The 115343-nt window shown below is 68.5% G+C and carries 104 protein-coding genes, 3 tRNA genes and 2 pseudogenes (1 of these 109 running past the window's edge); 66 read left to right on the top strand and 43 right to left on the bottom strand.

Features of this window, described 5'->3' with window-relative positions; all coding sequences use genetic code 11:
* Positions 1 to 57 precede the first annotated feature (57 nt).
* The gene (locus tag BLS97_RS05545) at positions 58 to 957 is read left to right on the top strand and encodes an NADP-dependent oxidoreductase (RefSeq protein ID WP_090474962.1); all 900 of its coding nucleotides are present in this window, start codon (positions 58 to 60) and stop codon (positions 955 to 957) included.
* A 74-nt stretch (positions 958 to 1031) separates the two neighbouring features.
* Here BLS97_RS05545 and BLS97_RS05540 read toward each other — a convergent pair whose 3' ends face one another.
* On the bottom strand, positions 1032 to 1946 hold the full coding sequence (locus BLS97_RS05540) for a spermidine synthase (protein WP_172832222.1): 915 nt from the start codon (positions 1944 to 1946) through the stop codon (positions 1032 to 1034).
* 196 nt (positions 1947 to 2142) lie between these two features.
* Here BLS97_RS05540 and ppdK point away from each other — a divergent pair, with 196 nt between their 5' ends.
* A complete protein-coding gene (gene ppdK / locus BLS97_RS05535) occupies positions 2143 to 4827 on the top strand; it encodes a pyruvate, phosphate dikinase (RefSeq protein WP_090481425.1) in 2685 nt (894 codons plus the stop codon).
* Here the strand turns inward: ppdK and BLS97_RS05530 are convergent.
* Positions 4824 to 5231 (bottom strand): hypothetical protein, encoded by a 408-nt coding sequence (locus tag BLS97_RS05530; RefSeq protein ID WP_090474960.1) that lies wholly within the window; start codon positions 5229 to 5231, stop codon positions 4824 to 4826. The two genes, ppdK and BLS97_RS05530, sit on opposite strands and share 4 nt — an antisense overlap.
* Positions 5232 to 5277: 46 nt before the next feature.
* Here BLS97_RS05530 and BLS97_RS05525 point away from each other — a divergent pair, with 46 nt between their 5' ends.
* The 4 genes from BLS97_RS05525 (at position 5278) to BLS97_RS05510 (ending at position 8017) form a co-directional block, all read left to right on the top strand.
* Positions 5278 to 5715, top strand: coding sequence for a nitroreductase family deazaflavin-dependent oxidoreductase (locus tag BLS97_RS05525; protein WP_090474958.1), 438 nt, complete (start codon positions 5278 to 5280; stop codon positions 5713 to 5715).
* A gap of 9 nt (positions 5716 to 5724) precedes the next feature.
* Positions 5725 to 6645 (top strand): MBL fold metallo-hydrolase, encoded by a 921-nt coding sequence (locus BLS97_RS05520; protein ID WP_090474956.1) that lies wholly within the window; start codon positions 5725 to 5727, stop codon positions 6643 to 6645.
* 176 nt (positions 6646 to 6821) lie between these two features.
* A tRNA-Ser gene (locus BLS97_RS05515) sits at positions 6822 to 6906 on the top strand.
* Positions 6907 to 7072: 166 nt separating this feature from the next.
* Positions 7073 to 8017, top strand: coding sequence for a methylenetetrahydrofolate reductase (locus BLS97_RS05510; RefSeq protein ID WP_090474953.1), 945 nt, complete (start codon positions 7073 to 7075; stop codon positions 8015 to 8017).
* 42 nt (positions 8018 to 8059) lie between these two features.
* Here BLS97_RS05510 and BLS97_RS05505 read toward each other — a convergent pair whose 3' ends face one another.
* Positions 8060 to 8842 (bottom strand): 2-oxo acid dehydrogenase subunit E2, encoded by a 783-nt coding sequence (locus BLS97_RS05505; RefSeq protein WP_157695211.1) that lies wholly within the window; start codon positions 8840 to 8842, stop codon positions 8060 to 8062.
* Positions 8843 to 8955: 113 nt separating this feature from the next.
* Between BLS97_RS05505 and BLS97_RS05500 the strand changes: the two genes are divergently transcribed.
* Positions 8956 to 9387 (top strand): SRPBCC family protein, encoded by a 432-nt coding sequence (locus tag BLS97_RS05500; RefSeq protein WP_090474951.1) that lies wholly within the window; start codon positions 8956 to 8958, stop codon positions 9385 to 9387.
* Positions 9384 to 9824, top strand: coding sequence for a MarR family winged helix-turn-helix transcriptional regulator (locus tag BLS97_RS05495; RefSeq protein ID WP_090474949.1), 441 nt, complete (start codon positions 9384 to 9386; stop codon positions 9822 to 9824). The genes BLS97_RS05500 and BLS97_RS05495 overlap by 4 nt, the downstream gene beginning before the upstream one ends.
* Positions 9825 to 9837: 13 nt before the next feature.
* Here BLS97_RS05495 and hisC read toward each other — a convergent pair whose 3' ends face one another.
* Positions 9838 to 11502: a histidinol-phosphate transaminase gene (gene hisC / locus BLS97_RS23735; RefSeq protein ID WP_231988373.1), complete on the bottom strand. Its 1665-nt coding sequence runs from the start codon at positions 11500 to 11502 to the stop codon at positions 9838 to 9840.
* Between hisC and BLS97_RS05485 the strand changes: the two genes are divergently transcribed.
* The 3 genes from BLS97_RS05485 to BLS97_RS05475 all read left to right on the top strand — a co-directional run bounded on the left by BLS97_RS05485 (position 11456) and on the right by BLS97_RS05475 (position 12302).
* Positions 11456 to 11971: a hypothetical protein gene (locus BLS97_RS05485; protein ID WP_157695210.1), complete on the top strand. Its 516-nt coding sequence runs from the start codon at positions 11456 to 11458 to the stop codon at positions 11969 to 11971. The two genes, hisC and BLS97_RS05485, sit on opposite strands and share 47 nt — an antisense overlap.
* A gap of 105 nt (positions 11972 to 12076) precedes the next feature.
* Positions 12077 to 12163, top strand: a tRNA-Ser gene (locus tag BLS97_RS05480).
* Between the two features lie 63 nt (positions 12164 to 12226).
* Positions 12227 to 12302, top strand: a tRNA-Arg gene (locus BLS97_RS05475).
* A 78-nt stretch (positions 12303 to 12380) separates the two neighbouring features.
* On the opposite strand, the gene BLS97_RS05470 is transcribed toward BLS97_RS05475, so the two are convergent.
* Together BLS97_RS05470 and BLS97_RS05465 are read right to left on the bottom strand one after the other, a co-directional pair.
* On the bottom strand, positions 12381 to 13556 hold the full coding sequence (locus tag BLS97_RS05470) for a site-specific integrase (protein ID WP_090474945.1): 1176 nt from the start codon (positions 13554 to 13556) through the stop codon (positions 12381 to 12383).
* Complete coding sequence (locus BLS97_RS05465; protein ID WP_090474943.1) at positions 13556 to 14086, bottom strand: hypothetical protein; 531 nt, start codon at positions 14084 to 14086, stop codon at positions 13556 to 13558. The genes BLS97_RS05470 and BLS97_RS05465 overlap by 1 nt, the downstream gene beginning before the upstream one ends.
* A gap of 128 nt (positions 14087 to 14214) precedes the next feature.
* On the opposite strand from BLS97_RS05465, the gene BLS97_RS05460 reads away from it, so the two are divergent.
* The 10 genes from BLS97_RS05460 to BLS97_RS05405 all read left to right on the top strand — a co-directional run bounded on the left by BLS97_RS05460 (position 14215) and on the right by BLS97_RS05405 (position 19793).
* Entirely contained in the window at positions 14215 to 14436 is a 222-nt protein-coding gene (locus tag BLS97_RS05460; RefSeq protein WP_090474941.1) for a helix-turn-helix transcriptional regulator, read from the top strand.
* 102 nt (positions 14437 to 14538) lie between these two features.
* Positions 14539 to 15288: a hypothetical protein gene (locus BLS97_RS05455; RefSeq protein ID WP_157695209.1), complete on the top strand. Its 750-nt coding sequence runs from the start codon at positions 14539 to 14541 to the stop codon at positions 15286 to 15288.
* Positions 15289 to 16054: 766 nt separating this feature from the next.
* Positions 16055 to 16348: a zinc finger domain-containing protein gene (locus BLS97_RS24650; protein ID WP_090474936.1), complete on the top strand. Its 294-nt coding sequence runs from the start codon at positions 16055 to 16057 to the stop codon at positions 16346 to 16348.
* 201 nt (positions 16349 to 16549) lie between these two features.
* Positions 16550 to 17005 (top strand): hypothetical protein, encoded by a 456-nt coding sequence (locus tag BLS97_RS05435; RefSeq protein ID WP_157695207.1) that lies wholly within the window; start codon positions 16550 to 16552, stop codon positions 17003 to 17005.
* Positions 17002 to 17226: a hypothetical protein gene (locus BLS97_RS05430; RefSeq protein WP_090474929.1), complete on the top strand. Its 225-nt coding sequence runs from the start codon at positions 17002 to 17004 to the stop codon at positions 17224 to 17226. The genes BLS97_RS05435 and BLS97_RS05430 overlap by 4 nt, the downstream gene beginning before the upstream one ends.
* A 125-nt stretch (positions 17227 to 17351) precedes the next feature.
* Positions 17352 to 17771 (top strand): hypothetical protein, encoded by a 420-nt coding sequence (locus BLS97_RS05425; RefSeq protein WP_157695206.1) that lies wholly within the window; start codon positions 17352 to 17354, stop codon positions 17769 to 17771.
* Positions 17768 to 17986, top strand: coding sequence for a hypothetical protein (locus BLS97_RS05420; RefSeq protein ID WP_090474927.1), 219 nt, complete (start codon positions 17768 to 17770; stop codon positions 17984 to 17986). Before BLS97_RS05425 ends, BLS97_RS05420 begins: the two co-directional genes overlap by 4 nt.
* A gap of 316 nt (positions 17987 to 18302) precedes the next feature.
* Positions 18303 to 18569 carry a hypothetical protein gene (locus BLS97_RS05415; RefSeq protein ID WP_090474926.1) on the top strand — a complete coding sequence of 89 codons (267 nt, stop codon included), beginning with the start codon at positions 18303 to 18305 and terminating at the stop codon, positions 18567 to 18569.
* Positions 18570 to 18667: 98 nt separating this feature from the next.
* Positions 18668 to 19084 carry a hypothetical protein gene (locus tag BLS97_RS05410; protein WP_090474925.1) on the top strand — a complete coding sequence of 139 codons (417 nt, stop codon included), beginning with the start codon at positions 18668 to 18670 and terminating at the stop codon, positions 19082 to 19084.
* Positions 19085 to 19196: 112 nt separating this feature from the next.
* A complete protein-coding gene (locus tag BLS97_RS05405; RefSeq protein WP_157695205.1) occupies positions 19197 to 19793 on the top strand; it encodes a hypothetical protein in 597 nt (198 codons plus the stop codon).
* A 408-nt stretch (positions 19794 to 20201) separates the two neighbouring features.
* On the opposite strand, the gene BLS97_RS05400 is transcribed toward BLS97_RS05405, so the two are convergent.
* Complete coding sequence (locus BLS97_RS05400; RefSeq protein ID WP_090474923.1) at positions 20202 to 20867, bottom strand: recombinase family protein; 666 nt, start codon at positions 20865 to 20867, stop codon at positions 20202 to 20204.
* 44 nt (positions 20868 to 20911) lie between these two features.
* Between BLS97_RS05400 and BLS97_RS05395 the strand changes: the two genes are divergently transcribed.
* The 4 genes from BLS97_RS05395 to BLS97_RS05380 all read left to right on the top strand — a co-directional run bounded on the left by BLS97_RS05395 (position 20912) and on the right by BLS97_RS05380 (position 26347).
* Entirely contained in the window at positions 20912 to 21451 is a 540-nt protein-coding gene (locus BLS97_RS05395) for a hypothetical protein (protein ID WP_090474922.1), read from the top strand.
* A 233-nt stretch (positions 21452 to 21684) separates the two neighbouring features.
* The gene (locus BLS97_RS05390; RefSeq protein ID WP_090474921.1) at positions 21685 to 24885 is read left to right on the top strand and encodes a lytic transglycosylase domain-containing protein; all 3201 of its coding nucleotides are present in this window, start codon (positions 21685 to 21687) and stop codon (positions 24883 to 24885) included.
* Entirely contained in the window at positions 24882 to 25616 is a 735-nt protein-coding gene (locus tag BLS97_RS05385; protein WP_090474920.1) for a hypothetical protein, read from the top strand. The genes BLS97_RS05390 and BLS97_RS05385 overlap by 4 nt, the downstream gene beginning before the upstream one ends.
* Before the next feature lie 140 nt (positions 25617 to 25756).
* Positions 25757 to 26347 (top strand): hypothetical protein, encoded by a 591-nt coding sequence (locus BLS97_RS05380; RefSeq protein ID WP_090474919.1) that lies wholly within the window; start codon positions 25757 to 25759, stop codon positions 26345 to 26347.
* Between the two features lie 495 nt (positions 26348 to 26842).
* Here the strand turns inward: BLS97_RS05380 and BLS97_RS22680 are convergent, their stop codons facing one another.
* Entirely contained in the window at positions 26843 to 27322 is a 480-nt protein-coding gene (locus BLS97_RS22680) for a hypothetical protein (protein ID WP_157695204.1), read from the bottom strand.
* Positions 27323 to 27531: 209 nt separating this feature from the next.
* Between BLS97_RS22680 and BLS97_RS24410 the strand changes: the two genes are divergently transcribed.
* Positions 27532 to 27768, top strand: a complete 237-nt coding sequence (locus BLS97_RS24410; RefSeq protein WP_090474917.1) for a helix-turn-helix domain-containing protein — start codon at positions 27532 to 27534, stop codon at positions 27766 to 27768.
* A gap of 856 nt (positions 27769 to 28624) precedes the next feature.
* Here BLS97_RS24410 and BLS97_RS24340 read toward each other — a convergent pair.
* Positions 28625 to 29254, bottom strand: coding sequence for a TetR/AcrR family transcriptional regulator (locus tag BLS97_RS24340; protein ID WP_331710774.1), 630 nt, complete (start codon positions 29252 to 29254; stop codon positions 28625 to 28627).
* A 178-nt stretch (positions 29255 to 29432) separates the two neighbouring features.
* Between BLS97_RS24340 and BLS97_RS05350 the strand changes: the two are divergent.
* The 6 genes and pseudogenes from BLS97_RS05350 to BLS97_RS05325 all read left to right on the top strand — a co-directional run bounded on the left by BLS97_RS05350 (position 29433) and on the right by BLS97_RS05325 (position 43218).
* Positions 29433 to 30870: pseudogene (locus BLS97_RS05350) on the top strand (MFS transporter).
* A gap of 105 nt (positions 30871 to 30975) precedes the next feature.
* Positions 30976 to 31329, top strand: coding sequence for a hypothetical protein (locus BLS97_RS05345; RefSeq protein WP_090474913.1), 354 nt, complete (start codon positions 30976 to 30978; stop codon positions 31327 to 31329).
* Positions 31330 to 31424: 95 nt separating this feature from the next.
* A complete protein-coding gene (locus tag BLS97_RS05340) occupies positions 31425 to 32297 on the top strand; it encodes an SDR family oxidoreductase (protein WP_090474912.1) in 873 nt (290 codons plus the stop codon).
* Positions 32298 to 33203: 906 nt separating this feature from the next.
* Entirely contained in the window at positions 33204 to 40568 is a 7365-nt protein-coding gene (locus tag BLS97_RS05335) for a DUF7507 domain-containing protein (RefSeq protein WP_172832221.1), read from the top strand.
* Positions 40569 to 40744: 176 nt separating this feature from the next.
* Entirely contained in the window at positions 40745 to 40969 is a 225-nt protein-coding gene (locus BLS97_RS05330) for a heavy-metal-associated domain-containing protein (protein WP_090474910.1), read from the top strand.
* Positions 40966 to 43218 carry a heavy metal translocating P-type ATPase gene (locus BLS97_RS05325; protein ID WP_231988372.1) on the top strand — a complete coding sequence of 751 codons (2253 nt, stop codon included), beginning with the start codon at positions 40966 to 40968 and terminating at the stop codon, positions 43216 to 43218. Before BLS97_RS05330 ends, BLS97_RS05325 begins: the two co-directional genes overlap by 4 nt.
* Positions 43219 to 43230: 12 nt before the next feature.
* Here the strand turns inward: BLS97_RS05325 and BLS97_RS05320 are convergent, their stop codons facing one another.
* The 4 genes from BLS97_RS05320 to BLS97_RS05305 form a co-directional block, all read right to left on the bottom strand.
* Positions 43231 to 46317 carry a hypothetical protein gene (locus BLS97_RS05320; protein ID WP_090474909.1) on the bottom strand — a complete coding sequence of 1029 codons (3087 nt, stop codon included), beginning with the start codon at positions 46315 to 46317 and terminating at the stop codon, positions 43231 to 43233.
* A 94-nt stretch (positions 46318 to 46411) separates the two neighbouring features.
* Entirely contained in the window at positions 46412 to 47809 is a 1398-nt protein-coding gene (locus BLS97_RS05315) for an NAD-dependent malic enzyme (RefSeq protein WP_090474908.1), read from the bottom strand.
* Positions 47810 to 47904: 95 nt separating this feature from the next.
* Positions 47905 to 48345: a hypothetical protein gene (locus tag BLS97_RS05310; protein ID WP_090474907.1), complete on the bottom strand. Its 441-nt coding sequence runs from the start codon at positions 48343 to 48345 to the stop codon at positions 47905 to 47907.
* Positions 48346 to 48374: 29 nt separating this feature from the next.
* Positions 48375 to 49283 (bottom strand): alpha/beta fold hydrolase, encoded by a 909-nt coding sequence (locus tag BLS97_RS05305; RefSeq protein WP_090474906.1) that lies wholly within the window; start codon positions 49281 to 49283, stop codon positions 48375 to 48377.
* Positions 49284 to 49395: 112 nt separating this feature from the next.
* On the opposite strand from BLS97_RS05305, the gene BLS97_RS05300 reads away from it, so the two are divergent.
* Positions 49396 to 49845, top strand: a complete 450-nt coding sequence (locus BLS97_RS05300) for a hypothetical protein (protein WP_090474905.1) — start codon at positions 49396 to 49398, stop codon at positions 49843 to 49845.
* A gap of 63 nt (positions 49846 to 49908) precedes the next feature.
* Positions 49909 to 50370 carry a MarR family winged helix-turn-helix transcriptional regulator gene (locus BLS97_RS05295; RefSeq protein ID WP_090474904.1) on the top strand — a complete coding sequence of 154 codons (462 nt, stop codon included), beginning with the start codon at positions 49909 to 49911 and terminating at the stop codon, positions 50368 to 50370.
* A 191-nt stretch (positions 50371 to 50561) separates the two neighbouring features.
* Here the strand turns inward: BLS97_RS05295 and BLS97_RS05290 are convergent, their stop codons facing one another.
* The 10 genes from BLS97_RS05290 to BLS97_RS05245 all read right to left on the bottom strand — a co-directional run bounded on the left by BLS97_RS05290 (position 50562) and on the right by BLS97_RS05245 (position 61695).
* Positions 50562 to 51314 (bottom strand): VIT1/CCC1 transporter family protein, encoded by a 753-nt coding sequence (locus tag BLS97_RS05290; protein WP_231988370.1) that lies wholly within the window; start codon positions 51312 to 51314, stop codon positions 50562 to 50564.
* Positions 51315 to 51390: 76 nt separating this feature from the next.
* Positions 51391 to 51609 carry a ferredoxin gene (locus tag BLS97_RS05285; protein ID WP_090474903.1) on the bottom strand — a complete coding sequence of 73 codons (219 nt, stop codon included), beginning with the start codon at positions 51607 to 51609 and terminating at the stop codon, positions 51391 to 51393.
* Positions 51606 to 52889, bottom strand: coding sequence for an NADH-ubiquinone oxidoreductase-F iron-sulfur binding region domain-containing protein (locus tag BLS97_RS05280; protein ID WP_172832220.1), 1284 nt, complete (start codon positions 52887 to 52889; stop codon positions 51606 to 51608). Before BLS97_RS05280 ends, BLS97_RS05285 begins: the two co-directional genes overlap by 4 nt.
* Entirely contained in the window at positions 52886 to 53482 is a 597-nt protein-coding gene (locus BLS97_RS05275) for a ferric reductase-like transmembrane domain-containing protein (RefSeq protein WP_090481406.1), read from the bottom strand. The genes BLS97_RS05280 and BLS97_RS05275 overlap by 4 nt, the downstream gene beginning before the upstream one ends.
* Complete coding sequence (locus tag BLS97_RS05270) at positions 53482 to 54447, bottom strand: FAD:protein FMN transferase (protein WP_090474901.1); 966 nt, start codon at positions 54445 to 54447, stop codon at positions 53482 to 53484. The genes BLS97_RS05275 and BLS97_RS05270 overlap by 1 nt, the downstream gene beginning before the upstream one ends.
* Positions 54447 to 54761, bottom strand: coding sequence for a hypothetical protein (locus BLS97_RS22675; RefSeq protein WP_157695202.1), 315 nt, complete (start codon positions 54759 to 54761; stop codon positions 54447 to 54449). The genes BLS97_RS05270 and BLS97_RS22675 overlap by 1 nt, the downstream gene beginning before the upstream one ends.
* A gap of 145 nt (positions 54762 to 54906) precedes the next feature.
* Complete coding sequence (locus tag BLS97_RS05260; protein ID WP_172832219.1) at positions 54907 to 57003, bottom strand: TPM domain-containing protein; 2097 nt, start codon at positions 57001 to 57003, stop codon at positions 54907 to 54909.
* A 106-nt stretch (positions 57004 to 57109) separates the two neighbouring features.
* Positions 57110 to 57814 carry a TIGR00266 family protein gene (locus BLS97_RS05255; RefSeq protein ID WP_090474898.1) on the bottom strand — a complete coding sequence of 235 codons (705 nt, stop codon included), beginning with the start codon at positions 57812 to 57814 and terminating at the stop codon, positions 57110 to 57112.
* A 136-nt stretch (positions 57815 to 57950) separates the two neighbouring features.
* Positions 57951 to 59582 carry a TIGR03767 family metallophosphoesterase gene (locus tag BLS97_RS05250; RefSeq protein ID WP_157695201.1) on the bottom strand — a complete coding sequence of 544 codons (1632 nt, stop codon included), beginning with the start codon at positions 59580 to 59582 and terminating at the stop codon, positions 57951 to 57953.
* A gap of 106 nt (positions 59583 to 59688) precedes the next feature.
* The gene (locus BLS97_RS05245; protein ID WP_157695200.1) at positions 59689 to 61695 is read right to left on the bottom strand and encodes an SEC-C metal-binding domain-containing protein; all 2007 of its coding nucleotides are present in this window, start codon (positions 61693 to 61695) and stop codon (positions 59689 to 59691) included.
* Between the two features lie 104 nt (positions 61696 to 61799).
* Here BLS97_RS05245 and BLS97_RS05240 point away from each other — a divergent pair, with 104 nt between their 5' ends.
* The 5 genes from BLS97_RS05240 (at position 61800) to BLS97_RS05220 (ending at position 68139) form a co-directional block, all read left to right on the top strand.
* A complete protein-coding gene (locus BLS97_RS05240; RefSeq protein ID WP_172832218.1) occupies positions 61800 to 63533 on the top strand; it encodes a transglycosylase SLT domain-containing protein in 1734 nt (577 codons plus the stop codon).
* Between the two features lie 189 nt (positions 63534 to 63722).
* Complete coding sequence (gene dnaK, locus BLS97_RS05235; protein WP_090474894.1) at positions 63723 to 65561, top strand: molecular chaperone DnaK; 1839 nt, start codon at positions 63723 to 63725, stop codon at positions 65559 to 65561.
* A 38-nt stretch (positions 65562 to 65599) separates the two neighbouring features.
* Positions 65600 to 66298, top strand: a complete 699-nt coding sequence (gene grpE, locus BLS97_RS05230) for a nucleotide exchange factor GrpE (RefSeq protein WP_231988369.1) — start codon at positions 65600 to 65602, stop codon at positions 66296 to 66298.
* Positions 66299 to 66407: 109 nt separating this feature from the next.
* Positions 66408 to 67565 (top strand): molecular chaperone DnaJ, encoded by a 1158-nt coding sequence (dnaJ, locus tag BLS97_RS05225; protein WP_090474892.1) that lies wholly within the window; start codon positions 66408 to 66410, stop codon positions 67563 to 67565.
* Positions 67566 to 67632: 67 nt separating this feature from the next.
* A complete protein-coding gene (locus tag BLS97_RS05220; RefSeq protein WP_090474891.1) occupies positions 67633 to 68139 on the top strand; it encodes a heat shock protein transcriptional repressor HspR in 507 nt (168 codons plus the stop codon).
* 3 nt (positions 68140 to 68142) lie between these two features.
* Here the strand turns inward: BLS97_RS05220 and BLS97_RS05215 are convergent, their stop codons facing one another.
* Positions 68143 to 68997, bottom strand: a complete 855-nt coding sequence (locus tag BLS97_RS05215; protein WP_090474890.1) for a hypothetical protein — start codon at positions 68995 to 68997, stop codon at positions 68143 to 68145.
* Between the two features lie 120 nt (positions 68998 to 69117).
* Complete coding sequence (locus BLS97_RS05210) at positions 69118 to 70818, bottom strand: CYTH and CHAD domain-containing protein (protein WP_172832217.1); 1701 nt, start codon at positions 70816 to 70818, stop codon at positions 69118 to 69120.
* 233 nt (positions 70819 to 71051) lie between these two features.
* Between BLS97_RS05210 and clpB the strand changes: the two genes are divergently transcribed.
* Positions 71052 to 73658 (top strand): ATP-dependent chaperone ClpB, encoded by a 2607-nt coding sequence (clpB, locus tag BLS97_RS05205; protein ID WP_090474888.1) that lies wholly within the window; start codon positions 71052 to 71054, stop codon positions 73656 to 73658.
* A gap of 70 nt (positions 73659 to 73728) precedes the next feature.
* Here the strand turns inward: clpB and BLS97_RS05200 are convergent, their stop codons facing one another.
* Positions 73729 to 74433 (bottom strand): TetR/AcrR family transcriptional regulator, encoded by a 705-nt coding sequence (locus tag BLS97_RS05200; RefSeq protein ID WP_090474887.1) that lies wholly within the window; start codon positions 74431 to 74433, stop codon positions 73729 to 73731.
* A gap of 96 nt (positions 74434 to 74529) precedes the next feature.
* Here BLS97_RS05200 and BLS97_RS05195 point away from each other — a divergent pair, with 96 nt between their 5' ends.
* The 3 genes from BLS97_RS05195 to BLS97_RS05185 all read left to right on the top strand — a co-directional run bounded on the left by BLS97_RS05195 (position 74530) and on the right by BLS97_RS05185 (position 78149).
* The gene (locus tag BLS97_RS05195; RefSeq protein ID WP_090474886.1) at positions 74530 to 75828 is read left to right on the top strand and encodes a lysylphosphatidylglycerol synthase transmembrane domain-containing protein; all 1299 of its coding nucleotides are present in this window, start codon (positions 74530 to 74532) and stop codon (positions 75826 to 75828) included.
* Between the two features lie 61 nt (positions 75829 to 75889).
* Positions 75890 to 77140 (top strand): cytochrome P450, encoded by a 1251-nt coding sequence (locus BLS97_RS05190; RefSeq protein WP_090481402.1) that lies wholly within the window; start codon positions 75890 to 75892, stop codon positions 77138 to 77140.
* Positions 77141 to 77375: 235 nt separating this feature from the next.
* A complete protein-coding gene (locus BLS97_RS05185; protein WP_090474885.1) occupies positions 77376 to 78149 on the top strand; it encodes an SDR family NAD(P)-dependent oxidoreductase in 774 nt (257 codons plus the stop codon).
* 21 nt (positions 78150 to 78170) lie between these two features.
* On the opposite strand, the gene BLS97_RS05180 is transcribed toward BLS97_RS05185, so the two are convergent.
* Positions 78171 to 78641, bottom strand: coding sequence for a group II truncated hemoglobin (locus BLS97_RS05180; RefSeq protein WP_090474884.1), 471 nt, complete (start codon positions 78639 to 78641; stop codon positions 78171 to 78173).
* 23 nt (positions 78642 to 78664) lie between these two features.
* Positions 78665 to 79714 (bottom strand): alpha/beta fold hydrolase, encoded by a 1050-nt coding sequence (locus BLS97_RS05175; protein ID WP_090474883.1) that lies wholly within the window; start codon positions 79712 to 79714, stop codon positions 78665 to 78667.
* A 27-nt stretch (positions 79715 to 79741) separates the two neighbouring features.
* Here BLS97_RS05175 and pyrE point away from each other — a divergent pair, with 27 nt between their 5' ends.
* The 4 genes from pyrE (at position 79742) to BLS97_RS05155 (ending at position 81599) form a co-directional block, all read left to right on the top strand.
* Positions 79742 to 80305: an orotate phosphoribosyltransferase gene (pyrE, locus tag BLS97_RS05170; RefSeq protein ID WP_231988368.1), complete on the top strand. Its 564-nt coding sequence runs from the start codon at positions 79742 to 79744 to the stop codon at positions 80303 to 80305.
* A gap of 14 nt (positions 80306 to 80319) precedes the next feature.
* Positions 80320 to 80970 carry a TrmH family RNA methyltransferase gene (locus BLS97_RS05165; protein ID WP_090474882.1) on the top strand — a complete coding sequence of 217 codons (651 nt, stop codon included), beginning with the start codon at positions 80320 to 80322 and terminating at the stop codon, positions 80968 to 80970.
* 71 nt (positions 80971 to 81041) lie between these two features.
* Positions 81042 to 81308, top strand: a complete 267-nt coding sequence (locus tag BLS97_RS05160; RefSeq protein WP_090474881.1) for a hypothetical protein — start codon at positions 81042 to 81044, stop codon at positions 81306 to 81308.
* Between the two features lie 9 nt (positions 81309 to 81317).
* Entirely contained in the window at positions 81318 to 81599 is a 282-nt protein-coding gene (locus BLS97_RS05155; RefSeq protein WP_090474880.1) for a hypothetical protein, read from the top strand.
* Positions 81600 to 81646: 47 nt separating this feature from the next.
* Here BLS97_RS05155 and BLS97_RS05150 read toward each other — a convergent pair whose 3' ends face one another.
* Entirely contained in the window at positions 81647 to 82306 is a 660-nt protein-coding gene (locus BLS97_RS05150; RefSeq protein ID WP_197676417.1) for a DedA family protein, read from the bottom strand.
* A gap of 123 nt (positions 82307 to 82429) precedes the next feature.
* Between BLS97_RS05150 and BLS97_RS05145 the strand changes: the two genes are divergently transcribed.
* Positions 82430 to 83839 (top strand): FAD-binding oxidoreductase, encoded by a 1410-nt coding sequence (locus BLS97_RS05145; RefSeq protein WP_090481391.1) that lies wholly within the window; start codon positions 82430 to 82432, stop codon positions 83837 to 83839.
* Here the strand turns inward: BLS97_RS05145 and BLS97_RS05140 are convergent.
* Both BLS97_RS05140 and BLS97_RS05135 read right to left on the bottom strand, forming a co-directional pair.
* On the bottom strand, positions 83823 to 84056 hold the full coding sequence (locus tag BLS97_RS05140; protein ID WP_090474879.1) for a hypothetical protein: 234 nt from the start codon (positions 84054 to 84056) through the stop codon (positions 83823 to 83825). The two genes, BLS97_RS05145 and BLS97_RS05140, sit on opposite strands and share 17 nt — an antisense overlap.
* Complete coding sequence (locus BLS97_RS05135) at positions 84053 to 84706, bottom strand: SigE family RNA polymerase sigma factor (RefSeq protein WP_090474878.1); 654 nt, start codon at positions 84704 to 84706, stop codon at positions 84053 to 84055. Before BLS97_RS05135 ends, BLS97_RS05140 begins: the two co-directional genes overlap by 4 nt.
* A gap of 379 nt (positions 84707 to 85085) precedes the next feature.
* Between BLS97_RS05135 and BLS97_RS05130 the strand changes: the two genes are divergently transcribed.
* From BLS97_RS05130 to BLS97_RS05115, 4 genes are all read left to right on the top strand, one after another.
* A complete protein-coding gene (locus BLS97_RS05130) occupies positions 85086 to 86582 on the top strand; it encodes an ABC transporter substrate-binding protein (protein WP_197676416.1) in 1497 nt (498 codons plus the stop codon).
* 202 nt (positions 86583 to 86784) lie between these two features.
* On the top strand, positions 86785 to 87984 hold the full coding sequence (locus tag BLS97_RS05125) for a carbohydrate ABC transporter permease (protein WP_231988367.1): 1200 nt from the start codon (positions 86785 to 86787) through the stop codon (positions 87982 to 87984).
* Positions 87981 to 88931: a carbohydrate ABC transporter permease gene (locus BLS97_RS05120; protein ID WP_090474877.1), complete on the top strand. Its 951-nt coding sequence runs from the start codon at positions 87981 to 87983 to the stop codon at positions 88929 to 88931. The genes BLS97_RS05125 and BLS97_RS05120 overlap by 4 nt, the downstream gene beginning before the upstream one ends.
* Before the next feature lie 5 nt (positions 88932 to 88936).
* Positions 88937 to 89998: a LacI family DNA-binding transcriptional regulator gene (locus BLS97_RS05115; RefSeq protein ID WP_172832216.1), complete on the top strand. Its 1062-nt coding sequence runs from the start codon at positions 88937 to 88939 to the stop codon at positions 89996 to 89998.
* Between the two features lie 30 nt (positions 89999 to 90028).
* Here the strand turns inward: BLS97_RS05115 and BLS97_RS05110 are convergent, their stop codons facing one another.
* A complete protein-coding gene (locus BLS97_RS05110; RefSeq protein WP_090474875.1) occupies positions 90029 to 91207 on the bottom strand; it encodes an MFS transporter in 1179 nt (392 codons plus the stop codon).
* A 258-nt stretch (positions 91208 to 91465) separates the two neighbouring features.
* Here BLS97_RS05110 and fbaA point away from each other — a divergent pair, with 258 nt between their 5' ends.
* Entirely contained in the window at positions 91466 to 92506 is a 1041-nt protein-coding gene (gene fbaA, locus BLS97_RS05105) for a class II fructose-bisphosphate aldolase (protein WP_090474874.1), read from the top strand.
* Positions 92507 to 92580: 74 nt separating this feature from the next.
* Here fbaA and BLS97_RS05100 read toward each other — a convergent pair whose 3' ends face one another.
* Positions 92581 to 93468: a DMT family transporter gene (locus BLS97_RS05100; protein ID WP_090474873.1), complete on the bottom strand. Its 888-nt coding sequence runs from the start codon at positions 93466 to 93468 to the stop codon at positions 92581 to 92583.
* A 535-nt stretch (positions 93469 to 94003) separates the two neighbouring features.
* Here BLS97_RS05100 and BLS97_RS23200 point away from each other — a divergent pair.
* A complete protein-coding gene (locus tag BLS97_RS23200; protein ID WP_197676415.1) occupies positions 94004 to 95080 on the top strand; it encodes a transglycosylase family protein in 1077 nt (358 codons plus the stop codon).
* Between the two features lie 328 nt (positions 95081 to 95408).
* Here BLS97_RS23200 and BLS97_RS05090 read toward each other — a convergent pair whose 3' ends face one another.
* The 3 genes and pseudogenes from BLS97_RS05090 to BLS97_RS05080 all read right to left on the bottom strand — a co-directional run bounded on the left by BLS97_RS05090 (position 95409) and on the right by BLS97_RS05080 (position 97684).
* A complete protein-coding gene (locus BLS97_RS05090) occupies positions 95409 to 95882 on the bottom strand; it encodes a DUF2510 domain-containing protein (protein ID WP_090474872.1) in 474 nt (157 codons plus the stop codon).
* Positions 95883 to 95977: 95 nt separating this feature from the next.
* On the bottom strand, positions 95978 to 96778 hold the full coding sequence (locus BLS97_RS05085; RefSeq protein WP_231988366.1) for a CPBP family intramembrane glutamic endopeptidase: 801 nt from the start codon (positions 96776 to 96778) through the stop codon (positions 95978 to 95980).
* A pseudogene (locus tag BLS97_RS05080) lies at positions 96744 to 97684 on the bottom strand (NAD(P)H-binding protein). The gene BLS97_RS05085 and the pseudogene BLS97_RS05080 overlap by 35 nt, the downstream one beginning before the upstream one ends.
* A 224-nt stretch (positions 97685 to 97908) precedes the next feature.
* Between BLS97_RS05080 and BLS97_RS05075 the strand changes: the two are divergent.
* The 3 genes from BLS97_RS05075 to BLS97_RS05065 all read left to right on the top strand — a co-directional run bounded on the left by BLS97_RS05075 (position 97909) and on the right by BLS97_RS05065 (position 98969).
* A complete protein-coding gene (locus BLS97_RS05075; RefSeq protein WP_090474871.1) occupies positions 97909 to 98208 on the top strand; it encodes a WXG100 family type VII secretion target in 300 nt (99 codons plus the stop codon).
* Positions 98208 to 98495, top strand: a complete 288-nt coding sequence (locus tag BLS97_RS05070; RefSeq protein ID WP_090474870.1) for a WXG100 family type VII secretion target — start codon at positions 98208 to 98210, stop codon at positions 98493 to 98495. Before BLS97_RS05075 ends, BLS97_RS05070 begins: the two co-directional genes overlap by 1 nt.
* Positions 98496 to 98561: 66 nt before the next feature.
* Positions 98562 to 98969, top strand: a complete 408-nt coding sequence (locus BLS97_RS05065; RefSeq protein ID WP_090481369.1) for a DUF3151 domain-containing protein — start codon at positions 98562 to 98564, stop codon at positions 98967 to 98969.
* 461 nt (positions 98970 to 99430) lie between these two features.
* Here the strand turns inward: BLS97_RS05065 and BLS97_RS05060 are convergent, their stop codons facing one another.
* Positions 99431 to 100111, bottom strand: coding sequence for a hypothetical protein (locus BLS97_RS05060; protein WP_157695197.1), 681 nt, complete (start codon positions 100109 to 100111; stop codon positions 99431 to 99433).
* A 65-nt stretch (positions 100112 to 100176) separates the two neighbouring features.
* On the opposite strand from BLS97_RS05060, the gene BLS97_RS05055 reads away from it, so the two are divergent.
* From BLS97_RS05055 to BLS97_RS05045, 3 genes are read left to right on the top strand one after another with little or no spacing between them, the layout of a single operon-like run.
* Positions 100177 to 101466 carry an adenylosuccinate synthase gene (locus tag BLS97_RS05055; protein WP_090474868.1) on the top strand — a complete coding sequence of 430 codons (1290 nt, stop codon included), beginning with the start codon at positions 100177 to 100179 and terminating at the stop codon, positions 101464 to 101466.
* A 5-nt stretch (positions 101467 to 101471) separates the two neighbouring features.
* Positions 101472 to 102728, top strand: coding sequence for a phosphoribosylamine--glycine ligase (purD, locus tag BLS97_RS05050; RefSeq protein WP_090474867.1), 1257 nt, complete (start codon positions 101472 to 101474; stop codon positions 102726 to 102728).
* A complete protein-coding gene (locus tag BLS97_RS05045) occupies positions 102725 to 103477 on the top strand; it encodes an isocitrate lyase/phosphoenolpyruvate mutase family protein (protein ID WP_090474866.1) in 753 nt (250 codons plus the stop codon). The genes purD and BLS97_RS05045 overlap by 4 nt, the downstream gene beginning before the upstream one ends.
* A gap of 28 nt (positions 103478 to 103505) precedes the next feature.
* On the opposite strand, the gene BLS97_RS05040 is transcribed toward BLS97_RS05045, so the two are convergent.
* Positions 103506 to 105020 carry a M14 family zinc carboxypeptidase gene (locus tag BLS97_RS05040; protein ID WP_090474865.1) on the bottom strand — a complete coding sequence of 505 codons (1515 nt, stop codon included), beginning with the start codon at positions 105018 to 105020 and terminating at the stop codon, positions 103506 to 103508.
* Between the two features lie 133 nt (positions 105021 to 105153).
* Here BLS97_RS05040 and BLS97_RS05035 point away from each other — a divergent pair, with 133 nt between their 5' ends.
* The gene (locus BLS97_RS05035; protein WP_231988363.1) at positions 105154 to 106320 is read left to right on the top strand and encodes a pyridoxal phosphate-dependent aminotransferase; all 1167 of its coding nucleotides are present in this window, start codon (positions 105154 to 105156) and stop codon (positions 106318 to 106320) included.
* Positions 106321 to 106336: 16 nt separating this feature from the next.
* Here BLS97_RS05035 and BLS97_RS05030 read toward each other — a convergent pair whose 3' ends face one another.
* On the bottom strand, positions 106337 to 107026 hold the full coding sequence (locus BLS97_RS05030) for an HAD-IA family hydrolase (RefSeq protein WP_197676414.1): 690 nt from the start codon (positions 107024 to 107026) through the stop codon (positions 106337 to 106339).
* 215 nt (positions 107027 to 107241) lie between these two features.
* Here BLS97_RS05030 and BLS97_RS05025 point away from each other — a divergent pair, with 215 nt between their 5' ends.
* The gene (locus tag BLS97_RS05025; RefSeq protein ID WP_090474864.1) at positions 107242 to 107424 is read left to right on the top strand and encodes a hypothetical protein; all 183 of its coding nucleotides are present in this window, start codon (positions 107242 to 107244) and stop codon (positions 107422 to 107424) included.
* A 52-nt stretch (positions 107425 to 107476) separates the two neighbouring features.
* Here the strand turns inward: BLS97_RS05025 and BLS97_RS05020 are convergent, their stop codons facing one another.
* Positions 107477 to 108079: an HAD family hydrolase gene (locus tag BLS97_RS05020; protein ID WP_090474863.1), complete on the bottom strand. Its 603-nt coding sequence runs from the start codon at positions 108077 to 108079 to the stop codon at positions 107477 to 107479.
* A gap of 76 nt (positions 108080 to 108155) precedes the next feature.
* Positions 108156 to 109898: a molybdopterin-dependent oxidoreductase gene (locus tag BLS97_RS05015; RefSeq protein WP_090474862.1), complete on the bottom strand. Its 1743-nt coding sequence runs from the start codon at positions 109896 to 109898 to the stop codon at positions 108156 to 108158.
* A 260-nt stretch (positions 109899 to 110158) separates the two neighbouring features.
* Between BLS97_RS05015 and sigK the strand changes: the two genes are divergently transcribed.
* From sigK to BLS97_RS22665, 3 genes are all read left to right on the top strand, one after another.
* Positions 110159 to 110809 (top strand): ECF RNA polymerase sigma factor SigK, encoded by a 651-nt coding sequence (gene sigK, locus BLS97_RS05010; protein WP_090474861.1) that lies wholly within the window; start codon positions 110159 to 110161, stop codon positions 110807 to 110809.
* Positions 110806 to 111606, top strand: coding sequence for an anti-sigma factor (locus BLS97_RS05005; RefSeq protein ID WP_090474860.1), 801 nt, complete (start codon positions 110806 to 110808; stop codon positions 111604 to 111606). The genes sigK and BLS97_RS05005 overlap by 4 nt, the downstream gene beginning before the upstream one ends.
* Before the next feature lie 95 nt (positions 111607 to 111701).
* The gene (locus BLS97_RS22665) at positions 111702 to 111989 is read left to right on the top strand and encodes a hypothetical protein (RefSeq protein WP_157695196.1); all 288 of its coding nucleotides are present in this window, start codon (positions 111702 to 111704) and stop codon (positions 111987 to 111989) included.
* Here BLS97_RS22665 and BLS97_RS05000 read toward each other — a convergent pair.
* Both BLS97_RS05000 and BLS97_RS04995 read right to left on the bottom strand, forming a co-directional pair.
* The gene (locus BLS97_RS05000; RefSeq protein ID WP_090474859.1) at positions 111951 to 113687 is read right to left on the bottom strand and encodes a cytochrome c biogenesis protein DipZ; all 1737 of its coding nucleotides are present in this window, start codon (positions 113685 to 113687) and stop codon (positions 111951 to 111953) included. The two genes, BLS97_RS22665 and BLS97_RS05000, sit on opposite strands and share 39 nt — an antisense overlap.
* A 110-nt stretch (positions 113688 to 113797) precedes the next feature.
* A complete protein-coding gene (locus BLS97_RS04995; RefSeq protein WP_197676413.1) occupies positions 113798 to 114745 on the bottom strand; it encodes a DMT family transporter in 948 nt (315 codons plus the stop codon).
* A gap of 184 nt (positions 114746 to 114929) precedes the next feature.
* Here BLS97_RS04995 and BLS97_RS04990 point away from each other — a divergent pair, with 184 nt between their 5' ends.
* A protein-coding gene (locus BLS97_RS04990; RefSeq protein ID WP_090474858.1) for a SigE family RNA polymerase sigma factor crosses the window boundary here: on the top strand, positions 114930 to 115343 show its 5' portion. 114 nt of this gene lie beyond the right edge of the window; only the first 414 of its 528 coding nucleotides appear in the window; it begins with the start codon at positions 114930 to 114932; its stop codon lies off the right edge, out of view.

Raw genomic sequence — 115343 nt, 5'->3', positions numbered from 1 at the left:
AGAGTGCCACGGGCAGGCTGGTGATCGCAAGCAGTTCCAGCGACGAGAGGGAATCCCATGCGCGCCATCATCACCACCGGACACGACGACCTGCAGTTGATCGACACCCCGATCCCCACGCCGGGCCCGGGCCAGCTGCGCCTGGCTGTTCGGGCGGCCGGCACCAACCCGGTCGAGAACACCATCAGGTCCGGGGCCTTCCACCGGGCCGGCTTCATCACCCAGACCGGTACCACCGGCCTCGGGTCAGACGTCGCCGGGACGGTCGACGCCCTCGGTCCGGACGTCCTGGGCCCGGCCGTCGGCACCCCGGTGGCCGCCGCGCTGGACGCGTTCGACGTGCCGCTGGGCGCCTACGCCGAGTATGTCGTGGTCGACGCGGACAGCATCGCCGAGCTGCCCGTCGGGATCGATCCGGTCCGGGGGGCCACCGTCGGCATCAACGCGCTCACCGCCGAGCAAGCCCTTGACCTCCTCTCGCCCCAGGCCGGTGACCGCCTGCTGGTCACCGGGGCGGCCGGAGCCGTCGGCGGACACGCCGTCACCCTGGCCACCCGGCGCGGCTGGAAGGTGTCCGGTCTGGCCCGGCCGGATGACGCGGACTTCCTCCGCTCGGCCGGCGCGGTCGAGGTCCTGACCGAGCTCGGCTCGGCGCCGCGATTCGACGCCGCGATCGACGCCGCCGTGCTCGGGGCGGCGGTGCTGGAGGTCGTCCGTGACGGTGGGGCCTACGTGGGGGTACGTCCCGGCGGCGCGCCGGAGTCCAGCCGCGGCATCAGCGTGACCGCCGTGCAGAGTCACCGCGACGGACCGCGGCTGGCCGCGCTGCTGAAGCTGGCCGCATCCGGGGAACTCAGCATTCGGGTCGCCGGAACCCTTCCCCTGGAAGAGGCCGGACGGGCCCTGGACCTGGTCGCCGCTGGTGGGCAGCGCGGACGGAGGATTCTCGTTCCGTGATCGGCCCGGTGCGAAGCCCGGCCCGCAGACCCGGCCCGGCCCGGCACCGCTCGGGACGGCCGACCGCCGACGGACTACCCGCCGGTCCGGCCGCCGTCGATCACGTGCTGCGGCCCGGACCGGATGTCCGGCGGCGGTTCGGGCCGGGGCGGATCGGTGCGGGGCGAGGCGTTGCGGGCGAACTCCCGCACGCGGCGGTTGTCCCAGATCTGAGCCGGCACGGCGCCGCCCAGCAGATCCCGGGCCAGGCCGGCGGTGGCGACCGGGGCGTCAGACCCAATGAGGATGACGTTGCCCCGTCGCCGCCCCTTCAGCATCGGGGGGTCGGCGATGATCGAAACGTGCTCGAACACTGCTCCCACCGTTGCCGCCTCGGCCCGGGCCAGGTTCAGATCCGGCCGGTCGGCGCAGTTCAGCAGATACAGGCCACCGGTCCGCAGCACCCGCCGGACCTGGCCGGTGAATTCACCGGTGGTCAGGTCGGTCGGGGTCACCGCGCCGGCGAACACATCCCGCACCACGACCGAGTAGCTGTCGTCGGGTAGCGCCTGCGTGACGGCGCGGGCATCACCGACCCGGATCCGCAACGCCGGGGCCTTGGGCAGGTCGAACCACTCGCGGACCAGCCGGGCCAGCTCGGCGTCGCTGTCGACGGCCAGATGCTGGGACCGCGGGCGTTCGTGGATCAGGTAGCGCGCCAGCGAGCACGCCGCCGCCCCCAGGTGCAGGACGCGCATCGGATCGCCCGGATGTTCCTGCTCGTGGTCGAGGATGGTCGACGCGATCCACCGCATGTACTCGAATTCCAGCACCGACGGGTCGGACAGGTCGATGTGCGAGGATTCGACTCCGTTCACCATGAGCAGGTACGCGGACGGATTGTCGCGGTCCGGCCGCAGTTCGGCCGTGCCCGACGCGATCGGGTAGAAGCCGGAATCGGGTCCACTGATCTTCCCGCTCCGGCCGCCGCGCTCCCGTTGTCTGCCCACAGCACCCGATCATTGCCTGTCCGTCCGGGCAGCGGGCGATGATTGTTGCCTCGAACACTGAATCGATCCGTAATCGGGCAGTTTCGCGTCGCGCAGTCCACACTCTCACTCACTCACCCGTCCGATCCGCCGGACGTCCTGACCCCATACCCGGGCCGGGCCAACGGCAGGTGGACGCCCGATGATGGAGAGCCCGATGACGCGCTACGTTTTCGATTTCACCGAAGGTGACAAGGACCAGAAGGACCTGCTCGGTGGCAAGGGTGCGAACCTGGCCGAGATGACGAAGCTGGGGCTGCCGGTGCCCCCCGGGTTCACCATCACCACCGACGCCTGTCGCGAATACCTGGCGCTGGGCAGTGAACCGGGCGAACTACGCGTGCAGGTGACGATGGCGCTGCGCCATCTGGAGGACGACGCCGGACGGCAGCTCGGCGACCGGCACGACCCGCTGCTGGTCAGCGTGCGATCCGGGGCCAAGTTCTCCATGCCCGGCATGATGGAGACGGTACTGAACATCGGGCTCAACGATGCCAGCGTCAAGGGTCTGACCGAGGTCAGCGGTGACGAGCGGTTCGCCTGGGACTCCTACCGGCGGCTGCTGCAGATGTTCGGCAAGACGGTGCTGGACATGCCGGGCGAGGTGTTCGCCGATGCGCTGGATGCGGCGAAGTCGGCCAAGGGCGTGACCAGTGATCTCGATCTGGACGTGGACGACCTCAAGGCCCTGGTCGCGACGTTCAAGGAGGCGGTGAAGGAGCATTCGGGCGCCGAGTTCCCGCAGCATCCGCGCGAGCAGCTCGACATGGCGATCCGCGCCGTCTTCAATTCCTGGAACACCGAACGGGCCCGGCTGTACCGCCGCCGGGAGCGCATTCCGCACGATCTCGGCACCGCGGTGAACATCTGCACCATGGTGTTCGGGAATCTGGGCGACACCAGCGGCACCGGGGTCGCGTTCACCCGCGACCCGGCGTCGGGCAAGACCGGGGCCTACGGCGACTACCTGGCCAACGCCCAGGGCGAGGACGTGGTGGCCGGAATCCGGAACACGTTGAGCCTGGACGACCTGGCCGCGATGGACCCGGAGTCGAATTCCCAGCTGCGCAAGGTGATGCGCCGACTGGAGACGCACTACCGGGACCTGTGCGACATCGAATTCACCATCGAACGCGGCAAACTGTGGATGCTGCAGACACGCGTCGGGAAACGAACGGCGGCCGCCGCTTTCCGTATCGCGGCCCAACTCGTCGACGAGCAATTGATCACGCTCGACGAAGCGCTGTCGCGGGTGACCGGGGCGCAATTGGCCCAATTGATGTTCCCGCAATTCGACCCGTCGGCGCAGCGGGTGCTGCTGACCCGGGCGATGGCCGCCTCCCCGGGGGCGGCGGTCGGCCGGATCGTCTTCGACTCGCCAACGGCCAAGGAATGGGCCGCCCGCGGGGAGGCGGTCATGTTGGTGCGCAAGGAGACCAACCCCGACGACCTCGAAGGCATGATCGCCGCCAACGGCATCCTGACCGCGCGCGGCGGCAAGACCTCGCACGCCGCCGTGGTGGCCCGCGGCATGGGCAAGACCTGCGTCTGCGGCGCCGAGGCGATGCTGGTCGACGCGGCCGCCAAGACGGTCACGGTCGGCGCCACCGTGCTCGGCGAGGGAGATCTGCTCAGCATCGACGGGTCCACCGGCGACGTGTTCGTCGGTCAGGTACCGGTGGTCCCGTCGCCGGTCGAGACCTACCTGGAACAGGGATTGGAGACGGCGACGCAAGGGGTAGACGAGGAGACGGCGGACCTGGTGCGGGCCGTCGACCGACTGCTGCGGCACGCCGATTCCCGTCGTCGCCTCGGGGTGCGGGCGAACGCCGACACCGCCGAGGACGCCGTCCGGGCCCGGAACCTCGGGGCGCAGGGCATCGGCCTGTGCCGGACCGAGCACATGTTCCTGGGCGAGCGGCGCGGCCTGATCGAGCGGGTGATCCTGGCGTCCGATGCGGCCGAACGGGAAGCGGCCCTGGCCGCCCTGTTGCCGTTGCAGCGTCAGGACTTCACCGAGCTGCTGGAGGCGATGGACCCGTTGCCGGTGACCATCCGGCTGCTCGATCCGCCACTGCACGAGTTCCTGCCCGACCGCACCGAGCTCTCGGTCAAGGTCGCGCTGGCGCAGGCGGCCGGAAAACCCGATCCGGCCGACGTCACACTGCTGGCCGCGGTCGAGCGGCTGCACGAGTCGAACCCGATGCTGGGGCTCCGCGGAGTCAGACTCGGGTTGCTCACTCCTGGCCTGTTCGCGTTGCAGGTGCGTGCCATCGCTGAGGCGGCCTGTGCGCTGGCCAAGGCCGGCCGCAGCCCGCACGTGGAGATCATGGTGCCCCTGGTCGGGTCGGTCATGGAGCTGTACCTGGTCCGGGACGAGACCGACGGCATCGTCAACGAGGTGACCGCCGCGGCCGGTGTGGACCTCAAGGTGCCGATCGGCACCATGATCGAGTTGCCCAGGGCCGCGCTGACGTCGCACCGCATCGCCGAGGCGGCGGAGTTCTTCTCGTTCGGTACCAACGATCTCACCCAGACCACATGGGGCTTCTCCCGTGACGACGTCGAGGCGGCCGTCTTCGCCGCGTACCTGGAGAAGGGCGTGTTCACCGTGTCGCCGTTCGAGTCGATCGACGTCGACGGGGTGGGCCGGCTGGTCGAGATCGCCGCGGCCGAGGGCCGCCGCACCCGTCCCGACCTGAAGCTCGGAGTCTGCGGCGAACACGGCGGCGACCCGGAGTCGATCCACTTCTTCCACCGGGTCGGCCTCGACTACGTCTCCTGCTCGCCGTTCCGGGTGCCGGTGGCCCGGCTGGAGGCGGGACGGGCTGCGGTGTCCTAGCGGTTGTTGTCCGGTTCGTAGACCCGTTGGGCGAGAAGCTGCTTCGCTTCGGCCAGTGACAGGTCCAGGTCCAGCCAGACCTGGTCCCGACGGTCGTCGGGTCGGTGCAGACCGGTGGCGACCCAGCTGAAGGTGGCCGGGAGCACCTGGTCGTCCAGGTGCAGGTCGACGGCCAGGGCCAGCCCGGCCCGCATGACGGCGACCCGGTTGTCCTGCTCCGGGATCCGCACCCCGCCGGTGACGAATTCTGGATCCTGCGTCACCACGATCCGGCCCAGCCGGGCCTCCGGGCGGGCGGCCAGGAGGTTCGGTTCGAGCAGGTTGCGGATGGCCGGGCCCGGATCGGGCGGCAGCCAGCCCAGCCAGTGGGTGGAGGCGAGCAGGGGGGTGAAGTGATCGGACACAAGGGTTCACGGTAGCCGCTGGAGCGGACTGGCTATCCTGGCGGACATGCCAGTTGACGGAGAATACGTCCCCAGTCCAGCCCAGTGGGTCCGCGATCAGGTCGAAGCCTACGAAGGGTCGGGCGGTGAGCAGGGCAACACGCTGCGCGGGATGCCGGTGGTCCTGCTGACCACGATCGGCGCCAAGACCGGCGCCGTGCGGAAGGTGCCGTTGATGCGGGTGGAGCACGACGGAAAGTACGCCGCCGTCGCGTCGTTGGGTGGTGCCCCGAAGAATCCGGTCTGGTACTACAACCTCAAGGCGCACCCCCAGCTGGAGCTGCGGGACGGCGAGAAGACGTTCGACATGACGGCCCGCGAGATCACCGGAGCCGAGTACGACCAGTGGTGGGAGCGGGCCGTCGCCGCCTATCCGGACTACGCGGACTACAAGCGCAAGACCGACCGGGTCATCCCGCTGTTCGTGCTCGAGCCGACTGTCTGATCGCTGTTCATGCTGCCCGAAGTCCGCTATCAGCAGCTGCGGGACGGGGTGGTCGCGGCGGTCCAGGCCGACGGCGGCTGGTTCGTCAGCAATGCCGGATGGATCGTCGGCACCGCCGGGACGCTGGTGGTGGACACCTTCGTCAGTGAGCAACGAACCTTCGGCCTGCAGGTCGCGGTCCAGGCCGCGCGCCGGCGGGCCGGAGTAGAGGACACCCCGGTCACGGTGGCGCTGACGCACGCCCACGGAGACCATGCCAACGGCGCCTACCTGTTCGAGCAGGCGGGTGCCGAGATCCTGGCCAACCCGCCGGCCGGGCTGGAACTGGTGCAGGAAGGAATCCAGACGTTCCCCGGATTCCTCACCGCTCCCGACTGGGGTGGCGTCCGGCCGCCGTTCGCCGTGACGGGCGCCGTCGGACGCCGCCGGATCGACCTGGGCGGCGTGTGCGCGGACATCGTCGCCTTGCCCGACACGGCCCACACCGCAGGCGATCTGCTGGTGTTCGTGCCCGAGCAAGGAGTGCTGTTCGCCGGTGACCTGGTGTGGGGGGCGGTGACGCCGCTCGCCGTATCGGGTTCGGTCACCGGTTGGCTGCGGGCCCTTGACACGTGCGCCGCGCTCGGCGCTTCCGTCATCGTCCCCGGGCACGGCGACGTCGGCGGCCCCGACCTGGTCGAGTCGACCCGCCGCTACCTGGAGTGGGTGGTCGACGCGGCCCAGTCGGTACTCGGCGGATCGAACCCGGCGGCCGTCGCCGTCGCCGCCCGTTCCGCAGGTGCGGCGTGGGCCGACTGGCCGTGTCCGGAACGCGACGTCGGCAACATCCTGCGCGCCGTCGCCGATCTTTCGGGCCGGCCCTTCGACTTCCGCGCCGCCGTCGCGGCCATGATCGCGGTGCACGGCGGCCCGATCACCCCGCCCCGATAGCGTCCGGGCCATGCCGGCGGAAGCCGGGACCCACGGGGCTGCGCGGCCGACCCCTCGGACTGCTTCGCGTACGCAGGTGCGGCGGGGGTCCAGGTGTGCCGGGGAGCGTCATCGAACCCCGCCGCCTGCGGTGACGGGTTTGGATGCGTCCGTCCCGGCCCTCTAAGCTGGAACGTGGAGGCGTGTCCGAGTGGCCTAAGGAAACCGCCTTGAAAGCGGTCGGGTGTAACAGCCTCGCAGGTTCGAATCCTGTCGCCTCCGCGTGATGCGCGGGTACCGGAGCTATCCGGTACCCGCGCTTCGGCCACGGAGAGGTGAGTGAGCTGATCACCGCATCAACTCGTGGCTCCACCGGACACTCCCTGGTCGGGGCGAACACCCGGTGCGGACTCCGACTGTGCGAACTCCGGCCACGTACGATGCTCGGGTGGAACTGCTTGAGCGAATGGCCGACGGGCGAGGAGGTTTCGTTCTCTTTGCCCTGACGCCCCCTCGGGAGGCGGCGTCGCCGCAGAGAGTCGCCGAGATCGCCGAGGCGACCATCAAACGCCTGAGTTCGGTCGAGCTGGACGGGGTCATTCTTTACGACATCACGGACGAGAGCGACCGCAACCCGGACGAGCGTCCATTCCCGTTTCTTCCGACCAGGGATCCGGCAACCTATCTTCAGGAGCATTTTCTGACGTGGCCGACGCCGGCAATTGTCTATCGCGCGGTGGGCAAGTATTCGGAGGACCAGCTGCGGTCATGGCTGAGTGCCCAGGACACCGATCGGGTGCTGTCCGTCTTCGTCGGCGCGTCCAGTCGAGGCCGCGAGACGGCGATCTCGCTCGCGCGGGCGTATTCGCTTCGCAATGAGGTCCGGCCGGATCTGGTCTTGGGTGGAGTGGCGATCCCGGAACGGCACATGAGGCGACGTGACGAGCACCTGCGGTTGATCGCCAAACAGGAAGCCGGCTGCTCGTTCTTCGTCACACAGGTGATCTTCGACGCGAACGCGGCGAAGAACATGATCTCCGACTATCGGCACGAGTGCCGGGCCCGCGGATTGCCGTTGGTCCCCATTGTCTTCACGTTCTCAGTTGTCGGATCCCTCACCACCCTGGAGTTCCTGCGGTGGCTCGGCGTCGAAGTGCCGCACTGGGTCGAACGGGATCTCACGGATTCGGCTACTCCGCTTCAGATCTCACACGACCACGCCCTTGCGGTGGCCGCGGACCTTGTCAATTACTGCAGGCGAATGGACGTCCCGTTCGGCATCAACGTGGAAAGCGTCTCGGCCCGCCGCGACGAGATCGAGATGTCTGTGAAACTGGCCGGGCAGATCGCCGCGGTCTGTGGTGAGAACGTACGGCCGTTTGACGGTGCGTAGCATTCCGCGTTCTCGAACGAGGCGATGAATGACGTTCCGGGATCAGTCGGGGATCACGGCAGCAGTTTCGAGCAGTTCGCGGAACCGGGCGCCGAAGCGGGTGGCCGGGGCTCCGTCGACGACTCGGTGGTCGATGGTCAGCGTCAGATCGAGAACGTCACGGATTTCGACCTGACCGTCAATGGCTCGCGGGCGTTGCGTCATTCCGCCGACGACTATCTCCAGCGAGGCGACGGTCATGGGGGTGATGCCGAAGCCGCCACCGCCGGCGAACATGCCGACGGCGGTGACGGCGACGGTACCGATGCGCTGCCGCACCGCGACCGATCGCGCCATCACCGCGTACATGACCCACAGCGCGCCCGGGATGAGGGTCACGACCGGGGTGGCGCGGTCCATCCATCGGTTGCGGTTGGCGCCCGGCTCATGCTGGGCTCGGCGCAGGTCGGCGGTGAGATCGGCGACGCTGCGGATGTCGGCGTCGTGCAGGACATGTGGCCGCCCGATCGGGCCGTGCGCGGTGGGGACCTCGACCAAGGTGATCACGTCGACATGGCTGTGGATGACGAGCCGGCCGCGCCAGTTGCGATAGGCGTGCACCTGCGGGTATTCGGCGGCGGCCCGGGCCACGCTGGCCACGACGAATGCGGTCATCGAGAGGGGTGGGTCGTTCTCGGCCAGCGCCTTCCTGGCCCGGGTGACGTCGACCTCCACCAGTCCGTACATGGGCACCAGGCGTCGGCCGGCGCGCAGCCCGGCAGTGACCAGCCGTCGGCTCGCCCGGAACGGCTGCCGACGGACGCGGCGGGGCCGGACGGCGGTCATGACTTCCATTCTGTCGTCGCTTCGCTGCCGGGGCGAGCGGGCGGCCGCTGGTGCTTGTCAATCTGGTCCGGTTCGTCTTGACGGCGTCATTAGTATGCGCGCATACTAATGACATGACGACGATCGCCACCGCCTCCGCCACTTCCACCGCTCCCGCCGCCCAGTTCTTCGCCCTCTGGGCCGACATGGACACCTGGCCGGAATGGAACACCGACACCGAGTGGGTCAGGCTCGACGGACCCTTCGTCCAGGGCGCCACCGGCACCCTCAAGCCGAAGGGTGGCCCGAAGGTGAAGTTCACCGTCGAGAAGCTGACCGCCACTGACTTCGTCGACGTCTCCACCCTGTGGGGAGCGAGGCTCACCTTCGACCATCACATCGTCGAAACGTCCAGTGGCACCGAGGTTTCGGTCGCCGTCCGGATGTCCGGACCGTTGTCGAAGGTCTGGACGATGGTCATGGGCGGTGGCCTACGCAAGTCCGCCCAGGCCGACCTTGACGCTCTGGTCAGGGCCGCCGAGGCCAAGGTGGCGGCTCAGCGGTGACGAGGCTCGAGACCGGTCACGAATCCGCCGCGGACAGCCCCGGGCTGCTGCTGTGGCAGGTGACGAACAGCTGGCAGTCGGCCATTCGGGCCGCGCTCAGGCCGTTCGATCTCACCCATGTGCAGTTCGTCCTGTTGGCGTCGTTGACCTATCTGGCCGCCGAGGGTGCCGTCACGCAGAAACGGTTGGCCGACCATGCGGCCACCGACCCCATGATGACCTCCCAGGTGATCCGCACCCTGGAGGCCAAAGCGTTGGTACGACGAGATTCCGATCCCACCGATCGGCGGGCCAAGGCCCTGACCGTGACGCGCGCCGGCGCCGATCTGGCCAACCGAGCGGTCGTGGTGGTGGAGGCGTGTGACCGCGCGTTCTTCGGGCGGTTGGGCGACGGGGTGCCGTCGCTGGTCCGCGCCCTGGCCGTGCTGGCGAGATAGCTCGACTTTCGGGCTAGAGCGCGAAAGACCGTGCGGCATCGAGGAAGGCGTCGTTCTCGGCCGGGGAGCCGATGGTGACCCGCACCCCACCGGTCGCGTCGGAGAACGGCCGCACGATCACCTTGTTGGCCTCGGTGTGCGCGGCGAATGCCGCGGCACGCTCGCGGAGAGGCAGCCAGACGAAGTTGGCCTGCGACGTTGGCACCTCGTAGCCCGCCGCCCGCAGGGCATCGGTCACCCGGGATCGCTCCGAGATCACCTGCTGCCAGCGGGGCTTCAGCTCGTCGCGGGCGCCCAGGGCGGCGATGGCGGCCTGCTGGGCGAGGGAGTTGACGGCGAAGGGAATGGCGACCTTGGCCAGCGCGGTGATCACTGCCGGATCACCGACGGCGTACCCGACGCGCAGGCCGGCCAGCTGATAGGCCTTGGACAGGGTCCGCAGCGACAGCACGTTCGGACGGGAGGTGGCCAGGGCCACTCCGTCCGGCGAATCCGGGTCGGTGTCGAATTCGCCGTAGGCCTCGTCCACGACGACGAGCACGTTCTCCGGGACCGCATCGAGGAAGGCGAGCAACTCCTGCTGGTGGACCACGGTGCCGGTCGGGTTGTTCGGGGTGCAGATGTAGATCAGGCGGGTCCTCGGCGTGACCGCGGCGGCCATGGCCGGCAGGTCAAGGGCGTGTTGCGCCGTCACCGGCACGCGGCGCGACACCGCTCCGGCGATCTGCGTGACGATCGGGTAGGCCTCGAACGAACGCCACCCGAACATCACCTCGTCGCCCTCCGAGCAGGTCGCCTGCACCAGCTGCTGGCACAACGCGACCGAGCCGCAGCCGGCGATGATGTGGCTCGGGTCGACGCCGACATGGGTGGACAGGGCGGCGATCAGGGCCTGCGCGCCGTTGTCGGGGTACCGGTTGATGCCGGACGCGTCGGCTCCGATGGCGCCCAGGATCGCGGCCGACACGGCGGGCAGGGTCGGGAAGGACAGCTCGTTCGAGGCGAGCTTGATCGCGCCGGGGACCGTGCGGCCTGGCGCGTAGGCCGGCAACGAGTCGAGCGCCGGGCGGATCTGGACCGTCATGGTCAACCTCGATGATCGGGTGCGGGCTGTCGGCGTCCGTGTCCGGTGCCGGTTGGACACTCTAACCTTCGCCGTCGCGCTCGGCCCGCGCTTACCAGGAGTCGACGGGGTCGTCGTGTAGGAAAGTGGCATGCCCAGCTTCGGTAGTCGGTCCACCAGACACAGGACATGGACGCGCGGTGTGCTCGTCGGTGGGGTACTGGCGACCGCGTTGACGGCGTGCACCCTGCCCAGCTCGACCGCCGCCAGCAGCAGTTCGGTGTCGGCCTCGGTGTCGGCCTTGCCGGTCGCCGGCCCCACCGCCGGTGCGTCGATCGTCGTCACCGTGCCGGACCTCGGTGGACCCGCCACGAGCGCAGCCGTGACGGCCGCCTCGACACACATCGCGACCAGCAGCGCCACGGCGCTGAGTCCGGTGGGTGCTTCCGGCCCGAAGGCCGCTCCGGTCACGTCGGCCTCTCCGAACGCGACGGCGTCTGCGGCGAGCACCTCCTTGGCGCCGAGTACCTCCTCGTCAGCGGTGGCGGCGACCACGGCGCGCAGCACCATGAACGTGCAGCTGGCCAACTGCCCGGGCTGCACCGTGCTGGCCACCCACGCGGGGATCACGTCGACCCTGGGGGCGGCCGAAGTCGCCACTGCGCAGGGACGCGCCGCGCTGCTGGCCATCCGCGGGGACGGGACCGTCGCCGGCGCGGCCAACATCACCTACGGGACCACCTTCCCGACGCCTCCCGGCGGTGAGCTGGGCTGCGACACCAACGGTCGGTGCATCGTCATCGCGGCGCAGTCCGACGGCACGGCCGTGGCCGCGGCGTACCAGGTGAACGCCCAGGGGAGTTGGTCCGACGTCAGCGGCGTGGCCGGCATCACCTCGGTCACGGCGAAGGCCATAACGTTGACCGTCGGCGACGGCATCGGGGTGGCCGTGCAGGACCAGGCTGACGGCTCCACCGTCTGGATCGTCTACGCGTGGGACGGCACGTCGTACGCGGTCAAGGGGTGCTCGGCGGCCACCGTGCCGGACCCGAATGCCCTGGCCATGACCAACTGCCTGTCCTGAAACGGGCGTCGGCGCAGGTCAGCCGAGAGCACGCCGATCGTTTTGCCACCCGGTCCCGCAGGCAGGTAGGGTAAGCGCTCGGCGGGCCACCCCAGGGTGGCCCTGGGAAGCGTGCCAGAGCGGCCGAATGGGACACACTGCTAATGTGTTGTGCGAGTAATCGTACCGAGGGTTCAAATCCCTCCGCTTCCGCGCTGGTGGTCTCCTGGGACGCGCCGGTGGCAGTACTGTTGGACCGCGTCAACAACTGAACATGCGCCTGTAGCTCAACGGATAGAGCATCTGACTACGGATCAGAAGGTTGGGGGTTCGAATCCCTCCAGGCGCACCACCGCAACAGCTCCTCACCTGCATTAACAGGTCGAGGGGCTGTGGTCGTTTCGGGGGTTGAGTAGTCCCGATCCAGCGTTTACCCAGCGGAATCGCTGCGATCGGCCTCGTCCGCCGGCTGACCGAAGGCCTCGAGCAACGACCGGGCATCGGGCCCGGCATGCGTCTTCGCCAAGTAGTGCCGCTCGGTCACGGCGGTTCCGCTGTGCCCCAACTGATCGGCGGCCGCGCGGACGTCGCCGAGGCCGATGACGGTGGCCACCGACTTTCGGAAGACGTGCGGCGTGATCCAGTCCATGCCGGCCCGAGCTCGAGCGGCGCGCCACTGCCGGTGGACGTTCTGCGGCTCCCGGAGTGTGCCCGTGCTCGAGGGGAAGACCAGATCCCAGGCGTTGCCCTCGACGACATCCATCTGCCGTCGCAGCAGCATGGAGACGACGAAGGGCGGCAGCATTAGCCGGCGGCGGCCCGACGCCGTCTTCGGGTGGTCCTGGATCGTCAAGCCCTGGCCGTGGACGCGCACCACGGTGCCGGTGACTGTTGCCGTGGCGATCGCCGATCCGAGGTCGAGGTCCGCCCACCGGAACGCCAGTGCCTCACCGATCCGCACGCCGGTGCCAAGCATGAAATCGACGATGTCCGGTAGGTCGGCTCTGACGGTGGCCTTGTCGGCGGCCAGCTTCCCGCGGAGCGCTCGAACCTCGCGCTCGGTGAGCACGCGCACGGGTTTCCGCTCCTGCGGTACGGCCGAGGTGTCCCGGACCAGGTTGCGAGGCGCCGCGTCGTGGCGGGCGGCTAGGCCGAGCATGGCCGCCAGAACGACTCGGCATCCCTTGGCCGTTGCGGCACCGACGTGATCGTTGACGGTGCGGATGAAGCGGTCCAAGGAGCCGACGGTAGCTTCACGGACCTGCAGTCCGCCGATGCCGGGTACGACGTGGTTGTTGACCAGGTCGCTGTACCTGCTTTGGGTGTTGGTGGCCAGATCTGACCGGGCAACTTCGGCCAACCAGATCCGGCCCACTGCAGCCAGCCTGGTTTCTGGCGTGATCGAGTCCGCAGCCGGCGCCGAACGATCGGTCATCGCCGACACCAACGCCCGCTCGGCGGCCGCCCCGGACTTGCCCCATGCCTCCACCTGCCGGGTGCGGCCGTCGAAGTCTCGGAACCGCGCAAGGGCCCGCCACCGGCCAGTCTCGATCTCCTTCCGGCTGATCCGGCCGTAGGTGCCTAGCGGCAGGGGCTTTCGCGGCATCAGACACTCGCCTTCCCAGGCCCGGGTTCGTCGCCGAGCAGTCCGCGGTCTCGTGCTGTCCGGACCCACCGGTCCGCAGTAGGACGCGGTATGTCGAAGGACGTCGCTACGCGTTTAGTTGGGGAGTCGCCGGTCGCGAAGGCCACCCGGTAGATCCAGGCGACCATCTGCAGGGTCTCGGTGACGGGGCCCGCTTCTCTCATCCGTGCCTGTAACTCGCTGGTCAGCGCGTAAGGACCTGCCATCGGCTTCTGATCGATCGGTTTTACCACCTGCATGATCAGCTGACTCACCGGAATGCTCCGCAGCACCTCGCCGGTCACGGTCGCGCCTGTCTCGGCGTCGACCTTCAACCATCGAAGCTCGTAGCGCCCAACCTGTTCGTTGAACTCGATGCGTCCAGACCAGAGGATCGGCGGCGTTGATTCGACTGCTCCGGTGAGGTCCCAACCGACGGGATAGAGGAGACCCGGGCACAGCTCGACGACTCGCGTTCTGTCGGGCTTCGCCGCGCGTGTGCTCCATCCCATGGCGTCAGTCTGTCATGACGGGCGTAGATCCGCCAAGCCACATCACTAATGATGGATGCTTGCAGTACCACATCGGATGGCGTACAGTGATGTGGTCTCGCTAATCCACTTCGAACGGAGCATCGCTTATGAAGCGCAACACGGTTGCCGTTGGAGCACAGGAAGATCGGCTGCTCGACGTCGCGGAGCTCTCTGCGCTGGTCGGGATCCCGCAGCAGACCTTCTACCGCTGGCGGACTGACGGTCGGGGCCCGCGCGCCATCAAGATCGGCAAGCACCTGCGCTACCGCCGGAGCGACATCGACGAATGGCTCGAGTCGCAGGCCGATCAGCGACCGCCAGCGGCTTGACCGCTCATTGCACTCACTGAAGGAAAGAGGCCGGCCCGACGCGTCAACGTCGGCCGGCCAGAGCACCCCAGCCCATTCGTCCGAAACAGGAAAGGCACTCCCGTGACCGTACTCGAAATGCCGACGTTGCCGCAGCAGAATCGACAAACTGTGGACAAGGCCGCACCAGAGGAGCCATTGACGCTCACCCGGTGGTTCGATGACCGGCGCCACCTCGCGTCGGACAACGTCGACGTTAAGGCGGCCTGGAGCGAATTGGACGCTTCTATCCGCGCTTCTTGGCTGATTCAGGTAGGGGATCCGAAAGACGCACTGGTACGCGACGCGTTCGTGGACTTGACCACCATCGTGCTCACCTACGACTCGCTTGCGGTGCAGATCGTGTGGGATGAAACCGAGATCGCTGACGGCTGGCCCGTTGTGGCCGCGTGGGACGGGAAAGTCCGCTTCGTCCGGATCGCCGGTAACTGTCCGCTGTCCGCAATCGCGACAGGCATCGCCGCCATCTTCGAACGGTGGCAGGACGGTCTGTGGTTCGGGCCGGCTATCGAACCGTGCCCTGCGTGGTGCACACTCCACAAAGCCGGCAGCCACCTCAAGGACGAGAGCACCTGCGAACACAGCTTTGTCATGGACCCGGCTCCCGCCTACGCCCACGTCGAAGTGAACGTGGTGGCCGTCCGCAGCTGGGGCCAGTTCGTCGAGCCGACAGCCGTCGAAATGATCGGCTTGGCCGATGTCGCCCTGACACCCTCGGAGGCCGCTCGCCTTGCTGTCGGGCTGGTGACGGCGTCGAACCTCGCTGCTGGCCTCGACCAGACCATCGACGCAGACGGCTCGGTGCATCCGTGACCGCAGCAATGCCGATGGTGAAATCGCCGCGGCGTCCTTCGCCGGAACCATCTATCGCGCCTGGTACGCGGGAGCAGAGGGCCTGATCAGACGTGGACGACTTCGTCAGGTGGGCGCTCAAAGTGCCGTTGCCGATCGGCAACCGTCACATTGGGCAGCACGCCATCGGTCGCGTGTTGGTCGCGTTGGCCACCTATGCGAACGGCGCCGGGGAGGCGTGGCCCTCCAGTTACACACTCGCAGAGGAGGTGAGTCACATGCCTCGCCGTCACGTACGGAACGCGCTTGAGGCACTCGAAGTCGTTGGGCTGATTTCCCGAAGTGGCATGGAGGGTCGCTCTGTCAGGTGGCGATTGAACGTCGGTTCCGAAGCATCCGACCAGGCGGGATATCCCGCCCATCACCAGGCGGGCGACCAGGCGGGCGACCAGGCGGGCGACCAGGCGGGCGACCAGGCGGGCGACCAGGCGGGATATCCCGCCCCAAAAGGAAGGGAAGTAATTGGAACGGAAGAGCCACCCGCAACCCATCCGACCACGATCGAGCTCAAGCCGTCACCGCACTGCAGCGTCCACCCCAACGGAACCGCCGACCGGTGCTACGCCTGCGGCGCGGCCCGCCGCGCATTCATCAAATGGGAGACGACCCACGAGAGCCGAGCGAAAGCCGATCGCACGCGGTGGTTGAACGACCTGTCGAAGATGGACCCCTGCCCTCACGGTGTTCCGGGAGGCGCTGAGGTGCGACCGTGGGTCGGAGACGCCCAATGCCCGTCCTGCCGTGCCGCCTCGAGGTCAGCATGATCTACGAACGGAAACCCCAACCGTCGGCCCCGTCGCCGACCGATCTGCCATCGTCGATCGCCGATATCGTGCCCATCGACCGTGCCCGGGAACTTCGTGACGCCGCTGCGTTCCGAGCGTTGGTCAGAAGCGTGGACTGTCCGACGTGCACCGCGTCGGCCGGCGAGAAGTGCATCAACCGACTCACCGGCATCGAGTACGGCGAAAAGGTGCCCGGCCACCACCGGCGGGCCCGAGCAGCGGCCGGCCGACGATGACCGCCCGGTTCCGCCTGTTCTGCGATCAGTGCCAGACCGTCACCGAATTCGAACCCACCGACCAACCGCGGCTGAGCATCTGCTCCCGCTGCGGCCACGGCCGTGTCAGCCCGGCCCGCACACCACGAGCGCCCCGCTCGAGCTGGCTGGAAATGTCCCAACCGCCGGGCGACCGGTAACCCCACATCGAGGAGCCCCGACATGACCGCTGCACCCCAACAACGCACGACCCCCGACCCATTGGACGCCCTCAAGTACCTGGTCCTGTTCGTCGCCGACCAGGTGGGCTACATCAGCGACCAGATCGGCGGACGCATCGAGGGCGACAACAGCTGCGAAGTCGCCTGCGAGATGCTCGACAGCCTGAAAGACGAGGTTCAGGCCATGCTGGCGCCGTTCTTCAACCGACGCCTACCCAACACCATGCCGCCCGTCCGCGACGACGGCGAATACGACCTCACCGACCACGTGTACATCCCGCTCTACAGCGACGGACGCACCCCCTACGTCGACTGCGAACCACGACCTGGGATTACCGGCCGGACCTGGAATCTACCGACCGGCTACCCGCAGAAACCCCCCATCGACTGGCACACCCTGTACCCGCCCCTCGAACCGACCTTCGTCCTCGACCCCGAAACCGGAGAACGACTGTGACTGACCGCGCCCAGTACATCGGCCGAAAGGTCCAACTCCGCAAGCAACTCAACGACAGCCTGGTCGTACTGCGGAAACTCCTCGCAGTCGACCAAGAACACGCCGCCGACCCCAACCAGGACGACGAAGAACGCCGACTCTGCGCCCTCGGCATCCCCGAATGGGAGGCTCAAATCGCCCGGACCGAAGAACGACTCCGCCTACTCGGAGAGATGAAATGACCGCGAAACGCGCAACTCCTGGAGCACGCAACAGCCCCTCGAAGCGACTGTCGGTACGCACCGTCGAGATCCGTCGGAAGCAAGCCGAGGCGGTCCGGCTGTTCATTGAGGGCACGCCGCTGCGGGTGATCGCCGAGCGGGTCGGCTACGAATCGAAGGCCGGCGTCTCAAGAGCGATCAAGTCCGTCCTCGATCGCAGCGATAGCGACGAGGCCGACGCTCTCCGATCCGCGCATGCGGAACGGATCGGCATGGGGTACCGGACAGTGCTCGAGGTGATCAACAGGCAGCACCCGGCGCCAACGATCCCGGCGGCCATGGACGCAGTCGAGGGGGCGAAGTGGGTTGATCGAGTGGCTGCTGCGCTGGAGGACCGCGCCGAGCTCCGACTGCGGGCGGTTGACCGGCTCGTCCGCCTCCTGGAGCGCGAGGCGCGCTTGCACGGGCTGGACGCCCCGGTCCGTGTTCAAGCCGACGGCGACACCTCGATCAGTGTCGTCTTCAGCCAGGCGCTCAACCCAATGGTCAAGGAGCTCGAGGCGTGAGGTTCATCCAGATGCAGCACGACTCCATTGGCACCGTGCTGATCAACCCCGCACAGGTCGCGTCGATCACCGAGAAAGCGGGGGAGACCGGGTGCACGGTTCGCCTCAGCGACGGGTCGGTCTACACGTCCCACGGGTCGGCGGCCGAATTCGCGGATCTCGTCGTGACTGCGTCGTCGACCCCGGCTCACCCGCGACCGATGGCCAGCCCCTGAACCCAGGGTGTCCATCGCGGCGGACACACTTATCAAAAAGGGTCCATTCCAGTACGAAACCGTGGTCACCGACCGTGATCACGACGGACGAAGGGAACCGCTCCGGCGCAACTCAGTCAACAGACGCCTGGGACCAGACGTCGCGGTCACCGGGCCACCTTTTTCGTGACGCCACGAAAATCGCAGATCGAGAGCGTAGCCGCCGTTTTTGGGGTCAACCCCGAGAAGGGTGTCGGGCGATGACCGAACCGGAAGCCCCCGAGCGTGGCCCGTTGCCCGTGTACATGATGCTCGGCGAGGACGTCTTCTGTCGGGCGTGCTCGACATGAACCGCATCACCGAGGACGGCACGCGGTTCGCGTTCATCCTCACCACGATCTGCCACGACCCCGCGGTCGTCGACGTCGTCATCGGGCGGGTCATGGCCCATCACAGCAAGCAGGAGTTCGGGTACGTCTTCGTATCGGCGCTGTCTGTGATGACCCGGCACCCTCTCGCAGACGCGGTTGCAGCGATCAAAGCGGCGACGGGCCGCGACATTCAGCAGGAAGCTCAAGGACAACTCGACGCGCAGTCGCGATAGAGACGTTAGAAGCGACCGATCGCTCCTTGCGGGCTAGATGCGGCGCGCCAAGCGATGAAGCTCGCGGTGGGAGTCCTTGTCCGGGTAGCGTCACGTTCATGGCGTTCGAGGTTTTCGATAAGCGACTTACTCCGTTGGCGAAGGCACCCATCATCACGATCCAGATGAGGGGCATCTTCTCCATGAATCGCGCTGCCTACGCGCTGATGGACAGTCCATCGCACGTGGAGCTGCTCTATGACAAGGACGACCAAGTCATTGGAATCCGCGGTGTAGACGATGACGTACCACACGGGTACGAGGTGCGGGCACAAACCAGGGACAAGGTCTCCGGACCAGTGATCATCGCAGGAACTGCATTCACGCAGTACTACAAGATCGACACCTCAGTCTCGAGGCGCTGGACCCCAACGGTCGAGAACGGCATCCTGCGCATAGATCTGAAAGAGCCCGGGGTAGCGATCAAGGGCAATCGAACTGCTCAGGCAAGCAGTGGAGATGAGCAAGAATCTTGATCACTCGCGCAGTAGGCGGCCCGGTCAGCAACATCGCTGGCCGGGCCGTGGGCCTGCGCATACACGGTTCGGCGGACAAGAAGCGCGAACCCCGTGAGCGGCGGTGGCGCATTTGAGTGCGTACGCGTTCGTCGATGAGACGTTCCGTGATTGGCATCCTTCACAACCCCGAGAGCTGGGCTACTACCAACTGACCGGCGCGGTGCTCAATCAGGCGGCGTTTGCTGCATGTCGCAACGGCATTGCAAAGATTGCTCCGGGAGGCTTTCATGCGACCGAGCTTGTGCACCAGGGCCGCGAGTCCGTTGTAGAGACGATGCTGGAACACATCGCAGGCACGGTGGATTGCACTCTGATTACGCTGACCACTGACTCGCAGCGTAAGCTCGAGCCGTCACGGCAGCGGTGCTTAGAGGAACTACTCGTTCAGCTGCATGCGAAGACCGTCACGCTGGTGATCGCCGATAGTCGCGAGGCCATTGGACCAGACCCTGAGGTTCATAACCGGCGGGATGTCCGGACGTTCAATAAGCTCCAGCGCGCTGGCGCGATCCATGCTCAGATGCGCTTGCGGCACCAGCACGACAGCCACGAGTCGCTTCTATGCGTGCCCGATGCAGTGGGATGGGCGTTCCGTCAGAACGTTCTCAGAGGGAACGCTCGCTACTGGGACGTGGTCAAGGCGCAGTCCACGGTCTTCCAGGTGTAAAAAAGCCCCAGATACGCAACAAGGCCAGCGTCCCCGCGGGGTTCTCGCTGGCCCCTGACTTAGGCTCTCCGTTCAGTCCCAGTCAGTGTTGCTTGGTCCCACTATAGCAGCGGTGCTGCGTTGGGCAACACCTACTGCCCTCGATTGCGTCACGTTAGCCGCCGCTACTTGCCCGCCTCTTAACGCCTCCGGCTACTGCGCATCGTAGCCGCGTCCTGCCTGTGGACCGTGCCTCGTGGCATTCTGATCTGCATGGATGCAGCTCCGAATCGTTCTGCTATAGAAGTTGCCCGTGATGCTCTTGCAGCGGTCGAGAAGCAGAACATCGCCATGTCCCCGGAAGCAGTGGCAAGGGTGCGCGGGGCCGTCCAAGCTCTGGACTGGGTCCTTGGATGCGGCCCAGCACCATCAGCGGTCGGCGGCTAGCGCGATAGCGCGGCAGCCAGCTGGGTACCAACGGCCCTTACCCGTTGGGGTAGCCACCTTGTCATCGTTCAGCGCGGCCGCGATCTTCGGCCAGGAGTTACCCGCGGCGCGCGCGGTAGTAATCCGATCGACGACGGCGGACGCGACGGCCGTTGGCCGGCCGAGACGAACGCCGTCGGCCTTCTTCTTCGCCAGCACCTCACGTGTGCGCATCGAGATCAGCTCCCGCTCATACTGCGCCGCCGACGCTAGAACGTTGGCCGTGAATCGTCCGGCCGGGTCGGACAGGTCGAGCGCGGGGGACAGCAGAACCAGGTTCCAGCCTTTGCGGCCAGCGCGGTCGACTAGGCCGGCGAAGTCCGCGACTGATCGGGAGATCCGGTCGAGGCGGATGGCCATGAGAACATCGGCGTCGCCGGCGTCGAGGCGGTTCAGCGCTCCGGTCAGGCCCGGGCGGTCCAGGTTCTTGGCCGAGACGCCTTCGTCGGCGACCACCTCGCATTCCCATCCGCGCCGTTCGGCCTCGGCGATGAGAGTGGCGCGTTGAGCGTCGAGGCTGGCCCCGTATTCGACCTGGTCCGCGGTGGATACTCGGACGTAGACGAGGGCGAGCGGTCGGGTGCGGGAGGATTTCCTGCGTGTGGCCATGCCCTTATCATAATACAAACGTGGGTATTTGATAAGGTGGTCGGGTGAAGACGACAGGACTGGTCGACTCCCGCACCGGCCGCCCGACCGTCGCACGACTGTGCCCCAGCTGCGTCCGCCGCTTCGCCCGCATCGTCCGCGACGACTGCCCCATCTGCGCCGGCACCGGCATGCTCGTCCTCGGCTCCACACCCGTCGAGCTCCATGGCCAATCCGTCGTATCCCTGGCCATCGGGATCGCCCTCGAAGCCCAAGCCCGCCACGATCTCGCCCAACCGGACATGGACCTCGGCGCCGCTCGGATCAACCAGAGCACCATGGTGCAGCGGATCCGCGACATCGGCCTGCTGGCTCCGCTCCCCGGTGAGGCTGGTCGGACGACGAAGCTGAAGGTCCGGTCGGGTAGGTCGGGTCCGCGGCGCCGACCGCAGGCGAAGGCGCCTCGCGGAGGGGAGTGGGTGGTAGACGACTGGCTGCCTTCGCCGATCATCGACGGGTTCACCTGCGGCGCGTTCATCACCCACAGCGTTCCCGAACGGGAGTGGGCGTGCCGAGACGACCCGCAGCAACTGCTGCTCTGGTGAGGTCCTGCGACACGCCGACGGTCCACCTCTTGCATTCAAACGTCCTACATGGTTCTTCCCATGAGAGCAGCAGAGGGTCGACGGGAACCGGAGACGGTTACGGTTGCTGTCCGGTTTCCGAAGTCGGTTGCTGACCGGATCGACGCTGACGCGGCAGCCCACCTCAGCTCGAGGTCGCAGCGGGTGCGGCAGTTCGTCATGGCCGGCCTCAGCCGCGAAGATCGGGAATCGGCGTGACCTCGCCAGGGGTCCAGAACTTGGTGATCCGCATGGTCGTCGCCGACGCGAACCTGGCGGCCGCGGAGATCGGGAAGGTCAACGAGTCGTTCGTTGCCACCGGTGCCGCGGCCACCGAAGGCGCTGCCCGGACCAACGCTGCCCTCGGGACTACAAACGTGGCGTTGTCGGAGACCGCGGCTCGGGCCGCTGCCACCGGCGAGGCAAACGCCACCGCCGCGGCGGTCGCATCAGGGGCATGGACCCGCACCAGCGAAGTGGTCGCCGGCACCGGAACTGCCGCTGTCGCCGCTGGACGACGGTTCACGGAAGCCACCGAGCTGATGAAGCCGCTCCTGGGGATGGTCGCCCTGTTCGGTGCCGTGTCCTTCTTCGGCGGCATGATCGACGAGGCCAAGGACGGTGCTCTCGGGATCCGTCTCGTGCGGCAGGAGTTCGGTGCTGCGTCGGAAGAGGTCCTCAAGTTCGGGGAGAACGCCGCGCATGCCTTCGGTATGTCCGCGTCAGAGACCGACAAGATGACCGTCAAATTCGGTCAGTACCTGACCTCGATGAGGCTCGGCTCCCGCAAGGACCTCGCCGACATGTCGGAGACCCTCACCGAAATCACAGCCAACGTGGCTCGCTACAACGGCGTGACCACGGATGAAGCTGCGACGAACATCCAGATGGGCCTACGCGGTATCGGGCGGGGGTTGAAGGCCTACGGCATCACCTTGGATTCGGCTGCCCTGTCTCAGGCCGCCCTCGATCACCACCTGAAGGATGCCAGCGACCCGATGGCGAAGTACTACGCCCTGGTCGATCAGACGACCAAGCAGATGGGCGCCATGGACAAGGCGCAGGGGTCGCTGAGTCTGTCCCAAGGGCAGGCGAAGGCCGCGGTGCACAACTTGCAGGACGAGATGGGGCAGAAGCTCCTCCCGATCCTCGGCGCCGCCGCGAACATCATCGGCAACTCGATCGTGCCGATGTTCACGGCGATGTTCTCCGTCGTCAAACCGGTCCTGGGGATCTTCACGCTGCTGCCGCAACCGGTGCAGATCTTTGTGACTGCCGGCCTGGCCATGCTGGCGCTCAAGGGTCCGCTCATCGCGATGCTGACCGGTCTGTCGGACCGGTTCTACCTGATGGCGGCCAGTGGCGCGGCGGCGAAGATCGGGATGAGCGGGGCACTCGAGGGCGCCTCGAAGTTCACAGGTTTTCTCGCCGGCCCGTGGGGGTTGGCCATCGGCGCCGGGATTATCGCGCTCACCTCGTTCTTCTCGTCGACGTCGGACAACACGAAGCAGACCACCGACTTCTCCAACGCAATCGACGAGAACACCGGACTCCTGCTGGCCAACGCGTCCGCGCTGTCCCAGGACAGCATCGCGAAGGCCGGTACCGGCGACATCATCGAGAAGCTGGGCATCTCGACGAAGGACTACGCCGACGCGCTGACCGGCGGGTCGGATAAGCAGGAGCAGTTCCGGCAGCGGATCGTCAAAACCTTCGAGGCGATGTCCTCCGACGGTGCGATGAAGACGATGGAGGCGACGGCGAAGCAGAACGGCCTCACCGTCGACCAGGTCGCCGAGTCATACCTCAAGGGCACCAACAGCATCCGGAACAACTACGACGCCACGAACAAGGCCCGCGAGGCCTACCAGGCGTTCAACTCCGACGCCGACTCGTTGGCCACCACCCTCAAGCACGAGGCGCAGGCCCACGAGACGAACACCGACGCGATGAGCGACAGCCTCGACATGCAGGACCGCGACAAACTGTCCGCGCTGGACCTGACCCGGACCCTGGGGAACATGGCTGACCAGACCCTCCCCGCGGTCACGGAGAAGGTCAACACGTTGCGGCTCGGCTGGTCCAGCATGGACGACCAGGTCAACACCGTCATCGCGACCCTTGATCGACTGGCTGGCCGGGACGCGCCGCTCGAGCAGGCCATCGGCAACATGTACAAGGCGCTGAAGGCGCAGGCGGACCAGTTCAAATTGGGTCAGCAGGGCGCTGTGCAGCTGGACCCGAGCAAGCTGTACAACCCGGACGGCACGATCAACCAGCGCTCCACGGCTGGGCAGAACCTGTACTCCACGCTGACCAACGATCAGCAAGGGATCGTCGCTGCCGGCACCGCCGCGTACGACCAGACCTATGCGAAGACCCACGATCTCACTCAGGTGCGGGCCGCAGCGAACAAGGTCGTCGCCGAGGGCTACCAGTTGGAGGAGAAGAACCTCACCGCCCTCCTCGGGTCGAAGAAAGCCGCCGACGACCTGCAGAAGACATACGGGCACATGCCCGAGACGGTCGTGACCACGATCATTATGATGACGAACCAGGCCGACGCTGCCCTCACTGCGCTCGGCGGGAAGGTCGCAGCGGTCACCGGAACCGAGAACCCACTGACCGGCGCTACGTCTGGGAGCACCCCCACAGGGACGATCACCGCAAATGCCGGTGGTCGAGTCGACACGCTGGCCTCGTCGACCTACAGCGAGCAGGTACCCACCGGCGCTGCTGGTGTCGGCGCGGCTACCGCTACGTCGGGATCAACCGCCGGTGAACAGATCCCGTCTGCTGCCTCCGGTTCGAAATGGTCCCCGTCCGTCGAGCGGTGGCGCGGCGCAGGTCTCACGGCTCTATCTGTCATGGGGCTGCCCGCCTCGGACATTGACGGTGTGCTGCGGCGGATCAACTACGAGTCATCCGGCAACGACAAGGCCATCAACCTGTGGGACAGCAACGCGAAGAAAGGCACCCCATCGGAAGGGCTGGTGCAGGTCATCCAGCCGACCTTCGACGCGTATTCCGTCGCGCCATACAACAAGAACATCTGGGACCCGGTGTCGAACATCGTCGCCGGCCTGAGTTGGTCCAGGGCCCACTACGGACCAGCGGGACTGATCAACAACGGTTTCTTCGGATCAGGTCCATATGACGAGGGCGGCTGGCTCATGCCGAACGACGTCGCCGTGTCGAGGTTGTCGACGCCCGAGCCGATCCTGTCGACCGCCCAGTGGAAGATCGCGGAGCAGTCGATCCAGCACACCGTGAATAGCAGTCAGGGCAGCGGGAAATCCGTGGTTTTCCAGGCCGGGGCATTCGTGTTCCATGGCGTCCCCGACGCCACAACACAAGATGCCTTCCGCGAGCAGATGCGCCGGGTCGCCACGGAAGAGTTCGAGAGGGCGAAATGAGCACGGTCACCATCCCGAACGTCGAGCTCGTCTCCATCGGCAACTGGAACGCATCCAAAGGCGACGGCAACGTCACCCGCGACGACATCGCCTCGATGGCCGCAGCCTTCGAGGATCACCTTGTCGACCGGCCGGCGATCACCATCGGATTCGGCGCTGACTCGCCCAGCCACGACGGCGGCCCCGCATTCGGATGGGTCGAACGCATCCGGGTGTCCAACGACGGGCAAACGTTGCTCGGTGACCTCGTCGGAGTACCCCAGAAGCTCGGCGACGCGATACCGACAGCGCTCCGTCGCCGATCGATCCAGATGTCCTGGGGCGCCCGCACCCCCGCGGGGAAGGTGTACCCGGCCGTCTTGATGGGAGTCACGCTCCTGGGGACAACGGCGCCCCCGATCACACGCCTATCGGATGTAGCAGCCCTCTACTCCGGCGGTGTCGCATCCAGTGCCTCGGCCGTCTTCATCGAACAAGCACCGAACGGAGCAACCATGAACCAGCCCACACACACCTCTTTCGCAGCGGCACCGGTCAACCACACCGTCGTACCCCAGTACACCGTCTACGGGTCCGACCGACCAGTGACGCCCGAAGCCGCAGCCTTCGCGGCGGCCAACCGCGCCGCCGTCGAAGCCGCCGCTCAGCAGGCAGCCGCAGACCGGGTGCGCGTCGAAGCCGGCATGCGCGGTCTCGGTCTCACGCCCGCCAGCGAGCGCAACCGCTGGTAGCCCAGCAAGCTGGCCTGCGCCTATCAAGGCCTCCTGTGACCGCACAGGCGTAGGCAACGGGTTGCCGGCCGGGAGGTGGAAGCCCCGGCCGGCACCCAACCCTCATTTCGGACCCACCTCGACCACAGACAGGCGGCACTATGGCCACGAAGACCCTGACCCGCTCCACCCTCGGTGACGAAGCCAGAGCGACGGTCGCCGCCGCGGCGACCGTTGTCGACCAACTGAACGCGGCGGCGCAGCCCTACATCGACGCTCACCAGGCGCTGCTGCAGCGGATCGCCGATGGTGACGACACCGTCAAGGCGGACGAGATCATCGTCGCGGAAGCGGCGCGCAATCGTTCCGTCCGAGATCTGCCGGCCGCCAGAATTGCGTTGGCCGAAGCCGAGGGTGCCGTCGCCGACGCTGATCAGGCGGACGAGCTGGCCAACCTCGAGGCCGAGGCGAGGGAGTACGCGCGCACCCGCCCGGACAAGCACCTGTCCCAACTCCGAGCCAACATCACCGCGGCGCAAGAGGCACTGCTGCAGGCCGAACAGGCCCACGTCTCCAAGGCCATCGACATCGGGCGTCGTCTCAAAGCCGCCGGCTTTCCCGTCCGTCTCGACCGCGACCGAGACGCAGAACCGGGCGTCGGATGGATCGGACAACCGATCGGCCCGTTCGACGAAGTCCACGGGTTCACCGTCGACGACGTCAGCCTGGCGACCTATGGCGGCCACGCCTGATACACGACGCAAGCAGATGCGAAATCGGCCATCAGCTGCTCCGGCCCGTGTCGAGCTGGTGAGGAAGGTGGGTGGCTACCGCGGCGTTCCATGAGTCATGATGAGCCGGAGGTGGCGGCAGGATGAACTCGGGTATTGCTTTGCCAGCTCGATCCTTGCCTCGTGATCGTTTCCGCCAGCAGGGATAGTGACCTGTGCATTGCAGCCATGGTCCTGGCAGTGGTAGGTGTCACCCTCCGGGTGGTGCAGTTGGTGTGCCTCGTACTTCTTCACTGTTGGTCCTTCCTGCGTCGTTGCCGGGGAAAGCAGTATGCGGCCGACTCGCTTGTCTGCCCCGGACGCGCCACACCAAGGCAGCGGTGGGCGTCCCTTGGCGATCGACATCGAGGCAAACATCGGTTGGCTAGCCCCTCGGGGCAAAGTTGGACCCCCGGAGGGCCACAGTGTCGGCATTCGTCCAGCCCACGGATGCCGAGGGTCGTGGAGGTCCTGCACTCACTTTCTGGGTAGGGGTCTCGTCCACGACTGTTGGACATCGGTACGGCTCTCCCGGCGGTACCAGGTCACCGTGATCTTGTCATCCACGGTCGCGTTCGTTCTCATGGCAAAGAACTGCAGCGCGCTACCGGGTTGGACGTCCTGTGGCGTGCGGTCTATCCGGTTCACCAGATCTGACGAGGCGAAGAGTTCGGCACCGAACGCTGTCTCATTCGAACCATTTACGAGTGACCAGATCTCGCCGCTCTCATGCTCGAACCGCCAGACCGGCACGTAGTTGGACGCTTGCTCCTCCGCCAAAGCGACAGCCCGCTCGTCGGCGGCAGCCGAACGTTCGGCTGCCGCCGCTGCCCGGTCAGCCGCGACGACTGACGCGCGGGCGGACCGGTTGGAGTTAGCCGCCTGTTTCCAAGCAACTGCCGCGCCGCCAGCAGCCACAACAGCGGCAGCCCAAGCTGCAACGTCACCCCATGCCATCGATTCTCCTCAGCCCTGATCATGGCCCGACACAGCGGGCTCACCGTAGCCGTGAGCCAGGGCAAACCGAACAAGGGGGTGGTCCCGGTGATCACTTCGCGCCTCAGCGCCAAGGTGCGCCTTAGTGGACGCGCCGGGCCGGCGACTTCCTCCAGGAGCAATGCGCGCCCCAGCCACGGTCTAGGCTCGTGCTGGCTACACTCCCGACCATGCCGAACAGGTCCGAGAGTTCCGCGCGGCAGTTGAATGGTCCTGCCATGATCCAGCGGTACATGACGCCCAGGCAGGTCGCTGAGCTCCTCCAGGTCAACGAGAAGACCGTTCGCATCATGGTCCTACGGGGAGAGATCGCTGCTATCCGCCTCCGTGGGCCCAGGTCGGCGATCCGGATCTCGGAAGGAGCTCTTGCCGATTTCCTTTGGTCGCGCCGATCGGCATCGTCGTGACCGCCGGGACCCAGCGTTAACCCAGCGAAATCAACGGATGCCAGCGGAAAGCAACGGATGCGAAGACGCGCAATCGGGCAACGTAAGAGCAGGTCAGAGGGCATGTGTGCCATCCAGCGGAAACCACTGGATGTTGCGATCACTCAACAGAAGGTTGGGGGTTCGAATCCCTACAGGCGCACTCCAGATCCACCTCCCGATCAGGAATCCGACGCCGCGGCTTCTTCGCCGTCTCGTGCGCAGCAGCCGTCAACTCGCTCGGACTGATCCCCGTCACCTGGGTGATGGCATCCAGATCATCCGGTTCGACGCCCCTGGCCCGTCCGCCCCGGCTGGTCTTCCCAACCGCGAACGCGACCTTCGAGGCGCTGATCCGGTTTCGGGCCCGTTCCGAACGCAGCTCCGCGGCCATCACGGCCGCGGTGAATCTTGTCGTGCGCCACCCTCGGCCGGGGTGGGTTGTGAAGAACGCGTGGAACCCCCACACGTCGAACCAGGTCGGCTACTGGTCGCTCCATTTGCATTGAGGTCCGGGATCCGCCGGACTCCAATCGGCCGGTGATCCGCTGATCCATGCGGCGGGAAGTGCAAGCAGTCAACGGGATCTCGGCGGCTTCAGTGCGGGAGACCCAACCCTGCGCGTGTTCATCGAAGACGGCGTCGGCGCGCTGGAGGCGTCCTTCGTACCGGTCGAATCAGGTCCCGGAGATCGCCACTCTCCCAGCGCCAAGGGCATTCTCGCGGTCACGCCGCACACCGCACTGACGCACGTCGGCGGGCTCTTGACCGAGATTCCGGCTCGAGTCCTTCGTCCTGGCCATGAGTGCGGCGATGCGGCCATCCAAGTCGTCGCGCTCTACGCCGCGTCCGCGCCGATGAGGTCGGCCACCTCTGCGGAATACAGCAAGGCGGGGTCGATGGTGGTGGCCCGCAGGTGACCGTCGAGTTCCAGGCTCACCAGGCCGTGCAGCCTGGTCCAGGACGCGATGCCGAGGCGCAACGTCGAGGCCGGTAGCGCGGGCTCGGCGGAGCGGCTGTGCCAGGCGGTCAATTCCGCCGCGAGGGCCGGATTCACCGTCCGGCCGGAGGATTCCCCGCTCTCGGGGAGCTGGCCGAGCGCGGAGAGGAAGACGTTCATGCTGCGCGCCGAAGCGCTGACGACCTCCTTCGACGAAAGGTGGTCGGCGCCCAGCCAGGTGGAGAAGACCAACCGGTAGCAGTGCGGCTTGGCCAGTGCCCAGTTGCGATAGGCGTCCGCCACCGCCTGCACCCGCGCGCCGGCCGACCGGTGCCGACCGGCGGCCGCGGTTTCCATCGTCTGCGCGAGATCCTCATAGGCCTGCACGACCAGCGCGGTGAGCAGGTCGTCCCGGCCGGCGAAATACCGGTACAGCGCGGCGCCCGACACGGCCATCTGCTTGGCGATCGCGTTCATCGACAATGCCGCTACCCCACCCGCCGCGATCTGGCCCAGGCCGATCGCCATGATCTCCTCCCGCGTCTGCTCGCGGTACCGCTCGCGCCGGCTCGGTGTCTGCTCGCTCATCTGGATCAACCTCTCGTTGGCTCTTGACACGATGCTACTACCTAGCGCTAAGTTAGAAGCTATAACCAAGTGAGACATCATCACGAAATCCTTCACTTCCAGCAGAACGGATCCCGACATGACCACGACAGCACCCGCCCCCCAGCTCCTGGAAGTCGACCGGGCCGCACCACCAGACCCACGCCGGTGGAAGGCACTCGCCGTGCTGGCCACGGCCGAGTTCATGGTGGTGCTGGACGCGTCGATCGTGAACATCGCGCTCCCGGACATCGGGAACGGCCTGAAGTTGGGCGGCGGCCGGTTGGCCTGGGTCATCACCGCGTACGTCGTCGCCTTCGGCGCATGGCTGCCGCTCGGTGGGCGGGTGGCGGACCTGCTGGGACGGCGACTGGTCTTCACCGCGGGCATCGGATTGTTCTCCGCTGCGTCGCTGGCCGCCGGGTTCGCTCCGGGAGGCGCCGCGTTGATCGGGGCCAGGGCACTCCAGGGCATGGGTGCTGCGCTAGTGGCTCCGGCTGCCTTGTCCCTGGTGACGAGCACATTCAGGGCGGGCCGGGAACGCACGAAGGGCGCTGAGCATCTGGGGGGCGGTCGCCGCCGGTGTCCTGCTCGGCGGCCTGCTGACCGGCAGCCTGGGCTGGCGTTCGGTGTTCCTGATCAACGTCCCGGTCGGGGTCGCCGTCATCGCACTGGTCCGTCGCACCGTCTCCGAGAGCCGCGCAGAGCGCTCCGGCCGGCTGACGGTTGCGCACTTCGATCTCCCTGGAGCCGCCACCGCCACCGCAGGTCTGGTTGCGGTGGTGGTCGGTCTGAGCCAGGCCACCACCTGGGGATGGGGCTCGCCGCTCACCGTTGGCTCGCTGCTCGCGGGATTCCTCCTGCTGGCCGTCTTCGTCCGTCTGCAGCGCTCCGGCGCCCACCCACTGATCCCGCTGCGGCTGCTGAGGCTGCGCACCGTTGCCGGCGGCAACGCGGTGATGTTCCTGATGGGGATCGCCATGCTCGGACTGTTCTACTTCTTCTCCCTCTACGAGCAGATCGTCCTCGGCTATGGGCCGATCACCGCCGGACTGTCGCAATTGCCCCTCGCCGCGGCGCTGATCCTCGCCGCCGGGTCGGCCGCTCCACTGATCGCCCGGTTCTCGGCTCGGGCGGTGCTGACCGCCGGCCTGCTGGGCGTCGCCGCAGGGCTGGTGTGGTTCGCCCAGGCGCCGACCAACGGCAGCTACCTGATCGACATCCTCGGGCCCTCACTGGTGGTCGGGATCGGTCTCGGCGCAGCCTTCGTACCGGTGACCAGCGTCGCCGTCACCGGTGTACCGGCCCGTGATGCCGGGGTGGCCGGTGGGTTGATCAACACCACCCAGGAGATCGGTGGCGCAGTCGGACTGGCCGCGCTGGCCACTCTGGCGAATTCCCGCACCCAGTCGACCGCTTCGACCCAGAGTGCACTGTCGGCGCTGAACAGTGGCTACTCGGCGGCTTTTCTCGTCGCCGCAGCCGTGGCCGGTATCGCTGCCCTCGTCGCCTTCCTCTCCGTCGGGGGTCGCCGCTGACATCCGCCGACATCCGCCGTACTCGCCGATCTCAGCCGACCACGTCCCCCGCACCATCGCTCGTGCTTCCTGTCCGCACCACCCCTTCCCGAACGGAGAATCACCATGACCACCACCTCGACCTCCACCGCTGCCGTCAGCGGTTCCATCCCCGCTCGCCCGCGACGCTTCCTCATCTCGCTGTGGTCCATCCCGGTGCTGGTGATCGGCCAGTTCGCCATGCTGGCCGTCATTCCGGTCGTGATCGTCCTGCTCGGGGTGCTGCGGGACGCCCGGCTCCGGGCGGTGCGGAGCTGGACCATCGCCCTGGGGGCCGCCTACGCGACACCCCTGGTGATCTGGCTGGTCCGGCCGGACGGCGCGAAGAGCCTGTCCAAGGACATGAGCCCGGTCTTCGTCGTCCTCATCGCTGCGCTGACCGCCATCGTGCTGATCCGGATGCGCGTCAAGAAGGTCTGACTTCGGTACCGGAACCGGGCCCCCCGGATCGGTTTCCCCGTCGCACTGATCAATAGCTCACCATCCCGTATTTCTGATTCCAGAGGAGAATTCTGATGAACCACACCAACAGCCCCATCCTGATCACCGGCGCCACCGGAAGCACCGGTTCCGCCATTGTCGAGAACCTCACTGCCGCCGGTCATCCCGTCCGGGTCATGGTCCGCCGGCCGCCGGTGGCCGGGGTCTTCCCCGCCGCGGTGGACGCCGTCATCGCCGATTTCGACGACCCGAGAACCCTGTCCGCAGCACTACACGGCGTGCGGCGCGCCTACCTGGTCACGCCGTCGTCGGAACGGGCTCAGGAGCAGCAGGTGCAGTTCGCCGACCGGGCCGCAGCGGCCGGCGTCGAGACGCTGGTCGTGCTGTCCCAACTGGGGTCCGAATCGACCTCACCGGTCCGATTCCTCCGTTACCACGCGGCCGTGGAGGAGCACATCCGCAACCTCGGCATCGGTTACACGTTCCTGCGGCCCAACCTGTTCTTCCAGGGATTCCTGGCCTTCGCCGGGCTCATCGCCCAGAACGGGATGTTCTTCGCACCGATCGGCAGCTCCGCCATCAGCGCCATCGACGTCCGGGACATCGCCGCCGTCGCCGCCGCCGCCCTGACCGAAGACGGACACCAAGGCGCCACGTACACCCTGACCGGACCGGCGGCCATCACCCACGAGGAGATCGCCGTGGCCATGAGTGAGGCGCTGGGCCACACCGTCACCTTCGCCGACGCACCCCCGGAGCAGTTCGGTGCGGCACTGGACGGCATCCTGCCGGCCTGGCAGATCCAAGGAACACTGGAGGACTACGCCCACTACAGCCGCGGTGAGGCGGCCTTCGTGTCCACAGCGGTCAACGAGGTCACCGGCCGACCGCCGCGGGACATCGCGCAATTCTGCCGCGACTACGCGGACCATTTCCGACTGCAGTAGTACGGCACACCGATTTGGGCCTACGCCACCAGGCCCAATCTCTGCGTCCGCTTCAGGCACTGCGGCATTTCAACATCTCACCCAACTCGCCATACCGCATCGGTTGCCATAGCATCGCTGCTGTCCGGCCCGGGAACCATGCCCGCGGTCTCCATCATGAATGGGTTGGGGCGCCGTCGTGGGTTGGTCGGTCCCAGTATTCCGTTGGCCGCTCCATTGCACGATACGAGGCAGATGCCCGCCACCCATGAAATCAGGCGGCGGAAGCACGCGTTTCTGCCTTTGCTCTGTCTTCGTTCTCCTTCATTCGAAAGTGCGATCGAGGTCTTCCCTGTGCGGCCGCTAGATCCCTGCGGCTTGGCGGGGGCAGTGAGCCACGAGCTAGGTCCTCCCAGGAGGCCGTGGGTCTCCGCGTCCGACCGCAAGGACCTCTGACGGAGCCGGTGCATCACCCTGATCGCGACCCAATCACGTCCCAAACGGATGAACCTGACGTGCTCGGGTCGCGGTGTTGGCTACTTTCGGATAGCGCTGCGGCTCAGAAATTCAAGCCGAGGAGCGCTTGCGTGCCCGACCAGAACGTGCTGCGGCTTCGGGAGTCCGTGATTGATGCACTGCTCCTCACGCGAGGTAGCCGCTCCTTCGCGAGATCTGGCATGTGAACAGATGGGAAGCTATCTATCTTTGTCGTGCCTTATCGCGTAAACACTGTGTGTGGTCATCCCTCGGCTCCTCCGAGGCCGTTGTGCGTCGTCGAACCTAGAGTCTTGGAGCAGCAGCATGTTTCGTCGCCCGGTGTCACCCGTGCCCGCCTCGACCAGGTCGAGAGGTCTTCGGACCGTCAGGAAGCCGAACCCGCTGGTCCGGGGCTCCCGGCGGTGGCGAAATTCGGCGGTTCTGGTCATCGTGATCGCATTGGTGGCGGTGTTCGCCGGCACGACGGTCGCCTCAGCGGCCACGGTGGCCAAGCACGAGTTGACCGCGAACTGGGCTGACGCTCCGGCCCCGACCGACGCTCCGTACGGCGTCACCCGAACGGCCGAATTCCACCTGAGCACCAACGATGTCAGCGACCCCTTCGCGAATGACCCGGTCTCCAATGTCCGCGCCACCTTGACGGCCACCAATGGGGTCTTCGTGAGCATCCCGGCCGTGTGCAAGACCAAGGGAGTGGTGCCGCTGTCGGCGATCAGCGCCAACGGCACTCAGCTGCTGTGCAACGTCGGCACGATCACGGAAGGGACGGCGTCCGTCATTCAGGCGCCGGTCAAGGCGACGGGAGCGGCGGGGTCCAAACTCTCCGTCTCGGGCACCGCGACATCGGACTCCGCTGTGGCGCCGACCGCGCCCGCGAGTACTCCGGCGCTCCCGATCACCGGTACGCACGGCATGGACCTGGTGCTCAGCGCACCGAACCAGAACTACCAAGGCGCCAACGCTCCGAGCCGCAGTGGCGGAAACCGGTCGACGGTCATCGTTGATTACGGCGTCGCGATGACGGCGGGCAGCGTGGCGGGCCCGGCGACCTACACATTCACCGTCGACATCGCCGTTTCGGTGTCGGGCCAACTCACCGGCCTCCAATGGGAGGGTTGCGCACCGGTCGACAACACGGCGCAGGCCACTGGAATTCCCTACTCCGCATCGACTTTCGCCAACCGAACGAATGTGCCGACCTGCTCCATCAGCGGCAGCGGCACGCACTACACGGTCACTCTGAGCGGTCTGGACTACTCCCTCCAGCACGTGCCGACCGTCGACAGCCTGGGCAACGCGATCCCGTCCACGACGAACTTCGTGGCCGCGGGCAAGCTCACCTTCAGCTACAGCACCCCGATCACGGCCAGTACCGGCGTCACCTTCAGTGCGACACCCAGCCCGTTCACCTTTGCCGACGGTGTCACCCAGGCCGAGACGAACACCGGCAACGACGTCACAGGCACAACAGTTGTCCTGCCGGGTGCCTTTGCCATCAGCTGGCAAGGCGGGCCGACCACCGGTCGCTCGCCCTGGGATGCGAACCTCTGGGCCGCTCCGGGAACGGCCCAGAACCTGACCCTGCCCGTGCCGGGGGCAGGGACCTCGACCAACCCGGGCACCCCCGTGAGCCCTCTGCAACTCCCGCTGGTCAGTTCGGCCGACAGCGTGACGTGGTCCACCTACACCGGGGCGGGCGGTGCCGACATGGCCGGTTCGTGCAGCATGGTGCAGAACCCGGCTGCCTTCACCCCGCGTTACGTGGACACTCTCGCCGCAGACGGCGCCTCCTATTCGAGAATCACGACGGCACACATCTGGTATCGCACCGATGCGATCAACACGAAGACCGAGACCTGCGGTGAGCCGGTCGGTGTGGCCGGCAGCCCCTGGATCGCGGCCCCCTTTCCCGCTGGCTGCGCGACCCAGCCGCTGATCAACGTGGTGTACTCCGACGATCAGTGCCTGGTGAATCTTCCGGCCGGAGTCACCGCGGTGAAGATGACCTGGAACCCCGCAGTGGACCAGCAGACCCACCACATGCTGAGAGTGTGGGGCTACGTTCCGCCCACCGCGCCGATCGGGGCGGAATCGTGGACCGTGGGCGCCTTCAACGCGCCTTTCAACACCGCCACCGTGTTCCCGGGCTACCCGACCCTCAACAACTACATCAACATCAGCACGTCACCGGCAGTCCTGGCCGTCATTCCCGGGAGCACCTACGGCCCGAACACCAACGGCCAGCGCGACGCCATGCGGATCCAGGGGCCGACGGGCGTCATCACCAAGACGACCCCGAGCACGACGGCCACGCCCGGCGTGCCGGTCAGTTACAACCTCACCGCCGAAGCTGATCTCGCCGTTCAGAGCCCGCCGAACCAGACCTTCACCGTCACCGACACCCTGCCGGCCGGCATGACGTACGTTGCCGGCTCGGGCGCACCCACGCCGACCGTGACGACATCGGGCGGTCAGCAGACGCTGACCTGGACTTTCACCAACGTCGCGGCAAACACCCCGCAGCCCATCACCTATCAGGCGCAGACCGCCGCGAACAGCGCAATCGCCCCGGGCACCGTGCTCACCAACACCGCACAGATCGACGTCCCGGGGGACAGCCGGCCGGCCGCGGTCAGGCAGGCGACCGCCAGCGTGACGGTCCCCAGCGGCGGAGCCACGGTCCTTGGCAAGTCCGTCGAGGCCAACGTGTTGTCGTTCTACGGAGACAGTTCCGCCTGGGATCTGGTGATCAATTCACAGGACCCGGTCGACAATCCGTTCACCGACACGATCGACATTCTGCCGAGCAAGTTGGATGGCCGTGGAACGAATGCCGATGGTGGCTATTCGATCACGGGTGTGACGCCGCCGACCGGCGGAACGGTCTACTACACGAGTGATCCCATCTCCTCGTTGTCGAGCGACCCGCGAGCCACCTCCAACGGCGGGACGCCCGGGAGCATCTCCGGAAACACCGTGCACTGGTCGACGACCCCGGTTGCCCATCCGACCGCGATCCGGGTGATCGGTGGTGACCTGGCACCTGGTGCCACGCAGACGATTCGGATCGCATTCTCCACTCCGGCCGGCTCCAGCTGCACCGCTCCGACGGCCTCCGACAACAAGCCGGGACAGGTGTTGGTGAACTCGGCCAGTTCACTCGCCGGGCACACCGCCTTGCCCATGCTCTCGTCGGCCACCACCACAATCGGTGACTGCTACGCGTTGGACCTCAAGAAGTACGTGCTGGCCAAGGGAGGCAACCCGGCGAGCGATCCGACGGCTGCCGGGTCGGACTACCACGACGCGAACTCGGTCGCCGACTTCCAGCAGCACGCGGTCGGTGATTCGGTCCCCTACAAGATCGTGGTCACGAACAAGGGCACCGGCACCCTGACCAACATTCCGGTGTCGGATCCGCTGGTTCCGGGGTGTGACACGACGATTGCCTCCTTGGCGGCCGGCGCCTCCACGACGATCAGTTGTTCCGGCACGGCCGCGGTGGGCACGACGGTGAACACGGCGACGTCGACGATCACTCCGCCGACCGGGCCCACACTGACCGCGACCGACGTGGCCGGAATTGTCGTTCCGGATCCGTTCCATGTGGTGAAGACGGCCAACGTCGGTACCGCGGTGTCGGTGGGCCAGATCATCACCTACACGATCAAGGTCACCGAGCCGACCACGAGTGCGGCGCCGTTCCTGGCCCCGTCCCTTACCGACGACTTGTCGGCCGTCCTGGATGACGCCCAGTATCAGGGCGATGTTTCGGCCAGTTTCGGTACGGCCGTGGTCACCGGCAACACGTTGAAGTGGTCGGCCCCGTCGATCATGCCTGGGCAGAGTGCGACCATCACGTATTCGGTGAAGGTGAACAACCCAGACACCGGTAACAAGGTGCTCACCAACACGGTGGAGACGCCCCCGAATTCCTCGAACTGTCCGTTGAATTCGACGGATCCGGCCTGCTCGGTGACCACCAGCGTGGCGTCCTACACGGTGGCGAAGGCGGCTTCGGCAGCCACGGTGCTGCAGGGCGGCGTCGTCACCTACACGGTGAAGGTCGTCAACACCGGCGCGGTCGAGTATCCGGCCAGCGGGGCCGGGGCCGCGTCGTTCACCGACACTCTGACGGGCGTGAGTGACGACGGCGCCTACGTCGCCGGATCGGCGACCGCCTCGGCCGGTACCGTGAGCGTGACCGGTGGCGTGGTGTCCTGGACCGGTCCGTTGGCCGTGTCGCCCGCCGCCGGATCGAGCGTCACCGTCACCTACCAGGTGAAGGTCGATGCCGCCGATACCGGCGACAAGTTGCTGACCAACAAGGTTGTGCCCGACGGTCCCGGCGGCGTCTGCGCCACCACCGGCGGATGCGCCACCAGCACGATCGTGCAGGTCCCGAAGATCGACCTCGTAAAGACGGCCAACCCGACGACGGTCGACAAGGCCGGTCAAACGGTCACCTACTCCTTCCTGGTGACCAATACCGGCAACGTCACGCTGACCGACGCGGCCGTGGTCGACACCGCATTCTCCGGGACGGGCACCCCGCCGGTGATCACGTGCCCACCGGCGGCGAGCTCGTTGGCCCCCGGAGCCTCGGTGACCTGCACCGCCCCGTACGTGGTGACCCAGGCGGATGTCGATGCCGGAATGGTGACCAATACCGCGACCGCCACCGGGACACCCCCGGCCGGGCCGGCCCCGGTGTCGCCGCCGTCCAGCGCGATTGTCAACATTCCGTTGAAGGCGGCGATCAGCGTCGTGAAATCTGCTGACACCGCTGCGATGAACGCCATCGTGTTGGGCCAGACGGTCACCTACTCGTACGTCGTGACCAACACCGGCAACGTCACGCTGACCGACCCGTCGGTGACCGAAACGGCATTCAGCGGCACCGGTGTCGTTCCCGTGCCAGTGTGCCCGACCGGCGTGACCCTGGCCCCGGGCGCTCAGATGACCTGCACCGCAAGCTACGTGGTGACCCAGGCGGATGTCGACACCGGCACGATCAGCAACACGGCCACGTCAACCGGCACGCCGCCGAGTGGGCCGCCCCCGGTGTCACCGCCGTCGACCGTGGTCGTGCCGGCACCGCCGGCGCCGGCGATCACCCTTGACAAGACGGTCAACCCGACCACGGTCGGCAAAGCCGGTGACACGGTTCTGTACTCGTTCCTGATCACCAACACCGGCAATGTGACGCTGGCGAACGCCACCGTCACGGAACAGAAGTTCTCCGGAACGGGCACGCCTTTGGTGATCACCTGCCCGCCCGCGGCGGACTCCCTGCTACCCGGCGCGTCGGTGACCTGCACCGCTCCGTACACGCTGACCCAGGCGGACGCCGACGCCGGATCGGTGACCAATACCGCGACCGCCACCGGCACTCCGCCCGGCACCACCGAGCCGCCGGTGTCCCCACCCGCGGATGCGATCCTGGCGGTTCCGCCGGCCCCCGCGCTCACCATCGTCAAGTCGGCCGACCCGGTAGTGGTGGCGCACGCCGGCGATACGGTTACCTACTCGTATCTGGTCACCAACACCGGCAACGTCACGTTGCACGCCGTGGGCGTCTCCGAAACAAAGGCACTGTTCTCCGGTACCGGCACACTCCCCGCTCCGACGTGCAACCCCTCGGTTTTGGCGCCGGGTGACTCGGTGACCTGCACCGCCGTCTACACGACGACGCAGGCCGACGTGGACGCCGGTGTCATCACCAACACCGCCGTCGCCCACGGCACGGGGCCGGTCACACCGACCGACCCGAACCCTCAACCGACTGATTCCGGACCCTCCACCGCCGTGGTGACCGCACCGCCCACCCCGGCCATCACCTTGAAGAAGTCGGCCGATCCGGTCACCATTGCCAAGGCCGGCCAGAAGGTCACCTATTCATTCCTGGTCACCAACACCGGCAACGTGACCATGGACAAGGTGGCGGTCTCCGAGGACTCGTTCTCGGGCACCGGAACACCCCTGGTGGTGGTGTGCCCGCAGGGTGCCCTCGCGCCCGGAGAATCTCTGACGTGCACGGCGGGATACGTCGCCACCCAAGCCGACGTCGACGCCGGGTTCATCGAGAACCTCGCGACCGCCCACGCGTCTTCGCCCGGATCGGACACTCCAACCGACTCGAACAGCTCGTCCGCGCTGGTGACGGCTCCGTCGACACCAGGCATCGCCGTCGTGAAGTCGGCTGACCCAGCGGCGCAGAAAGCCATCACCGTCGGCCAGACGGTGACCTACAGCTTCTTGGTCACCAACACCGGCAATGTCACCTTGACGGATGTGACGGTGAACGAGGGCGCCTTCAGCGGGACCGGCTCCATGTCAGCGCCGAACTGCCCGGCCGGCGCGGCGTCGTTGGCGCCCGGACATGCGATCACCTGCACCGCAACGTATGTCGTGACCCAAGCGGATGTTGATGCCGGAAAGATCACCAACACTGCCACTTCCACCGGGACGCCGCCCTGCCTGGTGCAGGTACCGGCGGGGAAGCGGACCGCCGCGGCCCGCGCGGCGGAGGCCGCCGACCAGTCGTGCTCGGCGCCGATCTCGCCGCCGTCGACCGTCACCGTGCCCCAGCCCCCGGCGCCGGCCATCACCCTGGTCAAGTCGGTCACGCCGACGGTGGTGGCTGCAGCCGGTGAGAAGGTCACTTACCGCTTCAGGGTGACCAATACCGGCAACGTCACTCTGCGCACGGTCGGGATTACCGAGACCGCGTTCTCCGGGACCGGGAACCCCCCGGTGATCACCTGCCCGGCCGCGACCTTGGCCCCGGCCGCCACCGAGATCTGCACGGCTCCGTACACCGTCACGCAGGCCGATGTGGACGCCGGGGTGATCACCAACACGGCGACCGCACACGGCACCCAGCCGCCAACGTCCGATGACCCGAGCCCGACACCGACAGATTCCAACCCGTCCAAGGCCGTGGTGACCGCCGAACCCGTACCGGCGATCACAGTGGTCAAGTCGGCGACCCCGACGACCGTCACCGTGGCCGGCGACAAGGTCACCTACTCATTCAAGGTGACGAACACCGGAAATGTGACCCTGCACCAGGTCGGCGTCACCGAGACCGCGTTCTCGGGCACGGGCACTGCGCCCGTGCCGAGCTGCCCGAGCTCAACATTGGCGCCGGGCGCTTCGGAGGTCTGCACCGCGACGTACACGGCGACACAGGCCGACATCGACGCCGGGAAGCTCACCAACACTGCGACGTCACACGGCACGCCGCCGGTGACGCCCGGCGACCCGCATCCGAAGCCGACAACGTCCGAGCCGTCTTCGGCGAAGGTCACCGCCGGTGCTGCCCCATCGATCACGGTGGTCAAGACCGCCGACACCACCACGGTGAGTCGGGTCGGCCAACAGATCACCTACAGCTTCCTGGTCACCAACACCGGGAACGTCACCCTCACCCACGTCACCGTGGACGAGGGAGCGTTCTCGGGAACCGGCACACTGTCGGCGATCAGCTGTCCGAGCGGAACGGCGTCCCTGGCGCCGGCGGCCAAGATCACCTGCACCGCAACCTATCTGACCACTGCCGCTGATCTGGCCGCCGGAACCCTGACCAACACGGCAACCGCAGGCGGCACCCCGCCGGGGAGCACTCCGATCGTGTCCGTCCGGTCCGAGGCCCGGGTTCTCGCGCAGCCGGCGAACCCGCCCCTGGCCTACACGGGCGTTCCGTTGCTGACCGAGATCCTCTGGGCTGCTGCATTCCTCCTGCTCGGAGCGATGGCATTGATCATCGGTCGACGGCGCAAGGTCAGTTAGTCCGCCGGAAGCACAGTCAGAACGAGCGGTGAGGCGAGTCCGTGACCACGGGCTCGCCTCACCGCTGAGCGTCGACGGGGTGTGGTCGCATCCCGGCGTTGCCCCATACCCCTTAGGGGTATACCGTGAGTTCGAGTACCCCCCACGGGTATCCGCACGGAACAGGAGGCCACGCGATGTCGAGCAGCAACCAGACGACCAGGTACCAGGTGACCGGGATGACCTGCGGTCACTGCGAGGCAGCCGTCAAGGGTGAGCTGGCCCAGGTCGACGGGGTGGAATCGGCCGAGGTGGCGTTCACCGACGGGATCCTGGTCGTGACCGGACGGGACGACCTGGATGAGCGCGCCGTACTGGCCGCCGTCGACGAGGCCGGTTACCAGGCGGTACGACTGCCGTGAGCACCAGCACCGACGCCGCCGACGCGGAGACCGTCCGGCAACACATCGATCTGGACATCAGCGGGATGACCTGCGCGTCCTGCGCGATGCGAATCGAGAAGAAGCTCAACAAGCTCGACGGGGTACTCGCCTCGGTCAACTACGCGACCGAGAAGGCTTCGGTCCTGGCCGCGGCCGGCGTCGAGGTCGGCGACCTGATCGCTGTGGTCGAGAAGACCGGCTACTCGGCCACCGTTCCTGCCCCGGAGGCAGAATCCGACGAGGCCGATCCGGCTCTCCGGGTGCTGCGGTGGCGCCTGCTGGTGGCCTTCGCTCTTTCGTTGCCGGTGATCGCCCTGTCGATGATCCCGGCCCTGCAGTTCACCTACTGGCAGTGGGTCACCCTGGCCCTGGCCACCCCCGTCATCGTCTTCTCGGCCTGGCCGTTCCACCACGCCACATGGGTCAACCTGCGCCACGGTGCGGCGACCATGGACACCCTGATCTCGGTCGGCACCGGCGCCGCCTTCCTGTGGTCGCTGTACGCGCTGGTCTTCGGTACCGCCGGCGAGCCCGGTATGAAGGAGCACTTCGAGCTGACCGTCATGCGGTCGGACGGCACCGGCAACCTGTATCTGGAGGTCGCGGCCGGGGTCACCCTGTTCGTGCTGTTGGGCCGGTACTTCGAGCAGCGCTCCAAGCGGCGGGCCGGGGCCGCACTGCGGGCGCTGCTCCAGCTCGGCGCCAAGGACGTCGCCTTGCTGCGGGACGGCGCCGAGGTTCGGGTCCCCAGCTCGTGGCTGGTCGTCGGCGACGAATTCGTCGTCCGGCCGGGCGAGAAGATCGCCACCGACGGCATTGTCACGTCCGGTCGGTCCGCGGTGGACGCCAGCCTGCTGACCGGTGAGTCGGTTCCGGTCGAGGTGGTCGAGGGCGACCCGGTGGTCGGGGCAACGGTCAACGTCGGCGGTCGTCTCGTGGTGCGGGCCGCCCGGGTCGGCGCCCAGACCCAGTTGGCCCGGATGGCCCAACTGGTACAGGACGCACAGTCGGGCAAGGCCCAGGTGCAGCGGCTGGCCGACCGGATCGCCGGGGTCTTCGTCCCGATCGTCATCGGCATCGCGGTGGTTGTCCTCATCGCCTGGATCGCCGCCGGCGCCACCGTCGCGGCTGCGTTCACCGCGGCCGTCGCCGTGCTGATCATCGCCTGCCCCTGCGCGCTCGGACTGGCCACCCCGACGGCGCTGTTGGTCGGCACCGGCCGGGGCGCGCAGCTCGGCGTGCTGATCAAAGGCCCGGAGGTGCTGGAATCCACCCGCCGGGTCGACACCGTGGTGCTGGACAAGACGGGCACCGTCACGACCGGCCGGATGACCCTGCTCGACGTCCTCGTCGACGGGGCCGAGCGGGCCGACGTCCTTCGCCTGGCCGGCGCTCTCGAGGACGCCTCGGAACACCCGATCGCCCAGGCCGTGGCCCGCGCCGCCCGACAGGAGCTGGGCTCCCTCCCGACCGTCGAGTCGTTCCAGAACGTCGAGGGCCGGGGCGCGCGGGGCATTGTCGACGGGCACGCCGTGCTGGTCGGCCGGGAGAGTCTGCTGGCCGACCGGGCGCAGCCGCTGACCGAGCCGCTGGTGGCCGCCCTGGCGAGCGCACGCCAGCAGGGGCTCACCGCCATCGCGGTGGGATGGGACGGTCGCGCCCACGGCGTGCTCGTGGTCGCCGACGCCGTCAAACCCACCAGCGTCCGAGCCATCTCCGAACTGAAAGCCCTTGGACTGGAACCTATCCTGCTGACCGGCGACCACCAGGCGGTGGCCGAACAGGTGGGCGCCGAGGTCGGCATCAACTCCGTTGTCTCCGGCGTCCTTCCCGGTGGCAAGGTTGACGCGGTACGTCGCCTGCAGGAGCAGGGCCGGGTGGTCGCGATGATCGGAGACGGAGTCAACGACGCGGCGGCCCTGGCCCAGGCCGATCTCGGGCTGGCCATGGGTACCGGCAGCGACGTGGCCATCGAGGCGGCCGACATCACGCTGGTCCGCGGCGACCTGCGGGCCGCGGTCGACGCCATCCGGCTCTCCCGCCGCACCCTCCGAACCATCAAGATCAACCTGTTCTGGGCCTTCGCCTACAACGTGGCCGCCATCCCGCTGGCTGCCTTCGGCCTGCTCAACCCCATGCTGGCCGGTGCGGCCATGGCCCTGTCCAGCGTGTTCGTCGTCGGAAACAGCCTGCGGCTGCGGTCGTTCCGGTCGGTCATCAGCAGGTGACCCGGTGCGGGATCAGTCCGCGTCGATCAGCTGACCGGGCCGGACGTAGGCGTAGCCCTCGACGTTCGGAGTGACGACGAGGTTCGGGTGATTGCCGCCCTCGTCGGCCACTTCGCCCTCCTGGTGCACCCAGTAGTACGACGAGAGCCGTTCGTAGGTCGGCACGTCGACCGCCTTGACCTTGATCAGCGGGCCGTCGAGGCGGACCGGGTACGACGTCTCCTCCTCCTTGAGGAATCGCGGTTTGTCGTCGTCGAAATCGATCCTTCGCGGCGATCCGCCGGCCGTGTACACGTCCACCCGCCGGTCCGCCCCGAAGAACCAGGCGGTGTCCTTCACACTCTTCACCCCGTTCGCCCCGGCTGCCGCGGCCTGATCGTCGAACGTCACCTGCTGACCCTTCTTCAGTTGCTCGTACAGTCGGGTCAGTTCCAGGCCGAGGCCGGGGGACAGGCCGTCGACGTCGATGTATCCGTACTTCTTGTCCTCGCGCGACCAGAGCCGGACGCCCCAGTTGATGCCGAAGTTCTCCAGCAGCGGACCGGCCGGGTACCCGGTGACGAATCGGGTCCAGTCCTGCAGGTTGGACAGTTCGGCCACCGCCCGGTGCACCAGATGACGAAGGTCGTCGCCCGGGACACCGGTGACCACGGCCGCGGTGAAATCCGGGACGCCCGGTATCTCCTGCTCGCTCAGGGCGGCCTTCATCGCGGTGGCCTGGTCGCCGTCGAAGACGATGTTCGCCTCGGTGTTGTCCCAGCTGCTCATCTTGGCCAGCGCGATCTGCGGCGTGATACCCAGTCGCAGCCACCAGTTCATGGCCGCCATTCCGGTCCGGGCGCTTCGGGCCCGCCTGGCCTCGGCGGCCGCGGCGCCGGCGCGGTACTGGGAGATGCAGTCCAACCCGATCCGGACCACCTCGATCGCCGCCAGCCCGGCCGCCCCCACCCGGGTCGAGGTCGGCGTGACGATCTGCCCACCGGGTGCGTAGATGGCCCGGCCGCTGGTCTCGGCCCGGGCCACCACCTCGTTCAGCTCGATCTGACGGGCCAGCGTCTCCGACAGCACGGTGCGGAACTCGGCGCTCATCTCACGTTGGGCGACCATGGCCGACATCTCGGCGGTGCGAGCCTCGAACTTCTCCGGCGTCCACTCGGCCTGGGTCGCCGCCCAGGCCGACTTGACGTGCTCGTGAACCACCGCGGTACCGAGCACGCCTTTGGCGGCGCGCCATAGGTCGTTCGTCTCGGCGCGGGCCTTGAACAGTTCTTCCACGTTGTCGGCCTGCATCGCCTGGATGATGCGGACCGAGTTGTACGACAGCCGGGAGTACAGGCTCAGGCCCTGACCGTGAGCCACCAGGTCGTTCGCGGCCTGGGTGAGCTGCGTGTCGTGTTCGGGCAGGGTCGCCGCCAATTGTTGGAGGGCCGCCGTCACCTGGGTCATGTCGGCGCTGGTGCGGACGCCGCCGACGCCCGCCTCGGCGGTGCGCATCTCGTTCCAAATGGTGTCGGTGGCGGTGCGCAGCTGCGTCTGCCGGTTCTGCAGGTCGGTCTCGGTGGCGGTGAGTGAACTCAGCATGGCGGCCGGTGCGTCGCCGCCGCTCAGGGAGGCCCGGAGGGCGGCCGTCTCGCTGAGCATGTTGGAGATGGCGGCCAGTTTGCGGTAGGCGTCCCGGAGCGGGGTGTCGTTGGCCTGCAACGCACTGATGGCCGTCTGCGCCCCTTGCATATCGACGGTGACGCGGGCCAGCGCGGACCCGCGGGCCCGCACGGCCTGGGCCTGACCGGCCGGGGACGGGTCACCTTCGATCTTCTCCGGGGACACCCCGGCCGTGTCCAGGAAGTTGTACGTCGACGACGGCTTGGCGGCGAAGTTGGTGGTGGTCTGCCCGACCAGCCGGAGGTCCCCGTTGCCCGACTCGTAGGCCAGCTGCAGCATGTTGATCATGCCGCGGGCATCGGGTCCGCTCTGTTCGCCGAAGTGATGCGGCGCCTCCATCAACTTCAGGTTGTGGCCCTCCGACCCGAGGATGAGCCGCAGCCCGGAATCACCGACGGCATTGACGATCTCGTCGAACTGCCGGCCGTTGGCGTCCGCGGTGAAGAGCATCCGCTGCCCGTTGACCAGGTCCCGGACGACGGTCACCGGGCTCGTGTGGTTGCGGTTGTAGGTGGTCCGGCTCGCGTCCATCAGGTTCTGGTGGGCCGCCACCGACCGATACTCGGTCAGCTCCATGTTGCCGATGACGATCCGGTTCACGTGTACCGATCCACCGCCGCCGGTGACGTTGATCTCCAGCACGCGTTGGGTCGGCTGGGCGGTCAAGGACATCGTGCTCCATGCCCCGGCCCCTGCGCCTCGCACCTGTTCCATCGCGACCTGGATCGTGGTCGCGGCGAATCCGGCGTTCGTCATCAGGGCCCGGGCCGCGTTGTAGTGGTCCGTGTCGGCGTGGGACAGGATGATCCGCTCGGGGACGCCGGTCACCCCGGTCGCCACGGCGCCGATCGCGTTGGCCAGCTTGAGAACCGACGGTGCGGTGATGCTGCTCGTCTGGCCGGCCCCGGCGTCCATCAGGACGCTCCCCCCGCCGATCGACGACACCAGGATGGCGCGGCCCTTGCCGGGCTGGAAGATCCATGCCTCCACCCCCTGTCCCACCGCCGGTGCGACCGTGGTGAGACGAAAAGCGTTGGTGCGGAAGCCGTCCAATCGGGTCCCGAACTGCATCCCGAGGATCACCGGCTGAGGCGGGCCGACGGTGAACCCTTGCGGGAACCCCTGGACCAGCAGGCCGCGGTCGCCGTCGTCCAACACCAGCCCGGCGGTGATCAGGGCCGCCGCCGATGTCTGGTCCAGCCCGGCCGCCGCCGTGCCCGGAGTGGTCGGGCCAGGCGGGGTCGGGCCGGGTGGGCCGCCGGGCCCGTCCCGCTGCACTGTCGCCTGGGCCTGCTGGACCCGCGCGACGGTGGCCCGGTTGCCGGCCTGCCGTTGCAGTTGGATCAACTGGTGCGGATCCGGCCGGGCGCGCGCCGGTGCCGGCCGGCCGGACGGCGCCGGCGGCCGATCGGCCCGCTCCTGCGGCGCGTACGGCATGCATCCAGCCTGCCCGATGCGCCGCCCGGCTCCGAGGGTTCGCCGGGCGCCCGAACGGGACACGCGGGTTTCCCCTTGGGGCAAGGCGGGGTCGCTACCTCCGGGACGAGCTCGACGTGGCCGCCTCACGCACCGCAGCCGCGACCGCCGGTGCCACCTTCGGGTCGAAAACACTGGGCACGATGTAACTCTCGTTGAGTTCCTCCGGTGCCACGGCGTTCGCGATGGCGTTGGCCGCGGCCAGCAGGGTCGCCTGGGTGATCTCGTGGGCGCCGGCGTCGAGCATGCCGCGGAAGTAGCCCGGGAAGGCGAGCACGTTGTTGATCTGGTTCGGGAAGTCCGACCGGCCGGTGGCCACGATCGCGGCGTGCAGCCCGGCCTGTACCGGGTCCACCTCCGGATCAGGGTTGGCCAACGCGAACACACAGGCGCGAGGGGCCATCGTGGCGATGTCGTCACCCGTGAGCAGGTTCGGGGCGGACACCCCGATGAACACGTCGGCCCCGACCAGGACCTCCTGCAGGGTGCCGGTAAGGCCGCGCGGGTTCGTGTTGTCGGCGATCCACTTCCGGAACTCGTCGCCGGTGGCCCGGCCGGCGTAGACCGCACCCTTGCGGTCGCAGCCGACGATGTCGGTGGCGCCCTGGGCCATCAGCAGCCGGATGATGGCGTGCCCGGCGGCACCGACCCCGGCCACCACGATCCGCAGGTCGGCCAGATTCTTGTCGACCACCCGCAGCGCGTTGGTCAGTGCGGCCAGGACCACCACGGCGGTGCCGTGCTGGTCGTCGTGGAAGACCGGGATGTCCAGCAGTTCGCGCAACCGGGCCTCCACCTCGAAGCAACGGGGCGCCGAGATGTCCTCCAGGTTGATCCCGCCGTAGGTCGGGGCGATGATCTGCACCGTGCGGACGATCTCGTCCACGTCCTGGGTGTCCAGGCACACCGGCCACGCGTCGACGCCGGCGAACCGCTTGAACAGGGCCGCCTTTCCCTCCATGACGGGCATCGCCGCCTCCGGGCCGATGTTGCCCAGGCCGAGGACGGCGGAGCCGTCGGTGACGATGGCGACCGTGTTGCGTTTGATGGTCAGGCGGCGCGCGTCCGCCTTGTTCTCCGCGATCGCCATGCAGACGCGGGCCACACCGGGGGTGTAGGCGCGGGAGAGGTCGTCGCGGTTCTTCAGCGAGACGGTCGGGTTGACCTCGAGCTTGCCGCCGAGATGGATCAGGAAGGTCCGGTCGCTGACCTTCCGCACCTCGACCCCGGGCAGGCCGCCAACGGCCTGGGTGATGCGCTCGGAATGCTCGACGTCGGTGGCGTCACAGGTGACGTCGACGACGATGCGGCCGGGATGCGATTCGACCACGTCCAACGCGGTGAGCGAGCCGCCGGCCGAAGCGACGGCCGCGGTGAGCTGGGAGGTGGCGCCGACCGACGGCGGCATCTCGACGCGCAGGGTGACGGAATATCCGGGACTGGTTGACGCCATTGTCATGCTCCGAACGGTGACCGGTGAAAGGACGGGCCAGCAGTCTAAGGCTGTGGCCCGGTCGGGTTCACCGGCGGCTCACCGGGAGCGGGGGGTCAGTCCTCGGTCTTGGTCACCGGCGACTCGGACAGCGCGGCGTCGATGACGAGTCCGACGCCGATGCCGGCCATCCAGATGTCCTTGGCGAACGGGACGCCGCCCTGGCTGGGGCGGAACTTGCTGTCGTGCAACGCCGGGGTGCGGGCGTACATACCGAGCAGGCTGCCGGCGAAACCGGTGAGCGCCAGCCCGGCCAGGCCGGCCGGGACCAGCGGGAACAGCAACGCTGCGCCGAGCGCGATCTCGCTGACGGCGAGGCCCTTGAGGAACACGGTGTCGGGGACCTTGGCCAGGACCGGATACGCACCGACCGCCATCCCGTGGGCGCCGGCCGCGGTCTCCTTGTCGCCCTTGAGCTTGCCCAGACCGGAGTTGAGGATGTAGGCGCCCGCGGCGAGCCGGAGCGGGGCGCGGCGGAGTTTCGCGGCAAGAGACATGTCCCGACACTACCCGGACCCCCCATCGGTCAAACCGGGCGCACCGGCCGGGCGGCCGCTCGCTCGCCCAGGACGACGGTGGCCGAGATCTCGTCGATCAGCCGCGACCAGGCGGGGGTGGGGATGTCGTGGCCCATGCCGTCGATCACCACGAACCGAGAACCCTTGATGGCGGCGGCCGTCGCGCGGCCGCCACTGAGGTTGATCAGGGGATCTGCGTTGCCGTGGATCACCGTGGTCGGTACGGCGACCCGTTGCAGCGCCGCGGTTCTGTCCGGGGCGGCCAGGATGGCGGCGAACTGACGGGTGCCGCCGGCGGGGTCGTAGCATCGGTCGTAGGACTGGCCGGACAGGTCGCGGACGGCCTCGATCTCGGACGGGAACCCGGGCGAACGGATCTTGGAATACATGGCGGTGCTGGCGGCGATGGCACCCTCGCGGTCGGCCGCCGGTTTGGCCCGCATCATCAGCCAGAGCACCTCGGGGTGAGGTTTGCCGACGGGCAGGGCCCCGGTGGTCGAGGACAGCGAGGTCAGGCTGCGTACCAGGTCGGGACGGAGCAGGACGAGGTTCTGCGCGATCATGCCGCCCATCGACACCCCGACCACGTGGGCGCCGGGCAGCCCGAGCGCCTCGATCAGTCCGGCGGCATCCCGGCCCATGTCGGTCAGTCGGTAGGCCGGCCGGGACAGCCCCAGGAAGGAACCGATCGGCTTGCCCGGGCCGGCCGCGCCGAAGTGGGTGGAGAACCCGACGTCGCGATTGTCGAACCGGATGACGAAGTGCCCGCGCTCGGCCAGGGCCTGACAGAACCCGGTGCGCCAGGCGAGCATCTGCGTGGAAAGGCCCATGATCAGCAACACCGGGACATCCGCTGGGTCGCCGAACGTCTCGTAGGCCAGGTCGATGCCGTTGGCGGAAACAATGTCGACGCTCATCCGGACAGGGTAGGACCCGGTTCATCACCCGCGTACGCCCACTGGGGCGGAAGTCGCCCACGGATGGCCGCACGATCTTGAAACGTTCCGACCAGGGGGCGATGATCGGCCGATGGCGAGCAACGACGCGACCGGATCGGATCCGCTGCGTCTGCTCGATCCTTTGCTCGGGCCGTGGGTCGCTGAGGGCGAGAGTCCGGTCGGGCCCTATCTGTGCCGCCGCCGATTCAGGCGCATTCTGGATGGCCGATACGTTCAGATGGACACCCATTGGGAATACGTCTCGAGCGAGTTCGACGAATTGACGGTGTTCGGACCGGATGAGACCCACGGCCTGCAGTACTGGTCGTTCAGTTCCGATGGTGATCGGTCGGTCGGGCATCTCACCTCGGCCGGGGGGCGGTCGGACCAGGCCGTGGTGTTCGAGTCGCTCGCCCCGATCAGCCGATTCCGGTATTCCTACACCCCGATCGGTGCGTCCGGCGTGATCGTCTTCGTCGTCGAGTCGAGGTCACGCACCGGATGGATCCAGCTGTTGGAGCATCACTACCGGGCGGCCTGATCCGCCGTCCCAGTGATGCACGCCCCAATGCATGGTGCACCAATCATTGGTAGGCTCTGCGGTATGAGTTCGCCTGAGACCGACCCCCTGGCCCTGGAGCAGCAGGTGTGCTTCGCCTTGGTGGTCGCGGCCCGAAGCGTGGTGGCGCTCTACAAACCGCTGCTGGAACCGATGGGCCTGACCCACCCGCAGTACCTCGTGATGCTGGCCCTGTGGCAGCGTGCGCCGCTCTCGGTCAAGGATCTGAGCGGCCGGTTGCAGCTCGATCCGGGGACGCTCTCCCCGCTGCTGAAGCGCCTCGAGGCCCAGGGGCTGTTGGTGCGGGCACGCGACACGGCCGACGAGCGGCTGCTGTCGGTGTCGCTCACGCCCGCCGGCGTCGCCCTGCGGTCCGACGCCGAGCGGATTCCCGAAGCCGTGGTGCAACGGTTGGGGATGAAGGTGGCCGATCTCCGAGAACTGCACACCACATTGACCGGGTTCATTTCCCGTACCCACGCTATCGATTCGGAGCAGGACCGATGAATGAAGTGAATGATCTCGCGCGTGTCGCGCTCGCCGCCGCCGACGACGGAGGCGGTTTCAGCATCGGCACCCTGCTGATGTACATCGGTGGGGCGATTCTGCTGGCATTCTTCTGCAGTCTCGGGTTGATCGCCCGCATCAGGGACCGCCGGGTCGAACAACGAAGGGTGTCGGCCGCCTCGCGAAGCCGATCAGATTCCGCCGACGTGACCCACCAGTTGCCCGATCCCGAAGGTCACGATCATGGCCAGCGCTCCGCCGACCAGGATGCGCATCACCGCCCGGAATCGAGCTGAGCCGCCCAGCCGGGCACTGATGGTCCCGGTCAGGGCGAGCGCGACCAGTACCGCGGCGAACGTCACCGGGATCCGGGCGCCGGGCGGGGGTAACAGGATGGCCAGCAGCGGGAGCAGAGCCCCGATGCTGAACGACACCGCCGAAGCGAACGCCGCCTGCCAGGGGTTGGTCAGCTCGTCGGGGTCGATGTTCAGTTCGACGTCGACGTGGGCGGCGAAGGCGTCATGGGCGGTGAGCTCGCGGGCCACCAGCTGGGCGGTCGACGGGCTCAGGCCCTTCGCCTCGTACATGGCGGTCAGCTCGGCCAGCTCCGCCTCCGGGCTCTCGGCCAGCTCCCGGCGTTCCTTTTCCAGCAGCGCCCGCTCGGTGTCCCGCTGGGTGCTCACCGACACGTACTCGCCGAGGGCCATCGACACCGCGCCGGCGATGAGGCCGGCCACCCCGGCGGTCAGGATCGGGCCTTTCGCCGTGGTCGCGGCGGCCACGCCGATCACCAGGCCCGCGGTGGAGACGATCCCGTCGTTCGCGCCGAGCACGCCGGCCCGGAGCCAGTTGAGCCGCGACGACAGCCCGCCCGCATGCGGTTCGTCAGCGTGCCCGTGGTCCACCTCGGCGGTGGTGGGCGTGGTGTTTCCGGTCTTGCTCACGCTTCAACCGTAGGTGAGTCCGGGCAGGTCGCGCCAGCAATGCAAGCCTTGCCTGACCGTTGGGAGACGGGACCGGCTAGCGCCGTACCGGCGTCATCAGCCGCAGAGCCAGAACCGGGCAGGCGTTCGCCGCGGCTCGGGCGCGACGCAGCAGATCCGGCGGAATCGGCCCACTGGGCAGAATCGGGTAGCCCCATTCGTCCAGTTCGATGGCCTCGGGCAACTCGTCGGCGCAGAGTCCGTGGGCGCGGCAGCCGATCGGGTCGACCAACAGCCGGAGATCCTTGGTGCTCACGCTCGTCCTCCGTCGATCGATCCGCCGAGCGGGACCATCGGGGGCCCGGCGAGGCAGCGGGCCAGCCGCAGATGACCGTCGAGATGGACCGCTTCGGGGCCGGTCATCACCTGTAGCGCGCTGGCCGCCAGGGCCACCGCGCCGTCCGGGTGCCCGCACGCACCGCGCCCGTTGATCACCGGCAGGCGGTGGCGGAGGCGTCCCAGAGCGGTCCGGTCGCCGGCCACCAGCCCGGCCATGTCAGCGGCAATGGCCGGCAGACCGAACATGCACGGGCCGCACTGCCGGGCACCGGCCGCGGCCAGGTGGTCCAGGATCCGCGCCGTCTCGCGGAGCACGCACCCGTGGGGCGGCAGGACGACGATCGAGGCCACCCCCTTCACCCCTCCGGCCGCCGCGAGTTCCGCGGCGCTGAAACCGATGTCGGCGCCACGGGTGAGGTCGATCCAACGACCGGCCAGGCCGCCGACCAACGCCCAGGACGGGTCGGTGGCCGGGTGGTAGCCGACAGCGGCCAGGATCGTCCGAAGTGCGGTGCCACCGGCGATCTCGACCACGCCGGGCCGAGATACCGCCCCGGCCACCGTCACCAGCGTGGTGCCGGGCTCGTCGGGGGTGCCGACCGAGGTGAACCAGTCCGGGCCGAACCGGGCGATCAGGGCGACCTGCGCGAGCGTCTCCGCGTTGTCGACCAGGGTCGGTCGGCCGTCCACCCCCGACTCCCAGATCGCGGTCAGACGCCCGCCCGGGCGGGCGTCACCGGAATTGAGATACCGGACCAGCGCGGTGGACTCGGATGCGACGAACCGCGCCGGGACGCCCGCGATGGCGATGCCGGCGGCCCCCGGCCCGCGTTCGGACAGGGCCCGCCGCAGCCCGGTGGTGGTTCCGGCCCCCTCATGAACGGCCAGGATCACCCGGTCGGCGCCGACCGCGGCCGCGGCCAACACGGCTCCGTCGATCACCAGATGGGGTGAAGTCGTCAGCAGCACAGCGTCTTTCGACGACGTCGGATCACCTTCACAGCAGTTGGCGATGACCACCGCCGGTCGCCGCGCCGACGAGGCCTGCGCCACCGCGCGGAACTTGCGCCCGGTCGGGAAACCACCGCCGCCGCGGCCGAGCAGGCCGGCCGCGGTGATCAGGTCGGCCAACCGGGGCGCGACGGCCAGCGGAAGGGGCCCGAGCCGAGCTTCGTGGTCGGCCAGATGCACGGCCGGCCGGGTCGGCAGCAGACGAGCCGTGCTGACGGTGGTCGGAGGATGCAGGGCGGTGCTCAACGGCCGGCTCCGATCGATTCGCGGGGATGGGCGGTCGTCGCGGCCTGGCGGGCCACGCTGTCCGGGTGCCGGTCGGGCCGCAGCCTCACTGCGAGGGCGCCGAGAACGCCGGCGATGCAGACAATGTCGAGGATGATCATCCAGGGCGACGTACCGTCGCCGCCGGACGTGCCGAAGCCGTGCAGGACGGCAATCGGCCACATGGCGTACGAGCTCAGATGCACGGCCTTCCACGCCGACGGGGAGAGACGGCGTCGGAGAGCGCTGGTGATCCCGACGGCCAGCATCAGATCGACGGCCACTGTGCCGAGCCCGATCCACATCGGTTCCCACGCCGAGCGGAACGGCAGGATCGCGTCCAGGAAGGAAAGGCTGACGTAGCCGTCGCTGATCGCCGTGACGATGTGGATCGCGAGGAAGGCCATTGACGTGATGGTCAGGGACCGGTGCAGGCGCAGCACGGCGGCGCGGGGCAGAAACGACGAGCCCTTTCGTCCGGCGGTGAGTATGCCGAGCACCATGACGGCACTGAACAGCACCAGGGAGACGGCGCCGGTGGCCCGGCTGGCGTACCAGAGGATCTGGGTGCTCATCACGCCGCTCGCTGCTGATCGGCCGGCCATCCGGCCACGGCCACGACCGAGCCGTCGATGCGGACCAGCCGGGACGGGAGGCGACGCTCGGCCAGCCAGACGGGCGCCTGGTCGCCGAGGATGATCGCCGCGGTGGCGCCGGCGTTGGCGTCCACCGCGCTGCCGGCCGCGACCGACGCACTGCGCCACAGCGGAGCCGGATTCTCTCCGGTGCGTGGATCGACCAGGTGGTGCCGCACACCGACCGGCGTGCGCCACCGGCGGGCGGTGATCGACGACGTGGCCAGGCCGCCGCTGCTGATCGCGACGGTCGTCTGCGGATCGGCCTCGGCCGTGCGGTGGTCGTCGGCGATGGCGATGCTCCAGCCGCCGTCCGGAGCCGGCCCGGCGACGGAGATGTCGCCGCCCAGACTCACCAGCACCCCGCATCCGAGGCGGGAGTGGATCCGAACCGCCGCCCGATCGGCGGCGAATGCCTTCGCGGTGGCACCCAGATCGAGTCCCACCCCGGCCGGGACGGTGACCGTGGCGGCTTCGTGATCGTGTTCGACCCGCCAGGCCCCCGGGGCCGGCCGGGCGGTTGCCGTGGCCTCGCCGATGCCCCGGTCGACCAGATCGGAGAGCCCGGCGATGTCGCCGAGCAGGGCGATGTCCCGGTCGTAGCCCAGGGCGATGACGGCGGCCGCGACGGTCGGGTCGACGAGGTACGAGGTCGCGGAGGCGATCCGGAGTGCGGCCGCCATCGCGTCGTTCAGGGTCGGTGACAGGGACACCCGACGGCCGGGGGAGCGGAGCAGGGCGTTGATCTCGGAGTCGGCCCGGAACCGGCTGCAGGCCACTTCGGTGTGGCCCAGCTCGTCGTCGAGTTCGGCTCGTGCGGCGCCCAGTGCGGCCGGATCGGTGACGACGAGAGTGGCTGTCGTGGACCAGATCTCGAAATCCACGCGACCGCTGGTGGGGTTCATCAGGAACCTCCCGACGAGGCGCTGGCCGCGGCGGAGGTGGTGGTCGGAGCGGCGGTGCTGCTCAGAGTCGTGCTCGTCGTGCTGCTGGATGTCGTCGTGCCGGACGACGTGCTGGCGGCGGCTGCGGTGGTGGCAACGGTGGAGTTCGTGGTGACGCCGGTCGTCGCCGCCGGCGTCGCGGCCGCGGCTGGTGAGGCCAGGGCGATCGTGGTCGCCACGGTCGCCGCGCCGGCCACGCCGGCCACCCCGGCCGTCAGCAGCCTGACCCGGCGACGCAGCCGCTGGCCGGTTCGGATCCGGTCGGATAGTTCCATGACGAAGGCCTCCTTGGAGTGGATGCCTTCACCTTGATGGCCCGGGCTATGCGGCTCCTGTGCGTCGTCTGAGGCAATGCATGGGAACTGCCGCCCGCGAACGTCCCGTCGATCGGAGCTCGGCGGGGACCGGCCCGCTACTGCGTCAGAACCGGCCGCCCTCGCCGAACCCGCCCGAATCGCCGCCCCCGAAGCCGCCGCCGCCGAAACCGCCACCGCCGAAACCGCCGCCGCCGAAACCGCCGAATCCGCCGCCCCGGCCTCCGCCGCTGAGCATGCCGCCGAGGATGCCGCCCAGCACGGCGCCGGTGAAGCTGCCGCCCCCGCCTCCGGCGAAACCGCCACCGCCCGGTCCCTGCCAGCGACCCATGTCGTTCTGGGCCAGCCGGGCCGCCTCATCGGCCAGCGACTCGGCCTGGCGTGATTCGGACAGCGCGGCGGCCGGGTCGGAGCCGGCCTGGGCCAGCGCGTTCGACAGGTGCCGCTGGGCCTCGGCCAGGCGGGTACGGGCCTCGCTGCCGACGGCGCCCCGCCGGGTGTTGATGAAGTCACCCGCGCCGGTGATCTTGGACTGGGCCGCGTCCAGCGACTGCTGCAGGGCGGCCAGGGCGCGCTGTTGGGTTTCCTGAGCGGATCGGGTGGCGGCCAGGATGTCGTCGAGCGTCGCGTCGGCCTCCCGGACCCGTTGTGTGGCCAGGATCGGATCCTTCGGTCCGGCCGGGCCGGCCACCGTCTTCAATGCCGTCTCGACCTGCTGCAGGCGTTGCGCGATCGACGCACCGGCCGAGCCGGTGCTGCCCTGCCCGAACGCCGTCCTGGCCGCATCCAGCTCGGCCTGCACCGGGGCCAGGCGCGCCGGCAGCTGGGCCGACGCGTCGGCCAGGTCGGAGCTGAGCTTGTCGATCGCGTCGAGCAGCGTCTTGGCCTGGGCGACCGCCTCCTGGGCGCTGCGGGCGGCGACCACGGCCGGAGTGTTGTCGGCCGCCGTGCTCTCGGATACAGCGGTGGCCATCGCCTCCCTGGCGAAGGAGATCCGGTGGCCGGCCTCGGCGGCGTTGTTGATGATCGTGGACAGGGCGCTCGGCGCGTAGGTGCTGCTCAGCCGGGCCAGCGTGGCCATGGCGTCCGGCACCCGGTTCTCCTGGGTGGCGACGTCGCTGTTGAGGGCGGTGAGCGCGGTCGGAAGCTGGTTCTTCAGATCCAACATGGCATCGAACCGGTCGCTCTGCGCGTCCAGTTCGGCGTCGGCCTCGGTGCACCGCTGGATGATCTCGTTCATCCAGGCCCGGCGGGTGTCGTCGTCCTCGGGGATGTCGTCGTCGATCTGCTGTCGCAGCTGGAAGGCGGCGGCCAGGGAGGTGCGTGCCCGTTCGAAGGCGGCCCGGAAATCGGCCATGGCCGGCGCACCGAAGGTGGACTCGGCCAGGGTCAGCTGCTGTTCGCTGGTGCGGACGGCGTTGTCGGTGGCGATCAGGACCTGGACACTCCGGTCGGACACCGACTGCAGCGGCTCCAGCGGTTCGGTCGGCCTGCCGGGCTGCCCGTCCCCGCGGCCGCCGCCGGTGGCTCCACCCGGTTGGTTGGGGTTGGCCGCCTTGGTCTTACGGGCTCGCAGGTACCAGACCAACCCTCCACCGAGCAGGACCAGCAGGACCACCCAGAGGATCCAGGACTTGCTGCCGGAGGACCCGGCGGCACTGGACGCGGTGCAGGACGGGGCGCCGGCCGAGCTCGCCGTCGGGGTACCCGCGCTGCCGATCGCTGACCGATAGCCATCGGCTGCGGCGACAACCGCCCCGGCCCAGTCGCCGCTGCTCAGCTTGGGGGTGATGTCCTGCTGGGTGACGGCGGACAGCCTGGTCGAGTCGAGCGGGAACGTGGAGGACGCCTTGATCCCGAACGACCGGTCTTTCGTGGCCACGGCCAGCAGGATGGTGTTGGCCCCGAGGCCGGACTTGGTGAACGTCTGAGCCGCCCACGACTCACCGGAGGTGCCCGAGAAGCTGTCGGTGAACACCACCCACAGCTGCACGGAGTCGGCCGAGCGCAGATCGGCCAGGGCGGTGTTCACCGAACTGTTGCTGCATCCGACCGACTTGTTGTGGTCGGTGATTTGGCTGGGCAGGCTGAACGGGCCCTCGGCCGATGCCGTGCCGGCCCCGGCCAGGATGCCGCACAGCATCAGCAACGCCACCAGCACAGCGCGCAGCGGGGAACGGGACGTCACTCGTGACAACGACATGTGACGCAGCTTATCGGCGTGGTCCGGGCACCGGACGGCCACGATCATGCGCTCGGGTCCGGCCTCGGGCCGGAGACCGGAGCTGCCCTCCGGGCCGGCCGACGACTCAGCCGAACAGGCCGCTCTTCGGGTTGCGCCCCGGTGCGGCCGAACGTGCCCACTCGGCGAACGACTCGGGGTTGCGCGTCTGCAACAGCACGCGGCCCGGGCCGGTGAAGTCGAAGACGAAACCCTCACCGGACTTCATCGACTGGATCGATCGGCCCTCGACGGCCCGGCGCATCCGGAACGCGATGTTGAGGTCGTAGGCCACGACGTGCCCGGTGTCGATGACGACCGGCTGCCCAGGCTGCAGATCGAACACGTCGATGGCCCCGTAGCAGCTGACCAGTGCCTGCCCGCTGCCCGACGCCCTGATCCCGAACCCGCCCTCGCCGCCGAACAGGCTCGCCCGGCCGCCCCACTGCGTGTCGATGGTGACACCCGAGGAATTGGCGATCCAGTTGCCCTTGGCCAGGTAGTACGGCCGGTCGGGGGTGATGTCGATGGCGGCGACGTCACCCGGCAGCACTCCCGCCACGTCCACCCAGCCGCCTTCGGCCGGCGCCGTGTAGGTGGTGACGAAGAACGACTCGCCGCCCAGCACCGACCGTCGCAGACCCTGCATGATGCCGCCCTCGGCCCGAGCGGCCAACGTGACCCCGCCCGAGTGTGCGATCATCGCGCCCGATTCGACGCGGACACTCTCGCCCGGCGTGAGAAACATCCGGCCGACGGTGAAGGACGGGTTGTGCCTGAGTTGGATCTGCATTCTCAGACCGTAACCATCCGATCGTGGTTCTGCTCGCGTTTCCGCCGGGAAACGTCTCGGCTCGCGTTGCCGCCGGGAGCGCGCGCGGGCGCAGCCCGAGAAGAGTCCGGGTTCCGATCAAGCGTGCGGGCGCCGATCAGAACGGGTCGGGCAAGTGCAGCAACACGTTTCGGTCCCCAGCGGTTCCGGCCAACGGATGGGCGGCGAAATCGTCGGGCCGGTACTGCCAGTCGTTCGCCGCCAACTGGCGCGACAGGCCGGCCATCGCCGCGACCGAGTCGATCCCACCCGACCAGGGCACCTCGCCGGTGTGATCGATCATGGTGACGGCAACGGTCAGGGTGCCGTTGGCCGACCGCAGCAGTTCGACGATGCGGCCCTGCTGGGGGAAGTCGATCAGGGAGGGGGCGGTCACCTCCCACCACGAGTTCGGGTTGCCGGTCGTGCCGTGTCCGGTCACCGCCGTGACGTGTGTATGGCCGTTGAGCCAGAGCACCAAGCAGGGATGGGCCTCCAAACGCTCGGCCAGCTCGGCCGTGAGGATCCGTCGGGGCGCTCCTTCTGCGTTGCGGTCGTTGACCAGATCGGCCAACCGATGGTGCGATGCCAGTACCACATAACGCTTCTCGGTGTCGGCGCTGGCCAGTTCCGATTCCAGCCAGTCCAGTTGGGGAGCGTCCAGGCTGCCCTGCCAACCGCCGTGTTCGTCGACCGTGTCCAGGACCAGCACGGTCACCGTCCGGTCGCCGCCGTTCCGGGACGCGTGATCGTGCCGGTAGTAGCACCGGGACGAATCCGAGATCGGTAGACCGTGTCCGGCCGGGCGCGCGGTCGGGCGGAAGTGGGCGGCGACGAAATCAGCCCGGTCGATGGTCCGCCGCGAGCGGTCGGGAGTCACCGGCCTGGTCATCATCTCGCTCCACCGATCGAGTCCGGCCTGATCGACCGCATCGATGGACGCGCAGAACTGCGCCACCTGCTCGAGCGTCCAGTGGGGCGGTACACCGATCGCTTTGAGGTCGGCGACGGACGCCACGGCGAACTCACCGGTGGCCGGGATGGTCCCCTGCACCAGCTGGTCGTGGTTGCCGTGTACGGCCAGCCACGGCATGTTCAGGCCCGGTGAGTCGAACGGTTCTCGAAGCGCGTCGAGAAGCCCTGGTGCGTCGGGGAAACCGAACAACCGGCGCGGGCGATCGGGTCGGGGCGAGTCGTCCGGGAGCTGTGCCGGGTCCGGATGCCAGAACGCCTCGTCCCACCGGTCGTGGTCCGCGACGCCCTCGTACCGCGCGGTCGAACCGGAGTCGGGCGTGATCCGTCCGCCCTCGAGAAGGTCGATGTACCAACCGAGTTCGTTCTGCTGAGCGCTGTCCATGACGTCGCCCGTGGTGATGGCCAGGTCGATCGGCGCACCGCCGACGGGTCCCACCCGGACGTTGTTGACGGCGCGGACCATGGCCGCGCCGACCTGGACGGTCAGACAATCCTGGGCCCGGTACGCGCCGGTGATGCCGAACACCTCGCGCAACGGCGAGTCCGGGTCCGACCAGCGGTCCAGGAACTCACCGCGGGCCGGCGACTGGGAATCGCACAGATGCAGGTCTGACAAATGGGCGACCGTGAGCAGGGGCCGGCTCTCCACCGGCCGTCGACCGACGAGATAGTCGTTGCGCGACAGATGTTTCTCGCCCGGCGCGGAAGCCAGCTCCCAGTAGCCGTGTGCGGAACGAGGTCCGCCGACGATGGACGTACGGTGAGTCAGCGTCACGGGGAGCAGTATCCATCATGGTGTCGGGGGAACGAAGCCGGGACCGGTGACGGCCGTGCGGACCTCGTGGGCCCGCACGGACATCCGGACGTCCGGACCACGCCGATCAGTCGAGCGGGGCCGGCCGTCCGAACAGCACCGCCGCGGTGCGGATCGGGTCGACCTCGTCGCTGCCCTGGAGGTCCAGCAGGCCGGTGACCAGTTCCCGTCGGCCGGCCGGCACCACGACCAGACCGCCCGGCACCGCCACTGACTCGCCGGCCGGCAGGAGACGAAGGACCACCCGGTCCCCGACCCGCACCTTGGACTTGAGGCCGGTCAGCGGCACCACGGCCGTGTCGCCGGACGCCACGTCGGTCAGGGTCAGCCCACGGAAACGGTCCATGGCATCGATCTTGTACAGGCCGCGGCGGGTGTCGAGCCAGGCTTCCAACAAAGCCCGTTCGTCGGCCGGAAGGGCCGGACCGCGCAGATCCAGGAAGTCGGCCAGATAGCAGCCCTCGAACATGGCGATATCAGTCAGCACCGGGTTCTGCACGGCCTCGAACAGGGCCTCCGGTCCGGCGGCCGGGTCGGCGCTGGTCGTCGCCAGTTCCACCAACAGCTCTCGGCCGGATCCGTTGCGGATCCAGTGAGCGACCTTGTCGTACAGCCACTCGCGGCGAGACTCCAGATCATGGTCGGACCGTCCGAGGTGGCATTTCTTGTACTTGCGACCCGACCCGCACCAACAGTCGTCGTTCCGCCCGATGTCGGCCCTGGCCTCCCCGGTGTACTTCGACACGACGGCCAGTTCCGGGTCGTCGGCCGGCACACCGGCCCGCTGCAGCAGGGAGACCGCCTTGTTGGCGTCGCCCCGCAACGAGTGGATGGTGGCCAGCTCCCGCATGGCCGGGAAATGATCGGCGTCCAGCTCGAGGGCTTTCTCGTAGAGCGTCTGCGCCTGGTCGATCTGGCCGAGCAGGTCGGCGCAGCGGCCCTGCAACCAGGCGACGCCGGCCTGTGAGCGGCGCGGGGTCACCTGGGTCAGGGTGTGCAGGATCGACGAGAGCATGTCACCGAGGTGCGGATCACCGGTCAGGTTCTCCTCGGCGATGGCCACCACGACCATCGGGTCGGACAGGAACGGCAGTTCCGGGACCAGGTCCAGCGCCTCGACCTCAGGAGCGTTTCCCTCGTCCGTCCCGTCGTCCGCCCACTCGTGCACGGCGTCGTGCACCTCGGCGATCTTGTCCGAGAACGCGACGACTGCAGCGGCCTGCGTCGGATCGAGATCGTAGGTCTCGGTGAGCATCTCGATCTCGTCGGCTTCGGCCCGGGCCTGGCTGTCGGCCTCGAAGTCGAAGCCGGCGACAGCGATCATGCCGTCCTGGTGCTCGAGGTCGAGCTGCTCCAGCAGGTCGGCGACGGGCCACCCGGCAGTGGTGAAGACCTGCGGATGACGGGCCAGCACCAGCGCCAGGAACTCCTCCAAGGGCACGGCCCCCCTCGAGCGGGGCAGGTCGGCCAGCACCTCCGGCTCGTCCTCGGCGAACACCGGGTCCGGTGACGTGCTGACCAGGTCGACCCCGAAGACCTCCAGGTAGTCGTCGAGGACGACCGAGCTCAGCCGAGCCAGCTCGGACGGCTCGGGCTCCGGGGCACCGGCCAGCGTCAACCCGTCGTCGGTGACGGTGATGGCGATCAGCGAACCGGCGGCGTACTCGGCCAACGTGCCGGCGGCCAGTTGCAGGACCGAATCGGCTTCTTCGTCGTCGAACACCTCGGCGAACGGGTGATTGTTCACGGTGTTGTACGGCGCCGTATCAATGATCGGCCAGAGCGCCGCGAGGTCGGGCAGAGTGATGACTTGGTCGGCGGCTATCTCGGTGGCGCTTACCCGATGGGTGAAGACCCGTTCCGTCAGAGCCAGTGGCAGGTTGACCACCAGTTCCGGATCTGCCAATTCCACCCGGGCCAACAGGCGCAGTCGGTCGTCCTGCCACATCTGCGCGAAAGCTTCCTCACCGAGCGTGATCCCGCGGCGGCGGAGTTCGGCCAGGAGCTCGGGTCGCGATAGCGAGATTTCGTTCTGCAGGGCGGCGGCGATGGCCAGTGCGGCTTTGTCGGTCACAGCGCACATCCTGCTCCATGATGCGAATCCGTCCGACCTCATGGCGCTTATGTTCACTGCCGCGGCTGGTTAGGCTCCGAGTGCGGGGTCATCAGGATCATCCGTTGGGCGGGCCTGCTGTTGTGGGCGAACGCATCTGGAAAGGCATCAACATGATCATGTTCTCCCGCAAGCCGAAATGGGTCGCCGTCCTGGCTGGTGCGGCGTTATTGGTTGCGCTGCCGGTTGTTCCGGGCACCGCCTCGGCGGCCGCGCCGGCCGGCCCGTCGCAGGCCGCGGCCACTGCGCGGCCCGCCGGTTCCTTCGTCCCGCTGGCGTCGACGCGAATCCTGGACACCCGCACCGGAAACGGGGCGCGTGGGCCGATCGCGGCCGGCGGCTCGTTCGCCGTGCTGGTGCTCGGCCGCGGCGGCGTACCCAGTTCCGGCGTATCGGCCGTGATGGTGAACATCACGGTCGCCAACCCGACGGTCGGTGCCGGGCTCACGGCGTACGCCGACGGCACGTCTCTGCCGGGCACGACCAACGTCAGTTTCGCCGCCGGGCAGACGGTGGCCAACCTGGCGATGGTTCCGGTCGGGACGAACGGCCAGGTGCGGATCCACATCAGTGGACGTGCGGGGGCGGTGCAGGTCCTTCTGGACGTGTCCGGCTACTACACGGCAGGTGCCCCGACGGCCGCCGGCACCTTCAAGGCGATGGTGCCGACCCGGCTCGCTGACACCCGGGTGGGCACTGGTGTGGCGCGGGCCAAGGTTGCCTCGTCATCATCCCTGAATGTGCGGATCGGCGGGGCCGCCGGCCTGCCGCAGGCGGTCGCCGCCGTCGCGGTCGACGTGACCACGATCCCCTCGTCGGTGTCCGGCTTCATCACCGTCTTCCCGACCGGTAGTGCGAGGCCGAACACGCCCGCGGTCAACTTCCGGGCCGGTCGCAGCACCACCAGCCTGGTTGTCGTCCCGTTGTGGTCGGACGGCCGGATCTCCCTGTTCAACGGCAGTACCGGAGCCCAGGACATGGTGGTCGACCTGGTGGGTTACTACCTCAACACCTACTCCGGGCAGATCGGCACGCTACAGACGATCGGCCAGCAGCGCGTCGTGGACATGCCTGCGTCGGGCGCCACTCTGGCCGCCCAGGGGACGCTGACGGTGCCGTTGGCCGGCCGCTACGGCATCCCGAACGCCGGGGTGTCGGCCGTTGCGGTGAATGTCACGGTGGTCGACCCGGCCCACTCCGGTGACATCCGCGCGATCAGCGGCTCGGCGGTCCCGAGCACCTCCAACATCAACTTCGGGGCGCACGTCACCACGTCCAACCTGATCGTCCTGCCGCTCGTCAACGGCGCCGTCCGCCTGTTCAACGACGTCGGCGCCGGGGTTCACCTGCAGGTCTCGATCGTCGGGGTGTTCTGGGACGGATCGGGAGCAGCGCGGTGCAACGCGGTGCCGACCGACCCCAACGGGACCGCCGTGACCCGCTGGAACCCGCTGGTGCAGTGCATTCTGGCCGTGTTGGCCCAGTCGCAGGGTTCGACCACGGTCAACGACGTCGACACGGTGATCCAGTACGAGTCCAGCGGTGATCCGAACGCGATCAACCGGTGGGACCTCAACTGGCAGGCGGGGCATCCGTCCGAGGGGCTGATTCAGGTGATCCAGCCGACGTTCGACACCTGGCACTCGCCGCTGCTGCCGAACAACCTGCTCAACCCGGCGGCCAACCTCTATGCCGGGCTCAACTACGCCATTCACACCTACGGGTCGATCCACAACATCCCGGGCCTGGTGTCGCTGCGCAGCGGCGGTCCCTACAAGGGGTACATCGCCAAGTCCTGACAAGTTCCAGAACCCACCCGGGAACAATCCGGCGGGGGCTTCAGTTGGAAGGATCAGCAAAGTTGAGCGGAGGAGGCTCAAGGCAGTTTGACAGCGGCTCGAGGTCTGGGCATGCTGGAGGAAGCCTTGAGCGCCTGGCGCTCAACTCGGTCCGAACCACCCATCTGGAACCCATAGCAGGAGGAACGCATGTCGCGTGCCGTCGGTATCGATCTCGGTACCACCAACTCGGTCGTCTCTGTACTGGAGGGCGGCGAGCCCACAGTCATCGCCAACGCCGAAGGTGCCCGCACCACCCCGTCGATCGTGGCCTTCGCCAAGAACGGCGAGGTGCTGGTCGGCGAGGTCGCCAAGCGTCAAGGGGTCACCAACGTCGACCGCACTATCCGGTCGGTCAAGCGTCACATCGGCACCAACTGGACCGTCGACATCGACGGCAAGAGCTACACCCCGCAGGAGATCAGCGCCCGTGTGCTCGGGAAGCTCAAGCGGGACGCCGAGTCCTACCTCGGCGAGCCGGTCGTCGACGCGGTCATCACCGTGCCGGCCTACTTCAACGACGCGCAGCGGCAGGCGACCAAGGAAGCCGGTGAGATCGCCGGTCTGAACGTCCTGCGCATCGTCAACGAGCCGACTGCGGCGGCGCTCGCGTATGGCCTGGACAAGGGCGACAAGGAGCAGACCATCCTGGTCTTCGACCTGGGTGGCGGCACGTTCGACGTGTCCCTGCTGGAGATCGGCGACGGCGTGGTCGAGGTCAAGGCCACCGCTGGCGACAACAAGCTCGGCGGCGACGATTGGGACGAGCGCGTTGTCAACTGGCTGGTCGATAAGTTCAAGGCGGCCAACGGCATCGACCTGACCAAGGACAAGATGGCCATGCAGCGCATCCGCGAGAACGCGGAGAAGGCGAAGATCGAGCTGTCGTCCAGCCAGTCGACGTCGATCAACCTGCCGTACATCACCGTCGACGCGGAGAAGAACCCGCTGTTCATGGACGAGTCGCTGACCCGCTCCGAGTTCCAGCGGCTCACCTCGGATCTGCTCGATCGCACGCGCACCCCGTTCCACCAGGTGATCAAGGACGCCGGCATCAAGGTCGGCGACATCGATCACGTCGTGCTGGTCGGCGGCTCCACCCGGATGCCCGCCGTCACCGAGCTGGTGAAGGAGCTGACCGGCGGCAAGGAGCCCAACAAGGGCGTGAACCCGGACGAGGTCGTCGCGGTCGGCGCCGCGCTGCAGGCCGGCGTGCTCCGCGGTGAGGTCAAGGACGTCCTGCTGCTCGACGTCACCCCGCTGTCTCTCGGTATCGAGACCAAGGGCGGCATCATGACCAAGCTGATCGAGCGCAACACCACCATCCCGACCAAGCGCTCGGAGATCTTCACCACGGCCGAGGACAACCAGCCGTCGGTCCAGATCCAGGTCTTCCAGGGTGAGCGCGAGGTGGCCGCCTACAACAAGAAGCTGGCCATGTTCGAGCTGACCGGGTTGCCGCCGGCACCGCGCAACGTGCCGCAGATCGAGGTCACCTTCGACATCGACGCGAATGGCATCGTGCACGTCACGGCCAAGGACCTCGGCACCGGCAAGGAGCAGTCGATCAAGCTGACCGGCGGCTCCGCGCTGTCGAAGGACGAGATCGACCGGATGATGAAGGACGCCGAGGCCCACGCCGAGGAGGACAAGGTCCGCCGTGAGGAGGCCGAGGTCCGCAACCAGGCCGAGGCGCTGGTGTTCCAGACCGAGAAGTTCATCAAAGACAACGCCGAGAAGCTCCCGGACGAGCCGAAGCAGCGGGTCGGCGAGGCCGTCACCGCCGTGAACGAGGCGCTCAAGGGCTCTGACATCGGCGCCATCAAGACGGCCGTCGAGACCCTGGCCAACGAGTCCCAGCAGCTCGGCGCGGCGATGTACGCCCAGACCGGCGCGGAGCCGGCGACCGACATGCCGGGCAGCACCGGCCCGGCCGGTGGCCAGGAGGAAGAGATCGTCGACGCCGAGATCGTGGACGACCAGAAGTGAGCGAGCAGAACGGGACCACGGGGGGAGGTGAGGAACCGGTGACGATCAACGACAAGCGTCGGATCGACCCCGACACGGGGGAGCTGCGCAGCTCCGGCGGATTCTTCTCCTCACCGTTCGGTCGCAAGTCCGATCCCGGTGATCCGGAGGAGGCAGCGCAGCCGCTCCCGGTGCAGACCGACGCCGATCTGGCTCTGGAGGCCGCGAAGCAGGAGGCGGCCGAACGGACCGCCGACCTGCAGCGCGTCACCGCCGAGTACGCCAACTACCGGAAGCGGGTCGACCGCGACCGGGAGCTGGTGGTCAGGAACGCCAAGGCGAGCGTGCTCACCGAGATGTTGACCGTGCTGGACGACATCGACCGGGCCGACCGGCACGGCGATCTGACCGGCGCGTTCAAGGCGGTGGCCGATCGTTTGATCGGCATCCTGACCAAGGCCGGGCTCACCCAGTTCGGCGCGGTCGGGGACGAGTTCGATCCGGCCCGCCACGAGGCGGTCCAGTTCGCGACGGCCTCGGACGTGTCGGTGCAGACCGTCACCACGGTGATGCGCCACGGCTACTCGCTCGGCGACAAACTGGTCCGCCCGGCGGTGGTCGGGGTCACCGGCCCGGGTGACGACGAATCGGCCGGCGCGGGCGACGACCAGTCGGCCGACGAACCGGCCGATGCGGGCGGGGTCGATGATGTGATCGACGCCGAGATCGTCGACGAGCCGGTCGAGGAACAGAAGTAGGCGACAACGTCCTGCAGAGTGGTCGTCACCGCGACCGCTCTGCAGGACGTCCGCTTGAACCAACGCATGGGGAAACTGGTACGACGACCCTCCTGAGAGGAGGTTTTTGGTGAGCGCCAAGGATTACTACGAGAAGGACTTCTACGCCGATCTGGGCGTCAGCAAGACGGCGACCGCGGCCGAGATCAAGAAGGCCTACCGGAAGCTCGCCAGGGACCTTCATCCCGACAAGAACCCCGGCAACAAAGTGGCCGAGGAGAAGTTCAAGACGGTGTCCGAGGCCTATGACGTGTTGTCCGACGACGCCAAGCGCAAGGAGTACGACGAGGCGCAGTCGATGGCCGCGGCCGGACCGTTCAGAGGCTTCGGTGGGCAGAGTGCCGGCGGCGCAGGCGGTTTCGATCTGAACGACCTGTTGCGCAATCAGGGCGGCGCCGGTGGCCTCGGCGATATCTTCGGCGGCCTGTTCAACCGCAGCGCGACCAATACCAGGGCGGCCCGGGCCCGGCGCGGCAATGATGTCGAGACCGAGGTACGGATCTCCTTCACCGAGGCCGTCACCGGCGTCACCGTCCCGTTGCGTCTGGCCGAGCGGAGCACCTGTCCGACCTGTCTGGGGACCGGAGCCCGTCCCGGCACGTCGGCCCACGACTGCCCGGTCTGCAACGGCAGCGGACTGACCACCCGTAACCAGGGCTCGTTCGCGTTCTCGGAGCCGTGCACCAACTGCCGCGGCACCGGTTCGATCATCGACGACCCGTGCCCGACCTGCCATGGCGAGCGGACTGTCCTGCAGTCGCGGACGCTGTCCACCCGTATCCCGGCCGGCGTGGCCGACGGCCAGCGGATCCGCTTGGCCGGCAAGGGTGAGGCCGGTTCGGGCGGCGGGCCCCACGGTGATCTGTTCGTCGTGGTGCACGTCAGTGGACACGAGTTGTTCGGCCGCACCGGCGACAACCTGACCCTGACCGTTCCGGTCACCTTCCCGGAACTGGTGCTGGGCACCGATCTCACGGTGCCGACGCTGAACGGTTCGGTTCGGTTGCGGGTCGCTCCGGGCACCGCTTCCGGTCGGAAGTTGCGCGTCAAGGGGGCCGGCGTGAAGCGGCGGGACTCCATCGGCGACCTCATCGTCACGGTGGAAGTCGCTGTCCCGCAGAAGCTCTCGGAGGAGGCCAAGCAGGCTCTCGAGGCCTTCGCCGCAGCGGCCACCACCGACCCTCGTCCCGCCATCACCAAGGCCATCGCGGCATCGGCCCGGTCATGATGTGCGATCTCCGGCCTGACGCGGCCGCCATCCGTCGCCCGCGCCGCGGCCGTCACCCGGTAGCGCCATGACGGGCCACCCAGGCGAGCCGTCGGCCCGCGTCCCGGCCGGTGGGCCTTCGTTCGAAGCCGTCGGGTTCGAGGTCGACGCACCGCTGTTCGTCATCTCGGTCGCCGCGCAGCTGGCCGGCATGCACGCCCAGACCCTGCGGTCCTATGACCGGGAGGGTCTGGTCTCGCCCGGCCGCACCACCGGCGGCGGACGTCGCTACTCCCGGCGGGACATCGAACTGCTCCGTGAGGTGCAAAGGCTCAGCCAGGAGGACGGCGTCAACCGCGCCGGCATCCGGCGGATCATCGAACTCGAGGCCCAGGTGGATGCGTTGCGGGCCAAGGTGACCGAACTGTCCGACGAGATCCGGTCCCTGCGCACCGATCTGAGTCAGTCGCGCAGTGACGCCGCCAACGCCGCGGCCAACGCGGTGGCGGGGCTCCGCCGGGACGTCGTCCCGTGGCAGAGCACCACCACCGCGATGGTCACCTGGCGCCCGCAGCGGCGCCGCGCTCAGTACTGAGGGTCAGCAGACCACCGTGAGGTAGAAGTACCCGGTGCCGTCCGAGGGAACCGGTTGCCCGGTGTTGCTCAGCGTCCAGAGGTAGACCTGGACCTTGTTGGTGTTGAAGGCGTACGCCGAACCGTAGATGCCGGTGCCGAAGTAGGGCGTCACGATCGGGGTGCAATAGGTGACGTCGCTGTCCACGGTGACGGTGAACGAACCGGTGGAGTTCCGCACGGACGAGAGGATCCGGCTGGTGCTGTTGTACGGCGTGCTGGTCTCGGTGACCAGACCCTCGATCTGCGGGATGTAGTAGCCGGTCACATCCACGATCAGCTGAGTTTTGCCGAGGTGGTTGGTGATGGTGAGTGGCTTGTTGTTCCCGGCCGCGAGGGCGAAGGTGGGATTCGCGGTCAGGGTCAGGTTGGGGTGGGTGCTGATGAAGTTGGTGTGGGGCGGCGTGGCTCCCGTCGGGTAACCGGTGAGGTAGCCGTTCATAGTTGCATTGGTGGCGGTGACGTTGGTGGTGATGCCGGTCGCGCCGGCGGGGATGCCGCAACCGCCGCCGGTGCCGCCCTGGGGGAGGAAGCCCAGTGTTCCGGTGACGTAGAAGCTGCGCGGCACGTTGTCGTTCAGGAATCCGCCACCACTGCGGGTATCGATGATGCGGCACGGGGTCACCGGGTAGAACAGGGTTTCCGACTTCGCCGGACGCACCGTGTGGGGATCGGCCTGGAAGGCCGGTGTGTGGCCGCCGGAGGCGGTCGGCGGGGCGGCGGGCGGTGTCGGCGAGCCGGCCGATGCCGACGACAGACCGACGGCCAGCGCAATGGCGCCGGCCACGGCGACCGTACCGATTCGGATCCAACGTTTCATGAAGGGCTCCCAACGTCTGTGCCGTCGCTCGAGCAGCGAGGCTCCGCACGCTAGGAGGGCCGCCACCGGCCGGTAATACACCCACCCGGGACCGGGCTCGGGGAACCCGGCCACAGAGGTTCAGCGGCCGAAGGCCTCGGCCAGCAGTTCTCCGTCCTCGACCCGGTCCCAGGCGTCGGAGAAGTCGTCCAGGGTGCCGTGCGCGACGGCCTGCTCGAAGGCATGCAACCGACCGAAGACGAATCCCGAGGTGCCGTCGGTGTCCGGCCGCAGGGCCAGTTGCGCCAGCCAGGCCGCGGTGGTCAGGGCGTCCTGGTGTTCGCCGAGGACCTCCTGGATCTCCTCGATCGCCGCCGCGAAGACCACCGTGTTCTCACCGAGCGTCGCCGCCGCCGCCTCGGATGCGTACCGCAAGGCCTTGGCGCCCTTGCGGACCTCGTGGATGACGGGATTGTCGAACGGATCGGCCAGCGCCTGGTCGGCCAGACCGCCCAAGGTCCGCCACGACGCGACCAGCAGGGTGGCCAACTCCGATGTGGCCGGTTTGGCCCCGCGGCGGGAGTACGGCGGTGCGGCGATGAACGAGTCCAGCTCGCGCAACATCGCCAGGTATCCCGCAGAACGGATCTCTTCGGCCACGTCGGCCAGGGCGACCGGCATCACGCGCGCGAACTCGGCCTCGATCCGCTGGGCCGCCGGCTCCGCGTACTCGGCCGGCTCCTCGACCAGCTGGGCCCTCAGGCGCCGCCGGAGCACCTCCAGGTCGCGTGCGTGCCCGAGGACCGCCCCGAACTGCTGCAGTTCGCCACGCAACTGCCGCGTGGTGCCCGCCGCGAACAGCGGCGAGTAGACGCTGAGCACGGATCGGATGCGGCGGGCGGCGGCCCGGGCGTCGTGCAGGGCGACGTCGGTTCCCTCCCGCAACGCGCGGTCGGCACCGATCAGGCCGTCCCTGAGCTTGGACAGGGCCGCGACCACGGCCGTCCCGGCCGACTTGCTCTTCCGCGCCGGCGGGGTCTGGTCTCCCAGCGCCCGAGCGAGTTTGGAGGCGCTCGACGCGGGTGTGGCGCCGGCGTTCTGCAGGGCGGTGACCACCGCGGCCAACTGGGTCCGGTCACCGGCCAGGACCTCGACCTCGAGCTCGCGCCACTGCGTCCGGTCCGACTCGGCGAAGACCCCACCGTCGGTCGGTGCCAGTCGGCTGGCCGTGACCTGGTCGTCGGCGACCTCGATGAGCGGCGTGCCCTCGACGCCGAGCAGGCGCCGCACGGTGCGACGGTTCCGGATGCGAGCCACCGGCTGCAGTGGCCGCCCCCTGGCCGCGCCGAGCACCAGATCGGCCAGGGCCGCCGGGACGGTGGCGGCGAAGGGGTCGTCGTCGGCGACGTCCAGCGGCAGGCCGATCTCGGTGCGAGCCCCGGCCACGGCGGGCAGCTTGAGGTGCCAACCCGCATCCTCCCCGCCGCTGCGACGGCGCAGGGTCAGCTTGGAGCGCAGCAGGTCGTACTCGGCGGTGTCGAAATAGACCGCATCGAGTTCGTGCAGCACCGGGTCGGCCGTGCCGACCAACCCGGTTCCGGTGAGGCTGCGCCGTCCGGCGAAGGACGGCAGCGGCGCGTCCGCCGCGATCTCGAGTTTCGTCTCGATCTCCAGGTGACGGGTCGGTGCGGCGCGGCTCCGCCCCGCATCCCCGGCCGCCGACCCGCCGGAGCCGGAACGTCCCCCGGCGGACAGAGGGACCGACGCCGGCGGCGAATCCTCCGGTCGGCGGGGAGGCGCCGGTGTGCTCGAAGGCGTGGACTTGTTCTGCCGGGATCCCATATGACGGTGGTACCCCACGCCGGGCGGTTGACCAAACATCGGCCCCGGTTCGCCCGCGTGTTCCCGCCCGGGACCGATGTCCGGCCCTTGGGCGGATCCCGCTGGCGACGAACGAGGTTGAGCGGAATACACTCAACTTTAGTGCGTTGAACCCAGGAGAACGATCACCCGGGCGGACGAAGTCGTCGTTCCGACCGCCCGCTCGACGCGGAAAGGCAGTAGAAACAACCGATATGAACACCGACATCCTGACCACCAAGAGTCGTGAGGTGCTGGCGGCGGCCATCGGGGCGGCCACCACGGCGGGCAACGCCATCGTCGAGCCCGCTCACCTGATGGACGCACTGCTGATCACCGAGGGGTCGACGGCGCCCGGTCTGTTGCGCGCGGTGGGGGCCGACGCGGCGACCATTGCCTCGCGCACCAACTCGATCCTGACGCGCCTGCCGGCGGCCAAGGGTGCGACCGTGGCCCAGCCGCAGCTGTCCAGGGCGGTGGCCAACGTCGTCACCGCGGCCGAGCAGATCATGCGGGCCGGCGGTGACGAGTTCCTGTCCACCGAGCACCTGCTGGCTGCGCTCGCCCGGCCCGGCACGGACATCGGCGACATCCTGGTCGCGGCCGGCGCCACCACGGACGTGCTGGTGGAGGCCTTTCCGGTGGTGCGGGGAGGCGACCGGAAGGTCACCTCGGCCGACCCCGAGGGGTCCTACCAGGCGTTGGAGAAGTACGGGGTCGACCTCACCGAGCGGGCCCGCGAGGGCGCGATCGACCCGGTGATCGGCCGCGACGCGGAGATCCGCCGGGTGGTCCAGGTGCTGTCCCGGCGTACCAAGAACAACCCGGTCCTGATCGGTGAGCCCGGCGTCGGCAAGACAGCCGTGGTCGAAGGCCTGGCCCAGCGCATCGTCGCCGGGGACGTCCCGGAGTCGTTGCGCGGCAAGCGCTTGATCTCCCTCGACCTGGGGGCCATGATCGCCGGCGCCAAGTATCGGGGCGAGTTCGAGGAGCGGCTCAAGGCGGTCCTGGACGAGATCAAGGGTTCCGAGGGTCAGGTCATCACGTTCATCGACGAGTTGCACACCGTGGTCGGGGCGGGCGCAACCGGCGAAGGTGCGATGGACGCCGGCAACATGCTCAAGCCGATGCTGGCGCGCGGTGAACTCCGCATGGTCGGCGCGACCACGCTCGACGAGTACCGCTCCCACATCGAGAAGGACCCGGCGCTGGAGCGTCGGTTCCAGCAGGTGCTGGTCGGCGAGCCAACGGTCGAGGACACGGTGGCCATCCTGCGCGGCCTCAAGGAGCGGTACGAGGCCCACCACGGGGTGCGGATCACCGACGCGGCCCTGGTTGCGGCGGCGACCCTGTCGGACCGCTACATCACGGCCCGGTTCCTCCCGGACAAGGCGATCGACCTGATCGACGAGGCGGCGTCCCGGCTGCGCATGGAGATCGACTCGAAGCCGGTGGAGATCGATGAACTGCAGCGAGCGGTCGACCGCCTGAAGATGGAGGAACTGGCGCTGGCCCGGGAGTCCGATGCGGCCTCCGGTGACCGATTGGTGCGGCTGCGGCGGGACCTGGCCGACCGGACCGAACAACTCGCCGCCCTGACCGCCCGGTGGGACCAGGAGAAGTCCGGCCTGAACCGGGTCGGTGAGCTGAAGAAGTCGCTCGACGAACTGCGCGTACAGGCCGAACGGGCCCAGCGTGAGGGCGATCTGGCCAAGGCGTCCGAGCTGCTGTACGGGCAGATCCCCGTCCTGGAGAAGGAGTTGTCGGAGGCCGCGCTGGAACCCCAGGGTGAGGAGAATGCGTTGCCGCCCATGGTGTCCGAGGAAGTCGGACCGGACGACATCGCCACCGTCATCTCGGCCTGGACAGGTATCCCGGCCGGCCGCATGCTGGAGGGCGAGACGTCCAAACTGCTGCGCATGGAGGAGGAGCTCGGACGCCGGGTGGTCGGCCAGGCGGCCGCCGTCCGGGCGGTCTCCGACGCCGTGCGCCGGGCCAGGGCCGGAGTCTCCGACCCGGACCGTCCGACCGGATCATGGTTGTTCCTCGGGCCGACCGGCGTCGGGAAGACGGAACTGGCCAAGGCGTTGGCGGACTTCCTGTTCGACGACGCCCGCGCCATGGTCCGCATCGACATGAGCGAGTACTCGGAGAAGCACTCGGTGGCCCGGCTGGTCGGTGCGCCCCCCGGGTATGTCGGCTACGACCAGGGTGGTCAGCTGACCGAGGCCGTCCGGCGTCGCCCGTACACGGTCGTGCTGCTGGACGAGGTGGAGAAGGCTCACCCCGACGTCTTCGACGTGCTGCTGCAGGTGCTGGACGACGGGCGGCTGACCGACGGTCAGGGACGGACGGTCGATTTCCGCAACGTCGTGTTGATCCTCACGTCGAACCTGGGTAGCCAGTTCATCGTCGATCCGGCGTTGGACGACAAGCAGACGCACGACGCGGTGATGGCGACGGTGCGCAGCAAGTTCAAGCCGGAGTTCCTCAATCGGCTGGACGACATCGTGTTCTTCAATGCCTTGGACATCCAGCAGATCGGTTCGATCGTGGACATCCAGGTCGCGGCCCTGGCCAAGCGCCTCGCGGCCCGCCGGCTGACGCTGAATGTCACCGACGGCGCGCGTGAGTGGCTGGCCATCGAAGGGTTCGACCCGTTGTACGGTGCGCGTCCGCTGCGGCGGCTGATCCAGTCGGCCATCGGGGACCAGTTGGCGCGGGAGCTGCTGGCCGGCACCACCCGCGACGGCGACGAGGTGCTGGTGGACGCGGTCGAAGGGGAATCGCGACTGGTGGTGGGCGCCGTACACAGCGTCTGATCGAGCGGCGCCGCCGGGAGGGCCCGGGTCCGGATCATCGGACCCGGGCCCTTCCTGTCCCAGCGGCGGCTCACCGACCGGTGGGGTGCTTCTCCCTCATCACGGTCACCAGTTGAGCTTCGGTGAGGGCGGGTCGGGGGAGTGGCTCCAGGTCCGGTCGCTCCCGCAGCCCGTCGATGAGTATTTCCAGGTAGCGCTGCCAGATCTCCGGCGCCGCGGTGCAGATGTGCTGGGCCACGAAGCCGACCATCCCCATGACGACCGGGAAGTCGGTCAATTCGAAGTCGGCCCGCAACCTGCCCTGGGTCTTCGCCGCGTCGATCAACCGCACGATCGGGGCGGTCAGCCGGGCCCGCGACTGCGCGACCCGGGCGGCGCCGTGCTGGTAGCTGTGCATCACCTGGCGCAGTCCCTGATCCCGGGCCTGGGCCAGAACGGCGTTCCGGAGGAATCCGACCAGGCCCTCCCAGGGGTCGGGCGATGCGGCAGCCGCCTCGGCCCGACGGACGATGTCCTCGATCTTGTCCTCGAACAGGGCCTCGATCAGCACATCCTTGTTCGGGAACCGGCGGTACACGGTACCGACGCCGACGCCGGCGTGATCGGCGATGTCATCGAGGGTGACGTCCAGACCGCGCGCGGCGAACACCTCGGCCGCAGCCCGCAGGATCTTCTGCCGGTTCAACTCGGCGTCCCGGCGCAGTGGCCGGGCCGAGGTGGAGCCGACGGGGGGGTCGGCGACCGTGTCGACCGGGGTCGAGCTGTGACGCGTCATGCATCGGAGTCTAGCCGAGCAAGCGGAGACGAAGCCTCAACTTGGTGTTAGGGTCGACGTCGAACGGAGAATGGATCTCCACTTCTTGGAGCAGCGATGACGAACCCAGTGACCGAGCCCCGCGCGGCCCCCGGCCGATCCGGTGCCGGAAGCGCGACGGCGCGGCGCACGGTGCTGGTCGGAATCGGCCTGGGAGCGGCCCTGGTGGCCCTGGTCGTCTGGCAGCACGACCGGCTGGACGATCTCCCGCGGGTGCTGGGCGATGCCAACTGGGTCTGGATCGCCGCGGCGATCGCGTTCCAGGCCATATCGGTGGCGGGCCTGGCCCGATTGCAGCGCCGGCTGCTGAACGTCGATGGGCGGCATCATCCGCTGGGTCCCATCCTGGCCACCACGTATGCCGGAAACGCCATCTCCCAATCGCTTCCGATCGTCGGCTCGGCCGCTTCCGCGGTCTTCGCCTACCGCCGTTTCCTGCACATCGGTGCGGAGAAGGCCGTGGCCGCGTGGGCGCTGGCCGTGGCCGGTCTGTACTCGACGATCACGTTCGTCACGCTCTCGGCGGTCGGTGCCCTGCTCACCGGGTCGATCGCGGTGGCTGTAGCCGGCCTGAGCACCCTCCTGATCGGGGTGTTCCCCGTGGTTGCGCTGCTGTCTGGGCTGCATCGCCCGCGCGTCAGGGCGCTGGTGATCGGGCTGCTGGCCTTCCTGCTGTCGCCGGCCCGGCGACTTCTGGGACGGCCGTCCGGCGACACGCTGGCCGCCGCCACCGCGACCATCGAGCAGATCGCGGGACTGCGCCTGACCCGCCGGGACGCGCTGATGGCGGGCCGGTTCGCCCTGCTCAACTGGACGGCCGACATTGCCTGTCTGGTCGGTGCCCTGGCTGCGGTTGGTGCCCCGATCCCATGGCACGGACTGGTTCTCGCCTGGGCCGCCGGAGCCGGTGCATCCTCTCTCGGGCTCACCCCGGGCGGCCTCGGCGTGGTCGAGGCCGCTTTGAGTCTGGCTCTGGTGGCGGCCGGTCTGCCGTTGGGCTTGGCCGTCAGTGGGGTGCTGCTCTATCGATTCATCAAGCTGTGGTTGGTGGTGGCGGCGGGCGTGGTCGCCCTGCTGGTGATCCGCGCTCGGGTCGCCGAGCCCGTTCTCACGGCCGACCCGGAACGGGCCGGAGCGGCGTCGGAGCCGGTGTCCGTGCTCGAGCCGGTGACCGTCCTCGACCGCGTCCGGGTTCCTTCGGCGCCGCGGAGCAACCGGCTACCGATCGGCGCCATCCTCGGCGCCTCGTCGGGTGTCACCTTCCCCGGAGTCACCTACGGGATCGACGGGTTCGACCCCGTCGTGGTCACCACGCCGGAGGCGTCGCGGCGGTGTCTGGTCCGGCCCTGCGCCTGACCGAGCGCGCCGGAGCACCATGGTGCTCAAGGCAGGGACAGGATCGGGACCGGAGGACGCGATGAGTGATCTGGGCCGGGCGATCTCCTTCGCCGGTGGCCTCTACGGCCAACGGGCTCGGACAATCGGGGCAGGTTATCTGCGACGGGACCCGATGGCCCGTCTGCAACTCGCCCCCGGGCGGCGCGATCCGTACGCGATCTACCGGCAGATGCGCGCAGCCGGCCCGATCGTCCCGACCCGCCTCGGCAACTGGGCCACTACCAGCCACCGCATCGCGAACCGGGTGCTGCGCGACCGGCATTTCGGCGTGCGGCCCGAGGGCACCGGTCCGGACCCGCGGACCGACGGATTCGACCTGTCGTTCCTGTCGATGAACCCGCCGGACCACACGCGACTGCGCCGCCTGGCGCAACCGGCCTTCAGCCCCCGGCAGATGGACGCCTATCGCCCCCGGATCGAGGCGGTGGCGAACGATCTGCTCGACCAGGCGTTGCGGCAGAAGGACTTCGATCTGATCAGCGGGTTCGCCGCTCCGCTCCCGATCGCAGTGATCACTCAGCTGATGGGTATTCCGGACGCGGAGGCCGCCGACTTCGCCCGGATCGGCGCCGTCATCGGCAGTGCGCTGGACGGAGTCCGCTCGCTCGGACATGCGAAGCGGTTGCTGAAGGCGAACGCCGAACTCGAACAGCTCTTCCTGCGTCTGTTCCGGTTGCGACGCGCCGAACCGGCCGACGACATCGTGAGTCTGGTTGTCCAGGCGGAGGGCGAGCGCATCCAGCCCGGCGAGATGCTGCCGTTCTGCGTCCTGCTGCTGGTCGCCGGGTTCGAGACCACGGTCAACCTGATCGGCAACGGTGTTCTGGCCCTGCTGGACCATCCCGAGCAATGGGCGGCGCTGACTGCCCGGCCGGCTGCCCTGGCTCCGCCCGCGGTCGAGGAGGCGCTCCGTTTCGACCCTCCGGTCCAGCGCACGGCCCGGGTGTCGTTCTGCGACACCGAGATCGAGGGTCGGCCGGTGCGCAAGGACCAGATCGTGGTCACCCTGATCGGGGCGGCCAACCGCGATCCGGACGTCTACGACCGACCGGACGAATTCGACATCGGGCGTGAGCCCGGCCCAGAGCACCTGGCCTTCTCCAGCGGGATCCACTACTGCGTCGGGCAGCCGTTGGCCCGGCTGGAAGCGGCCGTCGCGTTCCAGGCCCTGGCCGAACGGGCCCCGGCTCTGCGGCGCACTGGCCGGGTCGAACGCCGCAACGCCACGATCATCCGCGGGCCGATCCGCCTGCCGGTGACGACCGGCTGACGGCCCGTCACGGTCGACGGCCGCGCCGACGGGAGCCATCCTCACGGCCGGCAGGTTCGAACCACCGCTACCCGGCACCACCGGGCCGACCGCAGACCGCGACCCCGACCGCCGTGTCTGCGGTCGAAGGTGGTGCCGGGCCGGCCCCATCGGTGACGATGAGGAGTCGACGGGCCCGGCTGGCTGCGGCGGCCGCTCGGCCGGGCCGCCGGTGATGCGGGATACCGTTCCAGCCATGCCCACCGCCATGGTCACCGGCGCCACCGCCGGCATCGGAGCCGCGTTCACCCGTCACCTCGCCGCGGCCGGCTACGGCCTGGTGATCGTCGCCCGGGACACGCAGCGACTGGTCGCGGCCCGGGACTCCCTGCTCTCCTTCGGTGCGCCGGAGGTCGAGGTGATCACGGCCGACCTGACCGACCCCGGGCAACGGGCCGCGGTGGTCGATCGCCTCACCGCCGCGCCGGGGGTCGATCTGCTGATCAACAACGCCGGCATCGGGCTCGGACGTGACTTCCTGTCGTCCGCGCCCGAGCGATTGCTGGAGCAGATCGAGATCAACGTGGTGGCCCCGACCGTGCTGGCTCGGGCGGCATTGCCCGGGATGGTCGCCCGCGGGCACGGCGGCGTGATCAACGTGGCGTCGATCGCCGGTCTGATCCCGGGCCGCGGCACCACTTATGCCGGGTCGAAGGCCTACGTCATCAGCCTCAGTGAGGGTTTGGCCATGTCGCTGGCCGGTACCGGCGTCCGCGTGCAGGCGCTGTGTCCGGGGTTCGTCCGGACCGAGTTCCACCAGCGAGCCTCCATTGACATGTCCAAGACCCCGGGGGCCCTGTACGTCGACGTCGACGATCTGGTGGCCACGTCGTTGGCCGACCTGCGCCACAACCGGATCATCTCGGTGCCGGGAGCGCTCTACCGGGTCATCGCGGTCGGGGTCCGGCTGCTGCCCCGGGGCGCCGTCCGGAACCTCGCGGCCAGGGTCAACAACCGCGGCCGGACCTGACCTCTCAGCAGAGGTCCGAAGTCACGGAAGGTACGGCGGCGCGACGCCCCAGCCCCACCGGGGAACCGGAGCCTCCAGCACCGGGTCGGCGTCCTCCTGCGAGTTCGCCAGGGCCAGCCGGGTACCCCATTCCACGTACCCCACGAGCGCCGCCCGGAACTCCGGATCGTCCGGCAGCGTGGCATCGTCGGCGGCGCGACTCATCAGGGTGGCGAATCGAAAACGCTGTTCCGGCTGCAGGTTCAGGCCGCGGTGGTGGGCCAGCATGGTTGCATAACCGCCGTGCTCGGCGGTGTACCGGGCCGGGCCGCCGAACACCTCGCACCACCACACCGTGACGTGCTCGCGGTGGGCCCGGCTCACGCCCCCCGGGAACAGCGGGGCGAGCAGTTCGTCCTTCTCCACCCGGTCGTAGAACGCGTTGATGAGCCGGGCGAACGCCGGTTCGCCACCGGCCCACTCGAACAGCGACGGCACCGGACGATCGTTCATGCTTGCAGTGTAATCAACTTCGCTCAGACCTTCAGGTGGATACGCAACGCGGCCAGGAAGATGTCCGGCTTCTCGATGTGCGGGGTGTGCCCGGCGCCCGGGACGACCACCTCGGTGTACTCACCGCCGGAGTTGGCGTAGGCGTCCAGTACCGACCGGGTCTGGCCCACCATCGGTTGCGGCGGCACCTTGTCCACCCCGGGATAGCCCGGGACCGCGCCGAGTAGACCGAGTTGCGCGAGATCGAAGAGCGAAGCGTCCGAGACGATCTGGTCGAGCTCGCCGCGGATCCACAGGATCGGCGGTTTCGGGGTGACATCGACGATGCCCGACAGGTCCAGGTAGATCGGGGCCATGGTGTTGAGCACCCCGCGGGTGCCCGGCGCGACCCCCGGCCAGCTGTCCGACCCGACCGAGTCGCCCGGATAGTTGTCGTCTCCGATGCTGGTGGAGAGCATGGACCGGACGAAGACGCCTTCGTTCTCCCGGTCCCAGCCCGGAGCCACGTAGAAGGACCGGAGAGTGCCGAGCGGTGACGTCGGCCCCTCGCTGCTGTCGTCGTCGTCGCGCAGGGCGGCCACGAAATCGGCATTCGCCGTGCCGCCCCCGGAGCCGGCCCCGTCCGGGGCGACCAGCGCGCCGTCCAGGCCGGTGGTGCCGCCGAACCCGAAGGGCGACACCGGGTTCACCAGCGTCACCGAGGTGACCGCGGCCGGCCGGTCGAGCAGCATCTGCAGCACCACACCGCCGCCCATGGACCAGCCGACCAGGTCGACCGCGCCCAGCCCGAGCGCGTCGACGGTGGCCCAGACGTCGTCGGCGAACACCGCCAGCCCGCGGGTGGCGTCCACCGGCGCGGCGTCGGTCCCGCCGAATCCACGCAGGTCGATGGCGATCGGCCGGACGTGCGGCGGCAGTTGGGCCATCACCGGGAGGAAGAAGACCGATGAGGAAACGTTGCCGTGCACGAAGATCACCGGCCGGCCGTCCATCCGGTTGACCACCTCACGGACACAGACCGCGAGGTCCGGGGTGGTGATCATGTTGACGGCGACGTTCGGAAACTCGGCCATGCGGGCAGGATATGTCACCCTTGCTGCGTGACGATCGAATCCGCTCCCATTCCGGACGCCGCGGCCAAGGCCAGACTGGCCGAACTCGTGGCCGATCTGGCTGTGGTTCACGGCCGGGTGACGCTGTCCTCCGGTCGCGAGGCCGACTACTACGTCGACCTGCGCCGGGCCACCCTGCATCACGAGGCCGGCCCGCTGATCGGGGTGCTGCTGCGTCAGTTGACCGCCGACTGGGACTTCGACGCGGTCGGCGGTCTCACCCTGGGTGCGGATCCCGTGGCGACGGCCGTCATGCACGCGCCCGGCCGGCCGATCGACGCATTCGTGGTCCGCAAGGCGGCGAAGGCCCACGGCATGCAGCGCCAGATCGAGGGACCCGACGTGGCCGGCAAGCGGGTCCTCGTCGTCGAGGACACCACCACCACCGGTGCGTCTCCGTTGCAGGCGGTCGAGGCGCTCCGGCAGGCGGGTGCCGAAGTGGTCGGGGTGGCGACCATCGTCGACCGCAACACCGGTGCCGACGCCGTGCTGGGGGCCGAGGGCCTGACCTACCGGTACCTGCTCGGCCTGTCCGATCTGGGCCTGGGCTGAACCCCACCGAGCCGGTGGTCGACGAACCGGGCCCCACCGAGTGGACGGCTGCCCCGGCCGTCGGCGTCGGACCCCACCCGCTGCCCTGGCCGACCGATCCCCACTTCGACCCGGAGTTGCTGGCCAGCGGTGACCGCCGGAACGTGGTCGACCACTATCGGTACTGGCGGCGCGAGGCGATCGTCGCCGATCTGGACGCCCGGCGGCACCCGTTCCAGGTGGCCATCGAGAACTTCGGGCACGACCACAACATCGGCACCGTGGTCCGCACCGCGAACGCCTTCGGCGCGGCCAGCGTGCACATCGTCGGGCGGCGTCGCTGGAACCGGCGCGGGGCCATGGTCACCGACCGCTACCAGCACCTGCACCATCACGCCGACGTGGCCACGCTCGTCGAGTACGCCCATGGCGCCGGTCTGGTGGTGGTGGCGGTGGACAACGTGTCCGGATCGGTGCCGATCGAAACCGTGGACCTGCCCCGGAATGCTCTGCTGCTGTTCGGATCCGAATCCGAGGGCCTAACTCCCGAGGCCAGGGCGGCGGCCGGGATGACGGTGTCGATCGCCCAGTTCGGTTCTACCCGGTCGATCAACGCCGGGGTGGCGGCCGGCATCGCGATGCATGCCTGGGTGCGACAGCACGCCGACCTGAACCGCGCCTGGTGACCAGGACCACCCGGGCGGAAGCCGGACCGTTCACACCCGGGCACCACAGGTGGGAGGGGTAGATTCTGCCGGTGAACCTCGACCTGCAGACCATCAAGAACACCGCGATGTGGGCGTTGATCGGCATCGCCGTGATCGGCATCGTGCTGGCCATCATCATCAAGAAGATCGTCGGCAAGATCATCATCCTGGTGCTGGCCGCGCTCATCGTGTTCTTCGGATGGCAGCAGCGGTCCAAGGTGGTCGACTTCGGCAATCACCTGCAGACCTCGGCCTGCAAGTCCCACCCGACATTCTTCGGGATCGACGTCACGTATCCCGGCTGCCCGACCAACTAGTCCAGCGGCGTGAATGTCGACACCGCTGTCACCGACCTGACCTGGTTGCTGGCCGCCCTCGCGGCCGTCGCCGTCGTGCTGCTGGTGCTGATCCGCCGGTGGGCCGGTCGAGTGGTCGTGATCGGCGTCGCGGCGCTGTTGCTGATCGTCGTGTTCGCCGTCCGTCAGCAGATCGGGGCGATCTCCAGCGAGAACCCGGAGCCGCTGTGCAACGGGGGAGTGAGCTGGTTCGGTGTCCACCTGACCGGGCCGGACGCGTTCTGCGCGAAATACCGAACGCCCCCGTCCTGACGGTGGGCTCGACCGCCGGGCGGGGACGTTGCGTGCAGTAGCTGGTCTCAGCCGGCCTCGGCCGCGCGCCTGCGCTGACGCAGGTGCAGCAGGGCCGGGACCGCGGAGACCAGCACGACGACGACCACGGCACCGACCAGGATCACGTCGACATGGTCGGCGATGAACTGGATCTGGCCCAGGAAATATCCGGCGACGGTCACTCCGGCGACCCAGACGACGCCGCCGATGGCCGAATACAGGGTGTAGAGCCTGGCGTCCATCCGGGAGACACCGGCCATCACAGTGGCCACCGTGCGCACGACCGGGACGAAACGGGCCAGGATGACGGCGACCTTCCCGTACTTGGCGAAGAACACCTCGGACTTCTCGACGTACTCGTGTTTGAAGAATTTCGCGTTCGGCCGATCGAAGACCAGGGGTCCGGCCTTCCGGCCGATCCCGTATCCGACGATATTGCCGACGAAGGCCGCCACCACCAGGATCAGGATCACCGCGACCAGGTTGACGTGAAGCTTGTGGGTGGCCACCAGGAGCCCGGCGATGAACAGCAGGGTGTCGCCGGGCAGGAAGAATCCGATGAGCAGGCCGCACTCGGCGAAGATGATCAGGGCGAAGACCAGCAGCGCCCAGGAACCCATCGATTCCACTAGGTGCCCTCCGTCGAGCCAGGACGGGAGGAGGCCGGCAACATGAGTCGGGTTCACCAGCACGACGATACCGGCCCGGCTCTGATAAACCTGTGAGTTCGCTCGGCCGACCGTGACCGTCCAGGTGCCCGGGGTGTGACCGTCATCGCAGGTGGTGATGGTCAGGACTACCGTGGACCGATGGAGACGAAGGAGTTCCTGGCCGCTCTGGGCGATGCGCTGGAGCCATCCCGGGTGGTGCTGGATCCGGACATCACCTCCGGTTTCAGTCGCGACATGATGCCGTTGGCCCCCAGCGGTACTCCGCTCGCGGTGGTCTTCCCGATCGACACGGCCGAGGTCGCCGCGATCGTGAAGCTCTGTGCGGCGGCGCGGATCCCGATCGTGCCGCGCGGTGCCGGCTCCGGCCTAACGGGAGCGGCGAACGCGGTGGACGGCGCCGTGACGATGGTGATGACCAGGATGAACGCCATTCTGGAGATCGACCAGGGCAACCGACTGGCCGTGGTGCAACCGGGCGTGGTCAACCTGGACTTCCGCACGGCCGTCGAATCCTGCGGTCTGTTCTACGCCCCCGACCCTTCGTCCTACGACTGGTGCACCATCGGCGGAAATCTGTCGACCAATGCCGGCGGACTGTGCTGTGTGAAGTACGGCGTGACCACCGACGCGGTCCTCGGTCTCGAGGTCGTGCTGGCATCGGGGGAGGTGCTCCGCACCGGCCGCCGCACGGTCAAGGGGGTCGCCGGGTACGACCTGACGAAGCTGCTGGTCGGGTCCGAGGGCACGCTGTGCATCATCACCGAGGCCACGCTCGCGCTGCGGCCGAAGCCGGCCGCCCCGGTCACGCTGGTGGCTGCGTTCGCCTCGACGGAAGCGGCGGGCGAGGCGGTGTCGGGCGCGATCCGGGCCGGGCTGGTGCCGTCCCTGCTGGAGATCATGGACGCCACCTGCATCCGGGCCGTCGAGGCCAAGCACGGCACGAAGGTCCTCGGTGACGGCGAGACCCCGGCCGCGCTGTTGATCGGGCAGTCCGACGCCGGTGCGGGGGTCGGGCGACGGGAGATGGACGAGCTCGAGGTGGTCTGTCTCCGGGCCGGGGCCACCTTCGCCTACGTCACCGACGACCTGGCCGAGGGTCGGATGTTGCTGCAGGCCCGGCGGGACGTCCTGTCGTCCCTGGAGATGTTCGGGACCTGGCTGACCGATGACGTCAGCGTGCCCCGGACCCGGATCGCCGAGTTGATCAGCGCCTGCGAGAAGATCTCGGCCCAGGTCGGTCTGACCATCGGGGTGGTCGGGCACGCCGGCGACGGCAACATGCACCCGACGATCGTCTACGACGCGGCCGACCCGGCCCAGGCGGCGGCGGCCGAACTGGCCTTCGGCCTGATGCTGGACGCGGGCCGGGCACTGGGCGGGACGGTGACCGGTGAGCACGGGGTCGGCCGGATCAAGCAGGATTTCCTGGCCCGCGAGATCGGCCCGGTCGGGCTGGATCTGCATCGGCGGATCAAGAACGCGCTGGACCCGGACGGGCTGTTCAATCCGGGATCGATGTTCACCGAAGCGCCTACACCAGCAGGCTGATCAGCCCGGCCGTGATGCCGACGAGCAACCCGACGATCGTCGCGATCAACAGGACCTGCAGCCGGGTCAGCGGCTCGCGTCCGGAGGCGGGAGGACCGTTCTCAGGACGGACCTGCTTCCCGCCGCCGGCCATCGCCCGCAGCGCTTGCGCCAGCACCCGTTCGGCGTCCGGGTCGCCGCCGGGCCCACTCGACGGCGGCCGTCCGGGAAGGGTCATCGCGCCCTCATGATGTCGCCGAGCTTGGCCACGGCCCGGCTGGCGGTGGACTTGACGGTGCCCTTGGACAGACCGGTGGCCTCGGCGATCTCCGCCTCCGACAGTCCGCCGTAGTAGCGAAGGACCAGGACCTCCCGTTGCCGGGGGGCCAGGTCGGCCAGCGCGGTGACCACGGCCTGGTGTTCGGCGGTGAGCAGGGCCAGCGACTCGGCCGATCGCTCGGTGCCCGGGTGCGGAGGGACGTAGGCCCGCGCGGTCCGCCGGCGGCGCAGCATCGAACGGGATCCGTTGACCACGGCCGTGCGCAGATAGCCGATGGCCGCGGCGTTGTCGCGCAGTCCGGCCCAGTTGCGGAACAGGCCGGCGAACGCCTCCTGGACCACGTCCTCGGCGCTGGCCTGATCGTCCACCAACAGGATGGCGAGCCGGACCATCCCCATCCGGTGGGTCCGGTAGATGTCGTCGATGGTGACGTCAGCGACCGGAGTACGGGCCGGGGCCGGTCCGGCCGGGGTCGCGGTGGCGCCCGGCAGGGTGGCCGAGGAAGGCGGTTCGGGCTGGGCGGCGGGCGGGAAATCCGGGTTGAGCCGGGCCAGCGTTCCAAGGGTGCGTTCGACCGCCGACTCCGCCCACTGGTCGTCGACCGTCATGCTCGTTGCTCCTCGAGGAGTTCGGCCCGCGACGTGATCGCGGGCTGGTCCGTCGATCCTGACACGAGTCGGCGCCCCAGGACGGGTATCCGATCCAGCCGGTCGGACCGGGCGCCACCAACGATGTGTCATCGCAGGTCAGGGTCAGCCGAATGCGCCCGATTCATGGCAGATTCATGCCCGTCTCAGGAGTCGTTCGCGACCACATCGTTATTCGTCACCCATGCGGGTTACGGAATCGTTACGCGAGGATGACCGTCCCGGCCTTGCCAAGCCGCGTTGAAAACGCTTTCATTGGGCCTGTTGTGAGCACCCTCACATCGACTTTTCCCCAAGAAACGGAGGCGGCCGAGTGTCTCGTACGTCGGCTAGTAAGGCGATGGCCACCATCGCAGGGATCGGCGCCCTCGCGCTGATCATGTCCGCTTGCTCCAGTTCCAGTTCCAGCAGCTCGACCAGCTCGGCGGCCAGCGCCGCGGGCGGATCGTCCAGTGCTGCGGCCCCCGTCGGTTCCTCTTCCGCTGCCGCCGGCTCGCCTTCCGCTTCGGCGCCGGCCTCATCCAGCCCCGCTTCGTCCGGCGGGCCCTCGTCCTCGTCCTCGGCCACCGCCGCGGGCCTGAACGACGACGCGACGTACTGCGACTACCTGAAGAAGACGTGGCCGAACATCTCCGGCAAGCAGGTCAGCGTCTACACCAGCATCGCTGGTGACGAGGGCAAGCAGGTGGAGTCGTCCTTCAAGGACTTCACGACGTGCACCGGTGCCACCGTGAAGTACACCTCGGACAAGAACTTCGAGCAGCAGATCGTCGTCCAGGCCAAGTCGGGCAACGCGGCCAATATCGCGTTCGTCCCGCAGCCGGGCCTGCTGGCCACCCTGGTCGCCACCGGCAAGGTCGTCGAGGCCCCGGCTTCGGTCGCCGCCAACGTCGACAAGTACTGGGACAAGGGCTGGAAGAGCTACGGCACCATCGGCGGCAAGTTCTACGCGGCTCCGCTCGGCGCCAACGTCAAGTCGCTGGTGTGGTACTCGCCGAAGATGTTCGCGGCCAAGGGCTACACCGTCCCGACCACCTGGGACCAGATGATCGCGCTGTCGGACAAGATCGCGGCTGACCCGTCCGGCGTCAAGCCGTGGTGCGCCGGCGTCGAGTCCGGGTCGGCCACCGGCTGGACCGCCACCGACTGGCTGGAAGAGGTCGTCCTGCGTCAGGCCGGCCCCGATGTCTACGACCAGTGGGTCGCCGGCAAGGTGAAGTTCTCCGACCCGGCCATCGCCAAGGCGCTCGCCACGGTCGGGTCGATCTGGAAGAACGACAAGTACGTCAACGCCGGTATCGGTGACGTCGCCTCCATCGCCACCACGTCGTTCAACGACGGCGGTCTGCCGATCCAGCAGGGCAAGTGCTACATGCACCAGCAGGCGTCGTTCTACGAGACCAACTTCAAGGGCACCCCGACCGTCTCCCCGACGGGCGATCTGTACGCCTTCTACGAGCCGACCATGAGCGACACGTTCGGCAAGCCGGTCGAGGTCGGTGGCGAGTTCGTCGCCGCGTTCTCCTCCAACCCGGAGGTCCAGGCGTTCCAGTGGTTCCTGACCACCGCGCACTGGGCGAACGCCCAGTCGAAGGCCTCCAAGTCCCGCATCTCGGCCAACAAGGGCCTTGACGTGGCGAACGTGGCCGACCCGATCAACAAGCTGTCGGTGCAGATCCTGCAGGACCCGAAGGCCGTGTCCCGCTTCGACGCCTCCGACCTGATGCCGGCCGCCGTCGGCTCCGGTGCCGAGTGGAAGCAGCTGACCAACTGGATCACCGGTCAGGACGACGCGACGACGCTCTCCCAGATCGATGCCGCTTGGCCGAACAGCTGACCCATCGGCTGATCAGATCCTGATCGACCACAACTGAAGTACCAGTGCCGGAGGCAGGCGCACCCGACAACCATTGGGTGCGCCTGTCTGCGGTTCGGCGGGGCCGGCGAATCAAGGCCGCCTCGTCGCCCGGATGGCGGACGTGATCGTCGGCGAATCCGGCCCCGATTTCACTCTTCGAGCAATTGATTGGAGGGAACCCTTGAGTACTTCAACTCCAACGACGCCCCCGGCGCCGGTCACGACGCGATACCGGGCCCCCAAGATGATGGGCTGGCTGACGCCCGTGGTCTGGTTCGTCGTCGCCGCCATCATCGGCGTCGTCGTCTTCTCCGGCGCGACCGGCAGTTCGAGCTCCAACGGTAAAGGCTTCTTCTACAACACCGGCCAGCAGTTCACGCACGGGTGGTTTGCCAGCATGGTCTTCCACCCGACCTCGGCGGCGCAGAAGGTCCTGGTGATGATCCTGGTCATCGTGCTGTTCATCGTCGTGATGGGTGCCATTCTCTGGCTCGTCGACCACACCAGGGTCCCGAACGGCACCGTCGTCGCCGGGTTCCTCGGGCCGGCCGTGATCGCCCTCGCCGGCGGCCTGCTGTATCCGGCCATCAGCACGATCATCGCCTCGTTCCGCAAGGTCAACGCGGCCGGTGACCCGGCCGGTTTCAACGGACTGGCCAACTACACGCACTTCTTCAACTCGGCCAACATCCCGATCTTCTACAACACCATCGCCTGGATCGTCCTGGTGCCACTGTTCGCGACCGCGTTCGGCCTCGTCTACGCCATGCTGGTGGACCGAACCCGCTTCGAGGCGGCGGCCAAGGCACTGATCTTCCTCCCGACGGCCATCTCGATGGTCGCCGCGGCGATCATGTGGCGCTACATCTACTACCAGCCCAGCAGCCAGGGCAACGGACAGGTGGGCCTGCTCAACGCGGTCTGGACCGCCTTCGGTGGCAGCCCGACGAACTGGTTGATCAAGTGGCCGGTCAGCACCGGCGCCATGATCGTGGTGATGATCTGGATCCAGGCCGGGCTGGCCATGACGCTGCTCTCGGCCGCCATCAAGGCGGTGCCGGACGACATCGTCGAAGCCGCCCAGATCGACGGCGCGACCGGGATGCGGCTGTTCCGCAGCATCACCATCCCGACCATCCGTCCCACCCTGGTCGTCGTGATCACGACCATTGCCATCGGTTCGCTCAAGACCTTCGACCTGGTCAACGTCCTGGGCAACGGCATCACCAAGAACGACATCCTGGCCAGCGCGTTCTACTCGAACAACGCGAGCAACCAACCTGGTCTGGCCGGCGCCCTCGCCGTGATGATCTTCATCCTGGTGTCGCCGGTGATCGTGTTCAACGTTCGACAGATGAAGAAGGCGGACGCAAACCGATGACAACCACGATTCCGCCTGTTCCCGTCGCGTCGGAGCAGGTCAGTGCCCGCAAGGTGAAAGCCATGATGCGGGCCCAGGACGCGAAGACGAAGCTCACGTCGCCGTGGGCCTCCGGCCTGGCCATCGTCATCGCGATCGCCTGGACCGTTCCCACCATCGGTCTGCTGATCAACTCCATCCGCGGGCCGATCACCGTCAACGGGAACCCGTCGGCGGCCAGCATCACCAGCGGCTGGTGGCACTTCTTCTCCGGGTCGTCGTTGACGTTCAAGAACTACTCGAACGCCTGGACCGGCAACGGCAACACCTCGCCGCTGTCGAGCTTCCTGCTCAACAGCATCGTGGTGACCCTGCCCGCCGTCTTCATCCCGATCGCCCTGGCCCTGCTGGCGGCGTACGCGTTCGCGTGGATCGACTTCAAGGGCAAGAACGTGCTCTTCGTGGCCATCTTCGCCATGCAGATCGTGCCCATCCAGGTGGCGCTGATCCCGCTGAACACGATCTACACGAAGTTCGGCCTGAACGCCGGCTTCTGGTCGATCTGGTTGTCGCACACGATCTTCGGTCTGCCGTTGGCCATCTTCCTGTTGCACAACTTCATGAAGGAGATCCCGTCCTCGCTGATCGAAGCGGCCCGGGTCGACGGCGCAGGCCACGTGAAGATCTTCATCCAGGTGCTGATGCCACTGCTGGTTCCGGCCATCGCGTCCTTCGGCATCTTCCAGTTCCTGTGGGTCTGGAACGATCTGCTGGTCGCCCTGACCTTCTCCGGTGAGAACACCCGGCCGATCACAGCCGGGATCCAGGGACTGACGACGCAGTTCCAGTCGGCGGCGGACGTCCTCCCGGCGGCCGCGGTGATCGCCATGCTGGTGCCGTTGGCGGTGTTCCTGTCGTTGCAGCGCTTCTTCGTCCGCGGTCTGCTCGCGGGCAGCGTCAAGGGTTGATGTCGATGGCCGACAGCGGGTTCGCCCCGATGATCGGCATCGTCGAAGTTGCCGCACTGGCCGGTGTCTCGCCGGCGACGGTGTCACGGGCACTCCGGGGTCTTCCCGGAGTGTCCGTGACGACCAGGGAGAACGTCGAGCAGGCAGCGGCGAAGCTGGGATACGTGGCTTCGCCCTCCGCTGCCGCGCTGACCACGGGCCGAACCAGCGCCATCGGCGTGATGGCCCCGTGGATCTCACGCTGGTTCTTCAGTGCGGTCATCGAAGGTGCCCAGGATGTGGTGGGTGAGCGGGGCTACGACACGCTGCTGTACCCGCTGGGTGCCAACGCCGGAGCCAAAGCCGCTCGGGTCGACACGCGTGCCCTGCACAAGCGGGTGGATGGCGTGCTCGGCCTCAATGTCCCGCTCGGTCTGCAGCCGGCGTCCCTGCGGAACCTGCGCATTCCGCTCGTCACCGTCGGATCGATCATCCCCGGCGTCTCCGGGGTGCTGGTCGACGACGTCGAGGTCGGCTATGCGGCAACATCGCATCTGATCGGTCTCGGGCATCGCCGCATCGGTTTCCTGGGCCAGGACCCGGACAACATGTACGGGTTCACCGTCGCCGCCGATCGAGAACGCGGCTACCAGAAGGCGTTGGCGGAGAACAACATTCCTCTCGACCCGGCCCTGATCGGCGTGACCGGTTTCCCGGTCGAGGCCGGTACGGCCGCCCTGGAGAAGATGTGGATCGAGTGCGGGCGTGAACTGCGATGTATGCCGACCGCGGTGTTCGCCGTTTCCGACGAGGTGGCCATGGGGGTCCTGTACGCGGCCCGCCGGCTCGGCATCCGGGTGCCGGAGGACCTCTCGGTCATCGGCGTCGACAACCACGACATGGCGTACCTGTTCGAACTGACCACCATCGGGCAACCGGTGCGGGACCAGGGGCGGATCGCCGCTCGCATGTTGCTGGACCAGGTGCGACTACACGAACCGGCGGCGCCGGAGGTGGTCCGCATGAGCCCCGGCCTGATCACCCGGCGGACGACGGCTCCGCCGCGCCGCGATCCGGACCGGCCCTGACCGCCGGCCCGGGCCGGTCCGGATCGCCGCTCAGGCCTCCACGAGGACGCGGGGGCTCGCCAGCCGGACCGCACGCCGTCGATCGGTCACGATGGTGACCACGACCAGCACGCAACCGGCGGCCGCGAGCACCGCGCCGACCCACATCGGCCCGGTCAGGCCGTAGCCGGCGCGGATCACGTAGGCTCCGGCCGCCGCTCCGATGGCGTTGGCGACGTTGAACGCGCCCTGGTTGACGGCGGACACCATGCTCCCGTCGGTGCCGGCGGACTCGATGATCCGGTTCTGCACCACCGGGCCAAGGCCGAAGCCCACCACTCCGAACAGCATCAGCGTGGCGGTGGCGGCCACCGCGTTGTGCGAGGTGACGGTGAACGCGGCCAGGATGACGACCTCCAGGAACAGCCCGAAGCCCACCAGTCGCAGGCCGTACCGATCGCCGAGCCGGCCGCCGACCAGGGCTCCGACCGTGGTGCCGACCCCGAACAGGACCAACACCAGCGTCACGCTGTTCTCACCGATCCCGGCCAGATCGGTCAGGATCGGGGCGATGTAGCTGTACATGGCGAAGAACGCACCGAACCCGATGGTGGTGATGGCCAGGCCGAGCCAGACCTGCTTCCGCCGGAAGGCGCCCAGTTCGGCCTTCATGTCCATCCGGATGTCGTCGTCGGGCACCCAGGCCCGCAGTGCGACCACGGTCACGACACCCAGCGCCGCGATCCCCCCGAACACGTACCGCCAGCCGATCTGCTGGCCGATCCACGTCGCGGCCGGGACACCGATGACGTTGGAGATGGTCAGACCCAGGAACATCAGCGAGATGGCCTGGGTCGCCTTCTCCGGGGCCACTGCGCGCCGGGCGACGATGGCTCCGACTCCGAAGAACGACCCGTGGGCCAGGGCGGTGATCACCCTGGCCCCCATCAGCACCCGGTAGTTCGGGGCGAATGCGGACAGCGTGTTGCCGACGATGAACAGGCCCATCAACCCGATCAGCGTCTGCCGGGTCGAGAAACGACTGGACAGGGCGGTCATGGCCGGGGCTCCGATCATCACGCCGATTGCGTAGGCGGTGATCAGGATGCCCATGGCCGGGACGGTTGCGTGCAGCCCGTCTCCGATCTGGGGGAGGAGCCCGATGACGACGAATTCGGTGCAGCCGATGGCGAAAGCGCCGACGGCCAAAGCGATGAGGGCGCGGGGCATGGGGGCGGTCTCTCCCGGGATGCTGGGTGATGTGGTGCCGGAAATGGTGTGCTGGTGACGCTGCGTTCCGGGACCCCGATGTCCGTCGCGCGGGTGAGTGGTGCTTCGGGACAAATTGTGCGCCTGTCGAAGCATCTTGTCGAATCGTTTCGAGGCGCGGAGCCGCGGCCTCGGCGTGTCGCTGCGTAGGAGATAATGACGACGCCGATCAGACCCCAGGCGCCGGCCGAAACCGGCCGCAGCCCCGAAAGGATTCTCATGCCCCTTGCCACTCCCGAGACCTACGCCGCGATGATCCAGCGGGCGAAGGACGGCGGCTTCGCCTACCCCGCGATCAACATCACGTCGTCGGAGACGATCAACGGCGCCATCAAGGGCTTCGCCGATGCCGGCAGCGACGGCATCATCCAGGTGTCGACCGGCGGTGGTGAGTTCGCGTCCGGTACCTCGGTCAAGGACATGGTTGTCGGTGCCGTCGCGCTCGCCGAGTTCGCCGCCGTCGTGGCCGCCCGCTACGACGTCACCGTCGCTCTGCACACCGACCACTGCCCGAAGGACAAGCTGCCGACGTTCGTCAAGCCGCTCCTGGAGATCAGTGCCGAACGCGTCAGGAACGGTGGTCTGCCGCTGTTCCAGTCGCACATGTGGGACGGCTCGGCCGTACCACTGGACGAGAACCTGGAGATCGCCAAGGAGCTCCTGGAGTTGACCAAGGCGGCCAACGTCATCCTCGAGATCGAGGTCGGCGTCGTCGGTGGCGAAGAGGACGGCGTCGCCCACGAGATCAACGACAAGCTCTACACCTCGCCGGAGGACTTCATCAAGACGGTCGACGTCCTGGGTGTTCCGGTCGAGAACAACTACATCGTGGCCGCGACCTTCGGCAACGTGCACGGCGTGTACAAGCCGGGTGGGGTCAAGCTGCGCCCGGCCGTGCTGAAGGAGGGCCAGGAGGCACTGGCCGCCCACCTCGGCCTGGAAGCCGGGGCCAAGCCGTTCGCCCTCGTCTTCCACGGTGGATCGGGTTCGTCGGCGGAGGAGATCGCCGAGGCGGTCTCCTACGGCGTCGTGAAGATGAACATCGACACCGACACCCAGTACGCGTTCACCCGGCCGATCGTTGGGCACTTCTTCACCAACTACGACGGTGTGCTCAAGGTCGACGGCGAGGTGGGCAACAAGAAGGCCTACGACCCGCGCTCCTACCTCAAGTTGGGCGAGGCCGGACTGGCCGCCCGTGTGGTCGAGGCCTGCCAGCAGCTGGGTTCGGCCGGCACCTCCCCGGGCGCCAAGAAGTAGCCGAGAAGTAGCAGCCAACAGCGACGGCCCGCCCTTGAATCGTCAGGGCGGGCCGTCGCTGTGTCACGGCTTGGTCAGGGCGCGACCGGCTCTTCGAGCGGCTCCAGGGCCGGGGCGCGGGTCCGGGCGGTGGCCAGGACCGAACCGAGGATCACCAGGGGGAAGCCGATGGCGATACCCACGGTGAACTGCTCGTGGAGGACGAGGACCCCGAGCAGGATCGCCACCGCCGGGTTGATGTAGGTGATCACCGTTGCGCGGGCCGGGCCGGCCTCGGCGATCAGGGCGAAGAAGGCCAGGAAGGCCACCGCGGTGCAGATGACGGCCAATCCGAGCACCGACCAGCCGGCTGCCGCCCCGACGTGGGACGGGCGCAGCCAGACCGCGAAGGGAGCGAAGATGGCGGCGGCGCCGATGAGCGAACCGGTGATGACGCCCATCGGCGGCAGATCGGCCAACTTCCGGTTGATGATGATGGGGCCGACGGCGTAACCGATGGCTGTGATCATCACCGCCCCGACGGACAGCAGGTCGTCCAGGTGGACGTCCAGGCCGACCAGGGTGATCACCCCGGCCAGGCCGATGGCCAGCCCCAGCAGGCGGCGGGAGTCGAACCGGTCGTGCCCGGTGGAGACGAGAATGATGGCGGCGATCAGCGGAACGACGGCCAGCAGGAGTCCGGCGGTGGAGCTGGTCAAGCGGGTCTCGGCGTGCCCGAGCAGCCACCACGGCCCGACCATCTCGACCACCGTGTAGACCAGCAACCACTTCCATCGGGACAGAACCGGCCGCAGCGCTCCGCGGCGCAGTGCCACCGGTAGCAGGATCAGCGCGCCGATGAACGTTCGGCCGAAGGCCACCACGACCGGATCCAGGTCCCGCACCGCGACCTTGATCATCAGATATGGAATGCCCCAGATCAGGCTCAATGCGGTGAAAAGCAGCCAGGCCCGACGACTCATAGCCCCATCTCTCATCCTGTGCAACCGGTGGGATCACCATAACGGCCCGAAGGTCCGACGGACAGAGAGTATTTCTGCCGAGCATCGTCCGGTTCCGCTGTCGAATGCCCGGCGATACGGGCGTGTTGTGGCCGATCAGGCCTCGTCAGGGAGTAAATGACAACCTTGTGATTCGTGTCCCGCCGCGGCGTGTCGCTGTTGGGGTGATTGATGCACAGGGAGAACAATGTGTTTGCTGGGTGTCTTGTGACTTGTGTGACTGGTGAACTACGGTGAGGCGGGTTCACCACTGGGTGAACCCGCCGGTGGTCGTGGCTCCCCGCTCCGAAGACCCCGGCGTCGGGAAATGCACAACGGATTGGTCGAGCGGGGGCGCGGTCGACGGCGGTGTCGTGCAAGGGGAAGAGGCATCGCCGCGATGCATACGTGAGGGCTAGGTGGCCCGTGCGTGCCCACAGATCCGGGTACGTCAGTCCGCTTTGCGCTACCCGTTTGCCTCGCACACGATGCGTTGCGCGGCCGGAAGGGATTGCCTGTGCGCAGAGCGCTGGCATTGGGAACGACCATCGCGGCCTTGTTCGCCGGGATGACCATCTTCATGGCCGGTTCGGCCTCGGCCGACCCGTCCGCCTCCGACTGGGCATCGCTTCGCCAGTGTGAATCGAGCGGCGACTACAGCATCAACACCGGCAACGGCTACTACGGCGCCTACCAGTTCGATCAGAGCACGTGGAATTCGGTCGGCGGCAGCGGATCGCCGGCCGATGCCAGTCCGTCCGAGCAGGACTATCGCGCGCTCTACCTGTACCGGATGCGCGGGTGGAGCCCGTGGACCTGCGCTTCGCTGGCCGGTCTGCGCGAGGATTCGATGGCCAGTTCGGGTGTGGTTCCGTCGCGGGCCGACAGTGCCTACATCAGTGGCGGTGGTACCAGCACCTACACGCCGGTTCCCACCAACAGTTGCAACATCGGGAAGTCGACCGCACCGGCCTGGGGCGGCACGACGTTCTCGAGGGGCACCACCTACCGCGGGCTCGTGTGCTGGCAGAAGCAGATGGCCACCAAGGGCTATCACTTCACCGGGACCGGGTACTTCGGTGCCTACACCCTCAGCGTGGTGCACCAGCTGCAGAGCACCTCGGGGATCCGGCAGAGCGACGTCATCGACGCCTCCACCTGGGCCGCGGCCTGGGGCAGGGCGGCCACCACGCCGACGAAGCCCAGCGAACCGACGAAGCCGACGAAGCCGGTCACTCCGACCAAGCCGACCAAGCCGGTCACTCCGACCAAGCCCACCAAGCCGGTGACTCCGACCAAGCCGGTGAGCGGAGCCCTCTGGCCGGGTATCACCGCCGCGTCGTGTCACGTCGGTGCGCGCAAGGCCCCGGCATGGCCGAAGGAGTCGTTCGCTCTCGGCGACTACGACAAAGCACTCGCCTGCTGGCAGATGCAGATGGGTCGTCGCGGATACGACCTGATCGGGGTCGGCTACTACGGCGACCACACCCTGGCCGCGGCCAAGAGCATCCAGAACGCCAACCATCTCGGCGGGACCGGCTTGATCGGCCCGAAGACGTGGAAGGCCGCCTGGGAGGGCAAGGTCAAGCCCTGATTCGTTGCGCGGCCACGGTCACCGACGGTGATAGACGAGGGTCGATCAACAAATTCTGAGTTCTGGCCAAGTTTCTGCCCTGAATCCGTAACGTCCTCCGCTGCGAAGGCGAGGAATCAGTAGTAAGCGCCCCAGCGGGGGCGCGGAAACGCCCGATCTCAGCCCGATGCCCGGGCTCGGATCGGAGCCCGAGAGGCCCAAGCCAAGCCGGCTTGGGCCTCTCTGCTTTTCCGGACGGAGCACACTTCTTGACCAAGTGATTACTCTGTGCGATCTCGATCGGGCTTTCAGGACCGGCGGCCGAGAGACCGCCGGTCAACCGCAGGGCTCAGAAGATATGGGCGAAGGCGTTCACGATGGTCACGGCGGCGATGGCCGCGCCGATGATGGCGTACGGCTCCTTGGCCTGGAAGGACCGGGCCGTCATGACGACCGGCAGCACGCCGAAGAACACGATGTGGGCTGACCTCTCGATGATGTAGTACACGATGCAGACGGCGATGGTGATCAGGGTGAACCGGCTGCGCGCCAGCAGGCCGGCGGCCGGCGCGCTGAGTCGGGTCGGCTGGGCCGGATACGGCTGGCCCGGGTAGGGCTGCCCGGCATACCGGCCGAGGTCGGGCTGGCCGGGGTAGGGCTGACCCACGTACGGCTGGGCCGGGTAGGGCTGGCCGGGGTTCGGATACGGCGACTGGGCGGCGGGCGCGGGTTGGGTCGACGGTGTCCAGGCCGCACCGTCCCAGAACCGCAGGTCGGTGCTGCCATTGGGATCGGCGTACCAGCCGGCAACGGGTGCGGTCATGACGAGATGTCCCCCTCGAAGAGATGAAATGAACGGGCCGCGAAGGCCGCCCGGAAATGGTACGACGGCCCTGGTCGCGCTGGGGTTCCTCCCGGTCAGGACGCGAACAGCGGCGGCAACACGAACAGCATGATCATCGACCAGGTGACGTGGGTCAGAATCGGCGCCAGTACCCCGCCGGTGGCGCGCCGTTCCAGGCCGAGCACGACACCGAGGACCAGCGCCGAGAACACCAGCATGTAGTTGCCGGTGGCGACGGTGGCCAGGCCGTAGACCAGGGTGGAGGTCAGTACCGGCTGCCGGCGACCGATCGCGGCGAAGAGTGCGCCCCGGAAGAACACCTCCTCGGCGATTCCGTTGAGCAACGTCACCAGCGCGGTCAGGGCGAGCGAGCCGAATCGGGCATGGGCCAGCACGGCGTCCACCACGCGATGCAGCGGACCGATCTCGCGGACGGCCAACGCGCCGGCGACGAACACGATGCCGATCACTGCGCCGATCAGGATCGGCGTGACGACCGGCCGCCGCAGACTGCCGGCCGAGGCGGCCCGTCCGAGATGCAGTGGTCCGGACGCGAATCCGCCCGCCACCCAGAGCGCGGCCAGCCCGAAGGTGAGCGGATAGAACGCGGGGTCGTTCGGTCGCACCCGCAGTGACACACCCAGGAGGGCCGCTCCGAGCACGACCACGACCGCGACGACGATCCGCCGCCGCCGGAACGCCGCATCGCTCTGGCCGTGGTCACGGTCCGACCGGTCGATCAGGGTCGGGGCGAGCAGGCGCCCGAGGCGACCGCGGGCCAGGTTCATCCGCGGGGCCTGATGCCCGGTGCGGCCGTCCTCGGTGCGGCCGTCGGGCCGGTCATCGAGCCGCGCTCCGCCCGGACCGTTCGTCACCGTCGTCCCGGGCGTCCTCCGCGGCCGCCCGCTCGGCCAGCGCCAGACGAACCGCATCGTCGTATCCCATCAGCTCGCCGGGGATCAGCTTCGTGATCGAGTCGTCGGTGACGATCACCTCGTTGGTCATCGAATCGATCAGGTTCCGGCTGGTCTCGAGATCGACGTCCGTCACCAGTGTGAGCCACCCGGACGACAGCCGGGGGTGAGCAGCGGGACGATGAACAGGGGCAGGATCCGCCGGTTCTGGATGACCGCGGCCCGCTTGAGCATGTCCACGTAGCGGAGGACCTCGGGGCCGCCGATGTCGTAGGTCTGCCCAGTCGACTCCGGGCGCTCGAGCACACCGACCAGGTACCGGATCACGTCGGGCAACGCGATCGGCTGGGTCCGGGTGGTGACCCACCGCGGGGCCACCATGATCGGCAGGTGCGCCACCAACTGCCGGGTGATCTCCCACGAGATGCCGCCGTGGCCGATGACGATCGCCGCGCGCAGCACCGTCACCGGGACGCCCGCATCGCGCAGCAGGTGCTCCACCTCGCGACGGGACCGCAGATGGGCGGATAGATCGGCGGCGTCGTCACCCAGGCCGCCGAGGTAGATGATCCGCTGTACGCCGGCCGCGGCGGCGGCGGCACCGAACGCCCGGGCGGCCTCGGCGTCCATGCGTTCGAAGTCCTGGCTGTCGAGTGAGTGCACGAGGTAGTAGGCGACGTCGACGCCTTCCAGTACCGGGGGCAGGGTGTCCGGGTCGGACACGTCGCCGGCGACCGGCGTGCCCGCGCCGGTGTACTTCTCCGGCGATCGCGTCATGGCCATGACCTGGTGCCCCGCCTCGATCAGGGCCGGGCACAACCTGGTTCCGATGAAGCCGGAGGCGCCGGTCACGAGAATGCGTGCCATGGGTGGCCTTTCGAGTGCCTGGGTGAAGGTGCCGCGGGCCGACGGGACTGACGGTGGACGCGCGAAGTGCCTGGTGGGCAACGAGCGGTCGGTTCCCGGTTGTCCCCATGGGCGAAACCATCCACATCTGTGAGCTGGATCTTCCCCCACCCGTCGGTCGAACCCAGGATGGATGACACCGCCGGGTGCGTCAGGCACCTGGCCTAGCAGATCGGGGGGACGCCGTGGACGGCATCACCATCAGCAGCGAGCGGATCAGCGCGGCCGGCGTCGGGGTCACCGATGTGGGCGCGGCGCTGGCCCGGGAGATCGGCACGATGGGCGACCTGCTCGCCGAGATCCGGTCGGGTTGGCAGTCCGACTGCGCGGCGCCGCAGTTCGCGTCGATGATGCAGAGCTACCTCGACGAGGCGACGGTGCTGAAGGACGCGCTGCTCAGTCATGGGGCGACGTTGCAGAGCACCGGTCTGCGGTTCGGCGAGGCCGAGCACGACCTGGCGGCCGGCCTGCGCGGCGGTCGATGATGGCGACGATCAAGGCGAACTACGGCGTGATGTCGAGCGGACACGACGGTCTGGTGGCCACCTGGGGACGTATCGAAGGGCATCTGCACGACCTCGACTCGACCGTCGCGGCGACCGCGGACATGTCGGCCAACGCTCTGCTGGCCTTCCAGGCCCGCAAGCAGAAGTGGGATGCGGCGGCGGCCGACCGCCAGGTTGTGCTCCGGGCCCTGGCCGATGCCGTCGGCGAGGCCCGGGTCTACTACGAGCAGGTGGACCGTGCGTTGGCTGCGCAGTTCCCGGGGTAGGACCCCGATCGCGTCGGTCCCATCGGGGTGGTCACCGGGTCCGGCTGGAACGGGCAGGATGGTCACATGAATGGACCGAACCTGTTGGGACCACCGCCCGTCACGCTGCCCGTCGATCCGGCAGAGGCCGAGCTGGCCGCCGGGGAATCGGCCGAATCCGTGGCTCGCCGGCACCCCACTTCGAGCTTGGTGTGGGCCGAACTGGCCGAGGCGGCCCTCGACCGCGGAGACGACGTCTCCGGGTACGCCTTCGCCCGCGTCGGATACCACCGGGGCCTGGACCAGCTGCGCCGCAACGGCTGGAAGGGCGCGGGACCTGTCCCGTGGTCGCACGAGCCGAACCGCGGGTTCCTCCGGGCGCTGTCCGCCCTCGGCCAGGCCGCTGCCCTGTTCGAGGAGGAAGAGGAGGTTGCCCGGGTCCGGGCGTTCCTGCTCGACGCCGACCGCGACATCCCGGCCGAGCTGCTGCCCTGACCGCCCCGGTCCGGGCCTTCGCCCCGAGAGCCGGGTGACCATCGGCCCATCGGAGCCGGCCCGGGCGCTGAGGGCGGCCGGGCCGTCGGTCCGGTCGCCTCGGGGCGCGTCATCCCGGCGCGTCCCCACTGGAGCGGGGTCACCCCGGTGAAGGTGTGGCCCTCCGGCTGTTGGTCGGCCCATGCGTCGGCTAACTCGGCCAAACTCGGCCCGGGCCGGGCCGAAGACCCGTCGGGTCCTGGCCCTTGCGCGGTCGAGGACCCGCACTCGAGCTCCCGGCCACGTTGCCTCTGATTCGTTGGCACCGGTCGGGTGCGTCCAGTGCCAGGGGCCCGGACCCCGACCTGTGGGGCGTTCTCGTGGTGGCGATACGTCCGGGCTGCCGTATCCGGGGATGTCCGGCCGTCTGGATCCTGTCGATACCCCACGCCGGACCGGGCTCAAACCCGCCCGCCGAAGGTCTACACCACGCCCCGGACCAGTCGGACGGGCTCGGTGTGTTTGTAGAAGGTCCAGCGGTCCATCTTGCGATCGAACAGCACACCGTCGCTGACGACCTGGGACTGGACGGTCCCGATCGACACGGCTCGGCCGCGGAAGGTGCGCGGCCGGCGGCCGAAGCCGAGGATCCGCCGCGGCACGATGGTGACCGCCAGTCCTTTCTCGGAGTCCGGCTCGACCAACAGGTGCGCGGCGCCGCCGGAGAGCACACGGCTCTCGTCCACGTAGACCGTGCCCTGGATCGGTGACACGGCCCCGACCCCGACGACGACTCCGCCGACATCGTCGCGGACCAACGGCACCAGATCGGGGTCGCCGCCGATGGCCAGCTCCACCGCTGCCGCGCCCAGCGGCAGCGACCAGAGCTCGGTCACCGTGGTCGGGACATCACTGGCGAATGCGACCACGACCGAGGACAGCCGTTCGGTCCGCAGCAACCGCAGCGCGACGGCGGCCAGGTCGGCGTCGCCGCCGATCACCAGCAGACGGTCGATCAGGAGGTCGTCGATCTCCTTGCCCGGACGCCGACCGACGAACGACACGGTCGCCCCCTGACACCGGGCGAGAGCCTTCCGCACGGTCGGGTCGGCCTCCGCCGTCGCCCGATCGGCGCGGCAGCACACCACATGAATGGGACTCACCCACTACCCTTCCCTCTGGCGGCTGCCTGTCGCAGCTACGGCAATGAGATCTCAGGGAGTCTGCCATGTCGGTGATGGTGCTGATCGGTGCCCAGTGGGGCGATGAGGGCAAGGGCAAGGCAACCGACCTCTACGGTGACCGGGTCCAGTGGGTGGTGCGGTACCAGGGCGGAAACAACGCCGGGCACACGGTCGTCCTCCCGGACGGGCAGAAGTTCGCCATCCGCCTGATCCCTTCCGGCATTCTCACCCCGGGGATCAAGAACGTCATCGGCAACGGCGTGGTGGTCAACCCGGAGGCGCTGCTCGAGGAGCTCGGCGGCCTGGAAGCACGCGGCGTGGACACCTCCGGCCTGTACATCTCGGCCGACGCGCACCTGGTCATGCCATACCACATCGCCATCGACAAGGTCTCCGAGCGCTACCTGGGGAAGGCGAAGATCGGCACCACCGGACGCGGCATCGGTCCGGCCTACCAGGACAAGGCGGCCCGGCTGGGGGTCCGGGTCCAGGACCTGCTCGATCCCTCGATCCTGCAGCAGAAGGTCGAGGCGGCCCTGGACTTCAAGAACCAGATCCTGGTCAAGGTCTACAACCGCAAGGCGCTGGACGCCGGCAAGATCGTCGACGACGCGCTGGCCATGGTCGAGGGCTTCAAGCACCGGATCGCCGACACCCGCCTGCTGCTCGACCAGGCCATCCGTCGCGGCGAACACGTCCTGATGGAGGGGTCGCAGGGCACCCTGCTCGACGTCGACCACGGCACCTACCCCTACGTGACCTCGTCCAACCCGACGGCCGGTGGCGCGGCGGTCGGCACCGGCATCGGCCCGGGGAAGATCACCACCGTGATGGGCATCCTGAAGGCGTACACCACCCGCGTCGGCTCCGGTCCCTTCCCGACCGAACTGCACGACCAGTGGGGCGAATACCTGCGAAAGACCGGCGGCGAGATCGGCGTCAACACCGGGCGCCCCCGTCGTTGCGGTTGGTTCGACGCGGTCATCGCCCGGTATGCCACCCGGGTCAACGGCATCACCGACTACTTCCTCACGAAGCTGGACGTGCTGTCCTCCCTGGAGGAGGTGCCGATCTGCGTGGCCTACGACGTCGACGGCGAACGGCATGACGAGATGCCGTTGACGCAGACCGGTTTCCACCACGCGAAGCCGATCTACGAGAACATGCCCGGTTGGTTCGAGGACATCTCGGGCTGCCGCACCTTCGCGGAACTGCCGTCGGCGGCGCAGGACTACGTCCGCCGGGTCGAGGAACTGGCCCAGGCCCGGGTGTCGGCGATCGGCGTCGGCCCCGGCCGCGACCAGACGATCGTCCTGAACGACGTGCTGGCCTGATCGGCATGCGCATCCTCGTCATCGGTTCCGGAGCTCGCGAGCACGCCCTGCTGCGGGCCCTCGACCGCGATCCGGCGGTCACCGACCTCTTCGTCGCCCCGGGCAACGCAGGCACCGGATCCCTGGCCCAGTCGCACCCGGTCGACGTGGCCGACCCGGCGGCCGTGGCCGCTCTGGCCGGCCGGCTCGCGGTCGACCTGGTCGTCGTCGGGCCCGAGGTGCCGCTGGTGAACGGGGCCGCCGACGCGGTCGCCGCGCTCGGCATCGCGGTGTTCGGGCCGAGCGCCGATGCCGCCCGGATCGAGGGATCCAAGGCCTTCGCCAAGGACGTGATGACGGCGGCCGGGGTGCCGACCGCCGCCGCTGTGTCCGTCACCCGGCCCGACGAGATCGACCCGGCCCTGGATGCCTGCGGTTCGCCGTACGTGGTGAAGGACGACGGGCTGGCCGCGGGCAAGGGGGTGGTCGTCACGCAGGACCGGGAAATCGCCGCGGCGCACGCCCGGTCGGTGCTCGACGGCGGTCATCCGGTGTTGGTCGAGGAGTTCCTGGCCGGCCCCGAGGTGTCGTTGTTCGCCGTCTGCGACGGAGCGCGAGCCGTGCCGTTGCTGCCGGCCCAGGACTTCAAGCGCCTGGCCGACGGTGATGCCGGACCGAACACCGGGGGTATGGGGGCCTACGCGCCGCTCGACTGGGCGCCGTCGGATCTGGTGGAGACCGTGCAGACGTCGGTGCTCGATCCGGTGCTGGCCGAGATGGCCGACCGCGGATCGCCGTTCTCCGGCCTGCTGTACGCCGGGCTGGTGCTCACCGCGGACGGACCCAAGGTGATCGAGTTCAACTGCCGCTTCGGAGATCCCGAGACCCAGGTGGTGCTGGAGCTGCTCGACTCGCCGCTGAGCGAGTTGCTGGCCGCCGCCGCGGCCGGTGACCTTGGCACCGTGCCGGCGCCGACGTGGAAGCCGGGGTCGGCGGTCACCGTCGTCATTGCGGCCGAAGGCTATCCGGCCGCCCCGGTCCTCGGGGACGTGATCACCGGGGCCGACCAGGACGGGATCCTGCACGCCGGTACGAAACGGGACGAGTCGGGGCGGGTGGTTTCCGCCGGTGGTCGCGTGCTGTCGGCCACCGCCTCCGGAACGGACCTGCACGCGGCCCGGTCGGCGGCCTACGCGCTGGTCGCCGGGGTCACGATGCGGGGTGCGCAGCATCGCAGCGATATCGGCGCCGCGGCGGCGGACGGGCTGGTCCGGTTGCCGTGACGTCGGCGCTGCGTGAACTGCACGTTCCCGGACGGCCGTTGGTGCTGCCCAACATCTGGGACGTGCCGTCGGCTCTCGCCGTGGCCGGCGCCGGCCACCCGGCGCTGGCCACCAGCTCCGCCGCGGTGGCGGCGGTGCTCGGATACGAGGACGGGCACCAGGCCCCGGCCGCGGAGATGTTCGCCGCCGCGGCGCGGATCGCCGCCCGGGTGGATGTCCCGCTGACCGTGGACTGCGAGGGCGGTTACGGGCTCGCCCCGGCCGAATTCGTCGAGGCCTTGCTGGACACCGGCGCCGCCGGCGCCAATCTGGAGGACACCGACCATTCGTCCGGCGGACTGATCGAGGCCGCTCGTCAGGCCGATCACCTGGCCGCGATCCGGGCCGCCGCCGGGGAGGGTCTGGTGATCAACGCCCGGGTCGACGTGTTCATCCAGGCCGCGCCGGGCACCGACCCGGGTTCGCTGCTGGAGGAGGCGGTCGAGCGCGCCCGGCTCTACCTCGAAGCCGGCGCCGACTGCGTCTACCCGATCCTGCTGCACGACCCGACCCTGGCCACCGCGTTCTGCGCTGCCGTTGCCCCGGCCGCGGTGAACCTGCTCGGTTCGTACATGCCGGCCGCTGGCCGCATCTCGCTGGCCGATGCGGCGGCGGCCGGGGCGGCCCGGGTGTCCTTCGGGCCGGACCTGTGGCGAGCGGCGAACCGGGCGTTGGAAGCGCTCGTTCCGCCGTTCGTGCCGTCGTTCTGACCCACCGGCGGCGTGCGACCCGGGCGGCTCAGCCTGCGGGGATCACCAGCCATTGCTGCCCGATGGTGGCCGAGGCGACCGCGGCCGAAGGCCCGGCCGCGGTGACGGTCACCAGGTGGTGTCCCGCCGGTACGGTGACCCTCACCTGGAACCCGTGACGTCCGGTGGCGTGCCAGGCGGCATTGACGTCCGCCCGGATGGTCGTCGTGACGAAGGCGGCGGTCGGCTTCCCGTCGACGGCGACCCGCACACTGCTGGGCGACAGCGGGTGGGACGGGTCGAGCGCCCACCCGCTCAGTGAGACCACTCCGCCGGATCGGGCGACGACCGCCGGCGCGGCCCGCCCCTGCATCAGAACCTGGGGCGCCGTGATGGCCACGCACCGCAGCAGCGAACGTGGTGTCGAATCACTGCCGCTCACCGGCCTGGCCGTGACGCAGACCGTGTGGCGCCCCCGGCTCAGGACCAGGTTGATCCAGTAGCCGTGCCGGCCGGTGATGCGGAAGGCGGCGTCGACATCGGGCCGGTTCAGCTCGGCCGTGGTGACCCGGGCCAGCTTGCCGTCGATGGTGACGGCCACCGTGGTCGACGCGGCCGGGCGGGCGGGGTCGTAGGCCCACCCCGAGAGCAGCAGACCGGACGACGACGCCCTGAACGTGTTGACGTCGCCGCGGACCGAGGGCGGAACGTACGGCCCAACGCCCACGTCGAGGGCCGCGATGATGCCGCGCGCAGCCGTCCCGGTCAGATAGGCCGACGACGGGTTGGGGCCGAACTCGACGGTGATGGCGGCTCCGCGCTGAGTGTTGGTCAGCCAGCCGGTCATCGATCCGTGGCACACGCTCCAGCACACCAGAGGCTCCGCCGGCAGGCCGAGGTTCCTGGCCAGCGCGGTGCGGAACGCGATGTCGCGCGCGCCGCCGTCGGTCGTGTCGACCGCGTCCAGCGGCTGGTGCAGGGACACCACCCGGTTGGGCCGGAGCGTGTTGAGGAAGTTGTACATGGCCCGGGACTCCGGCTCGGACAGCGGTGACGGTCCGGAGTAGTGCGAGTTGAACTTGCTCGCCGTCGGTGCGATGTAGGCCCAGCGGAACGGGAAGTTGCGGTTCAGGTCCACGCCGGCGGCATTGCCACGCTGGTGCAGCACGTCCCCGTCGGGGTTGATCGTGCGGATGACCCACAGGTCCAGGTTCTTGGGTATGGCCGCCTGCTTGATCGCGGCCACCACCTGTTCGCCCGCGCGCTCGTAGTAGCCGTGCATGCTGCCCACGACCAACGCCTTGAACGGGGCGGCCGGGTTGCCGAGTTCGTCCGCGACGATGGCCCGGTGCTGGCGGCTGTAGCCGATGATCCTGCTCTGCCGGACGCCGGTGACCGTGGATGCCGCCATCGCGGAGGTGGTGACCTCGGAGGGCATGACCGTGGACACCGGGGCGGTCCGCCCGGCCGGAGCCGCCGTGGCGGTCGTCCCGCCGAGCAGCACGGATCCGGCGATCGCCCCGGCGAGGGCCAGCGATCGGACCGTGGTGCGGTTGATGGACATCAAGGCATCTCCCCTTGTGACACGCCGGAAGAGTAGCCGGAAGGCCGGCCGGGGAGGGCGGGCCACGTGGATTTCATGCCGTGGTGGACCCGGGGTGTCGCGCTCGTCGCAGAACGTGACGGAGGATGTCGGGGTGACCCAGGACAAGCCGATCTCCTTCGCCCCGGCCGCCCGCGCGGCCGTCGCCCCATTCCACGTGATGCGGGTGCTGGCCGCCGCGGCCCGTCGGGCCGAGACCGGGGCCCGGGTGTTCAACCTGACCGCCGGCCAGCCCTCGACCCCGGCCCCGGCCCCGGTGCTGGCCGCCGCCCGGACCGCGCTGGAGCACCAGGTCCTCGGTTACACCGAGACCCCGGGCATCGCCCCGTTGCGGGCGGCGATCGCCGGGCACTACCGGGTCCGCTACGGGCTGGACGTCGATCCGGCCGACGTGTTCGTCACCACCGGTTCCTCGGGTGCGTTCCTGCTCGCCTTCCTGGCCGCGTTCGACGTCGGCGATCGGGTCGGTCTGGCCCGTCCCGGCTATCCGGCCTATCGGAACATCCTGCAGGCATTGGGTTGTGAGGTGGTCGACCTGCCGTGCGGCCCGCACACCCGCTACCAGCCGACGGTGGCGATGATCGCCGACCTCGGCCTGGACGGGCTGGTGGTGGCCTCGCCGGCCAACCCCACCGGCACCGTGCTGGCCCCGCACGAGCTGGCCGGCCTGGCCACCTTCTGCGCCGAGCAGGGGATCCGGCTGATCTCCGACGAGATCTACCACGGGATCAACTACACCGGGGACCCGGCCTGCAGCTGGTCGACCGACCGTCACGGATTCGTGGTGAACTCCTTCTCCAAGTACTTCTCGATGACGGGCTGGCGCCTCGGCTGGATGCTGGTGCCAGCCGATCTGGCCGAGCCGGTCGACGCCATCGCCGGCAACATGGCGATCTGCCCGCCGGCGCTCGCGCAGTATGCGGCGATCAGTGCGTTCGACGCCTACGACGAATGTGACGGTCACGTCGCCCGCTACCGCCAGAATCGGCAGCTGCTGCTCGACGGGCTGACCGGGCTGGGCATCACGCGGCTGGCCCCGGCCGACGGCGCGTTCTACGTCTACGCCGACATCTCACACCTGACCGACGACGCCCAGGCCTTCGGTGTTCGGCTCCTCGACGAGGCCGGCGTGGCCGTGGCACCAGGCATCGACTTCGACCAGATCGACGGAGCGAGGTCGATCCGGATGTCCTTCGCCGGTGCCACGTCCACCGTCACCGGCGGGCTCCAAGCGCTCGGGGAGTTCCTGCGTCGCGGCTGATCCGGTCGGCCGACGGTCAGCCGACCAGCAGCGAGTAGCCGTCCGCCCCCCGCACGATGGACACCTCGGTCAGGCGGTCCACGACCAGATCGGCGTCCAGTTCCTCGCGGGTGCTCGTCGTGGTCACCGCCAGCGTCATGCACCCGGCCGCCCGGCCGGCGGCAATGCCGGCCGGCGCGTCCTCGACGACCAGGCACCGCGCCGGGTCGACACCCAAACGGGCGGCCCCGATGAGGAACGGTTCCGGGTCGGGCTTGCCGTTTGACACGTCGTCGAAGGTGACGACGACCGCGGGGGCGGTCAACCCGGCGGCGGCGATCCGGGCGGTGGCCAGGGCGCGGGTGGCCGAGGTGACGATGGCGACCCGATCGGCCGGCATGGTCGAGAGCAGCTCGGCCGCCCCGGGCAGGATCGTGATGTCATGCACGTCGGCCAGTTCGAGCTCGGCGATCCGCAACATGGCCTCGTCGACCTGGTGGTCGGCCACCAGCGAGCGGACGAGCTGCGAGGCCGGCTGGCCGTGCCCGGCTTCCAGGGCCGACCTGGTCATGCCGTACTCGATGCTCCAGATCGCCCAGGACCGCTCGACGGCCGGGGTCGAATCCACCAGCGTGCCGTCCATGTCGAACAGCACGGCGTCGAACGTCCGGTCCGAAATGGCTGGTCCGGACCTTCCTGCGGCATCGGTCGGTGTCGGTTCGGTCACTGGACCAGTGTAGGAAACGCGCGCGGCCGATCGACGTCGAGAGGTGTCCGGCCGGTGAGAGTTTGCGCACCCGCGGGCCGCGCGTCAGGGCTTACCCCGAACCGAACTTCAGGGTCGACACCGGAGGTGTTCGCGTCCGATGTGCGGCAGGGTGGACTCATCAGCTCGGGCCGACTGGCCCGCGCGAGACGAATCAGCGGAAGTCGGAGAGAGTCATGGAAAAGGTCCTGAAAGTCATCGGCGCGATCGTCGTGGTCTGGATCGCGTTCAGCATCATCGGAGCCGTCTTCGGCTTCCTGGTCCACACCGTGCTGTGGATCGCCCTGATCGCCGGCGGCGTCTACGCCGTGGCGGCCGTGGCCGGCCGCAACCGTCGCTCGATCAGCAACCGCCGGTGAGCGCCGGATCTCTCCGGATGCACTGACGCCGGGTCGGTGCGCCCGCGCCGAGTCAGACGGGGAGGCCGAGCGCACGCAGGTCCGCGCGGGCCTGCGCCGCCGTGGTGAAGCGCCGGGCATTGATGCCGGCCGCCGACGCGGCGTCCACATTGTCGGCCCGGTCGTCGAGGAAGGCCACCTCGGCGGCTTCGGCGCCCAGCCGCTCGAGCAGGTGCCGGTAGATCTGCCGGTCGGGTTTGGACAGCTGCAGGTCACCGGAGAACAGCAGGTGATCGAACTTGTCGGCCCAGCTCTGCGATTCGATCAATCGACCCATCGAGGACGGCGCGTTGGACAACACGGCCAGCGCGACGCCGCTCGAGTGGAGGTCGTCCAGCAACTGTCCGGTCTCCGGGTTCACCACGCTCCACCCGAGGTCGTCGATCCGGACCAGTTCGGCGATCAGCGCGGCATCGGGTTCCGCGGCCCCGGCGTGCGCCGCCGCGCTGGTCCAGAAGGCCACCGGATCGGTGTGCAGGTCGTAGTGCGCCCGATAGGTGAAGTACGCGTCGGTGAAGCGGTGTTCGTCGACGCCCAACAGGGCGGCCAGGTCCGGCAACGCCTTCGTCCGGGCCAGCAGGACGTCGCCGAGGTCGAACACCACCCACTTGATCATGCCGGTGATCCTCCCAGCGCAAAGACGACGGCCGTCGCTCGGGGTGCGGTCGCGTCCGCGGCCTGACCGTCCGGGATCACGTGACGACGATGCTCCGGGAGTCGTACCCGGAGGCCCCGTCGGGCAGGACGTCCCGCACGGTCGCGGTCTGGACGGTGCCGGTCCCGTCGGTGGCCCTGGACTGCACGGTGTGCGTCCCGGCGGTGGCCGTCCAGACGTACTTCCATTGGCGCCAGGTGTCGACCGAGGCGTCGCCGGCCAGTTGGGCGGCTTCCCACGGTCCGTCGTCGATCCGGACCTCGACCTTGTTGATGCCGCGGTGCTGGGCCCAGGCCACCCCGGCCACGGTGACCTCGCCCGCGGGGAGCTGGGCGAAACCCTTGGGGACGTCGATGCGGGACGCCGTCTTGATCGGGCCCCGCTCGGACCAACCGCGCTGGGTCCAGTAGGCGCTCTCGTCGGCGAATCGCGACACCTTCATGTCGACGATCCACTTGCAGGCTGAGACGTAGCCGTACAGGCCGGGCACCACCATGCGCACCGGGAAACCATGCTCGATCGGGAGCACCTCGCCGTTCATCGCCACGGCGAGGATCGCGTCCCGGCCGTCGGTCAGAGCGTCCAGCGGCGCGGTCTGGGTGAAGCCGTCCTTGCTGGTGAACAGCACGCAGTCGGCGCCGCTGCGGGGGCCGGCCTCCTTGAGGAGGGTGTCGACGCGGGTGCCGATCCAGGTCGCGTTGCCGGCCAGGTCGCCACCGACCGGGTTCGAGACGCAGGTCAGGGTGATGTCCCGTTCGATCTGCGGCCGCGCGATCAGGTCGGCGTAGTCGATGGTGATCTCGTTGTCGACCATCCCGTGGATCCGGAGGCCCCACTCCTGGGTGGTCACGTTCGGCGGCACGAACGCGGTGTCGACGCGGTAGAAGGACCCGGTCGGGGTGGCGTACGGCGTCAGACCGTTGATCTTGAAGTCGACGTCGGCCGGGATGGTCTGCTTGGAGGTCGGGACCGGGACCACCGCGTTGGCCCGGCTGGCCATGACCTGCGCGGTACTGGGGATCCACCGGGAGACGGCGACCGTCACGACGGCGACGGCGGCACCCATTCCGGCCAGCCGGAAGAACTGCCGGCGATCCATTCCCGGGCGATTCGCGGGGCGGCCGGCCAGAGCCATCGGGTGACGCTCGCCCGAGGTCTCGGGCTTCGCGTCGTACCAGCCATCACGGGCGGTGTCTCTGGCGGCCACGGGCGGCTCGGTCGTCGCCGGTGGGGCGGCGTCCGCGGTCGGAGCTTCGAGGAATTCCGGCGCCACGGTACGCCGGAAGGCGGTGACCAGCAGGTACACCCCGGCCGCGCCGCCGAGGATGATGGGCAGGGCGTCGAAGGCTCCGGTACCGCTGTTGCTGAAGACGGCGCCGATCGTGACCAGCACCAGCAGCACGGTGGCGCCGGCCGCGATGCGCGGGCTGCGCCGGCCCACGAGACCGATGAGCATGGCCACCAGCGCCAGAGTGACGTACATGCCGACCCGCAGGGCCGTCTTGTCGTTCTGGCCGAACGTCCGGATCGCGTATTCCTTGAGCCACTCGGGCGTCAGGTGGATGAAGGTGTTGCCCAGGGACGTGATCGGCGATGCGCCGGCGGAGAGAAACCCGAGCCAGGTCCCGACGGCGGCGACCAACTCGGCGATGCCGATGGCCAGTCCCATGGCCACCAGGCCGATCAGTGCCGCGGACAGGAATCCAGGCTGCCAGACCGGCGGGCGGGTGCCGCGGCCGGCCGGGCGGTCGTTCGAGGTCGGACGGGATGTGGTGGTCATGCGTGTCCTTCGGTTCTGCGTCCGGTTCCGGATGGGCCGGATGACGCTCCGATCCTGATCCTGGCCCCTGTGAAGAAGGTGAAAGCGGCACCGCCGGAACGGATCGGTAAGACACCGGTAAGACTTGCCACGCCGGGGCTGGAGCAGTGAGTCGGCCCGGGCCATCCGCGACGGCGTCGGCGGCGAATGACTGCTTGACACCACTGCGGGAGCCCGGCCGGGCCTCCTCCGCCGGTGGTCCGAAACGAAGGAACGTCCACATGTCAGCAACCGGCCCGCTGCCGCGGGGATTGTCATCGGTGCCCACCGTGCCGGAGCCGCACCGGGATGCGGATACGGATGGCGCCTCCGACCTGGACCCCGTCGGATCGTCACCCGAGGATTTGTTGCGCCGCACCGCTCTTGGCGACGAACGGGCATTCGAAGGGCTCTACGACGCCTTCGCCGCTCGGGTCTTCGGCCTGGCCCGCCGGATCGTCCGTAGTCCCAGCCAGGCCGAGGAAGTCGCGCAGGAGGTCTTTCTGGAGATCTGGCGCCGGGCCAGCCGGTTCGACCCGGACCGCGGGTCGGCCGCCTCCTGGGTGATGACGCTGACCCATGCGCGGTCGGTCGACCGTGTCCGTTCGGCCCAGGCGTCGTCGGATCGTGAGTTGAAGGTCGCCCACGCGTCCCACGAGATCGAGATCGATTCCGTGGTCGACGCCGTGGAGTCGGCCTTCGAACGAAAAGCGGTGCAGAAGTGCATCAAGACCCTCACCGAGCTCCAGCGCGAGTCCATCACGATGGCGTACTACAGCGGCTACACCTACCGTGAGGTAGCCGAACTGCTCTCGACGCCACTTCCGACCATCAAGACCCGGTTGCGGGACGGCATGATCCGTCTGCGTGACTGCTTGGGAGTAGAGGCATGACCACCGACCAGCACCTCAACACCGGCGCCATGGCGCTCGGTGCGCTGCCCGACGACGAAGCGGCCGAGTACGCCGATCATCTTCGGACCTGCCCGACCTGCGTGGACGAACTCGCCAGCTTCCTGCAGACAGCGGCCATCCTGGGCAGCTCGGTGGCTCAGGCCCCACCGGCCGGCCTGCGCCGCTCGGTGATGGCGGCGGTGGCCCAGACGCCTCAACTTCCGCCGCTGACCGAGGATTCCGCCGGACGGCACCGGCACACGGCCGAGTCCGCCCCGGCCCCGACCACCGCCGTCGGCATCCCGGAGCCGGATGGGGGGTCGGCCACCGTCATCCCGCTCCGGCGGCCCTGGTACCGCCGTCCGCAGGCGTTGCTCGCGGCGGCCGCCGCGGTGCTGGTGGTCGGTGGCGGGACGACCCTGGCCCTCTCCGGGAGGTCGCAGCCGCCATCGGCGATCGCCTGCGTCGCCGCGGCCGCGGACAAGACCGTGGAGAAGCCGACGGTCGGAGCATCCGCCGGTGGCACCGTCACCATCGCCGGTTCCTGCAATGCCGCCGTGGTGCAGATGCCTCCGATGGCCGACCCGCCGTCGGGCAAGGTCTACCAGATGTGGGTCATCAAGGGGGCGACCCCGACGTCAGCCGGCATCGTGACCAAGCAGGCCGACGGCACCTACGGGAAGGTCGGTATGCCGGTGCACGTCGGTGACACGGCCGTGGCCGTGACCGTCGAGCCGGACGGGGGGTCGGCCAAGCCGACCACCTCGCCACTGTGGGTGGTTCCGCTCACCGCCTGATCAGGCCGCCTCTTGTTGCGGGGTCACCCGGCCTTTGGTTCACTGAAATCAAGAGGTCGGGTGGACTCGCAAAGACGCACCGACAGGGTTGGTGAGTGGCCATGGATTCGACGGGAAATGACGAACTTCGCAGCGAGCTGCGGTCATTGCGACCGGACGGTGATCTGCTCGGGCTAGCGGATGATCTGCGCCGGATGGGCGTTGAATTTCTGCTCGTCTGTCACCCGAACGGGAAGATACAGAAGGTCGTCGGCGAGAATCACATCCGGCGGTTGGCCCGGCCGGTGACGGCCGGGCTGCCGTACATCCCGGAACAATCGGCGAACCGCAATTCGCCGATCGAATCAGCCGAAGGTGAAGGAGTACGCACTCAATCCGGCTGACAGGGACACCGTCACCGTGCCGCGTCGATCCTTGTCCTGGTGGATCACCGTGTAGATGTTCGGCGCCCCGGACACCGGTTGGGAACTCGTCTTCCCGTTCGCGGTGGTGGTGATCGTGCCGTGGCCCCCGACGTCCAGGTAGACGTCCTGGGCTGTGAAGTCGAGCGTGATCGTGCTGCGGCCGGCGGCGGTGATCGATTCGTCGTTCACATTCCAGATTCCGGCCAGGGCAAACGAATCGGCGGCCACCGTGGCCGGGGTCCGGTAGATCCTGGTTCCGGCGGACAGGGCCGGTCGTCCGACGAAATTCTGGGCCCGGGCCGCGCCCAGATAGGTCTCCGGTGTCTGATCCTCGGAGATCGGGGTGTCGTCGTCGACGACGGTCCGCGCCGGGAGCTGCATGCCCGGATGCGCCGTCTGCAGCAATTGCCGGATGAGGGCTTCGGTGGCCGCGTAGCGGCCCTCGCCGACCGAGATGTGCCGGACCTGCCCGGTGGCGTCGACCAGGTAATCGGCCGGCCACGACTGATTGCTGTAGTTGTCCCAGGTGGCGTAGTCGTTGTCCAGGGCGACCGGGTAGGTGATACCGAGCCGTTCGGCCCCGGCCTCCACATTCGCCGCCTCGTGCTCGAAGGCGTATTCCGGGGTGTGCACCCCGATCACCTCCAGTCCGGCGGCCCGATATGCCGCATACCAGGCATTCACATGGGGAATGGCGCGCTGGCAATTGATGCAGGAGTAGGCCCAGAAGTCGACCAGAACCACTTTGCCCCGCAGGCCGGAAATGCTCAGCGGGGCGTTGTCTGCGGTATTGAACCACTGCGAGATCCCGGCGATCTCGGGAGCGGGTCCGCACCCGAGCAGAACGGCTCGCAGATCCTGTGAGCACAGGTCGAAGGCCGGGTTGTCCGGTTCGACCGCCGCCTTGTCGGCCACGTCGGCCCCCACCGCGGTGCCGAGGCTGCTGGTGTAGTCGGGAACGACCCGCTGCAGGAAATCGGTCACGTTGAAGGCGAGCGCGACGGCCAGCGCGATCACGACCGCCCCGGCCCCGATCCGAAGCCCTCGCTGCCGGGTGCGGAACACCCGGACCCGCTCGGCCACGCGGCGACCGGCCAGGGCGAAGAAGAGCAGCGGAATCGCGGTGCCGACGGCGAAGGCCACCGTCAGCACAACCGTGGGCGTCCCGATGTGCCCGGTTGCCCCGGCCACGATGATCGGTGCCAACACCGGCCCCGCACACGGCACGTAGACCGCGCCGAGCGCCAGTCCCAACACGAAACCGGCCCGATTGCCGTGACCGCCGGCCGAGATCTTCAGCTGCGGGATCCGCGCGAAGGGCTGTTCGAGAACCGACTCCACCGCCGGGAAGATCATCCCGATCCCCATCAGCACCAGCAGAACCAGTCCGGTCCAACGGATCAGGCCCTGCGGGAGATGGAGCGCGGCCAGGATCAGCGTGCCCGACAACGTGAAGAAGCCGAAGCTCAGCGCCAGCCCGGCCACCACCCAGTAGGGCCGCCGCCGCCCGACCCCCGGCGTCGCCGGAACCGGCGCGGCGGTCGTACCGGTCGGCTGCGGTGACAGCGCACGCCGCGTGCCGCCGGCCAGGAACACCGCCGGCAGGACGGGCAACACGCACGGGGACACACCCGTGATCGCACCGCCCAGGAGGCCGATCAGCAGCAGGGTGAACACCTTCGACCTCCGAGGACGCGGGGGACGGGCTCGTCCACGTCGGAACGGTACGTCGCCGGCCCGCCCGGCCGGAGGGGCCGGGCCTGGTCGTCAGGAATCGGTAAGAAGCGTCAGGCCGCCAGTTTCGGCAGTTCGTCCGGGTGCGGGGCGTGGGTCGGCGGACGTGGTCCGGTTTCCACGATCACCATCGCGGCGAGCATCAGCCCGCCGCCAACAGCGATCCGCCAGGTCAACGGTTCACCCAGGAATGTGATGGAGAACAGCGCGGCCCACCCCGGCTCGGTCGACATGATGATGGCGGCCCGGGACGGCGCGAGGTGGGCCTGGGCCCAGGTCTGCACGATCATCGCGATGGCCCCCGAGATGATCGCCATGTACAGCAGCGCCACCCAGTCGAAGGCGTCGCCGGGGAGGGTCAGACCGCCCGGGTCGGCGATGGTCGCGGCGATCAGGCTGACCAGACCGACGCTGGCGATCTGCACGGCGGCCAGGCCGATGGCCGTCCGTCCGGTGGACCAGACGCCCAGGCCGATGATGTGCAGGGCATAGATGACAGCCGAGGCCAGGGTGATCGCCTCGCCGAAGCCGACGTGGAAGCCGGACAGGGCCAGGATCGCCAGCCCGACGGTGGCCAGGCCGGCGCCGGCCCAGACGCGCCGGCCGATCGGGGTGCGCAGCAGGACGGCCGCGCAGATCGGCGTCAGCACCACGTACATCCCGGTGATGAACCCGCTCACGCTGGCTGACGTGTGGGCCAGCCCGGTGGTCTGGACGATCTGCGCGATCCCGTAGGTGACGCCCAGGACGACCCCGCGCCACAACGAGCGCCGCGAGAGGGCCCGGACGAACGGGAAGAAGACGACCAGCATCAGCACGCCGGCGATGGTGAACCGGACGGCCAGGAAGTTGAGCGGGGTCATCCGCTGCAGCAGGCTCTTGGTCAGCGGAAAACTGGACCCCCAGGTGGCGGCCACCGTGAGCAGGCCGATCAGCGCCAGCATGGTGGTGGGGCTCGATCGGTCCACCGGCCCCGCGGACGACGAACCGGCGGTGGACACGACTGGCCATGCTGTCAGATCGCGACCGGTGTCGCGAGTGGTTACCCGATCGACACGGCCGCCCCGCGCGAACCGCGGCCAACCCGTCGGGCCGTAGGGAACAATGCTGGACCGGGGAGATCCGTCATCCCATGCAACCGGCAGGTCTGCCCGATCCGTCTCTTCTGTCGAGTGGAGGTTCCGCGTGGGACCCGAGGAGGATGCTGCGTTCTCCCGGTACGTCACTGCGCGTCGCGATCATGTCCGACGGACGGCCTACCTGCTGTGCGGAGATTGGCACCGCGCCGACGACCTCACGCAGATCGCCTTCGTCAAGCTGTACGGAGCGTGGGATCGAATCCGGGACCACGGGGCGCTGGACGCCTACGTCCGGTCGTGTCTGGTGCGGGCCACCGTCGACGAGTCACGCCGGCCGTGGCGGCGCGAGAAGGCGGTCGAGATCCTGCCGGAGACGACCGACTCGTTCGACATCGCGTCGGTGGTGGCCGATCGAGAGCTCGTCCAGCAGGCCCTCGAGCACGTGCCCTCAGGTCAGCGAGCCACTCTGGTGTTGAGGTTCTTCGAAGGACTCGATGTCGCCCAGGCGGCGGCCGCGCTG

Source organism: Nakamurella panacisegetis, from assembly GCF_900104535.1.
Lineage (GTDB): Bacteria > Actinomycetota > Actinomycetes > Mycobacteriales > Nakamurellaceae > Nakamurella > Nakamurella panacisegetis.
This window is presented reverse-complemented; position numbering and strand designations above follow the sequence as displayed.

Coding starts and splice junctions, on each gene's coding strand:
- BLS97_RS05545 (WP_090474962.1), top strand. CDS start 58: ATGCGCGCCATCATCACCACCGGACACGACGACCTGCAGTTGATCGAC.
- ppdK (WP_090481425.1), top strand. CDS start 2,143: ATGACGCGCTACGTTTTCGATTTCACCGAAGGTGACAAGGACCAGAAG.
- BLS97_RS05525 (WP_090474958.1), top strand. CDS start 5,278: ATGCCAGTTGACGGAGAATACGTCCCCAGTCCAGCCCAGTGGGTCCGC.
- BLS97_RS05520 (WP_090474956.1), top strand. CDS start 5,725: ATGCTGCCCGAAGTCCGCTATCAGCAGCTGCGGGACGGGGTGGTCGCG.
- BLS97_RS05505 (WP_157695211.1), bottom strand. CDS start 8,842: ATGACCGCCGTCCGGCCCCGCCGCGTCCGTCGGCAGCCGTTCCGGGCG.
- BLS97_RS05500 (WP_090474951.1), top strand. CDS start 8,956: ATGACGACGATCGCCACCGCCTCCGCCACTTCCACCGCTCCCGCCGCC.
- BLS97_RS05485 (WP_157695210.1), top strand. CDS start 11,456: ATGAACGTGCAGCTGGCCAACTGCCCGGGCTGCACCGTGCTGGCCACC.
- BLS97_RS05470 (WP_090474945.1), bottom strand. CDS start 13,556: ATGCCGCGAAAGCCCCTGCCGCTAGGCACCTACGGCCGGATCAGCCGG.
- BLS97_RS05465 (WP_090474943.1), bottom strand. CDS start 14,086: ATGGGATGGAGCACACGCGCGGCGAAGCCCGACAGAACGCGAGTCGTC.
- BLS97_RS05460 (WP_090474941.1), top strand. CDS start 14,215: ATGAAGCGCAACACGGTTGCCGTTGGAGCACAGGAAGATCGGCTGCTC.
- BLS97_RS24650 (WP_090474936.1), top strand. CDS start 16,055: ATGCCCGTCCTGCCGTGCCGCCTCGAGGTCAGCATGATCTACGAACGG.
- BLS97_RS05435 (WP_157695207.1), top strand. CDS start 16,550: ATGACCGCTGCACCCCAACAACGCACGACCCCCGACCCATTGGACGCC.
- BLS97_RS05410 (WP_090474925.1), top strand. CDS start 18,668: ATGGCGTTCGAGGTTTTCGATAAGCGACTTACTCCGTTGGCGAAGGCA.
- BLS97_RS05400 (WP_090474923.1), bottom strand. CDS start 20,867: ATGGCCACACGCAGGAAATCCTCCCGCACCCGACCGCTCGCCCTCGTC.
- BLS97_RS05385 (WP_090474920.1), top strand. CDS start 24,882: ATGAGCACGGTCACCATCCCGAACGTCGAGCTCGTCTCCATCGGCAAC.
- BLS97_RS05380 (WP_090474919.1), top strand. CDS start 25,757: ATGGCCACGAAGACCCTGACCCGCTCCACCCTCGGTGACGAAGCCAGA.
- BLS97_RS22680 (WP_157695204.1), bottom strand. CDS start 27,322: ATGGCATGGGGTGACGTTGCAGCTTGGGCTGCCGCTGTTGTGGCTGCT.
- BLS97_RS24410 (WP_090474917.1), top strand. CDS start 27,532: ATGCCGAACAGGTCCGAGAGTTCCGCGCGGCAGTTGAATGGTCCTGCC.
- BLS97_RS24340 (WP_331710774.1), bottom strand. CDS start 29,254: ATGGCGATCGGCCTGGGCCAGATCGCGGCGGGTGGGGTAGCGGCATTG.
- BLS97_RS05345 (WP_090474913.1), top strand. CDS start 30,976: ATGACCACCACCTCGACCTCCACCGCTGCCGTCAGCGGTTCCATCCCC.
- BLS97_RS05340 (WP_090474912.1), top strand. CDS start 31,425: ATGAACCACACCAACAGCCCCATCCTGATCACCGGCGCCACCGGAAGC.
- BLS97_RS05330 (WP_090474910.1), top strand. CDS start 40,745: ATGTCGAGCAGCAACCAGACGACCAGGTACCAGGTGACCGGGATGACC.
- BLS97_RS05320 (WP_090474909.1), bottom strand. CDS start 46,317: ATGCCGTACGCGCCGCAGGAGCGGGCCGATCGGCCGCCGGCGCCGTCC.
- BLS97_RS05315 (WP_090474908.1), bottom strand. CDS start 47,809: ATGGCGTCAACCAGTCCCGGATATTCCGTCACCCTGCGCGTCGAGATG.
- BLS97_RS05310 (WP_090474907.1), bottom strand. CDS start 48,345: ATGTCTCTTGCCGCGAAACTCCGCCGCGCCCCGCTCCGGCTCGCCGCG.
- BLS97_RS05305 (WP_090474906.1), bottom strand. CDS start 49,283: ATGAGCGTCGACATTGTTTCCGCCAACGGCATCGACCTGGCCTACGAG.
- BLS97_RS05300 (WP_090474905.1), top strand. CDS start 49,396: ATGGCGAGCAACGACGCGACCGGATCGGATCCGCTGCGTCTGCTCGAT.
- BLS97_RS05295 (WP_090474904.1), top strand. CDS start 49,909: ATGAGTTCGCCTGAGACCGACCCCCTGGCCCTGGAGCAGCAGGTGTGC.
- BLS97_RS05275 (WP_090481406.1), bottom strand. CDS start 53,482: ATGAGCACCCAGATCCTCTGGTACGCCAGCCGGGCCACCGGCGCCGTC.
- BLS97_RS05270 (WP_090474901.1), bottom strand. CDS start 54,447: ATGAACCCCACCAGCGGTCGCGTGGATTTCGAGATCTGGTCCACGACA.
- BLS97_RS22675 (WP_157695202.1), bottom strand. CDS start 54,761: ATGGAACTATCCGACCGGATCCGAACCGGCCAGCGGCTGCGTCGCCGG.
- BLS97_RS05260 (WP_172832219.1), bottom strand. CDS start 57,003: ATGTCGTTGTCACGAGTGACGTCCCGTTCCCCGCTGCGCGCTGTGCTG.
- BLS97_RS05255 (WP_090474898.1), bottom strand. CDS start 57,814: ATGCAGATCCAACTCAGGCACAACCCGTCCTTCACCGTCGGCCGGATG.
- dnaK (WP_090474894.1), top strand. CDS start 63,723: ATGTCGCGTGCCGTCGGTATCGATCTCGGTACCACCAACTCGGTCGTC.
- BLS97_RS05220 (WP_090474891.1), top strand. CDS start 67,633: ATGACGGGCCACCCAGGCGAGCCGTCGGCCCGCGTCCCGGCCGGTGGG.
- BLS97_RS05215 (WP_090474890.1), bottom strand. CDS start 68,997: ATGAAACGTTGGATCCGAATCGGTACGGTCGCCGTGGCCGGCGCCATT.
- BLS97_RS05210 (WP_172832217.1), bottom strand. CDS start 70,818: ATGGGATCCCGGCAGAACAAGTCCACGCCTTCGAGCACACCGGCGCCT.
- clpB (WP_090474888.1), top strand. CDS start 71,052: ATGAACACCGACATCCTGACCACCAAGAGTCGTGAGGTGCTGGCGGCG.
- BLS97_RS05200 (WP_090474887.1), bottom strand. CDS start 74,433: ATGACGCGTCACAGCTCGACCCCGGTCGACACGGTCGCCGACCCCCCC.
- BLS97_RS05195 (WP_090474886.1), top strand. CDS start 74,530: ATGACGAACCCAGTGACCGAGCCCCGCGCGGCCCCCGGCCGATCCGGT.
- BLS97_RS05190 (WP_090481402.1), top strand. CDS start 75,890: ATGAGTGATCTGGGCCGGGCGATCTCCTTCGCCGGTGGCCTCTACGGC.
- BLS97_RS05185 (WP_090474885.1), top strand. CDS start 77,376: ATGCCCACCGCCATGGTCACCGGCGCCACCGCCGGCATCGGAGCCGCG.
- BLS97_RS05180 (WP_090474884.1), bottom strand. CDS start 78,641: ATGAACGATCGTCCGGTGCCGTCGCTGTTCGAGTGGGCCGGTGGCGAA.
- BLS97_RS05175 (WP_090474883.1), bottom strand. CDS start 79,714: ATGGCCGAGTTTCCGAACGTCGCCGTCAACATGATCACCACCCCGGAC.
- BLS97_RS05145 (WP_090481391.1), top strand. CDS start 82,430: ATGGAGACGAAGGAGTTCCTGGCCGCTCTGGGCGATGCGCTGGAGCCA.
- BLS97_RS05140 (WP_090474879.1), bottom strand. CDS start 84,056: ATGACCCTTCCCGGACGGCCGCCGTCGAGTGGGCCCGGCGGCGACCCG.
- BLS97_RS05135 (WP_090474878.1), bottom strand. CDS start 84,706: ATGACGGTCGACGACCAGTGGGCGGAGTCGGCGGTCGAACGCACCCTT.
- BLS97_RS05130 (WP_197676416.1), top strand. CDS start 85,086: ATGGCCACCATCGCAGGGATCGGCGCCCTCGCGCTGATCATGTCCGCT.
- BLS97_RS05120 (WP_090474877.1), top strand. CDS start 87,981: ATGACAACCACGATTCCGCCTGTTCCCGTCGCGTCGGAGCAGGTCAGT.
- BLS97_RS05115 (WP_172832216.1), top strand. CDS start 88,937: ATGGCCGACAGCGGGTTCGCCCCGATGATCGGCATCGTCGAAGTTGCC.
- BLS97_RS05110 (WP_090474875.1), bottom strand. CDS start 91,207: ATGCCCCGCGCCCTCATCGCTTTGGCCGTCGGCGCTTTCGCCATCGGC.
- fbaA (WP_090474874.1), top strand. CDS start 91,466: ATGCCCCTTGCCACTCCCGAGACCTACGCCGCGATGATCCAGCGGGCG.
- BLS97_RS05100 (WP_090474873.1), bottom strand. CDS start 93,468: ATGAGTCGTCGGGCCTGGCTGCTTTTCACCGCATTGAGCCTGATCTGG.
- BLS97_RS05090 (WP_090474872.1), bottom strand. CDS start 95,882: ATGACCGCACCCGTTGCCGGCTGGTACGCCGATCCCAATGGCAGCACC.
- BLS97_RS05070 (WP_090474870.1), top strand. CDS start 98,208: ATGGCGACGATCAAGGCGAACTACGGCGTGATGTCGAGCGGACACGAC.
- BLS97_RS05065 (WP_090481369.1), top strand. CDS start 98,562: ATGAATGGACCGAACCTGTTGGGACCACCGCCCGTCACGCTGCCCGTC.
- BLS97_RS05055 (WP_090474868.1), top strand. CDS start 100,177: ATGTCGGTGATGGTGCTGATCGGTGCCCAGTGGGGCGATGAGGGCAAG.
- purD (WP_090474867.1), top strand. CDS start 101,472: ATGCGCATCCTCGTCATCGGTTCCGGAGCTCGCGAGCACGCCCTGCTG.
- BLS97_RS05040 (WP_090474865.1), bottom strand. CDS start 105,020: ATGTCCATCAACCGCACCACGGTCCGATCGCTGGCCCTCGCCGGGGCG.
- BLS97_RS05025 (WP_090474864.1), top strand. CDS start 107,242: ATGGAAAAGGTCCTGAAAGTCATCGGCGCGATCGTCGTGGTCTGGATC.
- BLS97_RS05020 (WP_090474863.1), bottom strand. CDS start 108,079: ATGATCAAGTGGGTGGTGTTCGACCTCGGCGACGTCCTGCTGGCCCGG.
- BLS97_RS05015 (WP_090474862.1), bottom strand. CDS start 109,898: ATGACCACCACATCCCGTCCGACCTCGAACGACCGCCCGGCCGGCCGC.
- sigK (WP_090474861.1), top strand. CDS start 110,159: ATGTCAGCAACCGGCCCGCTGCCGCGGGGATTGTCATCGGTGCCCACC.
- BLS97_RS05005 (WP_090474860.1), top strand. CDS start 110,806: ATGACCACCGACCAGCACCTCAACACCGGCGCCATGGCGCTCGGTGCG.